Consider the following 102,987-nt stretch of genomic DNA (forward strand, 5'->3'; position numbering starts at 1 on the left):
GGTGATGGCCAGCGGCTCGATACGCCCGGCCAGATGTTCCAGCAGGCGGTCATCGCGCGGCAGGCAAATGCCGAACAGGAAGGCGCCAAAGATCGCATGCAGCCCGATCCACTCCGCCAGCGCGGCGCACGCCAGCAGACCGATCAAGACCCATACCAGCGCGCTCGGTGCATACCGGCCGTCATGCGCGCGTGCGCGCAGCACGCGCGCATAGGCAGGCTTGAGCACACCGAACACGGCGGCGATCAAGACCAACGCACCGATCGCCGTGAACGCCACGCCGCCATGCGCGTTGTTGCCGGTCAAGGTCAGCACGATCGCCAGGAAGATCCATACCGTGGCGTCGTCGATCACGGCCGCGCCCAGCGCCAGGCGGCCGGCGGGCGTCCGCGTCATGTTGCGGTCCTTGAGGATGCGCGCCAGCACCGGAAATGCCGTTACCGACATCGCCGCGGCAATGAACAGCGCGAATGGCCAGAAGCTGACGCCTTGCGGTGCGAAGCGCGGGAACAGCCATGGCGCGGCAGCCAGTCCGAGCAGCAGCGGCAACACGATGCCGGATACGCCCACCAGGATCGAGGCGCGCACTTGCGCTTTGGTGCCTTCCGGCGCACGCAATTCGACACCGACCACGAACATGAAAAGCACCACGCCCATCGTGGCCAGGCCGGACAGCGGCGGCAGGCTTCTGGCGGCGAACAACGCCATGTGCAGGTCGGGCAGCCAGGCACCGAATGCGATCGGACCGAGCAACAACCCGGCCGCCATTTCGCCGATGACCGGCGGCTGCCCAATGCGTTGCAGCAACGCACCGCACAGGCGCGCAGCGCCCAGGATCACTGCCAACTGCACCAGCAACAACGTGGTCGGATTCATCGCGTGAGCATTCCAGTGGTTGAGTCAGCTCAGCCGCGCGTCCTGCAGGGCATCGGCAAGTTTCCCCCAACCGACGGCACGGCGATGCGCGGCACGCCGGCGCTTAGTGTATGCATGGCGACGCGCTGCGATCAGGTTGGCGATCAACGCGCGCAGGCAATGCGTCCTGACGTGAGGGGTAGATGGTCCGATGCAGGTCACGGCATCTTGTCGCGTTCGCTCGCATTGCTGCACGGCACACACGTTTGGCGCGCTTGATCCAGCGTCTTCCGGCGGATGCGCGTGATGGATGGCGCGACGCGTGCTCGCATGGCCGCAATGCCAGACGATGACGTCGGGCTATGGCGAACGACTCAACGCTCCGAATCGCCGCTCTCGTCATAGCCACGCGGCGTGAACAGATCCGGCTGAATCAGCTCGATAAACGCGCGTGCTTGCGGCGACAGATACTTGCCCTTGCGCACCACCACGCCGTAGCTACGGGTCGGGAAAAAATCTTTCAGCGAGCGCGTGGCCAGCTTGTCGCGGTCGGCGTCGGTGAGGCAGATCGCAGTGACGATGGAAATACCCATGCCCATCGCCACGTATTGCTTGATCACCTCCCATCCGCCCACCTCCAGTGCCACGGTGTAGGGCACGCGCGCCTGCTGAAAGACCAGATCGACCAGGCGGTAGGTCACCTGCCGGCGCGGCGGCAGGATCAATGGATATGGCGACAGATCCTGCAGCGAGACCTCGGCCTTGCCGGCCAATGGATGATCGGGCGGGGTGATCAGCAATTGCTCGAAACGGTAGACCGGCGCGTAGTTGAGGTCGGCCGGCACATCCAGCATCGAGCCAACCGCCAGGTCCACCGCATCTTCACGCAGCAGGTCGGTGCCATCGGCGCTGATGGCGTTGTGCAGGGTCAGCCGCACGTCCGGATGGCGCGCCCGGAAGTTGGCCACGATGCGCGGCAGCAGGTACAGGATGGTGGAACTGTTGGCGGCGATATTGAGCTCGCCGGCATCCAGCCCGCGCACCTTTTCGCGAAAGCTCGCTTCCAGCCCATCCAGGCTTTCCACCAGCGGTTGCGCCATGTCGTACAGCAACTGACCTTCGCGGCTGGGTGCCATGCGTCGCCCGGAGCGTTCGAACAACGGCACGCCCAGATCACGCTCCAGTGCCTGCAGCTGCAGGGTCACGGCCGGCTGGCTGACATAGAGCGCCTCAGCGGCCCGTGAGACAGAGCCCAGCCGCACCGTCTGGCAGAATGCGCGTAACGGTTTGAGGCGATCAGATTTGTAGGAAAATCGCGGGGTTGGCGCCATGAGCGTGCGTTGCGCTGGTCTAATATAAGTCGAGCTTATTTACAGCATTGATAAAACTGCTTTGTCAAATAGTTGTATCGGGCGCACGGTGCAGGTCCGGATGCACAAGGACTCCCACATGGCTGCCACCGCGTTTGCTCCCCGTCCCACCGACCACGCCACGCCCGGCATTGCGCTGACCACCCAGATCGCCGGCCAGGCGGAGCTGCTGCCGGCCGCTGCGCTGGCCCTGCTGGTTTCGCTGCACCGGGCGATCGAGCCCGGCCGCCAGCAGCGTCTGGCCCAGCGGCGCCAGCGCCAGGCCGCTTTCGATGCCGGTCAGCTGCCGGACTTCCGTACCGATACCCAGGCCATCCGCGCCGGCGATTGGCGCGTGGCTCCCCTGCCGGCGGCACTGCAGGACCGCCGTGTCGAAATCACCGGCCCGACCGACCCGAAGATGGTCATCAACGCGCTGAACTCCGGCGCCAAGGTGTTCATGGCCGACTTCGAAGATTCCACCGCGCCGACCTGGCGCAACCTGCTGGCCGGCCAGCGCACCCTGGCTGCGGCGGTGCGCGGTGACCTCAGCTTCGATGCGCCCAACGGCAAGCACTACGCCCTGCGCCCGGAGGCCGAACGTGCAGTGCTGATCGTGCGCCCGCGCGGCTGGCACCTGGACGAAAAGCACGTGTTGATCGACGGCCAGCCGCTGGCCGGCGGCCTGTTCGATGCGGCGCTGTTTGCCTTCCACAATGGCCGTGCGTTGCTGGCCAAGGACCGCGGCCCGTACCTGTACCTGCCCAAGCTGCAGAGCATGGAAGAAGCCGCCCTGTGGGACACCGCGCTGGCGCATATCGAAGCGATGCTGGGCCTGCCGCATGGGCAGATCAAGGTCACCGTGCTGATCGAAACGCTGCCGGCGGTGTTCGAGATGGACGAAATTCTCCACGCGCTGCGCGAGCGCATCGTGGGCCTGAACTGCGGGCGTTGGGACTATATCTTTTCCTACCTGAAAACCTTTCGTGCGCACCGCGACCGCGTGCTGCCCGAACGCGGCCAGGTCACCATGACCCAGCCATTTTTGAAGGCCTATTCGGAGCTGTTGATCAAGACCTGCCATCGCCGCGGTGCGCATGCGATGGGCGGCATGGCCGCGCAGATTCCGATCAATCACGATGAAGCCGCCAACGAACAGGCCATGGCCCGCGTGCGTGCCGACAAGTTGCGCGAAGTGACCGCCGGCCACGATGGCACCTGGGTGGCGCATCCGGCGCTGATTCCGGTGGCGATGAAACTGTTCGACGAACACATGCCCACCGCGCATCAGCAGCATGTAGTGCGCAATGACGTGCAGGTGACGCGCGACATGTTGATCGCGCCCTCGCCGGGCAATGTCACCCGCGCCGGGTTCGAAGGCAATGTCGAAGTGTGCGTGCGCTATCTGGCGGCCTGGCTGGACGGCAATGGCTGCGTGCCGATCCACCACCTGATGGAAGACGCCGCCACGGCCGAAATCAGCCGCGCGCAGCTGTGGCAATGGTTGCATCACGGCCAGCACCTGGATGATGGCACCGCCATCGATCAACACTTGCTGCAGGCCACCTTGCGCGCACTGCCTGCACGGCTGGGAACCGCCACCGCGCTGCCCGGCGCTGCACGGATCGATGAAGCGATCGCCTTACTCGAAGAGTTGAGCCGCGCCGACGAACTGGCGGACTTCCTTACCGTACCGGCGTACCGCCTTATCGATTGATTTCACCCTGCGGAGACGCCTGCCACCGGCGTCGCGCAGGCTCCACTTCAACGCATTCCAACGCCCGTTGCGCACGCACGCGCAACGACGGCCTTGCCATGCCGCATGCCCACCATTCCTTCCTCGTTCCATCCGTCGTACCTCTCAGGAGAACGCAAGATGAGCACCACACTGCAAAGCGCCGAACAACTGCAGCAGGACTGGTCCAACAACCCGCGCTGGAGCGGCATCACCCGCAATTACAGCGCTGCCGATGTGGTGCGCCTGCGTGGCACCGTGCATGTCGAGCACTCGCTGGCGCGGTTGGGCGCGGAAAAATTGTGGACCTCATTGCATGCCACGCCGTTCGTCAATGCGCTGGGCGCATTGACCGGCAACCAGGCCATGCAGCAGGTCAAGGCCGGCTTGAAGGCGATTTACCTGAGCGGCTGGCAGGTTGCCGCCGACGCCAATCTGGCCGGGCAGATGTATCCGGACCAATCGCTGTACCCGGCCGATTCGGTGCCGGCGGTGGTCAAGCGCATCAACAACACCTTGCTGCGCGCCGACCAGTTGCACCATGCCGAAGGCAACGATGCCATCGACTTCCTGCAGCCGATCGTGGCCGACGCCGAAGCCGGTTTCGGTGGCGTGCTCAACGCCTTCGAACTGATGAAGGCGATGATCGAAGCCGGCGCGGCTGGCGTGCACTTCGAAGACCAACTGGCCTCGGTCAAGAAGTGCGGCCACATGGGCGGCAAGGTGCTGGTGCCCACGCGTGAGGCGATCGAAAAATTGAATGCCGCGCGCCTGGCTGCCGACGTGCTGGGCGTGCCGACGGTGCTGATCGCACGCACCGACGCCGAAGCCGCCGACCTGATCACCAGCGACGTGGATGCCAACGACCAACCGTTCACCACCGGGCAGCGCACGGTCGAAGGCTTCTTTAAGACCCGCAATGGCCTGGACCAGGCGATCAGCCGCGGCTTGGCCTATGCCCCGTACGCCGACCTGATCTGGTGCGAAACCGGCAAGCCGGACCTGGAATTTGCGCGTGCGTTTGCGCAGGCCATCCATGCCAGGTTCCCCGGCAAATTGCTGGCCTACAACTGCTCGCCGAGTTTCAATTGGAAGAAGAATCTGGACGATGCCACCATCGCCAAATTCCAGACCGAACTGGCGAGCTATGGCTACAAGTTCCAGTTCATCACCCTGGCTGGCTTCCACGCCTTGAACTACGGCATGTTCCATCTGGCGCACGGCTATGCGCGCCGGCAGATGAGTGCGTTCGTCGAATTGCAGCAGGCCGAGTTCGAAGCGGCGGAGAGGGGATTTACCGCAGTCAAGCACCAGCGCGAAGTAGGCACCGGCTATTTCGATGCAGTGACGCAGGCGATCCAGCAGGGGCAATCGTCCACCACCGCCTTGCGTGGCTCCACCGAAGAAGCGCAATTCCATAGCGACAAGGCGGCCTGATGGCTGGCGGCACCGCAACGGCAGCGGCTGTACATGAGGCAATGCAGTGCAGCGACACCTGGCGCTGAGTTGATGCAGCTGTTGCTACAGCAATAGCCGACCAAGGCAGATTCAACCGGCGCCACATTGCGCCACCCTGGGAGGGGGAAGGGCTCGGAGAACCGAGCCCTTTTTTTACGTCCGATACCCGTCAATTCGTCTCTTTCTTGGTGAGAAATAGTGTGATCTGGTGCTGAACAAGGGGGTCCTGTAGGATTTGTCCATGGGCTAATGGTGCAGGCTGGCCTAAGGGAAAACCGATGACGTGCCACAACACCGCAGGCGCACTCGAGCCGACAGGGAACGTTGCCAAAACGGTCCCCGATGGGCTGCATGCGCTGATGACTGCCGAGGAACTGGCGTTTTTCGCCCGTTTCGGCCGTTCGCGTGAGGTGTCCGCGGGCCAGTCGCTGTTCGAGCGCGGTGCGGTGGGCACGCAGATGTACATCGTTGTCAGCGGCCAGATCGACCTGGATTTCGGCGAGGACCTGATGCTCAAGCATCTGGGCCCGGGAGAATTCTTCGGCGAGCTCGGCCTGCTGATCGGCGATCACGCGCGCAGCGCCGGCGCCAGCGCCTCCACCGACAGCCGTCTGATCGAGCTGGCACACGAGGATTTCCAGCGTCTGGTCGACCAGGACCCCTCGGTGGTGGCGCACTTCCTGCGCCGCTCCATCGTGCGGGTGGTCAACAACGAACAATTGCTGATCCGCCAGCTGCGCCGCCGCAACCACGATCTGGAAGCGGCGCTGGACAACCTCTACGTCACCTCGCACCAGCTCAACCACACCGAAGAACTGAGCCGGACCGACGAGCTCACCGGCCTGCACAACCGGCGCGGGCTGGCGTTGCACCTGCAGGAATGCCGGCGGGCCGGCCACGTGCCGGGTGTGGGCCTGATCCTGATCGACTGCGACCGTTTCAAGCGCATCAACGACGAGTTCGGTCACCTGGCAGGCGACCGCGTGCTGCAGAACGTGGCGCATGCCCTGCGTTCAGTGATCGCCGAAGGCGACCTGGCCTGCCGTCTCGGCGGCGACGAATTCTGCGTGCTCGTCGCACAAGGCACCAGCGAGCTGGTGCACCACATCGGCGAATGCATCGTGCGCGCGGTGGAAGCGCGGCTGTGCAACGGCCAGGGCGAACAAGGCTGCTCGGTCAGCGTAGGCTCGTGCATGATCGACGCGGACGCGGCCTGGAACGACTGGTACACGCTCGCCGACAGCGCCTTGTACCAGGCCAAGCGGCAGGGCGGCAATGTGCTGTGCATGCAGGAGACGCTGGCCCTGGATCAACCGCCTGCCACCGGTCACCGCTGAGCGATGAGCAGCCGCACCCACGCACGCAAGTACGCGTCGTCGGAAGCGATCCAGGCGCCGCGGCTGCGCACCTTGCTGTTGACCGATCTCTGCGATTCGACCGCGCTGGTCGAACGTATCGGCGACAACGCCGCGGCCGCCTTGTTCCGCGAGCACGACCGCCTGGTGGTCAAGCTGCAGCAGCACTGGCGCGGCCGCCTGATCGATCGTTCCGACGGGCTGCTGCTGCTGTTCGACCGCCCCATCGATGGCCTGGGTTTCGCGCTGGATTACGCGCGCGGGCTCAAGACGATGGGCGATGCGCATGCGCTCACGCTCTGCGCACGCCAGGGCCTGCATGTGGGCGAAGTGCTGACCTGGCGCAATAGCGACGAAGCGATCAGCATCGGCGCCAAGCCGCTGGAAGTCGAAGGGCTGGCCAAGCCCACCGCCGCACGCCTGATGTCGATGGCACGGCCGGGGCAGATCTTGCTCTCGGCGGTGGCCGAGTCGTTGACCCATCGCGCCGCACGCGAACTCGGAAACCGGGCCGACCGGTTATTGTGGAAATCGCACGGGCGCTGGCGCTTCAAAGGCATGCCCACCGCGATGGAGATCTACGAAGTCGGCGAAGTCGGCCTGACTCCCCTGCGCATGCCGAAGAATTCGGCAAAAGCCTGGCGCGATGTGCCGCTGTGGCGCAGGCCGGCCGCGTTGGTGGCTGAGGTGGGGGTGGTGCTGGGGATTGGTTTCGCAATCTGGCTCTTTGCACGGCCGCAACCAGCGCTCGCGTTTGCAGAACGCGACTGGGTGGTTGTCGGGACGGTCCGCAACCTCACCAATGACGTGATGCTGGACGGAGCACTCGATCAGGCATTTCGGATCAGCCTGGAGCAGTCGCGATACGTCAACGTTCTCAGTGAAGACAGAACACTGAAACTGTTAGCACTGATGCGCAAAGATCCCACCAAAGATCCGCTGGACCGCAAGAACGCGTCGGATGTCGCATTACGCACCGGTGCGAGAGCGGTGTTACTTCCTTCCGTGGGTTACGTTGGGGGGCGCACACGTTTCGTCGTGGAAGTGGTCGACCCGAAAACTCAGCAGACTGTTGCTGTAAGTACCGCATTCGGCTCAAATCCGTCGATTCTTTCTGCTGTTGATACAGTGACGGGCGAACTGAGGACGCAGCTCGGCGAAAACCGTGACAGTATTCGACAAAACAGTCCTGCCTTGCCGGATGTCACCACATCTAGTCTCGATGCGTTGCGCGCTTATGCATTGGGACAACAACGATACTCGGAAGGGAAATACGGTGCTGCTTTGGATTTCTTCCAGAAAGCAGTCGATATCGATCCGCACTTTGCGCTGGCCTGGCTTGGTCAAGTGCGCGCCCATTTTGCCAATGTCGATTACAAGAAGGCGACCGAAACGCTTAGGGTTGCTGAGCAATTCAAGTCCAGGCTCCCCCCGCGCGAGGCGCTTTACGTAAAAAGCTGGGGCGTGCAGATTCTCGATCCAGCGCAGGCGGCCGATTTCTGGATACAGATGGCGGAGTTGTATCCCGACTATGCACCTGCCCAAGCGAACGCAGCGATGGACTTGTTCGTCGCTAATCGGTTCGCTGACGCTCTGCCGTACGCGCGTGCTTCGGCGCAGGGGAAGTACGATCTTTCCAGCGTATCGCTCGATATGTATGGGCGTATCTTGCTGGCTCTTGGTCAATACGACCAAGCCGATCAGGCAGTGAGAAAGGCGGTCGGATCAGGATGGAATGGCGCGCTGCTGCGTCAGGCTGCTGTCGCGGCTGCGAAGCGTGACTACTCGGGCGCACGCGATGCGCTTGCTCGAGTCGACAAGACGAATTTCCATGCCGATATCACGCGAACCACTATCGCTCTTGATGAAGGGGATCTGCACGCGGCGGTCGCGCATGCCCAAGTCGGACTGAGCGCAGGATTGAACAGGAGAGGAACTGATCGGATCAACTATTACGTCCCGCTAGCAACTGCGTTGCTTGCCTCCGGGCAGCGACCAAAAGCCGCGGAGGTCGCCGAAGAGGGGGCAAGGTTGGCATTGCGGGATTTAGGCGCAGATGTCCCAATCGATAGGATCGACAACCTGTCCACCGCATTGGCTGCCGCGCTCATCATGGCCCGCACCGGCGATACCCAAGGTGCCGCTAGGGTCCGGCAGCAGGTCAAGGTGGCGCCACTGGCCTACGCCAACCGCTTGGTGGTGGAACTGGGTGCGGTTGTCGATGCGGAAATTCTATTAGCCGAGCAGCGGCCAGACGATGCATTCCGCATGCTCAGTCCCTATCTGGATTCGATGTCGCGATTTCAGACAAGGGCAACCGCAATGCGCGCTGCCCAACTTGGACAGCGTAACGCAGATGCGCGGATTCAACACGACTGGATCCGCCAGCATCGAGGTTTGGCTTACGCGGAGATCGAATGCGGATACTGTCTGCAGCCGCTCAATCTGGTGGATCTTAGAACAGCAGAAGATTCGTGGATAGCAGAGACGCAGGGGTGAACCTGCAGCGTGCCAAAAAGCTGTCCTTTATTTGAGCGTCCTATCGCCGTTGTAACCGGCATCCAGCTGAGGGACGATGTGTGAGGTCCCAGACGTCAGCATGGTGTTGATCTGCTCACGCGCACCTGCGATTACATCCTTATCTGCCAACTGGATATTGCATGCGCAATCGCGAACGAATGCCTCGATGTCGTCGCCAGGTGCGGCGATGTGCCCAACCTGTCGTAGTGCCTCTAATGTGTCTGAGACGAATAATGCACGAAAGGCATCATCGGTAGACAGTAGATCGATCAGGTTGCTTGCAACAGCAGGTTCAAGCTTCAGCATTGGCATCGCTGGCACTTCAGTGGGATGAAGTAACACATAGCGGCTCTAACGGGGCTGGCTTGAGCGGCATCACGCATTGGCTCAAGTTAGGCAACGGCGGGGCGTTATCCCTGGAGCAGAAATATCTGCACACGGTGTACCTCAGATCGCTGGAGAAGATGATGCTGGTCAAGCGTTGCGCAATTGTCGTGCTGGAGCCACGTGAGACCGTGTCTTACACATTGGACAGTCTTCTACGAGGCGGCAATGGGCTGGACCATTCGATGCAGTGGTTTGCGCTCGCGCCGCATCTCGATGCCCCGGTGGCCGTGTCAGAAGCTCAGCGGGCGTTGCTGGGTGAGCTTAGTCCCTCGCACTGGACGACCCGCTTGCCATACGAGAGTGAAGCGCTTGACGGCTTGATCGCGCAGGGCCTGGTGCTGGAGGAACAAACGCAAGGCAGCAGGTTTGCTAAAGCCGATTCGCGTCTGAGGGCCTCGCACTGGCATCCGCTTGCCGCGGTGCTGCACGCATTTACGCGATGGGATGGGGTAGATGCGGTCAAGAACACCCGGGATTCTGGCACCGATACAGCGGTGGCAATGCGGCGTGTCTTGGGGCCTGCGCCTCCGGAAGTGTTGCCGGCAAATGACCGTCGAACACTCATCGGCCTGCCGCCCATGGTCGCAAACGATTTCGATGACCTGCTGGGACGGCGTGTCACTTGTCGTAATTTCGATCAGAGCAGACCCGTTCCTCTACCGACGTTCGCCCACATGTTGCAGCGGGTGTTCGCTGCTCATGCCAAGGTAAAGGTGGGCGATGACCTGGTTTTTCTTAAAAAGAATGTGCCTTCCGGTGGTGGCTTGCATCCTATCGAGGCATACATTTTGGTGAGGAACGTCCAAGATCTGGAATCTGGCGTCTACCACTATCGTGCAGATAGTCACGCCTTAGAGCGTATGTCAGGTCTTGAGTGCTCCGATGACTTCGTCATGCAGGCTGTAGGACAGCAACACTGGTTCGCAGACGCGCATGTACTGGTTGCCTTGGTGCCGGGCTTTGATCGAACCTTCTGGAAATACAGGCAGCATGCCAAAGGGTATCGCGTGGTTGCGTTGGAAGCCGGGCACTTGTCGCAGACGCTGTATCTGGCGGCAACCGACCTCGGTTTGGGGGCGTTTATCACCGGTGCGGTGAACGAAAAACATCTTGAGCGCGCGCTTGGTTTGGACCCGACTTCGCAAGGCGTTCTCGCCGTATGCGGCTTTGGCTGGCGCGCCACGACCATGGTGACGGCAGAGCTGGATCCTATGGGTGCGATTTGGTCCGCAGCGACTTGAGACGTATCGGACAATCGCGTGAGGTCAGTTTGCTCGCTTTCTCGCTATGTCCGAGCGTGTGCCGTTGACGTATTGGTAGCTGCCCTTGATACACCCGGTTTACCCGCCGGTATCTGGCGCCGCTTACTGACAATCCGAGCCGCGCTCCGGTGTTTCGTAGCACCTGCGAAGGCCGACGGCAGAGTGCCGTCGGCTTTCGTTTCCCGGCTAAAGCAAGTCACGCGCAGGCTTACTTCCGAATCGCCTGCGTATGCGTCTTCAAGGCCTCGCTCAGGCCGTTGATCTTGTCGGCGCCTTCCGGGACGGTGATGCTGGAGCCTTCCAGGTCCGCACCGATCGGTTGCACGCGGCCGCCCAGGCACTGGCTCAGGAAGCTTTCGGTCACGGCGTTGAAGGCCTTGCTGTTTTCCGGGCGGCGGAAGCCGTGGCCTTCGTCGGGGAACAGCACGTAGGTGACCGGAATGTTCTTGGCCTTCATTGCGTTGACGATCTGGTCGCTTTCGGCCTGCTTGACGCGCGGGTCGTTGGCGCCCTGGCCGATCAACAGCGGCTTGCTGATCTTGTCGACATGGGTCAGCGGAGAACGGTCGGTCAGCCACTGCTTGCCGGCTTCGGTGGCGGGGTCGCCCATGCGCCGGGTCAGCTGCTTGTAGAAGCTGGCCCAGTAGGGCGGCACGGTGCCGAGCAAGGTGTTGAGATTGGCCGGGCCCACGATATCCACGCCGCATTTGAAGGCGTCCGGGGTAAACGTCATGCCGACCAGCGTGGCATAGCCGCCGTAGCTGCCGCCCATGATGGCGACCTCGTCCGGTTTGGTGACGCCTTGCTTGACCGCCCATTGCACCGCGTCGAGCAGGTCCTCGTGCATCTTGCCGGCCCACTCGCCATTGCCGGCGTTGGTGAATGCCTTGCCGAACCCGGTGGAGCCACGGAAGTTCACCGACAACACCGCATAGCCGCGGTTGGCCAACCATTGTTCGTACGGCCCGTAGCCGTAGCTGTCGCGCGCCCACGGGCCGCCGTGCACGAACAGCACCAACGGCACCGGCTTGTCGGCCTTGCCGTCGTGGTTGGCATCGGCTTCGGCCGGCAGGGTGAGGTAGCTGATCAGCTTGAGGCCGTCGCGTGCGGTCAGCTCCTGTGGCCACATCGGCACCAGCGGCTTGCCCTCCAGTGCGGGCCGTGCGGAGAACAGCTTGGTCAGCTTGCCGCCATCGGCGCGATCGTAGCGGTAGTACGTGAGCGGGGTTTCTGCCGCGGAATAGCCCACGATCCAGATGCGGTCGTCGAGCGTGCGCGCGGCCACGCTGGCATCGCCGCCGCCAAGGGATTTGAGTTTCTGCAGATCCGCGGCAATGCCGTTGTCCAGCGGCTTCCATTCTTCGCGCAGGTAGTCGGTGGACACCGCCTGCACCGCCCCGGTCTTGGGGTCATTCAAGGTGGCGCCGACGTCGGCGCGCGGGTTTTCGAACAGCAGCGTGCGTGTATTGCTGGCCGTGTCGATGGCATACAGCGCTGCAGTGTCGCGGTTGCGCGAATCCTGCATGTACAGCGTCTTGCCATCCTCGGTCAGGCCCTCCGGCGCGGTATTGGTGACGTCCTCGAACGGAATGCGGTCCACGCTCTTCCAGCGGTTGCCATCGGGCACCAGCAACTCCCTGCCGGCATCGTCTGTCGCGCGCGTGGCGTAGCGCAGCTGGTAGTCGCCATCGAGCAGGTACGCATCCAGGCTGTCGGTGTTCTTCTGCACCAGCGTGCGCTTGCCGGAGGCCAGGTCCACGCGGTACAGGTCGTGCCACTTGGCATCGCGGTCGTTCATGCCGACCATGATCGATTCGGGATGTTGTGCGCTGACCCGATACACCTCGGCATTGGTCTTCTTGAACGGAGTGAGATCCTTGCTGCTGCCGTCAGCCAAATTGACCGAAAACAGGTGGAAATCTTCATCGCCGCCGTTGTCGCGCAGATACAGCAAGGTATTGGGTTGGTAGGTCCAGAAGTAATTGCGAATGCCGCGTGCGGTGTCCTTGGTGATCGCACGCGCCTGGTCGGGCGCATCCACCGGCGCAACCCAGACATTGAGCACGCCCGCCAACGGCGCCACCCAGCTGAGGTACTTGCCGTCCGGACTGATGCTGACATTGGCCCGCTCGGGATTGCCGAACAGCGCATCGCGGGTGATCAGCGCAGGCGGCGCTGCGGGCGCTGCTGCCGCCGGTGCAGGTGCTGCCGCTTTCTCGGGAGCGGGCGCAGGTTTGTCGCTGCACGCAGACAGCGCGAGCAGCATGCTGGAAACAAGAAGCAGGCGTTGCATGGGAACTCCGGTGGCAAGGCGGCCGAACCGGCCGATTTGCCACGCTAGCGGCAGCGTGCGCGCAGGCGAACGTGCCGTTGGTCACCCTGCCATGCGCCGCTACGCAGACGCGGACACAAATTCCACCAGCGCCGCACCGTCGTTCACCAGGTCGCCTTCGGCCACCAGGTACGCCTGCACGGTGCCATCGCTGGGCGCGTGCAGGGTGTGCTCCATTTTCATCGCTTCCAGCACCACCAGTGCCTGCCCACGGGCGACCGGCTGGCCTACTGCTGCGGGCAGGGCCACGATGCGGCCGGGCATCGGTGCGGTCAGTCCGCCGGTGTCCTGGGTGGGCTGGTCGGCTTCTGCCAGTGCATCGTGGTGACGGAAGACGGCCCGCTGCGTGGCCCCGATCAGGGTCAGCGTGGCGCCGTCGCGCAACACCTGTGCACGCCATTGCCGGCCGTCCATCTCCACCCGCACGCCCGTCTCGTGCGGGTGGTAGCGCACGGCATGCGTCTGGCCTGCGTCGGTGACTTGCCAGCCATCGGCATCCGGGCGCACAGCGAGTTGGCGGCGCTCGCCGTTTGCTTCCAGGACGATGCGCTGCGCTGCATGCGCACCGATGCGCCAGCCGTCCGCGTGCTGCCACGGCGAATGCGGATCGGCCGGATCAACGGCCGCTGGCGGCAATGCATCGGCAATCAACACCGCTGCCAAGCACCACCAGGCGTTGTCGGGGCTGCGCGCCTCTGGAAACAGCACGGCGTGTTCGCGCTCGATCAAGGCGGTGTCCAGATTCGCCGATGCGAACGAATCGGTCGCGATCAGGCGCGACAGAAATGCACTGTTGGTGGTGACCCCTACTGCGTGGAATTGCGCCAATGCCGCGCGCATGCGGGCCAATGCAGCCGTGCGATCGGTATCCCAGACGATCAGCTTGGCGATCATCGGGTCGTAGTACGGGCTAATGGTGTCGCCTTGCTCCACGCCTGCATCGACGCGCACATGCGCGCTGGCAGCAGGCATCTGCAACTGACGCAGCGTGCCGGTGGACGGCAGGAAACCGCGCTCGGCATCTTCGGCGTACAGGCGCGCTTCCAGTGCATGCCCGTGGATGCGCAGCTCGTGCTGCCTGCGCGGCAAGCGTGCGCCAGCGGCAACCCGCAATTGCCACTCGACCAGGTCGGTGCCGGTGATCAATTCGGTCACCGGGTGCTCCACCTGCAGACGGGTATTCATTTCCATGAAATAGAAATCGCCGTCCGGGCCGGCGATGAATTCCACCGTGCCGGCACCGACGTAGCCCACCGCCTGTGCCGCATCTACCGCCGCCTTGCCCATCGCCGCGCGCCTGGCTTCACTCATGCCCGGTGCGGGCGCTTCTTCCAGCACCTTCTGGTGGCGGCGCTGCACCGAGCAGTCGCGTTCGAACAGGTACACCACCTCGCCATGCGTATCGCCGAACACCTGGATTTCGATATGCCGCGGCCGCTGGACATATTTCTCCACCAGCACGTGCGCGTTGCCGAATGCCGACTGCGCTTCACGCTGGCAGCTCGCCAGCGCGTCTTCGAACGCTGCGCTGGTATCCACCCGACGCATGCCCTTGCCGCCACCGCCGGCACTGGCCTTGATCAACACCGGGTAGCCGATGGCGTCGGCTTGCGCACGCAGGAATGCCGGTGCCTGCTCGTCGCCGTGGTAGCCCGGTGTCAGCGGCACGCCGGCCCGTTGCATCAGTGCCTTGGCCGCACTCTTGTCGCCCATCGCCCGGATCGCCGCCGCCGGTGGGCCGATGAAGACGATGCCAGCGTGTGCGCAAGCCTCGGCAAATGCCGCGTTTTCCGACAGGAACCCATAACCGGGATGGATCGCCTGCGCACCGGTGGCGCGTGCCGCTTGCAGGATTGCTTCGCCCCGCAGATAGCTCTGCTGCGCGGGCGCGGCGCCGATGTGCACCGCCTCGTCCGCCATGCGCACATGCCGTGCATTGCGGTCTGCATCCGAATACACCGCCACCGTCGCAATGCCCAGGGTGCGGCAGGTGGCGATGACCCGGCAGGCAATCTCGCCGCGATTGGCGATCAGGATCTTGTCGAAGGGCGCTTGCGTTGCTGCGGCGATAGGGTCGCGCTGGGTCATCGGATCAGTCTCTGCACGTCGCCGTAGCGGCGGGTCGTCTTACGAAGATAAACGGCTTGCCTGTTGCACACCGACATCGAGCGCAAGCAGGTTTGTTGTCACACGGCGCTGTGTTGCTGCAAGCCACCTGCGCAAACGTCGACGATTGCCGGCACGCATATACACAACCTCACTCCCAGCCTGCACACCAGCATCGGGTGCCGCAGCACGCAGAACCGCGGCTGCAATGCTCCCCCTCACTCACATGCGAAACACGCCAAAGCGCGTGGGTTCGATCGGCGCGTTCAAGGCCGCCGACAATCCCAGGCCCAGCACGCGGCGCGTATCGGCCGGATCGATGATGCCATCGTCCCAGAGCCGAGCACTAGCGTAATACGGATGGCCTTGCTGCTCGAACTGCGCGCGGATCGGCGCCTTGAACGCATCCTCGTCTTCGCCCGACCATGCACCGCCCTTGGCCTCGATGCCGTCGCGACGCACCGTGGCCAGCACGCTGGCCGCCTGCTCGCCACCCATCACGCCGATGCGCGCGTTCGGCCACATCCACAAGAAGTTCGGCGAATACGCGCGTCCGCACATGCCGTAGTTGCCCGCACCGAACGAGCCGCCGATCACCACGGTGAACTTGGGCACCTTGGCGCAGGCCACCGCCATCACCAACTTGGCGCCGTCCTTGGCGATGCCGCCATGTTCGTATTTGCGCCCGACCATGAAGCCGGTGATGTTCTGCAGGAAGACCAGCGGAATGCCGCGCTGCGTGCACAGCTCGATGAAGTGCGCGCCCTTGAGCGCGGACTCGGAAAACAGAATGCCGTTGTTGGCAATGATGCCGACCGGGTAGCCATGCAGGTGCGCAAACCCCGTCACCAGCGTGCTGCCATAGCGCGGTTTGAATTCATCCAGGCGCGAATCGTCGACGATGCGCGCGATCACTTCGCGCACATCGAACGGCTTGCGCGTATCTGCAGGAATCACGCCATATAGTTCGTCGGCGGCATAGCGTGGCGGCAACGGTGCCTGCAGCGCCAGCGATGCGGCAGGTTTGCGCCAGTTGAGCTGCGCGATGATGGCGCGCACGCGCGCCAGCGCCTGCAGATCGTTGTCGGCAAAGTGATCGGCCACGCCGGAAATGCGCGTATGCACATCGGCGCCGCCCAGGTCTTCGGCACTGACTTCTTCGCCGGTGGCGGCCTTCACCAGCGGCGGGCCACCCAGGAAGATGGTGCCTTGCTCGCGCACGATCACCGTTTCATCGCTCATTGCCGGCACATAGGCGCCGCCAGCGGTGCACGAGCCCATTACGCAGGCAATCTGCGGGATGCCGTTGGCCGACAGGTTGGCCTGGTTGTAGAAGATGCGCCCGAAGTGGTCGCGGTCCGGAAACACTTCGTCCTGCAACGGCAGGAATGCGCCGCCGGAATCGACCAGATAGATGCACGGCAACCGGTTTTGCTGCGCGATCTCCTGCGCACGCAAGTGCTTTTTCACCGTCATCGGGTAATAGGTGCCGCCCTTGACGGTGGCGTCGTTGGCCACGATCACGCATTCCACGCCGGACACGCGGCCAATGCCGGCCACCACGCCCGCGCACGGGACCTGGTCGTCGTACATGCCATGGGCGGCCAGGGGGGCGATCTCCAGCAATGGGCTGCCCGGATCCAGCAAGGCATCGATGCGCTCGCGCGCCAGCAGCTTGCCGCGTGCGGTGTGCTTGACGCGTGCGGCGTCGCTGCCGCCACGCGCGGTCCGGGCGAGGGTGTGGCGTAGGTCGTCGATCACCGCGCGCATCGCGGCGGCGTTGTGTTGGAAACTCTCGCCGCTGACCTGCAGCTGGCTATCGATCACGCTCATGGTGGCTCCGTCAGGCGGTGCGTTCGAACAACTCGCGGCCGATCAGCATGCGCCGGATTTCCGAGGTGCCCGCGCCAATCTCGTACAACTTGGCATCGCGCCACAGGCGTCCGGTGGGGTACTCGTTGATGTAGCCATTGCCACCCAGCACCTGGATGGCCTGGCCGGTCAGCCAGGTTGCCTTCTCGGCGGCATACAGGATGGCGCCGGCTGCGTCCTGGCGGGTGGTACGCCCGGCATCGCAGGCGCGCGCCACTGCATACACATACGCGCGGCAGGCATTGAGTCCCACATACATGTCGGCCAGCTTGGCCTGCATCAACTGGAAGGTGCCGATCGGCTCGCCGAACTGCTTGCGCTCGTGCACGTACGGCAACACCACGTCCATTGCTGCGGCCATCAGCCCGAGCGGCCCGCCGGCCAGCACCACGCGTTCGAAATCCAGCCCCGACATCAGCACACGCACGCCGCCGTTGAGCGTGCCCAGCACGTTTTCCGCCGGTACTTCGCAATCGGTGAACACCAGCTCGCAGGTGTTGGAGCCGCGCATGCCCAGCTTGTCGAGCTTCTGCGCCGTGGAAAAGCCCGGCATGCCCTTCTCGACGATAAAGGCGGTGATGCCGCGCGCGCCGGCGTCCGGGTCGGTCTTGGCGTACACCACCAGCACGTCGGCATCCGGGCCGTTGGTGATCCACATCTTGCTGCCGTTGAGCACAAAGCGGTCGCCGCGCGCATCGGCGCGCAGCTTCATCGACACCACGTCCGAACCGGAGCCGGCTTCGCTCATCGCCAGCGCGCCCACATGCTCGCCACTGCACAGCTTGGGCAGGTAGCGTTGCTTCTGCTCGTGGCTGGCGTTCTTGCGCAGCTGGTTCAGGCACAGATTGGAATGCGCGCCATACGACAGCCCGATCGCACCGCCAGCGCGGGAGATCTCTTCCATCGCCACCACGTGCGCCAGATAGCCCATGCCGCTGCCGCCGTACGCGTCTTCTACGGTCAGACCGAGCAGCCCTTGTTCGCCGAGCAGGCGCCATAGCTGGGCGGGGAACACGTTATAGTGGTCGGCTGCCGCGGCCAGCGGAGCGATATGGTGGCTGGCGAAGGCGGCCACGCTTTCGCGCAGCAGGTCGATCTCTTCGCCAAGCTCGAAGTTCAAGGACGGCACATGCATGCAACAACTCCACAGGGATCGGGATGTGCCGGGTGGGAGCGGGCGGACCGCGCGGCGGATGCGGCCAGACTAGCGGTCCGCAACAAAAAAGTGAACTAAAATTCAACTATTGAACCAAGAATCACACCATGGCTTATCGACGCTCCGCCCTGATGGAAGAACGCCTGGCCGGCAATCGCGAACGGATCCTGCACGCCGCCCGTGTCCTGATCGCCGAAGGCGGTTACCGCAATGCACCGGTCACCGCGGTGGCCGCGGCGGCGGGCGTATCAACCGGGCAGATTTATCGACATTTCCCGTCGAAAGCTGAACTTTTCGTAGAAGTTCTAAACGAAGCGGTACAGCGCGAGATGGTCATCCTGCGTGCCATTGCGGCCACCCAGGCCAGCGCAGCCGAGCGCCTGCGTAGCGCGATCGCCACCTTCGTACGGCGGGCGCTGGCCGGCCCGGCATTGGCGTACGCCTTCATCGCCGAGCCGGTGGAGAGCGAGGTCGACGCCGAGCGCATCCGCGGCCGCCGCCTGTTCGGTGAGGTGTTTCGCCAGCTGCTTGCCGAAGGCGTGGCGGCCGGGGAGTTTCCGCAGCAGTCGCTGGATGCCGCGGCTGCCTGCATCGTTGGCGCGTTTACCGAGGCCCTGGTGGGACCGATCGCCCCCAGCCGTGGTGACCCGCAACAGGGCGAGCAACTGGTCGAAGCGATCTGCGGCTTCTGTCTGCGCGCGGTGGGGGCAGCGCAAGCGCGCAGCTGACAGTGCACTGACCGAGCGCATGGATGTGCCTCCCAGATGCAGCTGACTGTGCATATACTGTGCACCTACCTTGCCGGAGCCGTGCGATGGTCGCCGTTCTCAATCCCCTGGCCTTGACCGAACGCCTGCGCGTGCCGGACCGAACCATCCTGTCGCCGTCGGCCATGGCCGGTCTGCTGGATCTTTCGCAACAGGAACTGGCCGACCTGGCCGGCGTGCATCGCAACAGCCTGCGCGTGCACCCTGAAAGCCCGCGCGTGCAGGACCTGCTGCGCAATCTGTCGCGGCTGCTGGTGGCGATGGCGCAGGTGCAACCGGACGAGCGCCAGGTGGTGTTCCACCTCAAGAACACGCCGATCCCCGCGTTCGAGTTCGCCACCTTGCTGGAAGTGGTCAAGCAGGGGCGCACCGACGATGCGCTGACCTATCTGCGCACGGTCGCCGCAGGGGCCGCCGGTTGAAGCTGAGCGCCCCGGCGCACTGCACGCTCTATCGCGCGTTTACCCCGCGCTGGGCCGCCGAACCGCTGAGCGGTGCCGGTGCGGCGCGCTCGGGTGGGCGCTTCAATCGCTTCGGCCAGCCGGCGCTCTATCTGTCGCTGCAACTGGAAACCGCCGCGGCCGAATATGCCCAGGCTGCCCCGTTCCTGCCACCGTTGACGCTGGTCAGCTACGCCGCCGATCTTCCGGCGCTGGCCGATCTGCGTTTGCTCGATGCCAGCTGGGATGCGGTGTGGGCCGACTGGGCCGACGACTGGCGCAAGGCGCTGGTCAACAAGATCGAACCGGTGAGCTGGGTGCTCGGCGACCTGTTGCGCGAAGCAGAGATTCCCGGCGCGATCTTCCCCAGCATGGCGCGGCCGGAAGGCGTCAACATGGTGCTGTTTCTGGACATGCTGCAGCCCGAGCGCGTGCTGCAGGTGCTTGACGATGGCCGCCTGCCGCGCGATGGCCGCAGTTGGGGCGACCCGCCGACAGTTTAGCTCGGCGATTCCGTCGGCCGGTCACGCGTGTGCTTCATGCTGCTCGTTGCCGCCGGGTCGGCATGCAAACGCACGCAGTAGACCTCTGATCAGCCGCGAACCACCTTCAACCAATCAGCACCTGCATCACACCCGCCAGCACCGGTGCAGCCACTGCGGCCGGCACGATCGCGCCGCGCCGATACGGCAGCAGCCACAGCGACAACACCGCCGCACTGGCGGTCAACGTGCCCAGCCACAGCACTGCGCCGATGCCCCAGCCCTGCGCATGCACCGCCAACGCGAAGGTGACACACAGCAGCAACCAAGCCAGCACACGCAGTTGGCGCGACCGTGCAGTGCCCAGCAGGCGGCCGTGAAGTTCCAGTTGATGCTTGTCCATCGCCAGGCATAGCGCAGCAAAGCCGGAAAAATTCAGCGCCAGCAACAGCAACACGCTCATGCGCTTTCCTGGATCGGCGCGGTGTGCGGCACGGGCGTTGCGGCAGCCGCAGCGCGCGCGCGTCGTGCCGAAGCCGGCTGCGGCGCTTTCCAACGCTGCAGGCGAAAGGCGGCAATGCCTAGGCTAAGGCCCAGGAACAGGCACACCAGATCCACACCGGCCAGTGCCCATTGCCCGGCCGGCAGCGTCACGCCCAGATGCGCATCGGTGGTGATCGCGTTGAGCACCGGCACCAGCGCGAACAACGCCGCGCCCAGATAGAGCTGCCAGCTCCACATCGCACGCCGCGGCCACACGAATGCGGCCAGCAATGCCGTGGCCCACGCAGCAAAAAACACATTGGCCTCCATCGCTGCACGCGCATCCAGGCCGACCGGCAACACGCGGTTGGCCCAGAAGAAGCTGGCAAATGCGATCGGCAAACCGGCCACGGTGCCGATATTGAGTGCATCCACCAGGCGCAGTCCGAAACCGATTCGCCCGGCTTTCAGATGCTTGGGGCGTTCTTTCACTGCCCACATCACCACGCCACTGGCCACCATCAGGCAGCCCAGCAGGCCGGAGCCGAAAAACAGCGCGCGCAGCCATGGCCCGGCGAAATGGGCCAGATGCAGGCCCACCATCACCCCGCGCGTCTGGCTGGCACCGCCCGGCGGCCCGCTGCGTTGCAGGCGCTCGCCGCTCACTGCATCGAACAGGATGGAGGGCACGTCGGTGGAAAGGTTGTCGGCCAACTGGCTCACCCCGACGGCAGCGTGCGCATCGTTGGGCAGTGACACCGCCACATTGCTCACCTGGCCACCACGCCAGTCGCTGCGCGCACGTGCCACGAACTGCTCCAGCGGCAGCATGTGCGCCGGTACACCGGCGGCCTTGCGCGTATCGGCCACCCGGTTGGCCGCCTCGTCGTAGAAGCGCATCTCATCGCCGGCATAGCGCGCCTTGATGCCCCACGGCAGGTACATGAACATCAAGGTCACGATGCCGGTGTAGGTAATCATCGCGTGGTACGGCAGCGCGGTCACCGCGCTGACGTTGTGGAAATCCAGCCACGACCGTAGCCCCTTGCCGGGGCGGAAGGTGAAGAAATCCTTGAAGATTTTCTTGTGCGTGATCACCCCGCTGATGATCGCCACCAACATGAACATCGCGCAGAACCCCACGATGTAGCGCGCCCACATCACCGGCACGTAATGCAGGTCGAAATGCAGCCGGTAGAAGAACTCGCCGCCCAGCGTGTCGCGTGCGGCGATGTCCTTGCCGGTGGCGGGGTCGATGATGGCGGTGCCGTACATCTGCCGGCGCTCTGCCGGTTTACCGTCGGCGGGCGCGGGATTCTGCCAGTACATGCTCACCACCGGAGTGCGCGGATCCGGCAAGGTGATGTTCCAGCTCACTGCATCGGCTGCGTGTGTCTGCAGATACTGCTCGGCACTGCGCAGCGCGGTGGCGGTGCTCACGGTGGTGGTGGGCAGTTCCGGGCGCATCCAGCGGCTGATTTCGTCGCGGTAATAACTGGCCGTGCCGCCCATGAAGATCAGCAGCAAGACCCAGCCGACCAGCAGCCCGGTCCAGGTGTGCAGCCACGCCATCGATTGGCGAAAGCCCTGCTTCATGCCGCGCTCCGTTGCAGCCACGTGGCCAACGCAAACATCAACGCCGCCGGCACCGCGATGCCGGCCCAGGCACGCCACACGCTGGCGGTGGCGAAGGCCCACAACGGCGCACACGCGCACACCACGATTCCGATCAGCATGCTGGTCAATACCGCTTCACTGCGCGGCATCGGCAGCACCAGCGCCAGCAACAGATTGGTGGCGCTGGCCAGCGCGTAGCCACCGAAGATGGCTGCCAGCGTGCGCGCAAGCACGCCCAGCCAGGGGCGCCTGAACCAGGCAAGCGGCAGGGGCGAGGCGCTGGACATCACGCCACCGCGCGCGATGGACGTGGGGCAACCGCCATACCGCAACGCAACGTTGCCCAGCCGGGTGGGCCGGCAACCGCAAGTGGTTCCCGCGTGTGGCATGGGACGCGCAAGCCCGGCGTCGCCACCGCGCAGCGGCAGCGCCCGTTCCATGAGTGCGCGGGAGATGTGCCGACCACGCTTACTCGGCCAGGAACGTCAGCGTGCTGATGTGATGCACCATCGACACCTGCTTGCCGGCGATCTCGCGCTTCACCGGTTCCTTGTGGGTGGCCACCAGGATGTGACGGCCGGCGCGCAGCGTGGGCAGCGTCACCTGGCCCTTGGCATCGGAGGTCAGCGTCTTCTGCCACTTTTGCGGGTCGATCACCGTCACTTCCACCTTGGGCAGCGGCTTGTTGCGATAAAGCACGGTCAGCGTATTGCGATTGGCAGCGGTGGGAACCAGCTCGAAATCGAGCTTTGCAGCCGGTGTGGCACGGCCGGCGCGTGCGTAATAGCTCACCGTCTCGAAGCCGCCGGCTTCCCCCTTCCACGGCTCGAACACGCTGTCGTCGCTCAACCACGCATCGCCGCTGCCGGCCAGCGGCGCGGTCAGGAACTCGGTCCCGCGCTGCAGCGGGCCGGCCTTGCCGGCAGTGCCGAACACGTTCGGCTTGACCACGCGCTTGATCTCGTCTTCGCCGTGGTCCAGCGCGTCCTGCGCCGGTTCGCCGAAGAAGATGCGCACCGGGCCGCTGCCGTCGCGCTCGATCCAGATTTCGTGGGCCTGGGCAGACAGGCTGATGCTGGCCAAGGCCAGGCAGGACAGCAGGAAGGATTTCATCGCGGCGACTCCTCAAGGACGGGACCGGCGAGGCGAGAACCGCGCCACCGTGGTTGTTGGGAATGATACGCAATTCCCACAACGGAGACCAATGCGCGGCATGCGGCGCTGCGGCAATTGGTCAGCCGGGGCGAGCGTGCCCGTGGACAGAAGCATCCGCCCACCGGGCGCGCAGCGCCCATCGCTGCGAAAACTGTCATACAGGCTGGTCAGACTGGCGCAAAGTGTGCTCTATACTCCGGCGCTAGCAGAGGTCTTCGACCAACAGCCAGGGGTGAGCGCGTGCGGAATTACGACCTCGAGTTCCTGAAAAAATTCTCGATGGTGATCGGTTTACTCGTGGTGATCACCCTGGGCCTGATCGCCCTGGCAGCGTATTTGCAACGCGCTATCCCCGACGAAGTCTCGCCCACCGCCGCAAAACGTGTGCAGCAACGCATTGCGCCTGCCGGTGCGGTGTATGCCGGCGCCACGGGCGCGTCCGCGCAGGCCGCAGCCCAGGCCGCGGCGCTGGCCAAGGCCGCCTCGCAGTCTGCTTACGGCGGTACGACCGACGGCAAGACCATCTTCAACAACCTGTGCACCGCCTGCCACACCACCGGTGTCGGCAAGGCGCCCACGCTGGACCATTCGCATTGGGATGCACGCATCGCACAGGGCAAGGACACCTTGTACAAGCACGCGATCGAGGGCTACACCGGTCCGGATGGCGGCATCATGCCTCCCAAGGGCGGCAACCCGGCGCTGACCGAAGAGCAGGTGCGCGCCACTGTCGATTGGATGCTGGGCAACCTCAAGTAAGGGCTCGGCAAGTCGGCGGAGGCGGATGGGTCTGCGATTCCCGCCTGGTACCGCGCATTGGCTGTGTTGCGCGCCTGATCAAACGCCTCGCGTGCAGAGGTGACCTAGGCGCTGCAGCACTGCATCAGTGCACGCGTTAGCCGCATCACGGTTGCGCAGCGTATGTGCCTGGCGGTCATTGACCATCGTTTGCTAGCCTGTTTCCGCGCTTTTTCGTTATCACGCGCCGCCTTTCCGGGCGGCGTTTGCGTTTGATCCACTCACTGGAGTCGTTCGATGTCGCCTCGCCCGCTGGTTGTGCTCGGTTTGGTTGGTCTGTTGGCCCCGTTGCTGTGCAGCGCCGCCGATGGTGCCGCGCAGCGGCTCTCGATTGCCGACGTGCAGGGCGAAGACAGCCGCAGCCCGTACGACGGTCGCGTGGTGGAGGTGGAAGCAATCGTCACCGCCGATACGCGCGCGGGGCTGGCCGGCCTGTTCGTGCAGCAGCCCGGGTTCGAACCGCGGCGCTCGCATGGCCTGTTCGTCACCGGGGCCGGCAATGCCGAGCTGGCGGTGGGCGACCGCGTGCGCATCGTCGGCACCGTGCGCGAGGTTTCGGCAGGTGGCGAGGCGAGCCTGACCACCGTGGACGCCAGCAGCATCGAGCGGCTTGCCAGTGGCCAGCCGGTGCCGGTGCGCATGCTCAGCGGCCCGCCGGCCAACTGGGAAGCGCTGGAAGGCGAGCACGTGCGCATCGCCTCGCTCACGCTCAATGGCAGCGACCGCCTGGATACGTACGGCGAGCTGTTCGCCGCGTTCGGCGGACGCCTGTGGCAGCCGAGCGAGGTCGCCGCTGCCGGCACGCCGGCGTTCGCGCAGGTGCAGGCCGATAACGCACGTCGTCGCGTGTTGCTGGACGATGCGCGCAACGGCCGCAGCCCCAAGACGGTGTCGTATCTGCCGGCCGATCCGGTGTTGCGCAGCGGCAGCCTGCTCAAATCGGTCGATGGCATCGTCGATCAACGCTACGACGGCAACTATCGCATCCAGGTGCTGAGCCCACTGACCTTGCCGGCGATGCCCACAGCCGTTGCGCCGCAGGTGGGCGGCGATCTGCGTATTGCCTCGTTCAACCTGGAGAATTTCTTCAACGGCAATGGCCGTGGCGGTGGCTTCCCGACCAAGCGTGGCGCACGCACGCACGAACAGTTCCAGGCGCAGCTGGCCAAGCTGGTCGCCACCATCGTGCCATTGGACGCCGACGTGGCTGCGTTGATGGAAGTGGAAAACGACGGCAACGGCGCCGATGCGGCGGTATCGCAACTGGTGGCCGCGCTCAACGCTGCCGGCAAGGACAAGGATTGGCAGTTCGTCGATACCGGCAGCGGCCCGGGCGACGATGCGATCCGGGTCGGCATCCTCTATCGCAGCTCGCAGGTCACCCCGGTCGGCAAGCCGGCCACGCTGACCGGCGGGCCGTTCGAGAACCACAGTCGCGTGCCGCTGGCGCAGGCGTTTCGCAGTGCCCGCGGAGCCACCTTCGTGGTGGTCGCCAATCACTTCAAGTCCAAAGGCTGCGGCAACGCCAGTGGTGCCGACGCCGATCAGCAGGACGGCCAGGCCTGCTGGAATGCCACCCGGACCGAATCGGCCAAGCGGTTGCACCAGTGGCTGCAGACCGACCCCACTGGCGCGCAGACCAAGCTCGCCGTGCTGCTGGGCGACTTCAATGCCTATGCGATGGAAATGCCGATGCGCAGCCTGCGCGCCAGCGGCTGGCAGGACGCGTTTGCAGTGGCCGGTGTGAAGCAGCCCTACAGCTACGTTTACGACGGCCTGAGCGGGCGCCTGGACCATGCGTTGCTCAGCCCGGCGATGGCCAAGCAGCTGCGTGGCGCGGCCGAATGGCATATCAATGCCGATGTCATGGACGACGCCGGCTACGCCAAGCGCAACCTGCCCGGGCCGTGGCGCAGCTCCGATCACGACCCGGTGTTGCTGGGTTTTTCGTTGTAGCGCGATCTGGTGGGTCATGTTTACTAGTTTTCATCATCATCTGATCGGAGGAATAATGAAGTTTCTGTGTGTAGCGGCGCTGCTTTCTGTCAGCGTCACTGCTCTTGCAAAGGAGCCAACTCTGATCGGAGAAGGCAAGTACATGCTCGTCGAGCAGAACATCACGATCTTTGGAAGTTCAGACAAGATCGTTGCAAAGCTTATGCAGCAGGCTGGTAAGTTCTGTCAGGCCAAAAACGGGAAAGAGGCCTTTTTGCTTCAAAGAGATGGCTCGGAAGCTATTCCAGGCACGATTAACAACAGCGGCCATCTAAGGCAGGCCGCTCGCGGAGCAACGGGAACCATCTACTTTCAGTGTGGTGCACCTGAGCCCGTAGCGTCAGCTTCAGACAGCGCGGCCAAGTATGAGAATCTCGCAAAACTCAAAGCACTACTTGATGCTGGTGCAATTACGCATGGCGAGTACGACGCCGAGAAGAAGAAGCTCTTGGGCAATTGAGGATTAGCCAAGAATTCACTCGAGCCGAATCTGATTCTTGAGTCTTCCTGATGCAGACGTTGTGCACCTAGTTAGATTTGACCGCTAGGTCTAGCAGTGTGTGCGGCGACGCAGCCGCAGATTGAGCAGATGCGTGCTGGCCAGCAGCAGGCTGCCGGCGACCGTGACCGGTGTTTCCAGCGCATCGCCGACCAGACCGCTCGCTCCAATCACCAGCCCGGCCAGTCCGCACAGCGCCAGCACCCAGACCGGCGCCGGCAGGGCGTGCCGGCGATGCGTGCTCCATAGCGCGTAGCCGCTCAGCGGCACCGCCGCCGTGGCGAACATCACATGTATCCACTCGGCCCGGCTCCAGGCGCCCAGTAGCGGGAGCGTGGCGGCCAGCAGCGGCAGGGCGAGGCAATGCAACAGGCATAACCCGGACAAGGCGATGGCCGAGCTGTCCAGCAGGGAGGCGGTGGCGCGCATCAGAAGCATCCGGTCCAGTAAGTGTTATATAGTAACACTTCTTTCCCGCCAGGTTCTCAGGATGTCTCTGTCCCCCCAGCGCGATGCGCGCCTTCCCGTCACCGTGTTATCCGGCTTTCTGGGTGCGGGCAAGACCACCTTGCTCAACCGCATCCTGCACAACCGCGACGGCTTGCGGGTGGCGGTCATCGTCAACGACATGAGCGAGGTCAACATCGACGCGCAGCTGGTTCGCGAGGGCGGCGCGGCGTTGCGGCGCACCGAAGAGACGCTGGTGGAATTCAGTAACGGCTGCATCTGCTGCACGCTGCGCGACGATCTGCTGCAGGAAGTGCGGCGGCTGGCCGAGCAGGGTCGCTACGACTATCTGCTGATCGAATCGACCGGTATTGCCGAGCCGATGCCGGTGGCAGCCACCTTCGCAGTGCGCGATGCCGATGGTTTCAGCCTCTCGGACATCGCCCGGCTGGACACCATGGTGACGGTGGTGGACGGCAGCCGTTTCCTGGAAGACTTCGGCTCGGCTGCCACGCTGGCCGACCTGGGCCAGCAAGCCGGCCCGGACGACACGCGCGGGCTGGTGCAGTTGCTGGGCGAACAGGTGGAGTTCGCCGATGTGCTGGTGATCAGCAAGTGCGACCGCATCGACGCGCAGCAGCTGCAACGCCTTCGCGCCGTGTTGCGCGCGCTCAACCGCGACGCGGCAATTGTGGATGCCGCGCACGGCGAAGTGCCGCTGCAGCAGCTGCTGGACACCGGGCGTTTCGATTTCACCCGTGCGCAGCTGGCGCCGGGCTGGATGCAGGAGCTGCGCGGCCAGCACACGCCCGAGACCGAGGAATACGGCATCAGCAGCTTCGTGTACCGCGCACGCCGGCCATTCCATCCGCAGCGCTTCGCGCGCATGGTGCACAGCGGCTTGCCGCAGGTGATCCGCAGCAAGGGCTTCTTCTGGCTGGCCAGTCGCATGGATTGGGTGGGTGAACTGTCCAGCGTGGGCGGTGCCACCCAGACCAGCGCGGCCGGGTTCTGGTTCGCTGCGCGCCACCGTGTGGATGCGCAGTCGGTCGGCCAGCCGCTGCAGACCAGCGTCACGCCACTGCCATACACCGATATCGGCTGGCAGCGGCAACAGACGCGGTGCTGGACCGCGCCACTGCCGCAACCGCACGAGGTGGGCGATGCCAACGAATACGCCGCGATGCAGCGGCTGTGGCATCCGCTCTGGGGCGACCGCCGCCAGGAACTGGCGGTGATCGGCGTGGACATGGATGCACCGCGTACACGCGCCGCGCTGGACGCGTGCCTGCTCAGCGACCAGGAACTACGGCAGGGGCCGGCGCAATGGCAACTGCTGGACGACCCATTCCCGCACTGGGCGCGTTGAAGGCAGCACTGCTGCCGCCCGACGGGCGAGCCGCGGCCATCGCCAGCCTCATCGCACTGGCGAGATCGCAGTTCTGGTCAACGGCACGCTGTGTCGTGGCTGACGCCAGGGCCTCCGTGGGCGCTGGCGGTCCGCGGACGCTTTGCGCGCAACGACGACGCGCTCAATAGCCGTTGTTGATCGCCTCCTGATGGTCGTCGCGTTCGTTCTGCTCGGACAGCGCACGCTCCTGCGGCGTGGTGGGGATGCTGTCCATCAAGCGTGGCGCACCCATCCGATGCAACTGGTCGTCGGTGCGCTTGACCATGTCTTCCAGCGCCAGCACGTTGGTATAGCCCTGCATCATGCGTTCCAGGCGTCGGATCTTGTCGGGCGGAGCATCGCTCTCCTTCAAGGATTGCAGGCGCCGCTGCGCGCGCGCGTAATACCGTGCCATCTTGGTCATGTCGATATTTTCGCGCACCGCAAGCAACGCACGGCGATTGGACTGCATCACGTCATATTGGACCATGGCCAGCCGGCTGCTGGTGGTCCTCGGCGCAGCGATCTTTTCCAATGGCGCCAGCGCCGCCAACATTCCATCGAGCTGCCGATCGCGCACGGCGTCGCGCTCGGCGATCAGGGCCGCACGCATCTCGAACACCGACCTTTCCTGCGGGCTAGGCGCCCGGCGCTCTTTGTAGAGGCGCCGGCCGATGTAATGGCACTGCTCGTTGAGCGCGGCCAATTCCAGATTCATGTTGCGCACCGGGCGTAGCCGCCTGGACGGCGAGGGCGGAGCCGGTGTCGCCGCTTTCGGGGAAGCAGCCGGTGCCGGCCGCACGGGGAACGTCGGCTGCTGCGGCGGCCGTAGCGGTTCGCGCCTGGCCACGTTTGGAACCTGCTGCTGCCGCTGTTGCTCGGGAGCGCGTTGACGTTGCTGAAAGCGTTCTGACGCGCGTGGCGGCGACGGCGGTTGCTGCGGTGGCGCTGCTGTGTATATCGGCGCACGATTGCGCGGCTGAGGCATCGCCTCGGGCGCCTTCCATCGCGCATCGACGCCAGCCTGCAGTGCCGGTGGACGCGGGTGCGTGCCTTGCCTGGCAGCGTTCGGTGCCGATGTGGCCAGCGCAGGCTGGCTCTGCGCCGTTTTCGTGGCTGGCGCTCCCATGCACATCGACGGCAGCTGTTTGCGTAGCATGGCCAGCGACTTGCGTGCCGAAGCCAGCATGCCTTGCCGCGATTTGGCCGCGCCCTGCGCGGTGCCGGCCTTGGGCGCGTGAGACAGCAGGTGCGGCGACGGCGTCGCACCTGCTGTCGCTGCCGTATCGGTGGCTGCCGGATTGAACGGCTCCGGGGCAACCGGATGAGTGCTGCGAAAGAACGAAGTCAGGCGCATCACAAACTCCCGCGGGAATGCACGCTCATGCTAGCGACCGCCAACCGGCGCGGAAGGCGGATGGCGAACCGACGTCGCGCAGGCCGAAAGCGGGCGTCAACCCAGGCGTATTCCCCAGGCAATCGCCGCGATGGCCGGTGCGGCCAGTGCCAGCCCCAACCAGCCGCGCAGGCCCAGGCGTTCGGCAAATCCCAATGTGCCCACCAGTGCCCCCAACACGACCACACCCAGATTCATGCTGGCAAACACGGTCGCCGGGCTGTGCGGCAGCAGCTGGTGGGCACGTACGTAACACAGGATGTTGCCGAAATTGAGCGCACCCAACAGCACGCCGGCAAGCATGCTGCGGGTGCTCAGGCGTGCGCCACGTGCCCAACGCACGCCCTGCACGCCAAGCATCAGCAAGAAGGCCAGCGCAAAGCACAAGGTCAACGAGGTCAGCGATGGTGTCCCGGCCTGCGCAATGTGCTTGAGCAGCAGGTCGATGAGCGCAAAGCCCATCCAGACGCCAATCAGCCAGGGCAGGCCGGTTGTGCTCGGCAGCGGATCGGTCGCTAGGTGCTGACGGGGGCGTCGCACGATGCACACGATGGCCACCATGCCCAGCGCAAGCCCTGCCAGTTTCCAGCCATTGACCGGTTCGCCGAAAACGGTGAAGGCGGCGGCCAACGAGAGCACCAACGACAAGCGTTGCGCGACATCGGTGCGCACGACGCCGGCCACCGCGACCGACCGCGCCAACACCAGGAAGATGGAGGGCAGCGCCACGGCCAACAGCAGCAACGCCAACCAGGGAGTAGTCGTGGCGCGTAGCGTGTCCAGCGCCGGATGCAGGATCAGCCAGGCCAGGAGTGCAGCGGTGGCGTAGTTCCAGGTAATGGCCTGAAACACGTCGATCCGGTGGCGTGGCGCAAGCTTCAACAGCACCGACACCAGGACACTGCAGACAACGGCAAACAGCAGAAAATGCATGGGCAACGCAACGAAGTGTGCAGGCAGGGCGATGAACGCGGCCGGCGGGGCGGCTATTATGCAGGCATGTCCAATCCCTCATTCCCCACCGAATCGGCTGCGTTGACCTTGGACGGGCCGGTCGGCCCGCTGGATGTCGCGGTCGATCTGCCCGAGCCGGATGTTGCCGCACACGCGGTCACCGCCATCTTCTGCCATCCGCTCTCCACCGAGGGCGGCAGCATGCACAACAAGGTCGTCACCATGGCCGCGCGCGCGCTGCGCGAGCTGGGTATCACCGTGGTGCGCTTCAATTTCCGCAGCGTCGGCAATTCGGCCGGCGCGTTCGACCATGGCGATGGCGAGCAGGACGACCTGCGTGCGGTTGCCGAGTGGGTGCGTGCGCAACGGCCAGGCCACACGTTGTGGTTGGGCGGTTTCAGCTTCGGCGCGTATGTCTCGTTGCGCGCCGCCGGCTCGCTCGAACCGCAGGTGCTGATCTCGATCGCGCCGCCGGCCGGGCGCTGGGATTTCAGCAACATCCAGCCGCCGGCGCAATGGTTGGTGATCCAGGGCGATGCCGACGAGATCGTCGACCCGCAGGCGGTCTACGACTGGTTGGAAACGCTGGAGCAGCAACCCGAGCTGGTGCGCATGCCCGACACCAGCCATTTCTTCCACCGCAAATTGATCGACCTGCGCGGTGCGATCCAGCATGGTGTCCGGCGCTGGTTGCCGGCCGCAGCCTGACCGCGGCACGGCCCACGCGTATCGCCAGGCGATGCGCTGTTGAGCGGTCCGCGCAACAGCCGGCGGCCCGCGGAGAATGCAATGAGTGAGATGACCCCGTCGCAGCGCTACGCCGCCGGCGTACAACGCGGCGACTGGCGCGCCGACCCTGCGCAGCAGGCGGCCTTGGCCGAGCTGGACCGCATCCACGAGGCGCTGGTGGACAGCGCGCAAGATGGTTGGCTGGACCGGCTGTCGGCGTTCTGGAAAAAGCCAGAGCCGGTACGCGGCTTGTACTTCTGGGGCGGTGTCGGGCGCGGCAAGACTTTTCTGGTCGATCTGTTCTACGACGGCCTGCCGATCAAGCAGAAATACCGCACCCACTTCCACCGCTTCATGCGCGGCGTGCACGAGCAGTTGCGCGAGCACGCCGGTCAAAGCGATCCGTTGGCACGCATCGCCCAGCAGTGGCGCGAAAACCTGCGCGTGCTGGTGCTGGACGAATTCTTCGTTACCGATATCGGCGATGCGATGCTGCTGGCACGTTTGCTCGAACGCCTGTTCGCCGAAGGCGTGACGCTGGTGACCACGTCCAACACCGCGCCGGAAAACCTCTATGCCAACGGCTTGCAGCGCGACAGTTTCATGCCGGCGATCGGGTTGCTGCAGAAGTTCTGCGTGGAGCTCTACGCCGAAGGCACCGAGGATTACCGCATGCGCGCGCTGACGCGTTCGCCGGTGTATCGCGCGCCGTTGGATGCGCAGGCCGACGATTGGCTTGCGCAGCGTTGGGCCGAGTTGAGCGGCAACGCCGAAGCGCGTGCCGGCAATATCGAAATCGAGGCGCGCAAGATTCCGGTGCGCGCACGCGGCAAGAGCATCGCCTGGTTCGATTTTGCTGCGCTGTGCGAAGGCCCGCGCGGACCCAGCGACTACATCGAGATTGCGCGCGAGTTCACCACCGTGTTGCTGGGCGGTATTCCGCACTTCGACCGCATGAACGAAGACGCCGCGCGCCGCTTCGTCAACCTGATCGACGAGCTGTACGACCGCCATGTCAATCTGGTCTGCACCGCGCAAGACGCACCGCCGGCCCTATACAGCGGCCAGCGCCTGGCCGGTGCATTCGAGCGCACCGCTTCGCGCCTGATCGAAATGCAGAGCGCGGAGTATCTGGCAACGGCGCATCGCGCGTGAGTCGGTCATCGGATAGGCGATGACCTGTGCGATTGCCACTGCCGTGCATGTGCGGTGGTGGCACTGCACTGCCGGCAGCGTGACCGCTCAACTGCGGTTGACGACGATAGTCGGGTTGTTGCTGGTACGTCCTTCAATTCCTTCGTGGAGCCGATGAGGCGCCCCAGGTGATGCCGTGCGCATCCGGCGATCGTGATACGTGCCGCCGCCATGTCACGCGCGGCTGTGGCATCCCTGCCACAGCGCCTGATCCTGCAGCGCTACTGCGAAGGCCCCAGCTCCCAGCCAGCGTCCGAAGTTCTGGTCGCAATGGCCGATGGTCCTCTACGGAGCCAAGCCGCAGAGAACATCCCAAAAAATCGCTTGCAATTAGATCGTACACTATGTAAATTGCGCCCCATGGACACCGCCACGGCCACCACTGCCCGCACCGATGCGCTGCTGCAGCTCGACAACCAGCTGTGCTTTGCGTTGTATTCGGCCAACCTGGCGATGCACAAGCTCTACCGCGGCTTGCTGAAGGCGCTGGACCTGACCTACCCGCAGTACCTGGTCATGCTGGTGCTGTGGGAGACCGATGAACGCAGCGTGTCGGAGATCGGCGAGCGCCTGTACCTGGATTCGGCCACGCTCACGCCGTTGCTCAAGCGTCTGCAGGCGGCCGGGTTGGTGACCCGCACGCGTGCGGCCAACGACGAGCGCCAGGTCATCATCGCGTTGACCGAGACCGGCCGTGCGTTGCGCAGCAAGGCGGGCGCGGTACCGGAACAGGTGTTTTGTGCGTCGGCCTGTTCGTTGGACGAACTGCGTCAACTCAAGCAGGAACTGGAGAAGCTACGCTCCAGCCTTGGCGCCGGGTGAGCTTCCGGCATGTCCACTGTTTTGCAACGCGTCGTACACGATTCAATCGTCAACTATTGAACCCTCATGCGCCCCTCGCGCTCACCCTGGAGAACCACCATGGCCTCACCTGAAAAAGTCCTCTACACCGCCCACGCCACTGCCACCGGCGGCCGCGAAGGCCGTGCCGTGTCCTCGGACAAGGCGCTGGACGCCAAGCTGTCCACCCCGCGCGAGCTAGGCGGCGCCGGCGGCGACGGTACCAATCCGGAGCAGCTGTTCGCAGCCGGTTACGCTGCCTGTTTCATCGGTGCGATGAAGGCCGTGGCCGCACAGGACAAGCTCAAGCTGCCGGGCGAAGTGAGCATCGACAGCAGCGTGGGCATCGGCCAGATTCCGGGCGGCTTCGGCATCGTCGTGGAACTGCGTATCGCCGTGCCGGGCATGGACAAGGCCGACCTGCAGGCGCTGGTCGACAAGGCGCACCAGGTTTGCCCGTACTCCAACGCAACCCGCGGCAATATCGACGTCACCCTGACCCTGGCGTAATGCAGGCCTGGCCGTGATGCGCAGTGCGTGTCACGGTTTCAACGACGGCCCGGCGCATGCGTCGGGCCGTTGTGCGTTGTGGCTTGAGAAGATTGCGGGTTCGCGCACGCGTTGCCCGGCGATGACGCGCCAGCGGGCACTTCGGCGTCGCCTGTCATGGCATGCGACGCGCGGCGTACGCACCGTGACGCACGGCAAGCGCATCGAGCAGACGCGCGCAAGGCGACACGCTGCTTAGCGCCTCGCCGTCGCCGCCACGCCAGTGGAGGCCACGACATCCGCCGGCTGCGGGTGCGCGTTGAGCTCCAGCATCTGCAGGCGCTCGCCGTTGAAGCGGTACTCCAGCGCTTGCTGCACGGCGTAGAGCGCTTGCGCCTGCACGCACAGGGTGCGGGCCTGCGCTTGGAGCGCGTCGCTGCGGCCCTGCATCTGCTGCTGCATCTGTGCATCCAGTTGCTCGCCGCGGCGCTCCAACTGCGCAGCGCGTCCGCTCATCACCGTCCACATCATGCTGCGGGTGAGGCTGCCGGCCAGCGCTTCGGCCGCATGTTCGACCTTGGCCTCGAAGCGCTCGTCGAATACGGCTTGCTCCCACCGCCCACGTCCGAGGGTGTCCGCCACCTGCGCCTGTGCTGCCGTGCGCAATTGCTCGACCTTGCGCTGCTGGCGCGCGCTGCCGGACAGCACGTGCACCACGCCATTGAGCGCATCGAACGTGATGTCGACCACCGACTGGGCAAGCGACGCCACCGCCGGCATCAACGCGCGCGTGCCTTGCTCCAGCTCGCGCAGGCGTTGCGCGTCGGCGGCGCTGACCGGCTGTGGCTGGCGGTCCACGTTGAGCTCGCCACCGTGGAAAAAGATCTCGCGCGGCAGGCCCTGTTTGCGGCGCAGCCAGATACCGCCGGTATCTGCGAGCACGTCGTAGGAGGTGCTGACCGTGCATTGCTGCGAGGACAGCCGCGGCGCTGCGGTCTGGGCCTGTGCGGCGCAGGCCACCAGCAGCCACAACGGTGCGAAAAACACGGTGCTGCGCATGTGGTGGCCTTGGGAATCGGGCCTTCAGCATTGCGCACGGTGCAGGGCGCCGCCATGGGAAGGAAGTCAGGGTGCCGCCGGTGCGCGTCGATAAGCGGCTGCAGCGAAGCGTGAACCCGGTCGAGCATCGGCGCACTGACGGCATTCAAACGACGCGCTCACTTGATTCTCACGGCTGATGGTGTGGATTATGTTGCACAGCAGCATCGGAGCCACGCAATGCTCGACCCACGCATCGAAAAGGTAGACCTGGCGCTTACCGAGATTGCCCAGGACCCGTCGGAAAAGGTGGCGCTGTGGCAATGGGCATGCCGCGAGATGCTGCACGAGACGCTGATCGGCATGCACCAGCTTTCGCATCTGGCCGGCATCGCCCGGCAGGTGGCCAACGACTGGCGCGAGCCGGTGGATGTCATCGCTCCCGCAAAGCCCTACCTGGCAGCGTCGGCGCTTGCCGACCGCCGTTTGCCGCAGGTGCTCGACGGCCTGGGCAGCACGCACGACGACAACGACCGCGCCACCCTGTGGCGATTGCGTTACGCGAGCCTGATCGCCTCGACCCTGCAAGGCATGCAGGCGCTTGCCGAAAAGCACCGCATCGACCGCCAGGCGGTGGCGATCGGGCCGTTGAACTAGCGGCGATCGGGCCGCACCTCGCGGTTATGTGTCGTGCACGTGGCTAACAGCTGACGCTTGCGCGTCCGTTCAAAGGCGCATCTCACCCGGCAGCATTACCGGATCATCTTCAACCCGAGGTTTCTGCACGGGCCGTGCATCACGACACGGTCTTGCGCACAGGCTGCCGGTGCCGCGCAGCTGAATTCCACCGTCTACCAACAACGTATTGCGCAGCAAAGGTGTTCGGCGGGCCGCCATCAGCCCATCAGGCCGATGACGGGGTACCGCTGAACGATCAGGCAGCTGTTCGCCTGATCGAAGGGGCGTTCATCTCGCCACCGTGACAGGCGGGCGCCACCCGCGTCGATACCAGAAAGCCTGCCTTGCATTGGTTCGGGCATTGGTGACAAAACGCTTCAGCCGTGCGTGAGAAGTTGGCGCCCAACTCAAGGGAGGGCGACCCAAGGCATCCAGGCGCGCTGCGTCTTTCAGGATCGCTGACGTCGTGCGCGGCGAGATGGGCTGTGCGTCATCCAGTCCGTAGGCTTGCCGCGCCGCATCGGCGGCCAGCGCCTTACGCGTCCGCGGCGATAACTCTTGCAGCCTCTGGCGCGTACTTTGGACCAGGTCGGGGGCGATGACCGGAGTTGAGGCATAGATCTTGCGAGGTACGGGCGGGGTGCGAACGACGCTCTCCACGCCGCGCAGATGTGCATGGAACTCGGTTTGCGGATCCTCGATTTCGGCTTGCAATGCGCGGGTCCTGGCCAGCGCATCGATTGCACCCGGCTTGTCGAAGCGCTCAATCGGATAGGTGGATGTGCGGTGGTATGTTCCGGCCCAGCGCGAATCCCTGAGTAGAACCGCCGGACCATCGGACCACGAGTCGAGAACGACGGCCGAGTCTTGGGCCTCTGCCGAGCCTGGAGGCTGGTACAGCGCGTACATGTGGGCGCACGCTTGGTCACAGACGTTGGTTATCTGCCCGCCACCCTCCATGCGGGCCGCATGCCGGCGTGTGTTGATCGCTGCGTTTTGGTCACAATTGCCTGCGCTGACAGCCAGCGCGCAACCTGCCATCAAATTGATGTCATGTTTCCCGGGCCAGTAAGACAGGAAACTGTAAGACAGGTAACTACAGGTGGAGCTGCGCCCATTGCTGAGCCGAAAATCGCTCTCGATATTGCCTCGTCCATGATGCAAGGCCAGCCGTGTCTCGTGCACCGTTGCCGTAGCGTCGGCCAGGCGTTGACGGTCGCGAACGTCTTCAATGGGCCTGCCGCTGAGGCGCATTCCGAGTTGGTAGGCGGCCTGCTGGACTTCGTGCGGCTGCAGGGTCGGTTTCCCGGAGCGCCTCCGCCTCGCACGGGCAGCGCCGAGTCTCGCCAAGCCCTGCAGGCTAGGCGGCACCGATGGCTCGGGTAAAGGCGTGGGGGCGGTGACCTGCTCTGAGGCAGGGCTTTCGGGATGCTCAGGTGACGCTGCCACGCTCGACCCAGACATCGCCGGCTTTGAAATGCATAGTCCCATGTCGCTCTCCGATCATGAACCCCGCACCCAGTGTGGCAAGGTGCTCGGCGAACGTTGCTGGTTCGCCGAAGTCGTGTGTGGGATCACGAATGATTGGCGCTGGCGCCGCCGCGCATTGGGTCGCTTGGGAATGGAAAATCGCAAGCGCGAAGGGTGTAGAGAGGCACGACGAATACCGTTAGTCCAGAGCGACGACGGCCTTGCCGAAGTTCTTGCCGCGCAACACGTCGATCAGGCCCTGCGGGGCGCTGTCCAGGCCGTGCAGCACGTGCTCGCGGTACTGAATTTTGTCCTCGCGCAGCCACTGGCCCATTTCGCGCAGGAAGGCAGGCATCAGGCGGATGAAATCGTGCTGGATGAAGCCGCGCACCGTCAGGCGTTTGCGCAGCACCTGGCCCATGAAGTCGGGCAGGCGATCCGGGCCGGGGTGGGCTTGCCCACGGCTGTTGTAGGTCGCGATCACGCCGCAGACCGGGATGCGTGCAAAGTCGTTGAGCTGCGGCAGCACCGCATCGAACACCTTGCCGCCAACGTTTTCGAAATAGATGTCGATGCCGTCCGGCGTTGCGGCGCGCAACTGCTCTGCAAAGTCGTCGGCGCGGTGGTCCAGCGCCACCTCCACCTGCAGCGTGTCACGCAGGTAACGTACTTTTTCTTCGCCACCGGCAATGGCGACCACGCGCAGGCCCTGCAGGCGTGCCAGCTGCGCCACCGTGGCGCCGACCGGGCCGCTGGCGGCAGCGACCACCAGCGTTTCGCCGGGCTGTGGCTTGCCGATTTCATGCAGGCCCGCATACGCGGTAAAGCCGGGCATGCCATAGACGCCGAGCGCGGTGCTCAGTGGCAGGCTGTCGTCCTTGGGCAGCTTGCGCAGGGGTGTCGTGGGGGTCAACAGGCTATGCGTCTGCCAGCCGCCGGGCAGCACCAGCAGATCGCCAGGCTGATAGTCGGCGTGATTGGACGCAATGACTTCGCCGACGGTGCCGCCTTCCATCACGGCATCGATGGCCACTGGCGCGGCGTAAGAGGGACCTTCGTCCATGCGGCCACGCATATACGGGTCCAGCGACAGGAAGCGATTGCGGACCAGAATCTGGTCGTGGCCGGTCGGTTCGACGGCGACCTCTTCGATGCGGAAATTGTCGGCGCTGGGTTCTCCGTGCGGGCGCGATGCCAGCACGATGCGGCGGTTGATGATGGACGTCATGGGGAATGGCTCGTAGGCAGTCCGCGCGTGGGCGGTCGGGTGAGCACAGCCGCTGTGCGGCTGCGCGGGAGAGTGCTGTCACAGGCGCAGCAGGGTGCATGGTCGGCACACAACGCGACATGCCCCCTGATGCACTAGCGCGGTGCCGATGACTCCGGCGCGCTGGCGCTGTCCAGTTGCGCGATCTGATCGGCACTGAGCGCCACACGTGCGGCTGCCAGCACATCGTGCAACTGGGTCACGCTGGTGGCGCTGACGATCGGCGCGGTCAGGCCGGGGCGTGCGATCAGCCAGGCCAGCGCAATCTGCGCAGGCGTGGCGTTGTGCGTCACGGCCAGATCGTCCAGCGCCTGCAGGATGCGCAGTCCACGCGGGTTGACGTACTGCTTGACCACCGATGCACCGCGTGCGCTGCTCTTGCCAGCGTCGTCGGCGCTGCGATATTTGCCGGTGAGAAAGCCGCTGGCCAGCGAGTAATAGCTGATCACGCCCAGCTCGCGTTCGCGCACGAGGGGCTCCAGTTCGGCTTCGTAACCGGCGCGGTCGTACAGGTTGTATTCCGGCTGCAGGCTTTCGTAGCGCGGCAGCTTGTACTGCTCGGAAATATCCAGCGCATCGCGCAGGCGCGCAGCGCTGTAGTTGGACGCGCCGATCGCACGCACCTTGCCTTGCTCGATCAGTCGGCCGAATGCCGCCAGCGTGGCTTCCAGCGGAATCGATTCGTCGTCTTCGTGCGCCTGGTACAGATCGATCACATCGGTCTGCAGACGCGTCAGCGAATCTTCCACTGCTGCTGCGATGTTGTCCGGCGACAGGCCGGGATGCTCGCTCCACTTGGCGACCTTGGTGGCGATCAGCACCTTGTCGCGCTTGCCGCTGCGCGCAAGCCAGCGCCCGATGATGGTTTCCGATTCGCCGCCGCGATTGCCCGGTACCCAGCCGGAGTAAGCATCGGCCGTATCGATGAGATTGAAGCCGGCATCCACGAATGCATCGAGCAAGGCGAACGAGGTCGCCTCGTCGGCGCTCCAGCCGAACACATTGCCGCCGAAGACGATCGGTTGAACCTGCAGGCCGGAGCGGCCGAGTGCGCGGGGTTGGGTCATCGTGGATGCTCCTGATTCGAACTGGCAACAGGATAGTCACGCACACCGATGTTGCGTGTGACATCTGCGTGGATTCAGCGTTCCGCCGATCGTCCTCAGCAGCTCACAGGATCTGAACATGTCGGCGACGGGGGACGCGGCAACAGGCCTTGTGCGGATGCACGACGGGCACATGGCAGGCCCGGGAGCGCATGTTAGGCTCGCGCTACTTTTTCCCGGATGAGGGTGCTGCGATGATCGGCAACAAGCTGGCCTGTGCATGTGTGATGGGTGTGGTGGTGGCGATGAGCGCGCCGCTGGCGATGGCGGTCAAGCCTGCCGATAGCGCGAGCTTGCCCGCGCCCGACGCCGCATTGCAGGCAGCCATCAACGGCAACTGGCGCGACCGCGTGTACGTGCAGCGCGATCAGTATCGCCATCCCGGTCAGACGTTGGCGTTCTTCGGCATCAAGCCGACCCAGACCGTCATCGAAATTACTCCCGGCGGCGGCTGGTATTCGGAAATCCTGGCGCCGTACCTGCGCGAAAAGGGCAAGTACGTGGCTGCGGTGGTCGACCCGGCGTCGGCACCGGAAGGCCGCAGCCGCGATTACGCGCAGCGTGCGCGCGACGAGCTGGAGAAGAAGTTCCATGCCAAGCCGGAGGTGTATGGCAAGCCCTCGCTCGTGTCGTATGTGCCTAAGTCGCCGTCCTTTGGCGTGGACAACTCCGCCGACCTGGTACTGACCTTCCGCAACGTGCACAACTGGCGCATGGCCGGCACTGCCGAGGCGATGTTCGCCGGCTTCTACAAGGTGCTCAAGCCCGGCGGCGTGCTTGGCGTGGTCGAACATCGCGCCAAGGCCGATGTGCCGGCCGACGACAAGAGCGGCTACGTTGGCCAGGCACAGGTGATTGCAATGGCCGAAGCCGCCGGTTTCACCCTGGTTGGCAAGAGCGAGGTCAACGCCAACCCGCGCGACACCAAGGATTACCCGGGCGGTGTGTGGACGCTGCCGCCCAGCAACAGCCATGACAAGGCCGACGATGCCAAGTACCAGGCCATCGGCGAGAGCGACCGCATGACCTTGAAGTTCGTCAAGCGCTGACGCCCGGCTGCATGCCGGCGCGCTGCGCGTGTCGGCATGCAGATGTTTGACGTCATCGGGTATGTGCAGCGCGTCGCGCAACAGGATTGGCAATGTTGGTGTTGTTGAACAAACCCTACGGTGTGCTCTCGCAATTCAGCGACCGCTCGCAGCCGCCCAAGCGCACGCTGGCCGAATTCGGCTTGCCGCCCGATGTGTATGCCGCAGGCCGTCTGGACCATGACAGCGAAGGCTTGCTGTTGCTGACCGATGACGGTGCATTGGCGCATCGGCTGACCGACCCGCGCCACAAACAGCCCAAGACGTACTGGGTCCAGGTGGAGGGCGCGCCACAGCCCGAACAACTGCAGGCGTTGCGCGACGGGGTGGTGCTCAACGATGGACCCACCCGGTCGGCACAGGTGCGCATGCTCGACCCGGCACCGCAGCTGTGGCCGCGCGATCCTCCGGTGCGCGTGCGCAAGACCGTGCCCGATGCCTGGCTGGAGCTGCAGATCACCGAAGGCCGCAACCGTCAGGTGCGGCGCATGACCGCGGCGGTGGGCTTGCCGACCTTGCGCCTGGTGCGCGTGGCCATCGGCGATTGGCGGCTGGACGCGCTTGCACCTGGGCAGTGGCGCGCTGAAGACACCGCCAGCGCGCGCCCGCGCCGGAGCCCGCGCTGAGGTGTGGCATCTGTGGCGGGCGCGGTACGCGTGGCATTGCGTTAACGCGTGTAGCCGCTGACAGGACGTTCGCATCGCCAGCGGGCGCAACGACCGGAGCGTGTGAGCGGGCAGATCCTGTTCTTGTCTCCCGCTTCGCCTGAGCCACGCATGGCCGACCGTTATTCGATGGGTTCGATGGTCGTCCCATCATATGACGCAGACGGCACGCAGCGTGGGCCCCTCAATCGCTGACATCGGTGCATTGCGCTGCACGCAGACATGCATGCCACAAACGAAAAACGCCACGGCATCAGGCCGTGGCGTTTATGCATGACTTCGCGCGATGGCTTATTCGATGCCGTCGCTCGGGGTCACTGCACCGCGGCGCTGGTAGGCCGCACGGCGTGCGTTGGCATTGCTGGCATGTTCGCGATCCAGACGATGCACATTGCCGCCGAGCACCTGCTGGTCACGCTGACGCTTGCGGTACACCGCATAGCCGATCAGGCCCAGGCCTGCGACCGCGGCGGCAACCGTCACGGCCGGGTTGCGCTTGACCAGTTTGCTGGCGGCCTTGCCACCGGTGCGCACTGCGCCGAGCGCGGCGCCGGTCTTGAGCCATTCGCTTGCGCTCGGTCCGAAATGACGCAGGCTGCTGCCGGCGTGGCGTGCCTGGTCGCCCGCGTTGGACGCGGCATGACGCAGCTGGTCGCCCGCAGTGCCGGCCAGTTCCAGGGCACGCTCCAGGGCGCGTTCGGTGATCACAGTCAGCTTGCTCATCGGAGGCGTTTCCTTTCTGAGTACGTGATCTGCAGTCTGTGCGCTGATGCGTATAGGCGGCGTTAGCGGGACCGGGTGCCGTTTGGCTTACGGTTAGGTAGTGCGCCGCGGTGGATTCCGAGTGCCCGCCTGTTTCACCGCCGCCGCGGGTCCGTGCGTTTCAGGTGCCGCGTGGTTTTGCTCTGTGGGTTGCTGCAGCTGTCCGCGCCGCAGGAGATTTCGAGCGCCCTTCTGTTTCACCGCCGCCGCGGGTCCGTGCGTTTCAGGTGCCGCGTGGCTTTGCTCTGTGGGTTGCTGCAGCTGTCCGCGCCGCAGGAGATTGCGAGCGCCCGTCTGTTTCACCGCCGCCGCGGGTCTGTGCGTTTCAGGTGCCGCGTGGTTTTGCTCTGTGGGTTGCTGCAGCTGTCCGCGCCGCAGGAGATTGCGAGCGCCTGTCTGTTTCACCGCCGCCGCGGGTCCGTGCGTTTCAGGTGCCGCGTGGTTTTGCTCTGTGGGTTGCGGCAGCTGTCCAGGGATCGTCCGGCCACGGATGCCTCGGATACCTCCCCTTCATCTCTTTTTTAACGTCCGGATACGTATTCGCCCAGAAACTCTTCAAGTCCTGGGTCACCTGCAACGGCCGCCCGCCGGGCGACAGCAGGTGCAAGGTCAACCGGATACGGCCGTCGGCGATGCGTGGGGTTTCGGCCAGGCCGAACAGTTCCTGCAGTTTGACCGCCAGCACCGGCGGTAGCGGTTGGCCGGCGTGGTCGAGGGCATAGCTGATGGGGCGCTCCATGCCGGAGGGCACGCTGATGCGGGTGGGCGCATGGCGGTCGATCCACTGGCGGCGCTCCCAGGGCAGCGCGCTCTTCAGTGCTTCGCCCAGGCTGGCCTCATCCAGCGCGTCCAGGCGGGTCTTGCCGGCGAAGGCCGGGCGTAGCCAGGTGTCCAGCGTCTCCAGCAGTGTGGCATCGGAGAGATCGGGCAGCGCCAGCTCGGGCATCCATCTCTGCAGCGACTGCACGCGGGCGCGCCACTGCTGCAGGTTTTCTGTCCAAGGCAGGGCGTCCAGGCCGAGTTGACGCACTGCGTCGGTGAGCGCGGCTGCGGCGTGTGCCGGGTCGACGCGGCCGGCCGGGCGGCTGTCGAGCACGATGCGGTCGAAGCTGGATTGGCGGCGGGCGACCAGGGCCCGTTTGTCCGCGTCCCACTGCACCACGTCCTGCTGCACGAAGCGCTCAGGCAGGCTGCGACGCAGGTAGGCTTCATCCACCGGCGCGGCGCGCAGCAACAGCGCATCCTTGGCTTCATAGCGCAGTTCGCTGGCCACCAGCCACGGTTCGCCGCGCAGATCGCTATGGTCGAACAGGCGCGCGCTGCGGCCGTTGGCGAGCAGGTAGCGCAGCGGGTCGGCCGGGTGGCGTGCGGCGATGCGATCGGGAAATGCGTGCGACAGCAGGTCGCCGAGCGCGTGCGCCTCCACGCTGGATGGCGGGGCGCTGTCGCAGCGCAGCCGGCGCCGCCATTGTTTGGCGGCGCTGTCGATGGCAGCCAGGCCGCCACGATCGGCGTCGGCCGCGCTGCGGCCCTGACGAAATGCCGCCAGCGCCCGCCAACGCGCGGCCAGCCCATCGCCACCCTGGCGCAGCGGATCGCGCGCTTCCAGCAACGCGGCCAGGTCGCAGGCCAGCGCCACACGCGGCGCATCGCCGGCCTGCGCCAGCATCGCCGCCAGGCGTGGATGCGTGCCCAGCGCGAGCATGCGCCGGCCGAGCGTGGTGATGCCGCCGCTTGCGGTGAGCGCGCCCAGCCGCCGCAGCAGCTCGCGCGCGGCGGCCAGTGCGCCACTGGGCGGCGCATCGACAAAGCGCAGCGCGCTGCTGCCCCAGGCGGCCAGTTCCAGCGCCAGGCCGGCCAGTTCCACCTGGGTGATCTCGGCACGGCGCTGCGGTTCCAGCCGTTGCGACTGCGGCCACAGCCGGTAGGCCCAGCCGCTGGCGACACGCCCGGCGCGGCCGGCGCGCTGTTCGGCCGAAGCCTGCGCAATGGCGGCCACGTCCAGCCGCGAAAACCCGCTGTTGGGGTCGTAATGCGGCTCGCGCGCCAGCCCGCTGTCGATCACTACGCGCACGCCGGGCAAGGTGACCGAAGATTCGGCCACGTTGGTGGCCAGCACCACGCGGCGGCGGCCTTGCGGGTCGGGCTGCAGTACCTGGCTTTGCGCCTCCACCGACAGCTCGCCGTGCAGCGGCAGCACCTGCACCGCCGGATCCAGCGCATCCTGCAGTGCGCGATGCACCCGCGCGATCTCGCGCTGGCCGGGCAAAAACACCAGCACGTCGCCGGGATGCGTGGACAACGCGTGCTCCACCGCGCGCCGCGTCTGCGGCTCCAGCGCTTCGTCGCGGCGCGCCGGAAAGTGCGCAATCTCCACCGGGAAACTGCGCCCGGCACTGCTCAGCCGCGGCGCTTCCAGAAAGCCGGCCAGGCGTTCGCCATCGAGCGTGGCCGACATCGCCACGATGCGTAGGTCATCGCGCACCTGCGCCTGCACATCCAGCGCCAGCGCCAGACCCAGGTCGCCGGCCAGATGGCGTTCGTGGAATTCGTCGAACAGCAGCGCGCCGACGCTTTCCAGCATGGGGTCGTCCTGGATCAGCCGGGTCAGGATGCCTTCGGTGACGACTTCGATGCGGGTGCGCGCGGAGGTCTTGTTCTCGAAGCGGATGCGGTACCCCACCGTTTCGCCGACCGGCTCGCCGAGCTGGCGCGCCATGAACTGCGCCGCGCTGCGGGCCGCCACGCGGCGCGGTTCGAGCATCACGATTCTGCGGCCGGCCAGCCACGGCGCGTCCAGCAACGCCAGCGGCACCTGGGTGGTCTTGCCGGCGCCGGGCGGGGCTTCCAGCACCAGCCGCGGATGCGCAGCGAGACTGTCGCGAATTTGCGGCAACAACGGGGAGATCGGAAAAGCAGGGTCGGTCATGCGCGGGAAGGATACGTTTCTGCTGCATAGAGTGCGACAGAGACCTGTGCGCAACTGCCGGCAGCCCGCTGCGTTCCGGCTCACCACGATACAGCGCACGAAACGCTCCACGCTGCAGCGAAACATCGGGTGCGAGAGACGTAATCGCAGCGCTAAATCGGAAATCCCCGTATCCCACTTGGTCAAGGTCTTTCCACAATCGGCAGGCCACTCCGCCAATCCAGAGACGCTATGAACGACTACGGTTCTTATCGCTACCTGCCTGCCGATGGTTGGTACGCTACCTATCCCCAAGTGACCGATACCGACCAGGTGCGCGTCTTCCAACGTGTGGCGCTATGGCGGGTTGCCCCGCACGGTACCATCGTGGGTCTGATCTCCTCGCCCGACGGCGACCAGGAGGACATCGAGTCGCAGCTTCTCAGTGCCCCGCGCGGACAAGGCGTCCACTACATCCACATGGATGATATGACCGAACAAGAACGCGAGCAGATCCGCAACAGACGTTTCAGCTGATCGCACCTGCTGCGTTTTGGGCGCCGTCACGCGTGATCTGACGACGACGGTACGGATGGCGCATGGCCATTCGTACCGTGGTGGCGATTTAGAGCGTGCGTGCGGTTCTCATGCTCTTGCGCCGAAAAAGGGCATCCGCTGGACAAGCGCCAGCGGCCAAGCGCGTGCGCTGAAGATCATCCCGCTTCGCGCATCCGGGCGGTCAGGCCCTTGAGGAAGGCGCGCAGCAGCTGGTCGCCGCAGGGGCGGAAATTCTTGTGGCCGGGTTGGCGAAACAGTGCGGAGAGTTCCGGCTTGGACAGCGGGAAACCGGCGCTGGCGAAGATGGCGTGCATGTCGACGTCCTTCAATTCGAAGGCCACGCGCAGCTTCTTCAACACCAGGTTGTTGCCGACGCGGGTTTCCAGCGGGCGTGGCGGCTGGCTCTCGTCGCGGCCGCGGAAGCGCAGCACCAGGCCGTCGAGAAAACGCGCCAGCATCGCATCGGTGCAGGGCTCAAAGCCCGGCTCGTCTTCCTTCTTCAGCCAGGCCTGTACCTGCGGCTTGTCGAGCGCGAACTCGGGGTCGGCCAGGTGGGTGATGTCCACCACCTTGTCGTCGCTGAGGTCGAGCATATAGCGTATGCTGCGCAGTACATCGTTGTGGATCATGACCGTTCCGGTGCCCCGGCCTGTCGCCGGAAAGCGGCCATTCTACGGGGCTTGAGTGAAACCGGTCTGACACCGTGCGCAGGGGGTCATGCGCACCGGCAGCGATGGAAGCGCAGGCCGTCGTGCAGACGGGCCCGAATTGCCTGCACTGCGGCACGACGCAGCGCTCAGCTGCCGCGATAGGTGGAGTACCCGTACGGGGACAGCAGCAGCGGGACATGGTAGTGGCCGTCGTCGGCGATGCCGAAGGCGATCGGGATGCAGTCCAGGAACGGTGGATCGGCCAGCGCCATGCCGGTTGCCTGCCAATAGCGGGCGAGGTCGAATTCCAGCCGGTAGCGGCCGGGTTGCAGCGCGAGCGCGGCCAGGTCCGGGCAGCGGCCGTCGGGATTGGTGACACCCTCGAAGTGCAGCGTCTCGCCGGCGAACAGCCGCAGCGGCACGCCCGCGGCGGGGCGGCCGCTGGCGGTGTCCAGCACGTGCGTGGACAGCGTGCTCATGCCACTGCCTGGGTGGGTTGCGGCCATTGGCCGACGAATTCGGGTTGGTCGTAGGCCAGGTAGCTGTCGACGATGGCCTGGCGGTCGTCCAGGAACAACTGGTCGGCCACTGCGCGGGCCAGCCGCGGCAGCGCCACCTTCAGCCCGGACAGCGCGGCGGCCGATGGGCCGTGATTGATCAGCGCCGAATAGTTGAAGGCGAACAACCCGTGCAGCAGCGCGGCATCGTCAGGCGTGCGTGGCAGCAGTTCGAAGCCAGGTCCCAGATAGGGGTGTGCGTCCAGCACCGGATTGGCCTGGCCCGGCGGTGGCCGATAGCGGTCGCCCCAGCAGGCGATGCGCCCGGACAGCGCAGCCAGTTCCGGACGCAGCTGCGGATCGGTGACCAGGCCGGTGGCGATGGCAAGGAAATCGAAGCGGTGTTCGCGCTGCGGCGTGCGCACGACGATCTCGCCATCGCGTTCGGCCACGTCCAGCCACGGCGCGCCAAGATGCAGCGCGAAGCCGGCATGCGCACAGGCGCGCTGGAAGGTGTCGTTGGTGGGCGGTTGGTTGTGCGCGAAGAAGCTGGCCATCATCCGATACTTGTCTGCATCCGGCAGCGCCAGAAAACGCGGAATGATGCCGGCCTGTTCCATGTGCCGGAACGGATTGATGCGCGGCAATTCGCTACGCCGCACGAACACCTCGGCACTGGCGAGGCCTTGTTCGAGCGCAAAGCAGGCATTGTCGAAGGCCGAGGCGCCGCCGCCCAGAATGCCCACACGCTTGCCGGCCAGTGCGGCGAAATCGATCTGGCCGGACGTGTGCGCGTAGCGGTGCGCGGGCAGGGCGCGGCTGATCCACTCGGGCACCACCCACTGGCCCCCGCCCTGGATGCCGGTGGCCAGAATCAGTTTGCGCGTGAGCAGGGGGGCGCCCATCGCCAGATGCAGGCGATGGATACCCGGTGCGAAGTCCGGCTCCACGCGGACCAGGCGGGTGGCGTTGCGCACCGGCAAGCGCAGCGTTGTGCGATACCAGCGCAGATAATCCATCCAGCGCGCGCGCGGAATCTTGTCCAGCGCATCCCATGCGGCGCTGCCGTACTGCGCCTCCCACCACGCGCGGAAGGTGAGCGATGGCACGCCCAGATCGATCGAGGTGATGTGCTTGGGCGTGCGCAAGGTCTGCATGCGCGCGTAGGTCACCCACGGACCTTCCTGGCCCGCCGGGTTTTCGTCGATCACCAGCAGGTTGTGCACACGCTCGCGTTGCAGCGCGAACGCCGCCCCCAGGCCGCTCTGCCCGGCGCCGACGATGATGACGTCGTAGACGTGCCCGCTCGGATGCACGCGCGGTTGCACCCAGGCATCGCCGCCGTGGGCCAGGCATTGCAGGTCGTGGGCGAGGGTACGTTCGAGGTGGGCCAGGCTCATGGCAGTGCCTCCAGGCGCAGGTGAACGATCTTGCCGATTTCGGCGATGGCGGTGGCGATCTCTGCATTGCGCGCGGCCTCCAGCCGCTGCGCCAGCGCGGCCAGAATGCCGGCCTTGTCGTGCAGCCGCACGCAGATCACGAACGGAAATCCGAAACGGTGGCGATAGGCCTGATTGAGCGCGTGGAAGCGCTTGAATTCGTCCTCGCTGAGCCGGTCCAGCCCGGCCGAAGCCTGCTCCGCGGCCGATGCTTCGGTGAGCGTGCGGTCGATCGCGGCCTTGCCGGCCAGCTCTGGGTGGGCGCGGATCAGTGCGACCTGATCTTGCGGCGATGCGTCGTAGACGACCTGCATCAGGCCGTGATGCACATCGGCCAACGGCCGCCGCCGCAGCGCACGTTCAACCACCCACGGCGAGTGCTCGAACAGGTCGCGGTAGCGCGCCAGGAAGGCGGCATCGTCCAGCGCGGGGTCGTCGACCACGCTCATGCGTGCGTGCCTTGCAACGAGACATGCGCAGCCACCACTTTCCAGCCGTCGGCAAAGCGCACCCAGCTCTGGCTTTGCCGCCCGCGTGCGCTGCTGCCCTCGCGAATGAACTCTGCGTGCGTAGTGGCAAAGTCATGCCCGAAGCCGTGTACCTGCACATGTGCGAGCTGGCGTTGCGGCGAACCACCGCGGCCGCTGCGAAATGCGCGGATCGCATCGATGCCGTACAACACTTCGCCCACGCCATAGCGCACCGTGCTGGGCGCTGCATGAAACAGCGCATCCATCGCCGCGATGTCGTCGCGCATCAGCGCGGTTTCGTAGGCATGGAAGGCGGCCGTCACTTGCGCGATCACCTCGGGCAGATCGATCCGGGAGGCGGCAATGCTCATGCCGGGTGCACCTGCAGCCAATGGCGCGCAATATCGATGCGGCGCGCAATCCAGGCATCGCCGCTGGCCAGTACATGATCGACAAAGCGCGCCAGCGCCGCCGCGCGTGCCGGCTTGCCCACGATGCGCCCGTGCAGGCCGATCGAAAGCATGCGCCCGCCTTCGCTGCGCAATTGTTCGAAGCTGTCGCGCAGATAGCGGAAGAACGGCTCGCCATCGGCAAAGCCGTTATAGGCGACGAATTTCATATCGTTGGCATCCAGCGTGTACGGCACGATCAACTGCGCACGGCCGTGGCGGTGGTCGTAGTACGGCACATCGTCGGCGTAGCTGTCGGCGTCGTAGACGAAGCCGCCTTCCTCGGCAATCAGGCGGGCGGTGTTGGGGCTGGTGCGCCCCTGATACCAACCCAGCGGGCGGCTGCCGGTGACGCGCGTATGCACGGCGATGGCCTGCGCGATATGCGCGCGTTCGGTGGCCTCGTCCACGTGTTGATAATCGATCCAGCGCAGACCGTGACTGGCGATTTCCCACTGGGCCGCCTGCATCGCGGCCACCGCATCCGGATTGGATGCCAAGGCCTGCGCCACCCCGAACACCGTCATGGGCACGTTGCGTGCAGTGAACAAGCGATGCAGCCGCCAGAAGCCGGCGCGGCTGCCGTATTCGTACAGGCTTTCCATAGCCATGGCGCGTGCGCCGGGGTGCGCGTGTGCACCGACCATTTCGGACAGGAACGCTTCGGACCCGGCATCGCCATTGAGCACGCAGTTTTCTGCGCCTTCTTCGTAATTGATCACGAACTGCACTGCGATGCGCGCGCCGCCCGGCCATTGCGCCGCGGGCGGCGTGGCGCCATAGCCGAGCAGGTCGCGCGCAGCGTTCATGCCTGCGCTTCCGCGTGCCAGGCGGCCAGTGCCGCTTCCACCGCCAGGCCGTGCGTGCAGGCATCACCTTCGGCGCGCAGTACCGCTTCCAGTGCGGCCAGGGTGATCAGCACCTTGTGCTTCATGGCGTTGTAGCCCATCGCGCCGATGCGCCAGATCTTGCCCTGCAGCGGCCCGAACGCGGTGCCGATCTCGATCTCGAAATTCTCGCGCATGCGGCGGCGCACCGCCTCGCCGTCGATGCCAGGCGGAATCACCACGCCGGTGACGTTGCGCATGCGATGCGCATCGTCGCCGAACACTTCCAGCCCCAACGCGCGGATACCTGCACTGACCGCGCGCCCGGCCGCCGCGTGGCGCGCGAAGCGTGCATCCAGGCCTTCCTGCAGGGCCACGCGTGCGCATTCGCGGGCGCCGTACAGCATGGTGGTGGCTTCGGTGTGGTGATTGAGGCGCTTGTCCGACCAGTAATCCATGATCATCGCCAGGTCGAAATAGTTCGAGGCGATGCGCGGGCCGCTGCCGTTGGCGATGTCGGCGCGCACGATGCCGCGTTCGACATGGCGACGCGCGAAGATGGCCTCGGCCGCGCGCTCGGACACGGTGATCGGCGCCGAGCCGGACGGCCCGCCCAGGCATTTCTGCAAACCGCCGGTGACCACGTCCACCTCCCAGCGGTCGCTGGCGACGGGCATGCCGCCGATGGTGGCGGTGGCGTCCACATAACTCAGCGCGCCAGCTGCGCGGCACAGCGCGCCGAGGCCATCGAGCGGCTGGGCCATGGTGGTGGAGGTGTCGCCGTGCACGGTGGCCACCAGCTTGGGCGCCACGCGCTCGATCGCCTCGGCAATCGCGCTCAGCGGCAGCACCTGGCCCCATGACGCATCCACCGTGTGGACCTCGGCGCCGAGGCGGCCCAGGATTTCGGTGAGCAACAGGCCGAAGCGGCCGAAGTTGAGCACCAGCACGCGCTCGCCCGGGCTGACCAGCGACACCAGCGCCGCTTCGATACCGGCGCGCGCGGTGCCATCGACCAGGAACGTCCAGCGGTTCTCGGTGCCGAACAACGGCCGATAGAGCGCCATCACCTCGTTCATGTAGGCGGTCATTTCCGGATCGAACTGCCCCAGCAGATCGGCGGCCATCGCACGCAGCACGCGCGGATGCGCATTGACCGGGCCCGGGCCCATCAACAGGCGCTGCGGGGGATCGAGTTCGCCAAAGGTGTGCAGCTGACGCAGATCAGGTGACAAGGGGTTCTCCCAGGTGTTCGATGAAATGGCGCATGACCGCCAGTGCAATCTCGGCATCGGCCGGATCGACATGCTCGTCCGGATGATGGCTGATCCCGCCGGCGCAGCGCACGAACAGCATCGCAGTCGGGCACAGCGCCGCCATCACCATGGCATCGTGGCCCGCACCGGAGACCAGCTGGCGCGGTGCGATGCCTTGCGCGGCAACCGCATGTTCCAGCCGCGTGATCAGTGCCGGCGCGCAGGGGCTGGCAGCCAGTGTCTGCAGCGGCTCGATGGCGATGGCGATGCCGCGGTGGATGGCGATCTGCGCCAGTGCCTGTTCGATCTGATGCACGGCGGCATCGCGGCTCGCGTCGCTGCCGGCGCGCACGTCCAGCGTGCAGTCCACACGCCCCGGCACCACATTGGTGGCGCCGTGTGCCACCTGCAGCGTGCCGACGGTGGCAACCAGATCGCTGCTGCCTACGCGCGCGATGCGCTCGATGGCCAGCAGCGCTTCGGCGGCGGCGCTCAACGCGTCGCGGCGCAGTGACATGCTGGTGGTGCCGGCATGCCCGGCGCGGCCCTCGAAGCGCAGCGCGAAGCGCCGCTGCGCGGCGATGGCGCTGACGATGCCGAGCGGCAATCCTTCGGCTTCCAGTACCGGGCCTTGTTCGATATGCGTTTCCAGATACGCCAGCACGCTGCCCGGCGCGCGGGCGGCGCGCTGCACGTGGGCGATGTCCAGGTTCCACGCGGCCAGGGCGCTGGCCACCGTGATGCCGGCGGCGTCGGTGACCGCCAGCCTGGCGGGATCGAGCGTGCCGGCCACCGCGCCGCTACAGAACATGGACGCGGGAAAGCGCGAGCCTTCCTCGTCGCCGAAGGCGATGACCTCGATGGCGAACGGTAGTCTGCGCCCCTGTGCATGCAGCGCAGCGACGCATTCGATCCCGAGCAGGATGCCGAGCGGGCCGTCGTAGCGCCCGGCATCGCGCACGCTGTCCAGGTGGCTGCCGATCAGCAGCGCCGGCGTGTCTGGCCGCGTGCCGGCGTACCGGCCCACCAATGTGCCGAGGGGATCGATGCGCACCTGCATGCCGGCCGCCTTCATCCAGGTGCTCACCTGTTCCACCGTGGCGCGGTGGGCAGGACCAAGCCAGCCGCGGAATAGCCCGGTATCGCTATCGCTGTAGGACGCAACGCCCAGCGCGTCGCAGCGTGCCACCGCACGCGCACCGCCAGGAGCGGTGAGGTCGGCGGTTGCTTGGCGGGACGGCAGGGCAGCGGGCATCGACAGGACCAACGGGGCTCGTGGAGCCTTCAACAGCGGTCCAGGAGCAGGCGGGAGAGGTGACGCTTGGACTATAGGGAGGCAGTCCTGTCGCCATCAAAGAGTTTTTTCGCGGGCTTGTGCTGCAAAAAATGCAACGCGGTACAGGCGCCCCGCTGGCCTGGTGCTGCCGCGGCAGGCATGCCCTTGCGACGACCTCATCCAGCGAATGCGTGCGCGTGCCAGCGGCACCTCGGCCACGGTCTTGCCCGCACCGGTTGGCGGCAACGCCGCGAATGCACCGCAACGCCGTGGGCGCTGCGTCACGCGCAGCCCATGCGCCACACGCCGCGCGAAGGAAAACCTCGGAACGTGCCCATGGGGCGGGGGCGGCTGTTAATACGGTTCGGGAGGATCGCACCGCAACTGCGTCAGCTGATCGACTGCATGGCGTTGTTGCGGTCAGGCGCGCCTTCGCGCGCGTGCGGCAGCCAACGGCATGGCGGGGCTGCCTGGCGCCGCTCAACCGCCGTCCGCACATCCAAGGTCGTGCCGTAACGCAGCCACGCACTCGTCCACGAAGGTGCGCACCTTCGACGAGCCGCGGCGGCCTTCGACATGGACCACGTGCACCGGTTCGGGCGCGATTTCGAAGGCATCCAGCACGCTGACCAGCGTTCCGTTTTGCAGGTGTTGGCGGACCTGGTAGGACGGCACTTGCGTGAGGCCCCACCCATCCACTGCGGCAACGATGGCGGCGTTGAATGCGCTGACGCTCAGGCGCGAGGCAACGTCCACCTCATGCGCACGGCCATCCAGACGAAACGCCCACTTGGGCGCGCGTTCGGCCGCGGAGGTGGAAATCGTTGCATGCTGCGGCAGCCTGTCCGGGTGCTGCGGTATGCCGTGTTCTGCAAGATAGCCGGGCGAGGCACAGACCATGCGACGGACGCTGCCGACCGGGATGGCAGTCAGCGACGAATCGGGCAACGTGCCGATCCGGATCGCCACATCGATGCCTTCCTCCAGCAGCGGCACGACGCGGTCCACCAGCAGTGTCCGTGCGCGCATCGCCGGGTAACGGCTGAGGAAGTGCGCTACGACAGGTGTGACATGCAGTGCACCGAACATCTGCGGGGCAGTCACGGTGAGCAAGCCGCTGGGGAGCGTATGCAGCCCAGCGGCGCGGCTTTCGACATCCTCCAGCTCGGCCAACAGGCGCCGGCAGTCGCTTGCATACTGCTGGCCTGCCGCGGTGAACCGCATGGTGCGTGTGCTGCGCACCACCAGCAGCACGCCCAGCCGCGCTTCCAGCTGCGCGATGGTGCGCGTGACTGTGGCGGTGGAAATGCCGAGACGGCGTGCGACACCCGCAAAGCTTGTGTGCTCGGCCAGCGCGGCAAACAGCGTCATTTCCTGGATGCGGTCCACCTGCGCCTCGACTTCGACAATCACCTTCGACCGGGCACGCAGCCTAGCAGCCCGATGTGAGCAACCCCTGGATGCCGCATGCGCCATGCAGCGCATGCAAACGCAACAGTGGCCGCGGCATTGCGTGCGATGCAATGCTCAATTGAACCCCAGGGTGGTTCTCGTGCTGGACCGGCGCACCTAGCATGGCCGCCATTCCACACGCTTTGCCGCACCAGCATGCGCGCAGCCCCACGCATCAATTCCCACCGGCAACATGCGCCGGCGTGACACGGGCGCCGCTCCATCCTGCGCCTGGGGGGATGGGCACCGCACTGGCCCTGGGGGCCGGCAGATTGCGTGCAGCCGACACTTCCGGCGCATACACCCCACCACTTGACGGAGGCAGCATGTCCCACGACTCCACCCAGCGCATCAGGTATCGCACCCAGCAGGTTGGCGATGTCCAGGTGTTCTATCGCGAGGCAGGGCGCAAGGACGCACCGGTCCTGTTGCTGTTGCATGGGTTTCCCAGTGCCAGCCACATGTTCCGCGACCTGATGCCGCTGCTGGCAAGCCAATACCGTCTGATCGCCCCGGATCTCCCCGGCTTCGGCATGACCAAGGCACCGCCGCGTGGGCAGTTCGATTACACTTTCGAGGCGCTCTACAAGGTGATCGAAGGCTTTACCGACGCCTTGGGGCTGACGCGTTATGGCCTGTACCTGTTCGACTACGGTGCACCGGTCGGCTTCCGCCTTGCGGCCGCGCATCCGGAACGGGTGAGCGCCATCATCAGCCAGAACGGCAATGCCTACCTGGAGGGCTTCAGCGACCAATGGGACGCCTGGCAAGCCTACTGGCGTGAGCCAAGCGCCGCCAATCGCGAGGCCTGCCGTGCATCGTTGTCGCCGCAGACCATTCGTGAGTGGCAGTACGGTACCGGTGTCGCGCCCGGGGCACTGTCGCCGGACGGCTACATGCTGGATATCGCCTACATGGCGCGCCCGGGCGCCGAAGAGATCCAGCTCGACCTGATCCTGGATTACCGCAGCAACGTGGCAGCGTACCCGGCATTCCAAGCGTATTTTCGTACCCATCAGCCGCCATTGCTGGCCGTGTGGGGCAAGCACGACCCAGCCTTTATCCCGGCCGGCGCACAGGCCTACCGCAAGGATCTGCCAAAGGCCGAAGTGCACCTGCTGGACACGGGGCACTTTGCACTGGAGACGCATGCGGTGGAGATTGCGCACTCCATCAGTGAGTTCTTGTCGCGTACGCTCGCGCCGTCTGTATGACGCGTGGCCGTGTTGATGCCACTGCATCGCCAACGTGCGCTGAGGTCCAACGGCGCTGCCTGACACAGGATCGCCAAATGCTGCCGTTCTGGAGCGGCCTTGCACTGCTTCGAGATGTGGTTGGTAGTCCAGTGTGAGATGGCGCGCACTCACACTGGAGCAGACGGTACGGGGCTTGAAGCACCTAACAAAAACGACTGCGCCGCCGCCAGGCGGGCGCGGCCGGTGCCCGGAATCGGCATGTACCACACGTACACTGCGGTTCTGAGCGCGCCGTCCGCGCCCACCTGACGGCGGCGCGCGACGTGTTGTTGGCCGCGCTCAGTCTGCCGACAGCGACCCAAGGGTGAAGCCGGAAACCGCATTGACCTTGCCACGCCACAACACGCCACGGTTGCTTGGCAGCGGCTGGCCGCCCGGTGAGAAGCAACGCGCATCGATCAGGTGGATGAACTGCGGCGGCGTGCTGCTCTGCTGCGCATCGTCTTCGGAATCGTAGATGCTGGCGTGGCTGGCAAACGCGCGACGGATATCTTCTTTTTCATCGGCCGCGCCGGGGTAGGCCGCAGAGAACTCCTGCGCAAATGCCTCGAAATACCGCTTGCCGCTGACCAACTGGCCGGAAATGACGATGCCTTCGACAAACAGCGTGACGCCGAACTGCACGTCCGAGGTGTTGGCAATGCCGACCAGCTTCTGCAGATACCAATCCACGCTCTGGCCATCGAACGCCAGCTTGACGTCTTCCAGCGACGGTTGATGTTGATCTTGGTCTGTCATGTTGCTCTCCTTGAGTGGATTGGACGACGCGTTAGCCGTAACGCAGATGTGGATGGCGCGCCGTTGGCGTGCCTAAGCATGGCACACGGATCGCCAAGGTTGCCGTGGTTGGGTTCGCTACGAAGGCTCCGGCACGATGGTCTTGCGACACATGGACACTTTCACCCGGTGCATGCCCATGGCGCGCATGGGGCGAGCGACCGCAGCGGAACGACCGCCCTAGTCACCACCCCGCCACCACCCCATCGGAGCGCGGATCACTGGCGCCGCTGATCACGCCATCGACCTCACGCACCAAGGCACCGGCATGCCCCATCACCGCGCTGTACGCCGGCAGCAGTTCCACCGCATGCCCGGCGTTGCGCAGGGCCTGCACCACGGCCGGGTCGAAGCGGTCTTCCAGCTTCAACGCCGTGCTGTCTTCGCCCCAGGTGCGGCCGAGCAGCCAGCGCGGTGCGCTGACCGCCTGCTGCAGCGGCATGCCGAAGCGGGCGTAGCGGGAGAACACGGCGGCCTGGGTTTGCGGTTGGCCTTCGCCGCCCATGGTGCCGTAGGCCATCACGCGGCCATCGTCGAAGGTGGCCAGTGCCGGGTTGAGGGTGTGGAAGGGTTTGCGGCCTGGGGCAAGGGCGTTCCAGCCATCGGGGGCGAGGCGAAAGCTGCAGCCTCGGTTCTGCCAGGTGATGCCGGTGCGCGGCAGCACCAGGCCGGAGCCGAATTCGAAGTAGGTGGACTGGATGCAACTGACCGCGCGGCCGTGCGCGTCGATGGCGCCGAACCAGACGGTGTCGCCTGCTTGCGAGGGCTGTGGCCACGGCAGTGCGGCGCTCATGTCGATGCGTGCGGCGAGCGCATCGAGTGCGGTGCTGTCGTCGAGCAGGGCTTGCGCGTCGAGCGTCATCCAGGCGGGGTCGCCCAGGTGTGCGTCGCGGATCAGGAACGCCTGCTTGCTGGCTTCGATCAGCCCGTGCAGGTGTGCGTAGCTGTCTGCGTCTTCCACCTTCAGGCGATCGAAGAGCGCCAGGATCAACAGCGAGGCAAGCCCCTGCGTGGGTGGCGCGTGGTTGTAGAGGCGCGCGCCCTGGATGACAACCGATAACGGCACGCTGACGTCGGCGCGATGGATCGCCAGGTCGTGTGCGCTGAGCGGGCTGTCCAATGCCTGCAGGTCTGCGGCGATATCGTGTGCGATCGCGCCACGATAGAAACTCTCCAGCCCTTCATCGGCGAGCCGCTGCAGGGTGCGCGCGAGCTGCGCCTGGTGCAGCAGCGCGCCTTCGCCCAGCGGGACGCCGTGCGGCTCGAAGATCTCGGCATAGGCGCCGGGTTGCAGACGCAGTTCTGCGCCCTTGCTGGCGGCGATCTGCGCCCCGCCCAGCGTGACCGGCACGCCGGCGCTGGCGTGATGGATCGCATCGCTCAACAGGCGTTGCAGCGACACGCTGCCGTTTGCCTGCTGCAGGGCCAGCGCCCAGCCGGAGACGGTGCCGGCCACGGTATTGGCCGCGCCTGGCCCGCGCCACGGAACGTGGGCGTGGCCGCGATAGAAATCCAGTGTTGCCGCCTGCGCCGCGCGGCCGCAGGCATCGATGGCATGCACGCGGCCATCGGGTTCGTGGATGAGCCAGAAGCCATCGCCGCCGATGCCGGTCATGTGCGGGTAGACCACCGCCAGGCAGGCGGCGGTGGCCACGACCGCTTCGACGGCATTGCCGCCGTCGCGCAAGACATCGCGCCCGGCCTGTGCGGCCAAGTGGTGCGGTGCGACCACCATGCCGCGGCGCGCGCGCAGGGTATGCACCATCAGCGTGACTCCGGCGGCGGGCTGAAGGCGAGCAGGCCGTCGCGTTCGAGTTGCGCGGCCAGCGCAAACAGGCGGTCTTCACGGCCGGGCGCGGCGATCAGTTGCACGCCCAGTGGCAGGCGCCCGGGACGCGGCAACGGTGCGGCCAGCACCGGGCAGGCGGCCAGGCCGAGTGGCTGGGTAAAAATGCCCAGGTTCGCGCGTGCGGAGACGGGCAAACCGTCGATCTGGATGGTGTCCTGGTCGATGCGTGGCGCCACGCACGGGGTGGCCGGCGCGATGAGCACCTCCACCTGGTCCCACAGCGCGTGCATGGCATCGGCAAACCATTGTGCGAAGCGGTGCGCATCGGCCACCGCGCTGGCGGGCAGCTGCAAGCCGGCGAGCAGGCGGTCGCGGGTGGCCGGGTCGAACTGCGCGCCGTGCGCGGTGAGTGCGCTGCGGTGACGATGCCCGCCTTCGGCAGCGGTCAGGACGAAGGCAGCGGCGCGTGCGCGTTCGGCCTCCGGCAGGTCGATCGACGAAAGGCTGTTGCAGGCGGTGAGCAGGGCCTGCAGCCCGGCCTCCAGATCCGGATCCAGATTGCGTTCAAACCAGCCGCCCAACCGCGCGACACGCAGGTTGCCGGCATGGCACGAAGGCAGCGGCTGCCCGCGCAGTACCTCATGGATGCGGCGCAGGTCGGCCACCGAGGTGGCGAATGGGCCGGCCACGTCCAGTGCGTCGACAAACGGGAACACGCCATCCAGGGGCACGGCGCCGTGCGTGGGGCGCAGGCCGTAGATGCCGCACAGCGCGGCCGGCACGCGGATGGAACCATTGGTGTCCGAGCCAAGCGCGAACGGCACCAGCCCGGCCGCCACCGCAGCCGCCGAGCCGCCCGACGAGCCGCCCGCCAGGTGCTGGAGATCGTGCGGATTGGCGGTGGTGCCGTAATGCGCGTTGACGGTGGCAAAACCGTACGCGAATTCGTCCATGTTGGCGGTACCCACCAGCACGGCCCCGGCGTCGCTGAGCCGTTGCACCACCGCCGCATCGCGGCTGGCCGGCGGGCAGTGCGCACGCACCGCGGCGCCGGCGGTGGTGACCTGCCCGGCGACGTCGAACAGGTCCTTGACCACGAATGGCACGCCGGCCAACGCGCCCCCGTCGCTGCCCCCGGCAAGCGCGGCCTGCACGCGCGCGGCATCGGCCGCGGCACGCGCCGGCAGCAGGCGGGTGATGGCGCACAGGCGGTCGTTGGCCTGGTTGATGCGCGTCAGCGTCTGGGTGGCCAGTCGCGCGGCCAGCGTGGGCTGGCTGCGCGTGGTGCTGACGATGGAGGCAATCTGGCCGCGCGCACCGCCGCCCTCGTGTGCCGTTGCAGGCGGCGCATGGAAGCTGGCCAGCAGCTGCGCGTGCCCACGCAGCACTTCGGTATTGCGATCGACGCCTGCCTGCCATTGCGCGGGGAGTTGCATGGATCACCTGTTGGAAAGCGGGGATTGGGGAGTTGAGATTCGCTTGTGTGCTTGGCGTGCGGGTCGTGCAAACGTGCTGGCTGATGCGTTGAGAGCCGACACGACGCTGTCGGGATGCGCGTCACCGTTACAGTGGTCGTTGTGACCGCAAAGACCGCAGACGTGCAGCTTCCGGCGTTGGATCTAATCATGCAGCAGCGTCATCGCGCGTCGTGCTGTCTCACGTCCTGATCGAACGGCTCTCCCGCGGAGCGAGAAGGCAAGGTTTGCGCGCCACCGGTGCGCATGCATGGGAGCGTTCGCATCGCAAACGCGGGCTGGGGCGCTGGCGGCGTTGGGCGAGGCTGTCACGGCAGTCGGAGATGTGCCAGGCATTTGTTTCCACATTCCTCACCAGCGACTCTACCGATGCAGCACTGTCATCTGCATATCGAACCTTCATTCGCCCTGCGGGCGCCTTGTTCCATCAAGGGGACCGAGGTCCGATGGGAAAAAGGGGAAGTGGTAACCCCACTGCCGGTGGTTGCGGCGCGGTGAGGCGGTCGACCAGCAGCTGTTCGAATGCCGGCACGTCCACCGCATGCACCACCGTCTGCGCCTGCTCGCCCAGCCCGGGCTGATACCCCGGTGCCCACGACAAGATGTCGCCGTACCCGGCATCGAAGGCGGTGTTGGTGTCGACGTACAGCGTTTCGGTGCGGGTGGCCAAGTCGGGGCGCAGCCACACGGCCGTGGCCAGTTCGTCCCACATCGGAAAGCCCGGCTCGCGGCGGCGCAGTGCGTGGCCAATCGTGGTGTCGGCCGCACTCATGCGCGCCAGCAACTCGGTGGTGAGTTCGGTGGCGGTGGAGGGGTCGACCGGCACCATGGTGATCTGCCGCCACGGCGCGCGCATGACGATGCTGGCCGCTTCCGGGTCCCAGCGGATATTGAATTCGCGTCGCGGCGAATTGACGAACTCGCGTGCGAATTGCTGCGCACTCACGCTGTTGCGTTGCTGCCGTGGATTGAGGCTGCCGCCCATGTAGACCAGCTCGCGCGCCAACGTGGCAAAGGACGGGTCCAGCGATTGCGCCAGTGCCAGATTGGTCAACGGGCCGGTTGCGATGATGCTCACCTCGCCCGGGTATTGACGCACCATGCGCAGCATGAACAACGCGGCCGGCTCGTCTGCGGGGCGCACCACGCTGGGATTGCCCAACGCCAGCTCGGGCACCACATCGTGGGCGTGATAGCGCGGCGCGCTTTGCACGGTGTCGCCGTCCACCCAGTGCCTGGTCCATGCGCCTTTCCAGACGAGTTTGCCGTACAGCGCTTCCCAGCGCTCGGTGGCCGACTCGCTATTGAGCAGCGGATGCACCGGGCCGGGAAGCACTGGAATCTGCGGATGGCCAGCCAGTTCCAGCAGGCGGCAGGTATGCGCCAGCGCCTCATCGCGCCAGATATTGCCGCTGACGGCACTGATGCCCAGCACCTGCACGTCGGGCGATTGCAACAGCAGCAGCTGTGCGGGCGTGAAGCCGTCGATGTCGTCTTCGAGAATGACGCGGCGTCTGGATGAGGGGCGGTGCGGATCGTTCATTGCGTTCTTGTCGTGGAAGGTTGAAGGCGTTGCAACGGCGATGGAGAGAGGCATTTGTGGGAGCGTGTCTGCGCGCGACGGTGCGTTACCGGTTAAGCCCGTTCGTGCTCGGGCGCGCTCCTACGCTGCGTGTGTCATGTCGTTGTCGGTGCTATCTGTGTTGCAGCAATAGCGTGCGCTCGTACTGGGCCAGGTCGGTTTCCAGCTGCCATTGCAGCCGCGCCTTCTCGCTGCCCTGGCGGAATGCGCGACAGGCAGCGTCATCGGTTTCGCGCTGCAACGCAGTGGCGCAGGCCTGCGCAACTTTACCGTCGGCATCCCACAGGCTGGTGCCCGGCAGGAAGCTGTAGGTGAGGCCATTGCGGGCCAGCTGTTTGAGCGTGGGGTAGTCGAGGCCTTGTTCCTGCATCGCGCGTTGGTACTCGTGGGTCATGTCCGCACGCGAGACGCCGGCATCGTCGGTGGACAACACCACCGGCACGCCGGCACGCAGATACAGCGCCAGCGGATGCGCCATGCCCTTGACGCCCAGGATCACATCGTTGCTGGTGAGGTTGATCTCCACCGCAACCTGATCGCGTCGCATGCGTTGCAGCAGTGTCTCCGCATCGTCTTCGTAGGGCAGGTCCACGCCATGACCGATGCGGCGTGCACCGGCATCCACCGCCTGCCGAATATGCGAGCGCAGCTGCGCCGGCGGCACCAGCCCCAGCGCCAGCTCGCCGGCATGCAGCGACAGCGGCACACCGGGATAACGCGTTGCGAAGAAGCGGAACATCGCCATGTGCCGTGCGTAATCGGCCAGCGCCACTGGATTGTCTTCCGGCGCAACGATGTTCAGCGCCACCGCGCGGCTGCCGCCGGCCGCGATCAGCGCATGCGCCAGCGCCATCTGCCCGAACACCATCGGCTGCGGCAGCACGCGCAGCACATACGGAACATAGCGGTACTCGACCGTGCGGCCGGGGCGTGCATCGGCCTGGTCGCAACGCAGTACGCGCCGGACCTGCGCGTCGACGTCGGCAAGATCGCGTTGCGCGGCCTGCACCAGCGGCGCCAGGTCGGGCTGCAACGCACGCAGGTTGGCTGCGTCGTCCTCGCCCTTCCACGGCAGTAACTGCATGCGCTTGGCAGCCTGATCCATCTGCGGCGGGTTGGCGATGATTTCCACATACGGCACGCGGTCGCGTGCGGCCTGCTCCAGCACTGCGGCGACGGTGTCGGCGACACGGGTGCGGACCACCGCATCGAACTTGCCGAAGGTGCTGAAGAACTGATCGTGGCCGCTGGGGTGCGTTGGGCCTGGCAGGAAGTTGCGCATCGACAGCGAATTCACCATCCGCCCGTACAGCGCGGCATTGCGGGTCGCCAGGCCGCCCGCCGGCTCCTGGCCGGCCCCGCAGGGCGGCGCGCGCAGGCTCAGGTCGTCCAGTTGCACGCAGGCGCCATCGTCGCTGGCCCACTGCAGATAGTCTTCCGCATACACCGAACCGGAGAGGTGGTTATGCAGGTCGCCACCTTTCGGCATGGCCTGCAGCCAGGTGCGTAGCTGTGCCGGCTGCGCGGCCGCCTCACGGAACAACTGCGACACCTGCAGTTGGCGTTGTTGCGCAGGCGCCGGTGCTGGTGTTGGCCGTGCGTGCACGGCAACGGGCAAGCACGCCCACACGCTCAGGATCAGACAGCGGCGAACAAATGGCATGCAGGAGACTCGTTTGGAGAGACGGTGGCGTGCGACGGCCGGCGGCCCCATAGCTTGCCCACCAGCGCGATCCGAAGCCACCCACGTACGCGCCGGCAAGCACGCCTGGAACACGTGGAGGCACGCATCATTCCAGCGCATAGCGCAGCACGAACAAGCCCGCGATGGCCCAGGTGGCCGGGTGCACACCACGCCAGCGGCCGCTGCCGAGCCTGAGCGCGGCATAGGTGACGAAGCCGAACGCAAGCCCCGTCGCAATGGAATAGGTCAGCGGCATGGCGAGCATGCAGATGGCGGCCGGCAAGGCGTCGCCCACATCGTCCCACTGGATCTGCGTGCATTCGCGCAGCATCACCGAGGCCAGGTAGATCAGCGCGGGTGCGGTGGCGTAGGCCGGCACCATCGCGGCCAGCGGCGAGAACAGCAGGGCAAGCAAGAACAAGGCGGCAACCACCAGCGCGGTGAGGCCGGTGCGCCCGCCCACCTGCACGCCGGCGGCGCTTTCCACATAGGCAGTGGTGCTGGAGGTGCCGAGCAGCGAGCCGGCCAGGATGGCGGTACTGTCGGCAAGCAGCGCGCGGTCGAACTGGCGGCGCTGCGCGGGCGTGTGCAGCAGGCCGGCGCGTTGCGCCACACCCATCAGCGTGCCGGTGGCGTCGAACATTTCCACCAGCACGAACACCAGCACCACATGCAGCACCGCAGCGAGCGCACCGCCGCCGCCATGGCCGTGCAAGGCGCCGACGATATCCAGCTGTAGCAAGGTGGGCGCCAGGCTTGGCGGCAGCGCCAGGACGCCTTGGTAGCGCACCAGCCCCAACGCCAGCGCCGCGCCGGTCACCGCAAGAATGCCCAGCAACATGGCACCCCGCACGCGGCGCACTTCCAGCACGCCGATCAGCAGCAGCCCGGCCAGCGCAAGCAGCGGCTCGGGCCGGTGCAGATCGCCCAAGGTCAGCAAGGTCTGCGGATGCGCCACCACCAGTCCGGCCTTCTGCAGCCCGATCAGGGCCAGGAACAAGCCAATGCCCGCCGCAATGGCGCTGCGCAAGGTGGGCGGAATGCCATCCACCAACCAGCGCCGCGCGCCGGTGACGGTGAGCAGCAGAAAGAGGCAGCCGGAAACGAACACCAGCCCCAGGGTCTGCTGCCAGCTGTAGCCCAATGTGCCGACCACGCTGAAGGCGAAGAACGCGTTCAAGCCCATGCCCGGCGCCATGCCGATGGGATAGTTGGCCAGCATGCCCATCAACAGCGAGCCGAGTGCGGCGGCCAGGCAGGTGGCGACGAACACCGCGCCGTGATCCATGCCGGTGGTGGCCAGGATGTCGGGATTGACGAAGACGATGTACGCCATCGTCAGGAAGGTGGTGGCACCGGCCAGCAGTTCGGTGCGCACGCTGCTGCCGTTGGCGGCAAGCGCAAAACCGGGCCAGCGCATCAGCATGCGCTCGGGGCGTACAGCCGGTTGACGGCAGGACAAACGAACATCGGCAGAGATCTCATCGATACGGGGCGGGGTGCGTGGCAGGGCACGCACGCGGGCGGCCCATCTTGCCCTGTTGCGCTGCGCTTGCCACGGGCATCGGGCACGGATTGCGCTGCAGGAGCGTTTGCACACAGGTGCGCGGAAGCGTCACGCGGCATCGCGCATCGTTGCGGCGCATGCCGCGCCGCCGCTGCACGCATGGCAGCGCACGTGCCGTGGGCGATGGCGCGCTGTGTCGCCTGCCATCGTGAAGGGCAAGCGAGGCGTCAGGCTGCGCGAGGTGAATGACAACCGCAATGGCGCCGCGACGACCGAGCTTAAAGATCCAGCACCAACCGTGGCGAGCGGCTGCGCGAACAGCACACGGTGATCTGCCGGTTGGCGGCGCGTTCGGCGTCGCTGAGCACGCTGTCGCGGTGATCTGGCGTGCCAGCCAGCACGCCGGTCAGACAGGCGCCGCACATGCCTTGTTCGCACGACAGCGGCACCTCGATACCGGCATCGCGCAGGGCGCTGGCGATGCTGCAATCGGCCGGCACCTGCACCACGCGGCCGCTGGCAGCCAGTTCCACCTCGAACGCGCTGTCGGCATCGTGGGCGAGGCTGGGCGCGGCGGCGGCGAAGTGTTCGCGATGCAGTTGCGCCGCCGTCCAGCCATGCGCCTTTGCCAGCACGGTGAAGTGGTCCATGAACGCCGCCGGCCCGCACAGATACAGCTGGTCGCGCGCACGTGCCTGGCGCAGTTCCTCGGGCACATGCACGCGTGGACTCTGCCCGCCATCGCTCAGGTGCAGGTACACCTGCCCATGCGTAAAGCCTTGTTGCAGCCGCTGCGAAAACGCCACATCCGCATGCCGGCGCGCGTAATAGTGCAGCACGAAGGCCTCGCCGCGCGCTTCCAGCGCCTCGGCCATCGACAGCAGCGGGGTGATGCCGATGCCGGCCGCCAGCAGCACATGGCGCTCGCCGGGGTGCAGCGGAAACAGATTGCGCGGTGTGGAGATGCGCAGGCGGTCGCCGGTTGCGAGCTGTTCGCACAGATGCCGTGAGCCGCCACGAGAGGCGTCTGCCAGCTTGACGCACAGCAGATAGTGGTCGCGCACATGCGGCGCGCTGGCGATCGAATACTGGCGAACCAAGCCATCCGGCAGATGCAGGTCGACATGCGCGCCGGCCTCGAAGGCCGGCAATTGCGCGCCCACCGGTTCCAGCCGGATCGCGCGCTGGCGGTGACCCTGATCGACGACCTCGGCAACGCGCACTTCATGCAGGCTCATGCGGGTGTCCTCGGCCGTCAGCGCAGGAAGAAGTCGCTATAGCCCTGGCTGCGCAGCCCGCGGCGATAGGCGATGGAACTGCGATCGGCGGGAATGTGCACTTCCAGCAGCGGGTCCAGCGGCAAATACTCCGGCCGCTGCGCTTCCACCATGGCGCGGTCTTCTTCGAACACGCGCAGGTTGAAGGCGTGCACGTCTTCCACCGGCAGATGGGTGTCGAAATTGCGCGCGATCGGCACCAGCAGCCGGGTGGCGTGCTTGGACACCGGGCTGGCGGCATTCATGATCACCAACCGCTTGCCCGGTACCGGGAAGTGGATGGTGAGCGTGGCGGTGAAGGGCAGATGCACTTCGAAGTGGCGTAGCCACTGGAAGTCCGGCGCCACGTCGGGCAGCGGCATGTCCACCGAATAGTTGGCCACGGTGCTCAGGTAATCGGCGTTGAAGCCGGTCGGCGTTTCGGTGGTGGTGTAGGCCGGCACTTCGCGCTTGTCCGGCTGTGCGAACGTGGCGGTGTGCACGAAGGCGAAATGCGCCACGTCGATGAATCCTTCCAGCTGCCGCGCGGCGCTGCCGCCGATGTCGAAGGCCGGGCAGACGATCTGCTGGAAGCCGTCTTCGTCCCAGCCCGGCATCGGTGGAATCTGGATGTCCGCATCGCTCACCCCGGCCGGCTTGGCCAGGCACACCCAGATCAGCCCGTAGCGTTCGGCCACCGCATAGGTGTGCAGACGCATCCTGGCCGGGATGTTCTGGCTGGGACTGGCCGGGATATGGTTGCAACGCCCGCCCGCGCCGAAGCGCAGCCCGTGGTAGGCGCACACCACGCCGCCGCCATCGGCCGTGCCCATGCTCAGCGGCACGCCGCGGTGCGGGCACACATCACGCGCGGCCACCAACTCGCTGCCCAGCCGGTACAGCACCAGCGGCTCGTCCAGCAGGGTGGCCTTGAATGGCGCTTCGCTCACCTCGCTGCTCAGCGCCACCGCATGCCAGTGCCGGGCCAGGCGCTGCCAATCGGCGGCCTCGAAGGTGCAGTGCAGCGGCAGGGCGGGGACGGCGACATCCATGGGCGGTCTCTGGCGTGGGGCGGGAGCGGTGCCGGATTGACTCTAGGAAGCCGGGGGTGTGTGATCAAACATCGATTTTCAGCCCAGCCATTGCAAAAAATGCAACGCCAACCGAGCCCCGCCGCATGCTGACCTTTTCGCGCTTTACCCGGTATTTCATCGAAGTGGCCCGCTGCGGCAGCATCCGCAAGGCCTCCGAGGTGTTGCACGTGTCGGCGTCGGCGATCGACCGGCAGATCCTCAAGGCCGAAGAAGAACTGGGCGCCCAGCTGTTCGAACGCCTGCCCGGCCGGCTGCGGCTGACCGCTGCCGGCGAGCTGTTGCTGGTGGACGTGCGCGGCTGGGAGAAGGCCTACGCACGCACCCTGGAGCGCTTCGACGAGCTCAAGGGCCTGCGCCGGGGGCATGTGGAGATCGCCATGATCGACGCGCTCAGCGAAGGCGTGGTGCCCGCGGCGGTGGCCGCGCTGGTGCAGGAGTACCCGGGCATCACCTTCAACCTGTCCACCGCGCGCAACCAGCGGGTGATGGAAATGGTGACCTCGGCCGATGTGGATATCGGCCTGCTGCTGGACCCGGTCAGCAGCGTGGACCTGGAGGTGCGCGCGTTTGCGGACATTCCGCTCGGCATTGCGATGCCGGTGGGGCACCCGTTGAGCACCCGTACCGAGCTGCAGCTGAGCGAGACGCTGGAGCACCGTCTGTTGCTGCCGGCCGCCCCGTTGATCGTCGGCGAGCACGCCAAGGTGCTGTACCAGCGCCAGCACATCGATGTGAAGCGGCTCACCCACTGCAACGACGTGCGCACCCTGCGCGGCCTGGTGCGTGCCGGCGCCGGCGTGGGGCTGATGTCGTGGCTGGACGCCGCCCCGGACGTGGCCGACGGGCGCCTGGCCTTCGTGCCGTTTCGTCAGCACCTGACCAAACCGATGACGCTGGCGCTGTGCGTGGCCCCGCAGCGGCAGCTCTCGCGTTCGGCGCAGCTGGCGATCCAGGCGCTGGCGGCAAAGATCGATGCGATGGCGGTGCCGGCGGTGGGGTGAGTGTGTCGCGCAGGTGGCACTCATCCCTGCCCTTGTCACACAGGGGGAAGGATCGCGCGTTCGTGCAGGCTCGTGGCTGAGGCACCGCTGACCGCATGCAGATCCCGTTACGGATGTTCTTTCCCCCGCCTGCCGGAGCAGGCGCCCGCAGGGCGGATGAGCAACCTCACCCAGTACAATCACCCCTGTTCTTTCAGGCGACACCGCAGCATGCAATTGATCGATATCGGCGCCAACCTCACCCATGACGCGTTCGATCACGATCGCGATGCGGTGCTGCAACGCGCACGCGATGCCGGGGTGGCGCAGCTGGTGATTACCGGCGCCAGCCGCGAGCATTCGCCGCTGGCCCTGCAACTGGCGCAGCAACACCCCGGATTTCTCTACGCCACCGCCGGCGTGCATCCGCATCACGCAATGGAATTCACTGCCGAATGCGAAGCGGAAATGCGCACCCTGCAGGCGCATCCGCAGGTGGTGGCAGTGGGCGAGTGTGGGCTGGATTACTTCCGCGATTTTGCGCCGCGCCCTGCGCAGCACAAGGCCTTCGAACGCCAGCTGCAGTTGGCCGCCGACAACGGCAAGCCGCTGTTCCTGCACCAGCGCGATGCGCATGAGGATTTCATCGCCATCATGCGCAGCTTCGAAGGCCGCCTGGGTGCGGCGGTGGTGCACTGCTTCACCGGCACGCGCGACGAACTGTTCGCGTATCTGGACCGCGACTACTACATCGGCATCACCGGATGGCTGTGCGATGAGCGCCGCGGTGCGCACCTGCGCGAGCTAGTGCGCAACATTCCGGCCAACCGGTTGATGATCGAAACCGATGCGCCGTACCTGCTGCCGCGCACGCTCAAGCCGATGCCCAAGGACCGCCGCAACGAGCCGATGTTCCTGTCGCATATCGTCCAAGAGCTGGCGCGCGATCGTGGCGAAGATGTCGCGGTGACCGCCGCCAACAGCACGGCCGCGGCGCGTGCGTTCTTCCGCTTGCCGGAGCCTGCCAGCGCCACGAGCGGCTGACAGCATCTCGCAATCGTGCCGCAATGGCGCGCTGTTACCGCAGTGCACCGTGCCGCATGCCGCACCGAGCCGGCCGTACCTGCCGGCGGTGAGCGCAGTGCTGCTGCGCGCGGAAGTTTACGCGGCCAGCAATTCCCACCCCTGCGCATCGCGCAGGTGCAGGCCGGGTTCTGGCGCGTCCACGCTGATGCGCAGGCCGTCAGCCCAGGGCAGTTGCCGTTGTTGCGGAAACCACCGCCGGCGCTGGTCGACCACGATCAACAGGCCGTGGTCATCGCCCAAGGCCGCAAAGCCCTCCAGCGGCGGGGCGAACGGTTGCAGGCCGAAGTGATGCGCCAGGCTGCGTGTCACCACCTCGACATTGTTGCTAGGCAGGCCGATTTCGCTCAGGCACAGCAGTTCTTCGCCGCCGAACTGGCCGTCACCGACCGGTGCATCCTGCAAGGCATTGCGCGCGATCAACTCCAGCACTGCGCCATCGGGCCCGGCGAAGTACACCGAGTGCGACTGCCACACGCCGTCCAGGGCGAAATGCTCGCGACCGTGTGCATCGCTCAGCAAGGTGGCGCGTGCGCCAATCCACTGCGCAGCGGCTTGGAAGCGCGACGGGGCCACGTTGAAGGCCAGATGCACGCTGCCCACCGGCCGCTGCGCCTGCACGCACTCCAGTGTGCTCCAGCCGATGCGCACCGCGTTGCCATGGATGGGCAACTGCAGTACATCGCGGTAGAAGCGCAGGGTCAGGTCGGGGTCCAGGCAGGGCAGTACCAGATGACGCAGATGCATGGCGGCAATGTCGTTGGAAAACCGGCATTGAACGACCTCAAGCGCAGTCGAGGTCAAGCGTTTCCACTCTGCGCGTCGTAACCGGTGGTGAGTAAGTGCCGGCCGGCGGGCTGACCTGGCTGAGTTTTGCCTGCAATTGCTGGCATCGATCGATTTCAATGGTCACAGCCACTCGTTAGTTGCCCGACAGTTCGCTGCTTCGCAGGCCGGGCCTTCGCATACGCAAGCGGGATTTCCATCGGCGTGGACGCGGCGTGCGCATCATTGCCTATGCTTTAGAAAAGCATGGGAGATGTACAAATGGGAAACTGCCTGCGCATACCATCTGCAAACATGGCGCCCGCGTTGCCGGAGCATGGCACCGCCGAAGCGTCCACCAGCAACCCCATGCCGCATGCAGGAAACATGACGGCTGGGCCGCAGGAGCACACTGCCGTCGAGGGTTGCGCCGGACGCCAGATTGCCGATATGTGGCTGTCATCCCTGGAGCGACCGGCCCGCAGACCCTCCGGGAGTAGGAGCCAACCCACCGCCCAGTCGCGCCCCCAATCGAAGTTGGAGAAGTTGACCGAGCAACGCCAATCGATGCTACAGCGCGCGATCATTCTGGAAGACCAGTGGCGGAGTCTTCAGGAACGCTGCGCGAGAACAAGTGTCGGCGGCCGGCAAGCATTCAATCTCGATATTCTCAAGGGAATCATTGACCGGGACAAACAGGCGTTGGAGCGCATGGGCGGTGAAGGTAGCTATATCGCTGAGCGCCACCTTCACCGAATCGAACGCACACTGCAGGATTTTGAGAAAAAAATCAGCAATCAAAAAAAACTGCAATCGCATCTTGCAAAAGCGAACGATTTCCTGGCCCGGCTGAAGCTGCTGAAAGACGAGCTCTCAAGCCGAGGCGAAAACAAGGACATCTTGAATGATATCGATTTAAATATAAAAGATTTGGAAGGCATCTTGAATGAACTGACGAGGATTGAAGCCAATGGTGCCGGCATCCAATACGACGGCTGCCGTGGAGGTGCCATCGCGTACTTCGATAGTGTCACTATATCGCTTGAAGCGATGCTTCGAAGTCAGGATTCGGGCTATTTTGACTATATGCGACCCGCGCTAGCCAATGTCCTACAGGATGGTTACTCACCAAGCAGGCGGAAGGCGGTAAGCGATGCTGGGATGCGCGGTGGCGCCAGCGATGGCATTTCTTGAAGAGCGAGCCCGCAGAGTCTCAATGGTCTCCATAGGACGGCGATTGGTCTTCCAAAGCGCAGCCACGCAACGTCTGCCTCGGTGTTCCCTGCGCGAGTAACAACCTGGCACTGCCCAGACGTCGATGATCTGGGAAACGATGGGTTGCTACTCGAACGATGTCTGCAGTGAGCGCCGGCCCCTCGCGGTCGGTGCATGCGGTCGGCAATGATCAGGGCCCAGGGTCAACATCGTTCCAACGGCATCAAGCAGGAACGTCGCTGTATCGTAGGTCGTGTGGCCAGCGCTAGATCAACTTGGCCAGCGCCCACAAATGCCGCACCAACGGTGTGGTTTCCAGTCCACCCGGCGCGGCGGCCAGGGCCAGTCGCGCCAGCGGCATATGGCCTTCGATATCCAGATAGCGCACGCCGGGCCGCTGCAGCTGCGCGGTGGAGGCGGGCACCACCGAAACGCCCAGCTCGGCGGCCACCAGATTGATGATGGACGACATCTGTGGCGCTTCCTGGGTGATGCGCAAGGTCACGCCGGAGTCGCGGCAGGCGGCGAGGATTTCGTCGTACAGGCTCGAGCCGAAACTGCGCGGGAACAGGATGAAGGGTTCCCCGGCCAGGGCCGCCAACGGCGCGCTGTTGCGCGTGGCCAGGGGGTGCGCGGCGGGGACGGCGATCTTCATCGGCTCGTCGGCAAAGCGCAGCAATTCCAGATCCGGTGGCGTGTTCAGCCCATAGCGCACGAACGCCGCATCCAGACGGCCATCGGCCAGCCCGACCAGCAGGCTGGCGGTATTGGTTTCTTCCAGCAGCAACTCCACCTGCGGCCACTTGCGGCGGAAGTCGCGAATCAGGCGCGGCACCACCGGGCTGAAGGCGGCAGAGGCGGTGAAGCCCAGGCGCAACCGTCCGGATTCGCCACGCGCCACCCGGCGTGCGGTTTCGGCGGCGCGTTCCACATCGGCAAGCACGCGCCGCACCTCGCCCACAAACGCCTCGCCAGCCGGAGTGAGCTCGGCGCCGCTGTGGGTGCGCCGAAACAACGGTGTGCCCAGCTCGCGTTCCAGGGTCTGGATCTGCTGGCTGAGCGGCGGTTGGCCAATGCCCACGCGCGCGGCGGCGCGGGTGAAATTGCCTTCTTCGGCAACCGCGAGGAAATAGCGCAGGTGACGCAGCTCCATCCATCTGTTCCAGATATGCCAACTGCCAGCATCATATATTGGACAGGGGGGCGGCAGGCGAATACTCCCCTTCCCACGTCACACGTGCACTGCCGTGTCTTCCTCCGATCATCGCCCGGGTTTGCTGCCTGACCCACCCACCCGTTCCAACCCAGACACCGACGCACCTGCAGCGGTACGCATTCGCCTGGCGCTGTTTCTGGCCGGCTTTGCGACCTTTTCGCTGCTGTACAGCGTGCAGCCGCTGTTGCCGGAATTTGCGCGTGCCTTCAAGGTGGACCCAGCGACCGCCTCGCTGCCGTTGTCGCTGGCGACCGGTGCGCTGGCGCTGGCGATTTTTGGTGCTGGCGCAGTGTCGGAAAACCTGGGCCGGCGCGGATTGATGTTCGTGTCGATCGCATTGGCGGCAGGACTCAATCTGATTGCTGCGTTCCTGCCGCACTGGGGCGCGCTGGTGGTGGTGCGTACCTTGTCCGGCATCGCGCTGGGCGGGGTGCCGGCGGTGGCGATGGTGTACCTGGGCGAAGAATTGCCGGCCAACAAGATGGGGGCGGCCACCGGCCTGTACGTGGCCGGCAATGCCTTTGGCGGCATGAGCGGGCGCATCGTGATGAGCGTGCTGACCGACCACACCGATTGGCGCACCGCACTGGCGGTGTTGAGCGTGTTCGACCTGCTGTGCGCGCTGGCGTTCTTCTGGTTGCTGCCGCCGTCGCGCAATTTCGTGCGCCGGCACGGCATCAACCTGCGCTTCCATCTGCGCGCCTGGGCCGGGCACCTGCGCGATCGCAATCTGCCGTTTCTGTTCGCGCTGCCGTTCCTGTTGATGGGTGTGTTTGTGTGCCTGTACAACTACGCCGGCTTTCGCCTGGGCGGGCCGGAATTCGGCCTGAGCCAGAGCCAGATCGGGATGATCTTCAGCGCCTATGTGTTCGGCATCGTCAGTTCCTCGGTGGCCGGTGCGGCATCGGACCGGTTCGGGCGCGGGCCAGTGGTCACGATCGGCATCGTGCTGTGCGGGCTCGGCGTGGCGCTGACCCTGGCGCACGTGCTGGCGTTGGTGGTGGCCGGCATCGTGGTGGTGACGATCGGGTTCTTCATCGCGCATTCGGCCGCCAGCGCATGGGTGAGCCGGCTCGGTGGTGCGCATCGCAGCCATGCCGCGTCGCTGTATCTGCTGGCGTATTACGCCGGCTCCAGCGTGATCGGCGCGCTCGGCGGCTGGTTCTGGCAACACGGCGGCTGGGCCGCGTTGGTCGGCATGTGCCTGACATTGTTGATGCTGGCGCTTGCGTCGGCATACGTGCTGCGCCAACGTGCCGACGATGCACGCCCCTATGGCCGGTTTGCCCCGCATCCTGCGCGGGGCGAGTGATGCAGCGCGCCCGACGCTTCTAGCGCGCCCGCTTGCGCCGTGTGGCTTGCGCGGCTGAAGACGTGGCGGCCGTTGCATCCCCGGCTGCCTGCGCCAAGGTTGCCAACAGATGCGCACGCCGCCGCTCCAGATCGGCCAGCTGGCGCTCGATCAGCTGCAGGCGCGCGCGATGCGCCTGCGCGGTTTCCGGGCACATCTGCGCGCCTTCCACCAGGCGCATGCACTCAGGAAAGCCGACAATCTCATCCAGGTTGAAACCTGTTGCAATCAGGCGCTGTATCTGGCGCACCTGTGCAATGCATGCGTGAGGAAAGACCCGGTAGCCGTTGGCGCTGCGCGAGGATGTCAGCAACCCGTGCGCATCGTAATGACGGATCGAACGCACGCTGGCGCCGGTCTGTTGCGCCAGCGCACCAATGCGCAGCAAGGGTTCGGAGCAAGCGGCCATGCGCCAAGCATACGCTGCGCGCACGGCTTGACCCTCACATTGGTGTGAGGCTGCACGATCACGGCTCTCATTCGTCTGGAGCTCACCCGATGTCCGTTCGCCTGTTGCCCGGCAGCCGCATGCTGCCGCTGCGCTACCTGTTGGCGTGTGCGTTGTTGATATGCTCGATGTGGGCGACAGCCAGCCCGGGCGCCATTGCGGCCGCACGCAGCTATACCGTCACCGCACCCGATGGCGTGCGCCTGGCGGTGCAGGAGCACGGCGCCACCGATGGCCCGGCCATCGTCTTCGTGCATGGCCTGCTCGGGAGTCGCATCAATTGGGATGCACAACTGGCCGATGTGCGCCTGCAGCGGTATCGGCTGATTACGTACGATTTGCGCGGGCATGGCGCTTCCGGCAGGCCGGCTGCCGCATCGGCGTATCAAGAGGGCATGCGTTGGGCCGACGACCTGGCTGCCGTGTTGAAGGCCGCAAACGCGCGCCAGGCGGTCCTGGTGGGCTGGTCCCTGGGCGGCGCGGTGATCAGCAACTACCTGAGCCGATATGGCGATACCGGGCTTGCCGGCGTGGTGTACGTCGACGGTGTGATCGAACTGCGCGCAGAGCAGTTGGGCGCGCATCCGGCGGTCTATCGCGATCTGGTTTCGCCCGATCTGCGTACGCATCTGCAGGCGGTGCAGGATTTCCTGCGGCTGTGCTTTGCCACCCAACCGGCGGTGCCGGTGTTCGAGACCTTGCTGGCCAACGCATCGCTGGCCTCGTGGGACATGCAGCGTGCCGTGCAAGGCATGTCGATCGATGTCGGCGGCCTGCAGCGCACGCGCCTGCCGGTGCTGCTGATGTACGGCGCGCGCGATGCCCTGGTCGCCACCGAGCCGACCGTGGCGCGTGCGCGCCAGCTGCAGCCGCGCGCGCAGACCGTGCTGTATCCGGATGCCGGGCATGCGCCGTTCCTGGAGGACAGTGCGCGTTTCAATCAGGATCTGCTGCGCTTTGTCGATCACTGAACGCGCCGCGCATTGAGCGCCGGCAGCCACGACATGCCCCACTGCGGACGGCTCGAAACCACCTGCGCGGCCATGGCGTGATGCTGTACCGTCTGCGTGCCTGCATCCAGGGCGGCGCGTTGCGCGTATTCGGTGTACATCTTCACTCGTCGACGACGGTGTGATGTGCACAGCTATGCGCGAACAAGCGCGCCGGTCTGGCGGCCGACACGGCGCCGCGGCGGGCCGGGCACGTGGCGCTGGCGCAACGTGCTCCCATGGCTTTCCGGAACTACCACATGACCGTTGTCCCCGCCCACGACGACCACCCGCTGCAGGACTTCATCGCGCGCCATCGGCGCCTGTTCGTGCTCACCGGTGCCGGCTGCAGCACCGATTCGGGCATTCCCGATTACCGGGACCTGCAAGGCGGCTGGAAGCGTCCACAGCCGGTGACGTTCCAGGCGTTCATGGGCGAGCTGTCCACGCGGCAGCGCTATTGGGCGCGTAGCCTGGTCGGCTGGCCGCGCTTCGGCCTGGCACAACCCAATGCCACCCATCACGCGCTCGCTGCGCTGGAAGCGCGCGGCCAGTTGGAAGTGCTGCTCACCCAGAACGTGGACCGCCTGCATCAGGCCGCTGGCAGCCAGGCGGTGATCGATCTGCATGGCCGGCTCGATGTGGTGCGCTGCATGGGCTGCGAGCGCCGCATGCCACGCAGCGAATTTCAACTGTTGCTTGAGCAGGCCAATCCGGGCTGGGCAGCGCTTGAGGCCGCGCAGGCGCCCGATGGCGACGCCGATCTGGACGATGTGGCCTTCGAGCATTTCGTGGTGCCGCCGTGCCCGGTGTGCGGTGGCGTGCTCAAGCCGGATGTGGTGTTCTTCGGCGAGAACGTGCCGCGCGAGCGGGTGGAGCGCGCCTTTGCGCATCTGCACGCTGCCGATGCAGTGCTGGTGGTGGGTTCGTCGTTGATGGTGTACTCGGGCTTTCGCTTCGTGCAGACCGCCGCGCGCAACGGCTTGCCGATCGCCGCGCTCAACTTCGGGCGCACGCGTGCGGACGCGCTGCTGACGTTGAAGGTGGAGCAGTCGTGTGCGCAGGCGCTGGCGTTCCTGCACGGGCCGACGGACCTGCCGCGTGTACGTAGCGTCAATGACGCCGGTGCGCGCTCTGCATGACGCAGTGATCCATCGCAGCGGTTGTGCCGGCGCGCGCGGCGCAGTGCAATAAGCACCCCATGTCAGCTGTGGATGCCGCCTTGAGCCAGTTGTTCTCCCCCATCACCTTCGGTCCGCTCGCGCTCGCCAACCGGATTGTCATTGCGCCGATGTGCCAGTACTCGGCACAGGACGGCCGCGCCAGCGATTGGCACCGCATCCACCTGGGCACCTTGTCGCAATCGGGCGCCGGCTTGCTGATTCTCGAAGCGGCGGCGGTGGTGCCGGAAGGGCGCATCAGTTACGCCGATCTTGGTTTGTACGACGATGCGACCGAGCAGGCCCTGGCCGAGGTGTTGCAATCGGTACGACGCTGGTCGCCGATGCCGATCGGCATCCAGCTGGCGCACGCCGGCCGCAAGGCGTCGACCGATCTGCCGTGGAAAGGCGGCGAGGCCATCGCACCCGATCATGCGCATGGCTGGCAGACCGTGTCTGCATCGGCGCTGCCGTTCCGGCAGGGACAGCCGGTGCCGCAGGCATTGGACGAGGCGGGGATCGATGCCGTGGTGGACGCCTTTGTCGCATCGGCAAAACGTGCCGAACGGCTGGGCCTGGAGTTGATCGAACTGCACGCCGCACATGGTTATCTGATGCATCAGTTCCTGTCGCCGCTGAGCAACCAGCGCAGCGATGCGTATGGCGGGTCGCTGGAAAACCGCATGCGGCTGACGCTACGCATCTTCGATGCGGTGCGTGCGGCAGTGTCCGAAAAAATCGCCGTTGGCGTGCGCATCTCGGCCACCGATTGGGTCCAAGGCGGTTGGGATGTGCAGCAGAGCATTGCCTTGTCGCAGGCGCTGGATGCACGCGGCGCGCATTACATCCACGTCTCCAGCGGCGGGCTTGATCCACGCCAGCAGATTCCGTTGCAGGCGGGCTATCAGATTCCGTTCGCGCAGGAGATTCGCGCGCAGGTGAACACGCCGGTGATTGGCGTAGGCTTGATCACCGAGCCGGCGCAGGCCGAGGCGATTTTGCAGGAAGGCCAGGCCGACGCGATCGCGCTGGCGCGTGGCATCCTGTACGACCCACGCTGGCCGTGGCATGCCGCCGCGGCACTGGGCGCATCGGTCACGCCGGCACCGCAATACCTGCGTTGCGAACCGCGCGATGCGCGGGGCGTGTTCGCCAACTGACTTCACCTGACGTCATACCGAACAAGGACACCGCATGCCGATAGGATTTCTGGGCTTGGGCACGATGGGCCTGCCGATGGCGCACAACCTGCTGCGTGGCGGGTTCGCGTTGAGCGTGTGGAACCGTTCGCCCGAACGCGCCCAGCCGCTGCACGACGCTGGCGCCACGGTGGTGGAGCAACCGCACGATACCGCGCACGGCCCGCTGCTGTTTTCGATGCTGGCCGACGACGATGCAGTGCGCCAGACCCTGCTGGAGCGTGGCGTACTGGACGCGCTGCCGGCGGGCAGCGTGCACGTCAACATGGCCACCATTTCGGTGGCGCTGGCACACGAGTTGACCGCGCTGCATGCCGAACGCGGTGTGGCCTACGTGGCCGCGCCGGTGCTTGGGCGTGTGGATGTAGCCGAAGTCGGCAAGCTCAATATCCTGGCCGCCGGCGATGAAGCGGCCGTGGCTCGGGTGCAGCCGATGTTCGATGCGCTGGGGCAGAAGACCTGGTACATCGGTCGCGCACCGGAGCAGGCCAATGCAGTGAAGCTGGCCGCCAACTTCTGCCTGGCCAGCGCCATCGGCGCCATGGCCGAAGCCAGTGCGCTGGCACGCGGTCACGGTGTGGATGCCACGCAATTTCTGGGCATGCTCACCAGCACCTTGTTCGCCGCGCCCGCCTACCAGGGCTATGGCCGGCTGATCATGCAGCGCCAATACCTGCCGGCGGGCTTCACCGCCACGCTGGGCCGCAAGGATGTGGACCTGGCCATCCAGGCCGGCGCCGACAAGCAGGTGCCGATGCCGTTGGGCGAACTGCTGCGCGCAGGGCTGGACGAGGCCATTGCGCATGGCGACGGCAACGCAGACTGGGCGGTCCTGGCGGACGTCTCGGCGCGGCGGGCAGGGCAGGTGGCCTGATCACCTTGCGCAACGCGGATTGAGCCCTGTGCAAGGCACTTGGCTTCATGCCACGACGGCCCACCGCTTGCTCACCCAAACATGCAGCGGACCTTCTAAAATGCCGGCTCGTTACAGCCGCCGCTCCAGGGAGGATGCGATGCGACACCTGCAGATCACGCTCGGCTTGGCCGCGCGCGCGCCGCGCGCACGGGCTTGCGCCGGTGGCACGCGATGACCGACGCACCGGTCATCCACCAGGGCCCGGTGGGCCCCGACCATCCCGAGCACCCGGACCACTACCTGTTCGCACAGATCCGCGAAGCGGTCAGCGTGCTGGACGCCGAGTTAGGCAAGCCCGTGGACCAGGCAAGCGAGCGCATGGCCGCGCGCCTGCTGCCGCTGGCCAAGCAGCATGGCTTCGACCAGGTGGACTACGTGGTGCTCAGCCGCCATCTGGGCGAAGTCGGCGAGAACGTGTTCCTGGTGCGTGGCGAGCTGTCCGACCCCGCGCATCTGCGTGCACACATCACCACGCAGGAAGCCATGGAAACATCGGTGGACGCATCGCTTGCGCAGCTGGAGGAGATCAACCGGCGGCTGATGCTGCGTTTGCCGCCGCGCTGAGTGCCGATGCCGGACGTGCGTGGCGGTGCCGCGCATCCGGCATCGGTGCATGCATGGCCCTGCCGGGCGACACGTGATGTTGGCTGCACGTCATCTTGCAGTACGAGCGCAACGCCGCCACGGTCAGAGCGTCAAACATCGGCTGGACGGCACGCCGGTTTTTGCACCCGTTCGCACTGCAAAAGTTACCGACGCAAGCACTGCGTCGGTGATGTCGCGCATTGGCTATCATTGCGCCGATGCGCTCCGACTACATCCTCACCCTGTCCTGTCCCGACCGCACCGGTATCGTCTATCGCGTGACCGGGCTGCTGTTCGACCTGGCCTGCAACATCCTCGACGCACAGCAATTCGGCGACGACGAAAGCGGGCGATTCTTTCTGCGCGTGCATTTCCACAAACCGGCAAAGACCGACATTGCCGCGCTGGAGCAGCGCTTTGCCGTGCTGGCTGATCAATTCCAGATGACATGGCAACTGCATGACGCACGCCGCCGCGCGCGTCTGCTGGTGCTGGTGAGCAAGCAGGGCCATTGCCTCAACGACCTGTTGTTCCGCATGCACAGCCGGCAATTGCCGGTGGACATCGCTGCGGTGGTCTCCAACCACACCGACTTCGCGCCGTTGGCAGCCTCCTACGGCATCGCCTTCCACCATCTGCCCGTGAGCGCCGACACGCGCGCCGCGCAGGAAGCGCAGCTGCTCGCCCTGGTCGATGATCTGCAGATCGATCTGGTGGTGCTGGCGCGCTACATGCAGATCCTGTCGCCGCAGCTGTGCCGGGCACTGGCCGGGCGCGCGATCAATATCCATCACAGTTTCCTGCCCAGTTTCAAGGGCGCGCAGCCGTATCACCAGGCGCACGCGCGCGGGGTCAAGATCATCGGCGCCACCGCGCACTACGTCACCGAAGATCTGGACGAAGGCCCGATCATCGAGCAGGACGTCGCCCGCGTGGACCACGCCATGACCCCGCGCGACCTGATCCGCCTGGGCAGCGACACCGAATCGCTGGTGCTGGCGCGCGCAGTACGCCGCCACGTCGAACACCGCATCGTGCTCAATGGACATCGCACGGTGGTGTTTCGTTGAGGCGGGGAGTCGGGATTCGGGATTGGGGATTCGCGAAAGCGGCTTGACCGATTGCGTTTCAGCCATGGCGCTATCGCTCTTGCCAATCCCGAATCCCGAATCCCCAATCCCGAATCACGGCTCGAAGCGATACCCCGCGCCATAGACGGAGCGGACCCAGTCCTCGCCGCCGGCGTCGGCGAGCTTGCGGCGTAGATTCTTGACGTGGCTGTCGACAGTGCGGTCGGTGACGATGCGGTGGTCGGCGTAGAGCCGGCCCATCAGTTGCTCGCGCGAGTACACCCGCCCCGGGGCGGCGGCGAGGGTGCGCAGCAGGCGGAACTCGACCTGGGTCAGGTCCAGGGCGCGGCCGTCCACGCTGGCGCGACAGGCATCCTCGTCGATATGCAGGCCCGGTGCCGGTGCGCCGTGGGGGTCGTGGCGATGACGGCGCAACACTGCCTGGACACGCGCCACCACTTCGCGCGGGCTGAACGGCTTGCAGATGTAGTCGTCCGCGCCGATCTCCAGGCCCAGCAGGCGGTCGATTTCCTCCACGCGTGCGGTGACCATGATGACCGGCACCGCGCTTTCCTTGCGCAGGTCGCGGCAGATGTCCAGGCCGCCACGGTTGGGCAGCATCAGGTCCAGCAACACCAGGTCCGGCTGCTGCGCGCGGAATGCGCCCAACGCTTGCGCGCCATCGGCGATCCAGTCGTGCGAATAGCCGGCCGCGTGCAGGTACTCGCCCAACACCGCGGCCAGGCGCGGTTCGTCCTCGACGATCAGCACATGCCCGATCGGGGACGCGCTGCTCATGCGGCCAGCGCCGGCAAGCGCAGCACCATGCGCAGCCCGCCCAGTGCGGAAGCCTCGGCGTGGATCGAGCCGCCGTGTGCCTCGGCGATGTTGCGGCAGATCGCCAGGCCCAGGCCGCCGCCGCCGCTGGCACGATTGCGTGAGGCCTCGGTGCGGTAGAAGCGTTCGAACAACCGCGCGCGCTTGTCTGCATCCACGCCTGGCGCGCTGTCTTCGACCACCAGCTCCAGCACCGCGCCGCGGCGCACGCAGCGCACCTGCACCGTGCCACCGGCGTCGGTGTAGCGCAGCGTGTTTTCCAGCAGGTTGCCCAGCAGTTGCTGCAGACGGCGCTCGTCGCCGTCCAGCTGCAGCGGGCCGGCATCGATCTGCGCCTGCACCTGCAGCTGCGCGGCGGCAAAGCGCGCGTGCAAGCCGTCCAGCACGGTTGCCAGGATGACCGCCAGATCGACGGGAGCGCGCCGATACGCCAGCGCACCGACATCGGTCAGCGACACGTCGTACAGGTCCTCGATCAGCTTGCCCAACTGGCCGACCTGCTGGTGCAGCGACCCCAGCGAGATGGGTGTCATCGGCCGGATGCCGTCCTGCAGTGCTTCCAGTTCGGCGCGCAGGACCGCCAGCGGCGTGCGCAGCTCGTGCGAGATGTCGGCCATGAAGTCGCGCCGCGCGCGTTCGTTGTGCTCCAACGCTTGCGCCAGCAGGTTGAAATCGCGCGCCAGCTGGCCCAGTTCGTCGCGCGCCGCGGCGTCGATGCGGGTGGCGTAGTCGCCCGCAGCGAGCAGGTGGGTGGCCTGGGTCAGGCCACGCAGGCGCCGCAGCAAGGTGCGCGACAACAGCCAGCCGAGCAGCGCGGCGACCAGCAGGCAGGCGCCGCCGATCGCCCACCACGCGCGTTGCTGGGCGGCGTAGAAGCGCGCGTCCGCCGCTGCCAGCGCCTTCTGGAACGGCAGCATCGCCATCCAGCCGACGGTGCGGCCGCCAACCACCACCGGGCGCAGGATGTCGTGGCGGCCGACATCCGGATTGCCAATCACCGGCGTGTAGTCCTGGTCGAGCAGCGCGAAGCGAAACACCGCGCCGGTCTGGTCGGAAATCGGCGGTGCCTCGCGCGGCGGGCCGGGGCCACGCTCCGGGCGCATCAGGACGAACCAGGCATCGGGATTGTCGCGCACGAACTCCCAGCTGCCGTGCCGCGCGTATTCGGCCCTGACCCGCGGCAAGGTCTCTTGCATGCGCTCCACGCCCTGTTCGTTGAGGTAGTCCAGGAACTGGCGTTTGACGAAGGCCTGCACCGCGATGCCGTTGATCAGCAGCACTGCCACGCACGCGGCGAGGATGGCGAGAAACAGCTTGGCGGTGATACCCAGTTTCATCGAAGAGGTGATGCGAAGCGCGGTAACCGCAGCTGCTGCGTATTAGCCGGGTCGGGCCAGGGGAAATCAAGCGAATCGACGCCGCGGCCGGCAATCTCCAAATTTGCTGCACATTCGCGCCGTAGCGTGGCCACATTCGGATAAACCGTGAGTTCGTCGCATGTTGCCCGTCGCTACCCATCGTTTTCGCACTGCGTCCGTGCGCTTGCTGCTGCTCGCCGCCGCGACCACGCTCATGGCCGCGTGTTCTTCCAGGCAGCCGCCGCAGATGCCGCAGACGCAGGTCGGCGTGCAGACCTTGAAGGTGCAGCGGCTGGCCGTGGACCAGACCTTGTCCGGTCGCACCGTGGCCTACGTCACCTCGGACGTGCGCCCGCAGGTCGGCGGCATTTTGCGCAAGCGGCTGTTCACCGAAGGCCAGGACGTCCAGGCCGGGCAGGTGCTGTATGAAATCGATCCGGCCAGTTACCAGGCCGCGTACGACACGGCCAAGGGCGATCTGGCGCAAGCCGAGGCGGCGGTGTTGTCGGCCAGGCCCAAGGCGCAGCGCTACCAGACCCTGGTCGGGCTGGATGCGGTCAGCAAGCAGGACGGCGACGATGCGTTGGCCACGCTGCGCTCGAACCAGGCGGCGGTGGTCGCGGCCAAGGCGTCGTTGCAGACCGCGCGCATCAATCTCGACTACACCCGCATCACCGCGCCGGTGTCCGGCCGCATCGGCACCTCCAGCTACACGCCGGGCGCGCTGGTCAGTGCCGGCCAGAGCGAGGTGCTGGCCACCATCAACCAACTGGACCCGATCTATGTGGACGTCACCCAGTCCAGCGTCCAGCTGCTGCAGTTGCGCCGCCAGCTCGACGCCGGCCAGCTCAAGGCAGTGGATGGCAAGGCCGAGGTGACGCTGCAACTGGAGGACGGCAGCACCTACGCACAGAGCGGCACGTTGGAGGTGGTGGATGCCGCGGTCGATACCGCCACCGGCACGGTGAAGCTGCGCGCGGTGGTGCCCAATCCCGAGCGCGTGTTGCTGCCGGGCATGTATGTCACCGCGAAGCTCTCGATGGCCGTGGACGAGCAGGCCATCCTGGTGCCGCAGCAGGCGATCAGCCGCAACAGCAAGGGCCAGGCGGTGGCGATGGTGGTCGGCAGCGACAACAAGGTCGCGCAGCGGGTGCTGACCACCGGCGATGCGATCGGCGACAAGTGGGTGGTGCGCCAGGGATTGAAGGCTGGCGACAAGGTCATCGTGCAGGGCCTGCAGAAGGCGTCGGTCGGCGCCGAGGTCAGGGCAGTGGAAGTGAGCCAGACCGCTGCGGCCGACTCGGCCGCCAACGCGTCGCCATCCACGCAGGGCACCGCCGCGGCGGCGCCCAAGGCCGACTGAGGAACCGCCATGGCCCGCTTCTTCATCGACCGTCCCATCTTCGCCTGGGTCATCGCCATCGTGATCACCCTGGCCGGCGCGCTCTCGATCCTGTCATTGCCGCTGGAGCAGTATCCCAACATCGCCCCGCCGACGATCAACGTCAGCGCCACCTACACCGGTGCCTCGGCGCAGACCGTGCAGAACTCGGTCACGCAGATCCTCGAGCAGCAGATGACCGGGTTGGACCATCTGCTGTACATGTCTTCCAGCAGCAGCTCCGCCGGTACCGCCTCGATCACCCTGACCTTCGACTCCGGCACCGACCCGGACACCGCCCAGGTGCAGGTGCAGAACAAGGTGTCGCAAGGCGAGTCGATGCTGCCGGAGGCGGTGCAGAGCAATGGCGTGACCGTCACCAAGTCCACCGGCAGCAGCATGTTCATGGTGCTGGCCTTCACCTCCGAAGACGGCAGCATGGACAGCACCGACATCGGCGACTACATGGTGTCCACGCTGCAGGACCCGATCAGCCGGCTCAACGGTGTCGGCGGGGTCAACGTGTTCGGCTCCGAATACTCGATGCGGGTGTGGCTGGATCCGGACAAGCTGCGCACCTATGCGCTGATGCCCGCGGACGTGAGCAACGCGATTTCGGCGCAGAACGCCGACGTCTCCTCCGGCGCGCTGGGCGCGTTGCCGGCGGTGCAGGGTCAGCAGCTCAACGCCACGGTCACCTCGCGCAGCAAGCTCAAGACCCCGGCGCAATTCGAGGCGATCGTGCTGAAGTCGCAGCCCGGCGGCGCCACCGTGTATCTGCGCGACGTGGCGCGGGTGGAGCTGGGTTCCAAGTCGTATGCATCCAGTTCCAAGTACAACGGCAAGTCAGCCTCGGGCATGGGACTGGAGCTGGCGACCGGCGCCAATGCGCTGGATGCGGCCAAGGCGGTGGAAGACAAGCTCGAACAGCTCAAGCCGTACTTCCCCACCGGGCTGAAGTACGAGATCGCCTACGACACCACGCCGTTCGTGCGCATTTCCATCGAGGAAGTGGTCAAGACCCTGCTCGAGGCGATCGCGCTGGTGGTGCTGGTGATCTACCTGTTCCTGCAGAACTGGCGCGCCACGCTGGTGCCGGTGATCGCGGTGCCGGTGGTGCTGTTGGGCACCTTCGGCGTGCTCGCCTTGCTCGGCTATTCGATCAATACGCTGACCATGTTCGCGATGGTGCTGGCGATCGGCCTGCTGGTCGATGACGCCATCGTGGTGGTGGAGAATGTCGAGCGCCTGATGAGCGAGCAAGGCATGTCGCCGCGGCAGGCCACCCACACCTCGATGGGGCAGATCTCCGGCGCGCTGGTGGGCATCGCCCTGGTGCTGACCGCGGTGTTCCTGCCGATGGCGTTCTTCGGCGGCGCCACTGGCGAGATCTACCGCCAGTTCTCGGTGACCATCGCCGCGGCAATGCTGCTGTCGCTGCTGGTGGCGCTGACCCTGAGCCCGGCGTTGTGCGCCAGCCTGCTCAAGCCGATCGCGCGCGGCGGACACGTCTCGCGCCAGGGCATGCTCGGGCGCTTCTTCGGCCGGTTCAACGCCCGCTTCGACCGCAGCGCCGAGGGTTACGGCCGCGGCGTGGGCACGTTGATCGGCCATCGCAAACTCGGCGGGCTGGTCTACCTGGCGCTGCTGGTGGTGATGGCGCTGTTGTTCTGGCGCCTGCCCAGTTCGTTCCTGCCCGACGAAGACCAGGGCATGCTGATGGTGATGTTCACCACACCGGCCGGCGCCACGCAGCAGCGCACGCAGCAGTCGATCGATCAGGCCACCGACTTCATCCTCAAGCAACCGGAAGTGGCGGGGATGATGACCATCTCCGGCTTCAGCTTTGCCGGCAGCAGCCAGAACTCGGGCATGGGTTTCATCAAGCTCAAGGATTGGGCGCAGCGCGATGCGCCTGCGCAGGAGATCGCCAACCGCATCACCGGCGCGATGATGGGCGCGCTGCCCGATGCGCAGGTGTTCGCACTGTCGCCGCCGGCGATCAACGGCCTGGGTACCAGTTCCGGTTTCACCCTGCAGTTGCAGGACGTGGCCGGCAAGGGCCACGACGCGCTGGTCACCGCCAGGCAGCAACTGCTGCAACTGGCCAACGCCGACAAGGCTGGCGCGCTCGGCCTGGATGCGGCGGACATCAACACCACGCTGGCCACGGTGATGGGCGGCAGCTACGTCAACGATTTCCTCAACAACAACCGGGTCAAGCGCGTGTACGTGCAGGGCGAGCCGAGCGCGCGCATGCTGCCTGCCGACATCGGCCGCTGGTACGTGCGCAACAGCAGTTCGGAGATGGTGCCGTTCTCGGCGTTTTCCAGCAGCGCGTGGGCGTATGCGCCGCAGGTGCTGAGCCGCTTCAACGGCGTGGAGTCGATGGAGATCACCGGCAGCGCTGCCAGTGGCATCAGTTCCGGCGAAGCGATGAACGGCATCGCCGGGCTGGTGGGCAAGATCGGCAAGGACGTGGGTTACGCCTGGTCGGGCATGTCCTACCAGGAGCAGGCTGCCGGCGCGCAGACCTGGATGCTGTACGCGGTGTCGCTGGTATTCGTGTTCCTGTGCCTGGCCGCCCTCTACGAAAGCTGGTCGATCCCGATCTCGGTGATGCTGGCGGTGCCGGTGGGCATCGTCGGCGCACTGCTGGCAACGTGGCTGCGCGGGCTCTCCAACGACATCTATTTCCAGGTCGGCCTGCTGGCGACGATGGGCCTGGCGGCCAAGAACGGCATCCTGATCGTGGAGTTCGCCAAGGAACTGGAAGAAAAGGGCCAGCCGCTGATCGAAGCGACCTTGCATGCCGCGCGCATGCGCTTGCGCCCGATCGTGATGACCTCGCTGGCGTTCCTGCTCGGCGTGCTGCCGATGGTGGTCAGCAGCGGCGCCGGCTCCGGTGGACGCCATTCGCTGGGCACCGGCGTGCTCGGTGGCACGCTGGTCTCTACGCTGCTGGGCATCTTCTTCGTGCCGTTGTTCTACGTGATGGTGCGCAGCGTGTTTCCGGACAAGGCGTCTGATCACGCGACAGCCGCTGAGACGTCCGAGGTGGCTCCATGATGCGCTTCAGCTTTGCAAGTGTGGCAGCGGCCTGCGCCATCGCCTTGAGTGGTTGCGTCAGCATGGCACCGCATTACGCGCGCCCGGATGCGCCGGTGCCCGGGGTGATCGGCGACACCGGCAGCACCGGCAACGCAGGCACCGGCATGCCGAATGCAGCCGCTGTGGATTGGCGGCAGGTGGTGACCGATGCGCGTCTGCAGCAGGTGGTCGCGCTGGCGTTGGACAACAACCGCGACCTGCGCGTGGCAGTGCTCAATATCGAGCAGGCACGCGCGCCGTACCGCATCCAACGTGCGCGCCTGTTTCCCGCCGTCGATGCCACCGTCTCGCATACCGCGCAGCGCGCTGCGGCAGCGACCAGTTTCACCGGCGCCCCGCAGATCATCCGCAGCGCCAGCGGCGAGGTGGGCATCAGCAGCTGGGAGCTTGACCTGTTCGGCCGCATCCGCAGCCTCAAGAACCAGGCCCTGGAAACCTATCTTGCCAGCGAGCAAACCCAGCGCAGCACGCGTCTGAGTCTGGTCGCTGAAGTGGCCAACGACTGGTTGACCGTTGCCGCCGATCAGCAGCGCCTGGCGCTCGCGCAGCAGACCCTGGACAGCCAACGCAAGACCTTGCGTCTGACCGAGCTGCAGCACGACAACGGCATCGCCTCCGGTCTGTATCTGGCGCAGATCCAGACCAGTGTGGAAAGCGCGCGCGCTGATGTGGCCAACTACACCACCCAGCTGGCGCAGTCGCGCAACGCCTTGAATCTGGTCGTGGGCACGCCGGTGCCGGCTGCGTTGTTGCCTGCCAGCGATGCGATCGAGACGGGCGTGGCGCTTGCGCCGTTGCCTGCCCAGCTGGAATCGCGGGTGTTGTTGCAGCGCCCGGACGTGCTGTCGGCCGAGCACACGCTCAAGGCCGCCAATGCAGATATCGGCGCGGCACGTGCGGCCTTCTTCCCCACCATTTCGTTGACCGCCAATGCCGGGCGCGGCAGCGATGCGTTATCCAGCCTGTTCGATGGCGACCATACATGGTCGTTCTCGCCCAGCGTGAGCTTGCCGATCTTCCGTGCCGGCGCGTTGAAGGCCGAACTGGATGTGGCCACGCTGGAAAAGGACATCACCATTGCGCAGTACGAATTGGCGATCCAGACCGCCTTCAGTGAAGTGGCCGATGCACTGGCCGAACGCACGCAGCTCGAAGAACGCATGCATGCGCAGCAGGCGATGGTGGACGCCGCACAACGCAGCTTCAGTCTGTCGGATGCGCGCTATCGCCATGGCGTGGACAGTTATCTGGTGACGCTGGATGCGCAGCGCACGCTCTACAGCGCGCAACAGACATTGATCAGCTTGCGGCTGACCGAGGCGAGCAATCGGGTGACCTTGTACAAGGTACTCGGCGGTGGCGCCGATGCGCAGAGCGGCGCGTCTGTGGCGGGTGCGGCGCGTTAGCGTATTGCCCGCACGTTCGTAGGAGCGGCGCAGCCGCGACAGACATTGCCGGTCATGCCTGTCGCGGCTGAAGCCGCTCCTACAACAAACATATTCCGATCAAACTGCACCAGCGTCAGCTTAGGCACTTGGTCAAATCGGCGCTGCACTGGGACGTGCCCGGGACAGCGCCTTGCCCAATCCCTGATCCCGATTCCCTGGCTTTTCAGCAGCCGAATGGCTGATCATCCCGGCCCTCAACGCGCCGCATTCGCATTCATCACCGCGTTGCGATTGGCATCCAGATACTGCGCCGGATCGCGCATGCCGGTGGTGTGGCATTGGCCGGTGGTGTGGCCGCGATTCACGCCACCCGGCAGCTGCGCATTGACCTGCTCCACCGTGCCGTCTTCCGGGTCGTTCAATACCAGGTCCGAGGCAGCGTTGCAGTAGTCGTTGGTGTACCAGTTGGTCTTGGCGAACGAGGTGGTGTAGTAGTTGACCTTGGCGCGTGCATCGGCCGGGATGCCGGCCAGCCAGGCCTTGGCGCCGTCGTAGGTCATGTCGCTATTGGTGCCGCAGCCCACGCCGAACCACGAACCCACCGCGGCCAGCACCCCAGACAGATTGGTGCCTTGATACGGCGTGCCCACCGATTGCATCACTCGCCCACCGGTGGCGTTATCCAGCCCGCTCCAGTAATAGGTATACAGGTGCAGCGCGGCCATGCCGCCCTGGCTGTGCGCGACCGTGGAGAACGACGACCATTGGCTGGCGAACTGCGCGATTCGCTGCGCGAACTGGTCGTTGCTGCGGTTCTGCTTGGCATCCAGGAAGGTCGAGGCGTTGGTGAATTGCGCCTGTGGCCATACGCCGTTGGAGCAATAGCCGTGCACTAGCACCAACTGCGAACCGGCGGCTTGTGGCTGCTGCGCCATCGCCATCGCAGACGCCAACGCAGTCGGGCGCGGGCCCATGCGCATGCTTTCATCGATTGCCGTGCTGGCGCGCGAGATGCTGGCGCGTCGCAGCGCGGGCACCTGCAACGGTAGAGTGGCGGCCTGCACCAGCGGGATGTAATGGTCCGGGTCTTCGATGCGCAGGCTGCGCAGCGTAAACGGCGCACGCGCACCGGCGCGCGCAATCCAGCGTTCGTCCAGGCTTAGCGGCAGCTGGCCTTGTTGCGGCGTCAGCATGCCGCCGATCCAGGCCACCGGGATGTCCTTGCCCTTGGCATCGGTGCCCCAGACCTGGCCAAACACACGGTAATGCGACGGCGCGTTGCCTCGCGCAGCCACTGGCAGCGCGATCGTTAGCCGCGTGCCAGCTGCAGCGCGTGCGCCCAGGGCATTGCCGAGCAGACGCAACGACGTATCCACCACCGGCACCACATGCTCGCTGGTCCGCACGAACGGCTGGCCGGCCTGGTCATGCCCATGCACGACGACCTGGGCAATCCAGGTACCCTCGCTGGTCGGTTGGAACGTGCCGCCGTACACGCCATCGCCAGCGGCGCCATCGTCGTGCTTGCCGTCGTCGGCCATCGGCATGCTGCGCACACCGCCTTGCGGATCGATCACACGCAGGCTTGCTTCGTCGATCGTTCCGGCTTGTGCCGTCAGCAGCGTGGCGCCGCGTACATCGTTGCCGCTCAGCAACGCGTTGAGCGTGAGCGACTGGCCAACCTGTTGCTGACGCGTGCGCAGGTACGAAGCAAGCTGCGTGCGCGCATCGCCTTCCATCAGCACGTAGCCACGCTGCGCCACCGGCGAGGACGACTGCAGCGTCAATGCCCAGGCGCCGTTGCGCGCCGAATCCACGGCGTAGCGCATGCCGCTGGTGCCGTGCTCGGCGCTGCCCAGCAGCGTGCGCTGCGCTTGCAGCGGCGTCGCCACGGCGGCGGTGCGCGCGCCGGCAAGCTGAGGTGCAGCCACTGCCGCCTCCCAGGCCTGATCGCCGGACAGCACCATGAAGCGCAGGTGCCCGTTTTCCACCGGCAAGCTGCCTTGCCAGCGCGCGGATTGACCGGCCGGTGCCAGTTCCACCGGCAGCAATGCACTCTTGGACAGAATCGCCGACTCGGCCGGATCTGGCGCACGCATCTGCGCGAACTCTTCCGGTGGGCCAGCCAATTGTTTGGGCTGCAACTCGGCTGCCGCAAGCGGCGCGCAGAGCAATGAGAGGGAGCACAACAGCGACAACGGCGACGGCTTCGGCATGGCAGATCTCTCCGTGAGCATTGCAGAAGCGATGCCATCGCGCACGGCAACGACATCGGATGCAGCGCCCCCTCGCCGCGATTCGTCGACGGTTATACCGCGCTCTTGTGACAGGTCTGCTGTGCGCTGCAACACTCGCGGTGCCGCGCGCAAGTCGTTAGAAATCAAGCAATGCTGATGGTGATCGGGGTCGCGGACGCGGTGTTGTTTAGAGAAGCGCGTGCAGCGCAGGAACACGCAATTCTCTCTTCAACCTCTTGCGATTTAGCTGGAGCGGCCAGATGGCCTTGACCCATGACGCATACAGCGCATTCAGCTGTTCTCATCCTCGTCGGCCTTGCCACGGCCGGATAGCCAGATCAGCAGCAGTGTGACCGTCTCAAGCCCGCGCCGATTGGCACACGGACAGGTTGCTGTCAGGCCTGATCGGCGCGCACGGAACGCATGCGATCTTGCTGCGAAGCACGCGAGCGATAGTGCGCAACCCACTCCACAGACTGGGCGATGCCGCCGAACGGAAACAGGTGCAGGCGGACATCTCCATGGGCTTCTGTCAGGCGGCTGGCGAGGCGATCGACAAAGCGATCCGGCCCCGCGTTGCCGAATAACTTGCCAATGGAGATGCCATAGTTTGAGAGCACCGACGCGCAGGCGCCGACACCGCAGCTTGCCGCATAGCGTGCGAGAACGGCGACACTGGCAGGACCAGGCACGCCCACCCGCACCGGATGCGTCATGCCACGCGCGCGCAACGCTTCCAGCCATGTCACCACGATGTCGGCGTCGAACCCGAACTGCGTCACGATCAGGGGCGCCATGCCACGCTCCTGGATGCTGCGACACTTGCGTTCCAGCACTTCCCATTGTTCTGTCGTGCGCAGGATCGGATGCCCCTCCGGGTGACCCGCCACGGCGATGGTGCGGATGCCTGAGCGTTCAAACACACCCGTCTCGATCAGCGACACGCTGTCGGGAAACGGTCCCTTCGGGGTGGAGGGATCGCCCGCAATCACCAGGCAGCGTGTGACGCCGGCCTCATCGACCAGGCGCGCGATACATGCCTGCAGTTCCCCGAGCGAGCCGATGCGACGCGCGGAAAGATGGGGCACAGGTTCGAAACCAAGGCTACGCACCATCTGTGCTGCGGCCAGCCGCACCGCCTGGTTTTGGCCTGGCAGGTAGGGAATGAACATGGCGCAGCCAGGCAGGATGCGTGGGGCCGCATTGGTCAGCGCGCCGATGTCCTTGGCGCTGACCTCCAGCGAATAGGCCTCGGTCACGGTGCTCGCGAAGTTCGGCGTGTCGGTAGAAATCACGGGTCTTGCCGTCTTGTCATGATGATCGGGTGGCATCGCCACGACGCACTGATCCAGCGGAAAGGAGCCAAAATCCACATGGGGTCTCCGCTAAACTGGCGAAAGGCTCAGTCTTCCGGCGCGTCATCGCCGTAGAACTTCACACCGAGTTGAATGCGCTTGCGGCCGCTGTCCACACGATGCCGATTGGTGTCGCGCAGGGAATAGACGCAGCCGCAGTATTCCTGTTGATAGAAGTTCTCGCGCTTGCTGATCTGAATCATGCGCGAGGCGCCACCGCCCTTGCGCCAGTTGTACTCCCAATACATCAAGCCGGGATACCTGGACGCGGCGCGAATGCCGCAGTCGTTGATCTGCTGCATGTTTTTCCAGCGCGAGATGCCCAGCGAACTGGTGATCACCGGAAAGCCGTGCTCGTGGGCATACAGCGCGGTGCGTTCGAAGCGCATGTCAAAGCACATGGTGCAACGCACGCCGCGCTCAGGTTCGTTTTCCATCCCGCGCGCCCGCTCGAACCAGTTGTCCCGATCGTAGTCGGCATCGATGAAGGGCACGCCGAACTGTTCGGCAAAACGCACGTTCTCATCCTTGCGCAACTCGTATTCCTTGCGCGGATGAATGTTGGGGTTGTAGAAAAAGATGGTGTAGTCGATGCCGGAGGCCAACATCGCCTCCATGACCTCGCCAGAGCACGGCGCGCAGCACGAATGCAGCAAGACCTTGGTATGGCCATCAGGCAGCGGAAGTGGCATGCGTTGGGCAGTGGAATCCATCAGTGGGGTCCTTGCGTGTAGGCAGTGGCATTGGCGGGCGCGCGCGCCAATTCGATGAAGGCGCGCAGGTAATCGATCGCGATGTCCGCCTCGCGCGCGCCCAGATAGATCTGCTTGGGGATGCCGCGCGCACCCAGCCGCACCGGCACCACGTCCATCCTGGCCGCATATTCCTCCACCAGCCAGCGCGGCATGGCGGCCACGCCGCGGCCGCTGGCCACCATCTGCATCATGATGTCGGTGGTTTCGATGGCCTTGTGGCGCCGCGGCGTGACGCCGGCCGGCAACAGGAACTGGCTGTAGATATCCAGGCGCTCGAGATCCACCGGGTAGCTGATCAGCACTTCGCGTGTGAGCTGCTGTGGCCTGACGTAGGCCGCCGACGCCAGCGCATGGCGCTTGGCCACGACCAGCACCTGCTCGTAGTCGAACACCGGCTCGAACCTGAGTCCTGGCTTGAACAGCGGGTCGGGCGTGACCAGCAGATCGATCTCGTAGCCGAACAACGCGCCGATGCCGCCGAACTGGAACTTCTGCTTCACATCCACATCCACATCCGGCCACGTGGCCAGATACGGCGCCACCAGCTTGAGCAGCCACTGGTAGCACGGATGGCACTCCATGCCGATGCGTAGCGCACCGCGCTCGCCCTGGGCAAACTGCCCCAGCCGCTCTTCGGCCAGATCCAGTTGCGGCAGCACCCGGTTCGCCACCGCCAGCAGGTACTGGCCGGCCTGGGTCAGGCGCAGGCTGCGCCCCTCGCGTAACCAGATGTCGGTGCCCAGCTGCTGTTCCAGCTTCTTCATGCTGTGGCTCAGCGCCGACTGGGTCAGATTCAGCACGCCTGCGGCGGCAGTCAGCGAGCCTTGCTGCTCGACCTGCTGGACGATCGTGAGATGGATGCGCTCAAGCATTCAATGATCCGAATTCATGGATTGTTGAAATAACACCATTTTACTTCATCGAATGCGAGCCCTAGCATCGGGACTCGTCGTTCAGCCGCTGCCGTGTGAACGGGTTCGGACCAAGGCGCGGTCGATGGGTCGGGCCGCAAGCGTCCTGGCGCACTGCACGACGTTCCCACTGCGTAAGGTTGCCCAGCATGACTGTCAAACACCCACTCCGCGTCGTTGCGGTCTCCGGCGGGATGCAACGCCCCTCCAAGGCTGTCGCACTGGCAGAGCACCTGCTGGAGTTGATTGCCGATCAGGTGCCGTGCGAGCGCCATTTGGTCGAACTTGGAGCGTTGGCGCCGCACTTCGCGGGCGCGCTCTGGCGTACCCAAGTGCCCGACACGGTGGAGCAGGCGCTCTGCCTGGTGGAGCAGGCCGACGTGCTGGTGGTGGCAACACCGGTCTACCGCGGCTCCTTCACCGGACTGTTCAAGCATTTCTTCGATTTCATCGATCAGGATGCCTTGATCGACACGCCCGTGCTGCTCGCCGCAACCGGGGGCAGCGAGCGCCATGCGTTGGTGATCGACCATCAGCTACGCCCGCTTTTCAGTTTCTTCCAGGCACGCACCCTGCCGCTGGGCGTCTACGCAACCGACCGTGACTTTCTGGACTACCGCGTGCACAACGACGCGCTGGCCGAACGGGCCAGGCTGGCGGTGCAGCGGGCATTGCCGTTGATCGAGCTGACGCGGCATGCACGGTCCATTGCCGCGCCGGGCGTGGCTGCGGCCTGAGGGCCCAGCTCGCGGTAGCCAGGGAACCGGATCGGTCGGCAAGCGCGCGCTGATCCACTTCCCGGCCTGCATGCCGCCGGCATGACCCGTTACGCAGCGCATGCGCGCGTTCCCATCTTAGAAACAAGGCATCGGTTCGCAATGACTCACGCATTGAATTTCACCATCAAGAGCCTGCGCTTCGATGAGGACTACCGTCCCTCGGCCACGACGCGCAACACGACCAATTTCGCCAACCTGGCCAGGGGGCAGCGACGTCAGGAAAACCTGCGTAACACGCTGGCGATGATCGACAACCGCTGCAACGAGCTGGCGCACTGGGATAACCCCGACCGCGACCGTTACGCGGTGGAGCTGGACATCATCTCCGTCGAAATGCACATCGGCGAACGCGCGCTGGACGATGCGTTTCCGTTGATCGAGATATTGAAGCCCACCATCGTCGATCGCCACACCGGCGCGCGTATCGACGGCATTGCCGGCAATAATTTCTCCTCCTATGTACGCGACTACGATTTCAGCGTGCTGCTGCCCGCGCACAACCAGGATGCGTCCGGCTTCAACGTCCCGGACGATTTTGGCGAGCTGCACGGCAAACTGTTCAAGCACTTCGTGCATTCGCCCGCGTACTGCGCGCACTTCCGGAAGCCGCCGGTCATCTGCATCAGCGTCTCCACCAGCAGAACCTATCACCGCACCGGAAACCGGCACCCCATCCTGGGCATCGAATACCGCCAGGACGCGTTTTCGTTGACCGACCAGTATTTCGAAAAGATGGGCCTGCAGGTGCGCTATTTCATGCCGCCCAACAGCGTTGCGCCCTTGGCGTTCTACTTCTTCGGCGACCTGCTCGGCGACTACACCAACCTGGAGCTGATCGGCACCATCGCCACGATGGAGACATTCCAGAAGATCTACCGGCCAGAGATCTACAACGCCAACGCTGCAGCAGGGCCGACCTATCGGCCGAGCCTGAAGCATCAGGACTATTCGTCCACCCAGATCGTCTACGACCGCCAAGAGCGCAGCCAGCTCGCCGTGACGCAGGGCAAGTTCACCGAAGAGCACTTCATCCGGCCCTACGGCAACCTTCTTGCCCAGTGGGCGTCCAGCCACGCTTCCTAATCAACCAGAACCCATCCCATTGCTCATCATGACAAAGCTGCTTCCCACCTCAACCGCCGGTAGCCTGCCCAAGCCGTCCTGGCTTGCCCAGCCCGAAACGCTCTGGTCGCCCTGGAAATTGCAGGACGCCGACTTGATCGAAGGCAAGCAGGACGCGCTGCGTTTGTCGCTGCAGGAACAGCAGCACGCCGGCATCGATATCGTCAGCGACGGCGAACAGACCCGTCAGCATTTCGTCACCACGTTTATCGAACATCTCAGCGGTGTCGATTTCGAAAAGCGGCAGACGGTCAGGATTCGCGATCGCTACGACGCCAGCGTGCCGACCGTCGTCGGCGCGGTCAGCCGCCCAAAGTCGGTGTTCGTGGACGACGCCAGGTTCCTGCGCCAGCAGACCCGCCAGCCGATCAAGTGGGCGCTGCCCGGCCCGATGACGATGATCGACACCCTCTTCGATGCGCACTACAAAAGCCGCGAAAAACTGGCATGGGAGTTTGCCAAGATCCTCAATCAGGAAGCCAGGGAACTCGAAGCGGCCGGCGTGGACATCATCCAGTTCGACGAACCGGCCTTCAATGTCTTCTTCGACGAGGTCAACGACTGGGGCGTTGCCACCCTGGAGCGCGCGGTGGAAGGGCTGAAGTGCGAGACCGCCGTCCACATCTGCTATGGCTACGGCATCAAGGCCAATACCGACTGGAAGCAGACGCTGGGCTCGGAGTGGCGCCAGTACGAAGAGTCGTTTCCCAAGCTGCAAACATCCTCGCTCGACATCATTTCGCTGGAATGCCACAACTCGCACGTGCCGATCGATCTGATCGAACTCGTTCGCGGCAAGAAGGTGATGGTCGGTGCCATCGACGTGGCAAGCACCACCATCGAAACACCGCAGGAAGTGGCCGAGACACTGCGAAAGGCGCTGCGCTTCGTCGATGCCGACAAGCTCTATCCCTCCACCAACTGCGGCATGGCGCCGCTCGCCCGGCACGTGGCGCGCGGCAAGCTCGGTGCGCTCAGTGCAGGCGCGCAGATCGTGCGTGACGAGCTGTCGGCTTAGGGCAACTAACAACACTCCTACGCAGCCGTCAGGCGGGCGCGGCCGGTGCTCGGAATTCTCATGTACCGCTTGTACATTGCGGTTCTGAGCACGCCGTCCGCGCCCACCTCACGGCCGCTCGCTACGTTTTGTCAGCCGCTCCTAGTCCCATTGCCACAGCAGTGTGCCCCGTGCCGTCGGGCGGGCCCGGGGTGCGCGCAAACGCGGCAGATGCCGATTCGTGGACATCGTCCATATCATCGCCAGCGGCTGCGCACGGGCGTCGCCGGCGCTTGATCGCGCCGGCGCCATGCATGGCGCAACGCGCATGGCCCACGCCTCCCATCGCAGGCCGCATGACACCCGCCCGGCTCTCAGCCGCTGCGTGCAACCCCACGGCGTGCATACAAGGCCGTCAGCAACGGCACCAGCAACGAGGTGACGATGACCGCGCTGGCCACCAGCGCCGTCGCGGCCGGCGCGGCGGGTGCGAACTGCGGTGCCATGCCGGCGATCAGCGCCGGAGTGGCCACGGCGGCACCGGCGGTGCTGGAGGCCGCCACCCCGGCCGTGCCGTTGCCGCCGCCGATCCAACGGTCGGCCAGCAGCAGGGGTAGCCCGGTGATCACGATGACTGCCACGCCCAGCAGCACCCCGCTTGCGCCGGTGTGGGCGATGGTGGACAGATCCAGCGTGTTGCCGAGCGCGAAGCCAAAGAAGGGCACCAGCGTCGTGGTCGCCTGCGCGAAGAACTGCCGCAATTGCGCATCGAGGTTGCCGAGCGCAAAGCCCAGCAACAGCGGCAGCACCGCACCGACGAACAGCAGTGGGTCGAAGCTGGCCAGGCCGCTGGCACCCAGGATCAGCATGGAGATCAGCGGGCCCGATTCCAGCGACATCAGCACCACCGCCCCTGCGTCTTCGCTGCTGCCGTATTGCTGCATCAACGCGGCGTACAGCCCGCCGTTGGTCATGTCCATCGCAGCCACCAGCGCCAGGACCGACAGCCCGGCCAGCGGCCCGCTCGGCACGCCGCCGATGGGAAGCAGCGGTGCGCACAGGACTGCCACCAGCCAGGCCATTGCGATCTTGGTCAGCACCAAGCTGCCCGAACGGCGCAGCACCCGTCCGGAGGCGCGCAGCTGGATGGTTGCCCCCATGCAGAAAAACCACACCGCCAGGATCGGAACGGTGCCGCTGATCAGCCCGTTGCTGAAAGATCCCAAGGTGCTGCCGGCCTGCGGCCAGAGCGTGTGGCAAACCGCCCCAAGCAACAGGGGGACCAGCATCATCCCGCCGGGAAGTCGCTCCACCGTGGCCTTGATGTGCATCTGCGTTCCAGTGAGCGCGTCACCACGCGCGGGGCTGGCAGCATCGCGCAGGCACCTGCGTGCACGCAGATCCCGGCGCGAACGCGCGCAGCCGCACACGAATGCGCCGGCCATGACCGCCACAGCGGCCATGACCGGCGCTGCCGACCTTGCTAGTAATTGACCTGCAACTGCAGGCGCAGCAAATCGCCTTCCACTACCGGATACGGCGCGGTGCTGACGTCGGTGCGCTTCATCTTCGAATAGGCGAACACCAGTTCCAGCACATCCATCGGCTGCCATTCGACACCGGCTTCCACTTCGTCCAGACGCATGCGCGGGGCATTGGTGTCGAACTTGGAGCCGCCTCGGTAGGTCTGCCATTTCAGGTAGGGCAGCAACGTGCCGTAGTTGAAGTCGTGCTTGAACATGGCCTGCACGTAGCCGCCGCTCAACGAGCGGGTGCGGATGCGGCGCTGGGCCACATCCAGTTCCGGGCCACGGCCTACCGTCCACTCCGCCTGCAGGCCGAACGGCTGCGGGTAGTAGATGATGTGCGCGGCCACGCGCTGGTCGGTATAGCCATTGGGCTCGGTGATGGCCGGGGTAAAGCTGCGGCCGCCGATATTCACTGCCGCCGCAGTCGGCACGAAGCGGCCGGCGTAGGCGTCGGCGCCCACTTCCAGGTACTGGCCGTTGGCGAACTTGAACGGGTAGGTGGCGTGCACCACCGCGTGCATGCTGTCGTTGCGCTCGGCGCGGTTGGCGCCCTGGCCGTTGTACACACCGGCACCGATCACGCCGTAATCGCCGGACCCCTTCAATCCCGACTTGACCAGGTCCTGGAAGCGGCCCTTGGCCACGGTGGGGCTGTAATAGAACACCGCACCGATATCGCGTTCGTCGCGCAGGCCGGAGTTGAGTGCATCGGCGCGATCCAGCGAGAGCCGGTTCTGGCTGGACTGCAGATTTTCCCAGCCGTACGGCATTTTCGACTGACCCACACGCACACGGTATTCGCGCTTCTTGTCGAAGAAGATATCGGCGTAGGCATCGCGCAGCTGCGCAAAGTTGGAGGTGGTGGAGCCGGTGGGCGTGCTGGCGAAATCCGGCTGGAAATACAGCGACACGTGCTCGTTGAGATCGCCGCTCAGCACCAGGCGCGCGCGGCGGATGCCCAGGCTCTGGTCGTTGCCGATAAAGCGGTCGCCCGGCGCGCGCAGGTCCTGCGCATCGCCGCCGATGCCCTGGTTGTAGCGGATCTGGGTGTAGCCGCGCAGGCTGAGTTTGTCGTACCACTTTTTGCCGGCGTCGCCGGACTTGGCCGGCGCTGGCGTTGCAGCGGGCGCCGGCGCAGGCCCGGCCTGGGCAACGGCAGTGTCGGCGGGCGTTGCGGCGCCCGGCGCGGGCGCGAGCGGTTGCGCAGGCGTTGCCGGCATCGCCGACGCCGGCAGCTTGCCGTTTTCGTCCACCTGCACGAAGGTGCCCAGCTTGTCGCGCCCTGGCGCCGGCTCGGCGAAGATCTGCTTGGTCTTGCGGTCGACGTACAGCTCCAGCTCGGCGGCCAGCGTGCTGCCGCTGGCGGTCGCGCTGAGGGCGCACAGAACAGTGGCGAAATTGCGTTTTTTCATTGGTCCGGCTCGTGCAAGGGAAACGGGTCGGCGGCTGCGTCGATCCGGTGCTGCCAAGAAGGCGGCTGCACGGCGTGGAAGCGCCTGCCAGGCGCCGGTCGTCCTGACGTAGCGGCAATGGCAGCAGTTATATTTAGATTTGATGTCAGTTTGGTGACACTGGCAGACCTCGCTGTCGTGGCCCTTGTGTCACGGTCGTGTCGGGGCGATGGCAGTTCTGCGACCAACGTGAGGCGGGCCCAGCTGCGCGCGATGGGGTGCAGACGCTCGTACAGAACTGGATTCGGAAGGTGCGGTCGTAGGGCATGGCGGAGATTGCGCACGGGCCGTCCAAGCTTTCGACGTGGCCCATCGCCGATGGCTGCGCGGCATGAGACCTGCTGGATTCGCCAGCGTGCGCAGCGTTTGCGCCACCATTGGGTAGCCGCAGGCACGTGTCATCGGCAGCGACATCGGCCCGGTCACGCGGCCGTCTGCTGCGCGGGGGGATATGTCGCGCAGCGCCAGGCTGTGCAGGTCTCCAGCGCTGGCAGCGACCCAGTGCCGCATCGGCGCGCTCACCGCGCCACGCGTTGACCAACCGAGACGCGCACGGCTGCTGATCGGCCGTTCAGAGCAGCGCCACACCCGATCGCCTGAACCAGTGCCACTGGTCCAACGCACTGGAGATCATCCCGACACACGCAGCCACGCCGACCAGCCGGCCATCGCCGCTGGTTGCATGCGGTGAAGCGCCACGAAGTTCGCCGGGTTCCAAGGGGTCACGTCGCACTTGCTCAACGCTGCGCGAACCACTGCGTGCCGAACGGCTGGGCAGCGCAGTGGTCGCGCCGTGACTCAGCGCGCCGCGAGTGCCGCCGCCACCGCGTCGCGCAACGGCGTGGTGGGGCGGCCGATCAACCGGCCCAGCGTCTGGCTCTCATCGAACAGGGCGCCGTCGCGCGAGGCGGCCGAGCACTGCGCCAGCACCTGCGCAAAGCCGGCCGGCAGGCCGATCTGCACCAGCGCTGCCGCGTAATCGGCTTCCGGCAGGTCGTGATAGGCCACCGGCTTGCCCGACTGCTGCGCCACCTCGGCGGCGTACTCGGCCATCGTGAAAGCGGCATCGCCTGCCAGCTCGTACACCTGGCCGGCCTGTGGGGCGTCCGAAGCCAGTACTGCAGCCGCCGCCGCAGCATAGTCGGCGCGCGTGGCGGCGCTGATTTTGCCGTCGCCCGCACTGCCGATCACCGCGCCGTGGGCGACTTCTGCGGCGATCGAGCCGGTGTAGTTCTCGGTGTACCAGCCATTGCGCAACAACGCGTGCGGCACGCCGCTCTCGCGCAGCAGCGCCTCGGTGGCCACATGCTCGGCGGCCAGCGACAGCGTGCTGGTATCGGCATGCAGGATGCTCGTATACGCCAGCAGTTCCACCCCGGCGCGCCTTGCAGCCTCGATCACGTTGCGGTGTTGCGGCACGCGCTGGCCGACCGCATTGGACGAGACCAGCAACACGCGGCCCACGCCGGCGAAGGCGGTGTCCAGGCTTTGCGGGTTCGCATAGTCGGCCTGACGTACCGCGATGTCGCGTTTTGCGAACTCGGCAAGTGACGCGGTATCCCGCGCCGTTGCTACGATGCGGTTGGCAGGCAGATGGCCAAGCAGCGCTTCGACAACCAGCGCACCCAACTGCCCGCTGGCGCCGGTGACAAGAATCAGGGGGGATGTAGATGTCATGACGGGCTCCGTTAGGTTTGCATAAGAGATTTGGTCTACTATCTAGACCTCATTGGTCGCCCGCATAGTGTCAGCCCCGCCCCGGCCTCCGCAAGGAGGCAGTTTCGCTCCCCCTGGTTACCGTGAGATACCGCACGTGAATGCGATTGCCCTGTTCCCGCTGCCGCCGTCCCTGGAAGGACCCTTCGACGCCACCAAGTGCCCGGTGCGCGATGTACTCGACCAGATCGGCGACAAGTGGACCCTGCTGATCCTGCTGACGCTGATCCCCGGCCCATCCCGCTTCAGTGCCATCCAGCGCGCCGTGCCGGACATCTCCAAGCGCATGCTGACCCAGACGCTGCGCAATCTTGAGCGCAACGGCATGATCACCCGCAAGGTCTACGCCACCAAGCCGCCGAGCGTGGAATACGCGCTCTCCAAGCTGGGAATTTCACTCCTCGGCCCGGTCTCGCAACTGCTCACGTGGGCGGGCGAAAACCACGGCAGCATCCGCGCCGCGCGCGAGCGATTCGATCGCGCGCAGCAGGCGGCAGTGGCGTTGGATCCCGACGAAGCGATGGCATAGGCGCAGTGCTGCGTCGCCCCGATTCAAGCCAATGCGCTGAGGTGGTGCAGCGGCGCTCCCGCGTGCGTATCGGCTGGGCTGTCGGCCGTGACTGCAGAAGGCACTCGTGGTGTCCCTGCTTGCATCTCTCTCATGTGCGGTCTGACGCGTGAGTCAGGCCGCGCTGTGAAGTACTGTCGGATGGAATGAAGTGTCAGGGCGCCAGCCGGCGACGACACAGCGTCAGTGCAGCCCAGCCAACCCCGCCGCCAGCGATGCCACCCCAAATGATGCCATCGGTGAAGCGATAGCCAGTAAGGTGTGCCACACCGGCACCGATAACGAAGCCGGAAAGCGAGAACCAGGCAACCATCCGACGGCCCGCCACGGCCCGATCTTTCGCGGCACGCCTGCGACGAATCTTTTCTCGTGCTTCCAGATCCGGCTGAAGTATGGCCTGCGCGATTGCGTCTGCTTGTGACTTATCCATGCACCGATTCCTGAAGAGCACCAGCGCTTGAATTACGCTGCCGCCTGCCCGCGAGACGGGCTTGGCTTGAAAGAGTTGTTAGGCCGCATTTTGCGCCGTCACACGCGACCGGTACAGTAGAAACTCCAGGCGGTGATTGCAGTTGGCGCAGTATAGGTCCAGCCCGATGCCGGGGCGCTCAACCTTGCGAACAAGATGCAGCGGGTAATCTGGCCGTGGCTCCTCCGGCAGGCGCCCAGTAGTCCGGAAAGTACGATCCAAAATCTGCATAGCAGAAGTCGCAGAGGACACTCTCTTGGCCCCAAATTTCAAAGCCGTGGTACTCGTGTTTCTCTGCCAATGCACTGGTCTAGCTCGCCAGTTGCATGCCCCCAGTCGAAGCACGGGGCGACATCAATCTCTTGCAGTTGAAGTGAGCATGGGGCAACTGGTCATACGGCCTGATGCTTGAGGTAAGCCGAACCGCAAAGCGGGTGCGGTATGAATGATGGTTACGACGCATCGCCGAACTCGCGCAGATGCGGCACATACGCTGAGAGCACAGACACACAGAGGCACTCGGAGACTATGAGCCACTCCTGCATCGAGTCTAACGATGCGGTGACGTGCAGGAAGTGACCTGCGGTGCGATCCCGCCAGCCGCCGGAAATGACCTTGTAGAGGAGGTGGCCTGTAGTGAGCGGGCTTTCCCAGTACTCAAGCATGTCCCCTTCGTCCATCACCTGGAATGCCCGAACGAAAGGAAAGTGGATCTCAAGGTGGCGGTCGACTCCCGCCGGCGCCGCCACAACAATGCGCAGGCCAGAGCTGGTGCTGATGATCTCGCTAACGTCTGCGCCTTCATGCCATTGGACCTCGGAGCCGACAGGTTCTAGAAACGTCTGCATGCGGCCCAATACCTCAATGAATTGTTAGCCGGCAACACTAACTGCAAGCAGCACGAGTTGCCAGATGAGCAGGAGCACAGTGGGATAGAAGGTCAGTGCGAACCCCAGCGCTCTGGCGCCAGCACCGCCACTGTAGGTCGCAAAAAACGTCAGCCTTCCAAGCAAGAACGCACAAGCGCATGCCGGAACTGCGGCTTGGATGCCGCGGTGCGGGTTCATGAGGGCGGCGACGTAGACCGGCAGCGCAAACGCTAGCTGCTCTGTCGTATTTTGAAGCAAAGATTGCAACGTTTTAGCACGAACGGTCCCATCACCCATCGCGCTGCCGTCAATGTCTGCAGGCGTAACGAATCGGTGTTTGGCCATGCGTGCGATAGCGACAAACATCGCCGCGGCCGGCAACAGCAAGCTGATAACTGTCCGCTCTGGTGTGTCCCAGCGCAAGAACGCTCGTGATAGTAGGAACACAACGAGTAGAGAAGCAAAAAGGCCAGATGCCATGCCGAGGACCACGCCTCGTTGCTTTCTGTCTAAATGCACCGTGGCTCCCTCTGCCGGCGAACGTTCGAGGACACCTTGGCGTAGGTTTCAGGCATTGATGCGCCTCAAGCGGTAGGTCATTTCTTCCGCGATTTCCGGGTCACTGCATTTCGCAAACTCTTCAATGACCGCAATGGACTCGGGTGTATCGATATCAGCGAGCGCATGGCTAAACCATTTCGCGATGACGCCTGGCTCAGAGCACGTGTACTCGAACATCTGAAACCCGTTCGCAAGCACCTGTCGAATGTACGTAACGCTGGATGGGCGACGAAGCAACTGGATTTCCCGCGTGATCTCTTGATGGAGCTCATGGCCGG

At 65.6% G+C, this 102,987-nt stretch carries 91 protein-coding genes, 2 other RNA genes and 1 pseudogene (1 of these 94 running past the window's edge); 40 read left to right on the forward strand and 54 right to left on the reverse strand.

Annotated features, from left to right (window positions below; genetic code table 11):
• Window positions 1-876, reverse strand: the 5' portion of a protein-coding gene (locus LN450_RS21860) for a cation:proton antiporter (RefSeq protein ID WP_011345972.1). Its footprint begins 387 nt before the window's first position; the window shows 876 of its 1,263 coding nt (coding positions 1-876); the start codon lies at window positions 874-876; its stop codon lies beyond the left edge, outside the window.
• A gap of 353 nt (window positions 877-1,229) precedes the next feature.
• Window positions 1,230-2,186, reverse strand: a complete 957-nt coding sequence (locus LN450_RS21865; RefSeq protein ID WP_011345974.1) for a LysR family transcriptional regulator — start codon at window positions 2,184-2,186, stop codon at window positions 1,230-1,232.
• A 118-nt stretch (window positions 2,187-2,304) separates the two neighbouring features.
• Between LN450_RS21865 and aceB the strand changes: the two genes are divergently transcribed.
• The 4 genes from aceB to LN450_RS21885 all read left to right on the forward strand — a co-directional run bounded on the left by aceB (window position 2,305) and on the right by LN450_RS21885 (window position 9,251).
• Window positions 2,305-3,921, forward strand: a complete 1,617-nt coding sequence (gene aceB, locus LN450_RS21870) for a malate synthase A (RefSeq protein WP_008572247.1) — start codon at window positions 2,305-2,307, stop codon at window positions 3,919-3,921.
• A gap of 159 nt (window positions 3,922-4,080) precedes the next feature.
• Window positions 4,081-5,376 carry an isocitrate lyase gene (gene aceA / locus LN450_RS21875; protein WP_011345976.1) on the forward strand — a complete coding sequence of 432 codons (1,296 nt, stop codon included), beginning with the start codon at window positions 4,081-4,083 and terminating at the stop codon, window positions 5,374-5,376.
• 299 nt (window positions 5,377-5,675) lie between these two features.
• The gene (locus tag LN450_RS21880) at window positions 5,676-6,734 is read left to right on the forward strand and encodes a GGDEF domain-containing protein (protein ID WP_011345977.1); all 1,059 of its coding nucleotides are present in this window, start codon (window positions 5,676-5,678) and stop codon (window positions 6,732-6,734) included.
• 3 nt (window positions 6,735-6,737) lie between these two features.
• Window positions 6,738-9,251: a putative peptide modification system cyclase gene (locus LN450_RS21885; RefSeq protein ID WP_011345978.1), complete on the forward strand. Its 2,514-nt coding sequence runs from the start codon at window positions 6,738-6,740 to the stop codon at window positions 9,249-9,251.
• A 27-nt stretch (window positions 9,252-9,278) separates the two neighbouring features.
• On the opposite strand, the gene LN450_RS21890 is transcribed toward LN450_RS21885, so the two are convergent.
• Complete coding sequence (locus tag LN450_RS21890) at window positions 9,279-9,578, reverse strand: NHLP-related RiPP peptide (RefSeq protein ID WP_008572251.1); 300 nt, start codon at window positions 9,576-9,578, stop codon at window positions 9,279-9,281.
• 161 nt (window positions 9,579-9,739) lie between these two features.
• Here LN450_RS21890 and LN450_RS21895 point away from each other — a divergent pair, with 161 nt between their 5' ends.
• Window positions 9,740-10,900, forward strand: coding sequence for a putative peptide maturation dehydrogenase (locus tag LN450_RS21895; protein ID WP_057680229.1), 1,161 nt, complete (start codon window positions 9,740-9,742; stop codon window positions 10,898-10,900).
• Between the two features lie 229 nt (window positions 10,901-11,129).
• On the opposite strand, the gene LN450_RS21900 is transcribed toward LN450_RS21895, so the two are convergent.
• The 4 genes from LN450_RS21900 to LN450_RS21915 all read right to left on the reverse strand — a co-directional run bounded on the left by LN450_RS21900 (window position 11,130) and on the right by LN450_RS21915 (window position 18,366).
• Window positions 11,130-13,214 (reverse strand): S9 family peptidase, encoded by a 2,085-nt coding sequence (locus tag LN450_RS21900; protein ID WP_011345981.1) that lies wholly within the window; start codon window positions 13,212-13,214, stop codon window positions 11,130-11,132.
• Window positions 13,215-13,313: 99 nt separating this feature from the next.
• On the reverse strand, window positions 13,314-15,341 hold the full coding sequence (locus tag LN450_RS21905; RefSeq protein WP_011345982.1) for an acetyl/propionyl/methylcrotonyl-CoA carboxylase subunit alpha: 2,028 nt from the start codon (window positions 15,339-15,341) through the stop codon (window positions 13,314-13,316).
• Between the two features lie 240 nt (window positions 15,342-15,581).
• Window positions 15,582-17,192: a carboxyl transferase domain-containing protein gene (locus LN450_RS21910; protein WP_011345983.1), complete on the reverse strand. Its 1,611-nt coding sequence runs from the start codon at window positions 17,190-17,192 to the stop codon at window positions 15,582-15,584.
• A gap of 10 nt (window positions 17,193-17,202) precedes the next feature.
• Window positions 17,203-18,366: an isovaleryl-CoA dehydrogenase gene (locus LN450_RS21915; protein WP_011345984.1), complete on the reverse strand. Its 1,164-nt coding sequence runs from the start codon at window positions 18,364-18,366 to the stop codon at window positions 17,203-17,205.
• Window positions 18,367-18,494: 128 nt separating this feature from the next.
• On the opposite strand from LN450_RS21915, the gene LN450_RS21920 reads away from it, so the two are divergent.
• From LN450_RS21920 to LN450_RS21930, 3 genes are all read left to right on the forward strand, one after another.
• Complete coding sequence (locus LN450_RS21920; RefSeq protein WP_011345985.1) at window positions 18,495-19,115, forward strand: TetR/AcrR family transcriptional regulator; 621 nt, start codon at window positions 18,495-18,497, stop codon at window positions 19,113-19,115.
• 86 nt (window positions 19,116-19,201) lie between these two features.
• Complete coding sequence (locus LN450_RS21925; RefSeq protein WP_008572267.1) at window positions 19,202-19,576, forward strand: hypothetical protein; 375 nt, start codon at window positions 19,202-19,204, stop codon at window positions 19,574-19,576.
• A complete protein-coding gene (locus tag LN450_RS21930) occupies window positions 19,573-20,097 on the forward strand; it encodes an RES family NAD+ phosphorylase (protein ID WP_011345986.1) in 525 nt (174 codons plus the stop codon). The genes LN450_RS21925 and LN450_RS21930 overlap by 4 nt, the downstream gene beginning before the upstream one ends.
• Before the next feature lie 106 nt (window positions 20,098-20,203).
• Here the strand turns inward: LN450_RS21930 and LN450_RS21935 are convergent, their stop codons facing one another.
• The 4 genes from LN450_RS21935 to LN450_RS21950 form a co-directional block, all read right to left on the reverse strand.
• Entirely contained in the window at window positions 20,204-20,539 is a 336-nt protein-coding gene (locus LN450_RS21935) for a DUF3325 domain-containing protein (protein ID WP_011345987.1), read from the reverse strand.
• Window positions 20,536-22,155 carry a PepSY-associated TM helix domain-containing protein gene (locus LN450_RS21940; protein WP_008572272.1) on the reverse strand — a complete coding sequence of 540 codons (1,620 nt, stop codon included), beginning with the start codon at window positions 22,153-22,155 and terminating at the stop codon, window positions 20,536-20,538. The genes LN450_RS21935 and LN450_RS21940 overlap by 4 nt, the downstream gene beginning before the upstream one ends.
• Window positions 22,152-22,463 (reverse strand): DUF3649 domain-containing protein, encoded by a 312-nt coding sequence (locus LN450_RS21945; RefSeq protein WP_008572273.1) that lies wholly within the window; start codon window positions 22,461-22,463, stop codon window positions 22,152-22,154. Before LN450_RS21945 ends, LN450_RS21940 begins: the two co-directional genes overlap by 4 nt.
• Window positions 22,464-22,644: 181 nt before the next feature.
• Entirely contained in the window at window positions 22,645-23,289 is a 645-nt protein-coding gene (locus tag LN450_RS21950) for a DUF4198 domain-containing protein (RefSeq protein WP_008572279.1), read from the reverse strand.
• 282 nt (window positions 23,290-23,571) lie between these two features.
• Between LN450_RS21950 and LN450_RS21955 the strand changes: the two genes are divergently transcribed.
• The 3 genes from LN450_RS21955 (at window position 23,572) to LN450_RS21965 (ending at window position 26,584) form a co-directional block, all read left to right on the forward strand.
• On the forward strand, window positions 23,572-24,090 hold the full coding sequence (locus LN450_RS21955; RefSeq protein WP_008572280.1) for a c-type cytochrome: 519 nt from the start codon (window positions 23,572-23,574) through the stop codon (window positions 24,088-24,090).
• Between the two features lie 276 nt (window positions 24,091-24,366).
• On the forward strand, window positions 24,367-26,085 hold the full coding sequence (locus LN450_RS21960) for an ExeM/NucH family extracellular endonuclease (RefSeq protein WP_011345988.1): 1,719 nt from the start codon (window positions 24,367-24,369) through the stop codon (window positions 26,083-26,085).
• Window positions 26,086-26,338: 253 nt separating this feature from the next.
• Window positions 26,339-26,584, forward strand: coding sequence for an SHOCT domain-containing protein (locus LN450_RS21965; RefSeq protein WP_074038650.1), 246 nt, complete (start codon window positions 26,339-26,341; stop codon window positions 26,582-26,584).
• 90 nt (window positions 26,585-26,674) lie between these two features.
• Here the strand turns inward: LN450_RS21965 and LN450_RS21970 are convergent, their stop codons facing one another.
• A complete protein-coding gene (locus LN450_RS21970) occupies window positions 26,675-27,061 on the reverse strand; it encodes a MerC family mercury resistance protein (RefSeq protein WP_008572283.1) in 387 nt (128 codons plus the stop codon).
• Between the two features lie 52 nt (window positions 27,062-27,113).
• Between LN450_RS21970 and LN450_RS21975 the strand changes: the two genes are divergently transcribed.
• Window positions 27,114-28,439 carry a GTP-binding protein gene (locus LN450_RS21975; RefSeq protein WP_011345990.1) on the forward strand — a complete coding sequence of 442 codons (1,326 nt, stop codon included), beginning with the start codon at window positions 27,114-27,116 and terminating at the stop codon, window positions 28,437-28,439.
• Window positions 28,440-28,602: 163 nt separating this feature from the next.
• On the opposite strand, the gene xopR is transcribed toward LN450_RS21975, so the two are convergent.
• Window positions 28,603-29,817, reverse strand: coding sequence for a type III secretion system effector protein XopR (gene xopR / locus LN450_RS23305; RefSeq protein ID WP_011345991.1), 1,215 nt, complete (start codon window positions 29,815-29,817; stop codon window positions 28,603-28,605).
• A 96-nt stretch (window positions 29,818-29,913) separates the two neighbouring features.
• Window positions 29,914-30,789, reverse strand: a complete 876-nt coding sequence (locus LN450_RS21985; protein WP_011345992.1) for an EamA family transporter — start codon at window positions 30,787-30,789, stop codon at window positions 29,914-29,916.
• Between the two features lie 66 nt (window positions 30,790-30,855).
• Between LN450_RS21985 and LN450_RS21990 the strand changes: the two genes are divergently transcribed.
• The 4 genes from LN450_RS21990 (at window position 30,856) to LN450_RS22005 (ending at window position 34,083) form a co-directional block, all read left to right on the forward strand.
• Complete coding sequence (locus LN450_RS21990; RefSeq protein WP_011345993.1) at window positions 30,856-31,518, forward strand: alpha/beta hydrolase; 663 nt, start codon at window positions 30,856-30,858, stop codon at window positions 31,516-31,518.
• Between the two features lie 81 nt (window positions 31,519-31,599).
• On the forward strand, window positions 31,600-32,694 hold the full coding sequence (gene zapE, locus LN450_RS21995; protein WP_011345994.1) for a cell division protein ZapE: 1,095 nt from the start codon (window positions 31,600-31,602) through the stop codon (window positions 32,692-32,694).
• A 399-nt stretch (window positions 32,695-33,093) separates the two neighbouring features.
• Complete coding sequence (locus LN450_RS22000; RefSeq protein ID WP_005912321.1) at window positions 33,094-33,555, forward strand: MarR family winged helix-turn-helix transcriptional regulator; 462 nt, start codon at window positions 33,094-33,096, stop codon at window positions 33,553-33,555.
• Between the two features lie 99 nt (window positions 33,556-33,654).
• Complete coding sequence (locus tag LN450_RS22005; protein WP_008572311.1) at window positions 33,655-34,083, forward strand: organic hydroperoxide resistance protein; 429 nt, start codon at window positions 33,655-33,657, stop codon at window positions 34,081-34,083.
• A 234-nt stretch (window positions 34,084-34,317) separates the two neighbouring features.
• Here the strand turns inward: LN450_RS22005 and LN450_RS22010 are convergent, their stop codons facing one another.
• Window positions 34,318-35,121: a DUF2884 family protein gene (locus tag LN450_RS22010; RefSeq protein ID WP_011345996.1), complete on the reverse strand. Its 804-nt coding sequence runs from the start codon at window positions 35,119-35,121 to the stop codon at window positions 34,318-34,320.
• A 219-nt stretch (window positions 35,122-35,340) separates the two neighbouring features.
• Here LN450_RS22010 and LN450_RS22015 point away from each other — a divergent pair, with 219 nt between their 5' ends.
• Window positions 35,341-35,757, forward strand: a complete 417-nt coding sequence (locus LN450_RS22015; RefSeq protein ID WP_011345997.1) for a hypothetical protein — start codon at window positions 35,341-35,343, stop codon at window positions 35,755-35,757.
• 309 nt (window positions 35,758-36,066) lie between these two features.
• Here the strand turns inward: LN450_RS22015 and xopE are convergent, their stop codons facing one another.
• From xopE to LN450_RS22030, 3 genes are all read right to left on the reverse strand, one after another.
• On the reverse strand, window positions 36,067-37,269 hold the full coding sequence (gene xopE / locus LN450_RS22020) for a XopE/AvrPphe family type III secretion system effector (protein WP_011345998.1): 1,203 nt from the start codon (window positions 37,267-37,269) through the stop codon (window positions 36,067-36,069).
• Between the two features lie 178 nt (window positions 37,270-37,447).
• The gene (locus tag LN450_RS22025; RefSeq protein WP_011345999.1) at window positions 37,448-38,476 is read right to left on the reverse strand and encodes an NADP-dependent oxidoreductase; all 1,029 of its coding nucleotides are present in this window, start codon (window positions 38,474-38,476) and stop codon (window positions 37,448-37,450) included.
• 134 nt (window positions 38,477-38,610) lie between these two features.
• Complete coding sequence (locus LN450_RS22030) at window positions 38,611-39,582, reverse strand: aldo/keto reductase (RefSeq protein ID WP_011346000.1); 972 nt, start codon at window positions 39,580-39,582, stop codon at window positions 38,611-38,613.
• A 233-nt stretch (window positions 39,583-39,815) separates the two neighbouring features.
• Here LN450_RS22030 and LN450_RS22035 point away from each other — a divergent pair, with 233 nt between their 5' ends.
• The gene (locus LN450_RS22035; RefSeq protein WP_011346001.1) at window positions 39,816-40,670 is read left to right on the forward strand and encodes a class I SAM-dependent methyltransferase; all 855 of its coding nucleotides are present in this window, start codon (window positions 39,816-39,818) and stop codon (window positions 40,668-40,670) included.
• 92 nt (window positions 40,671-40,762) lie between these two features.
• Window positions 40,763-41,335, forward strand: a complete 573-nt coding sequence (locus LN450_RS22040) for a pseudouridine synthase (RefSeq protein ID WP_011346002.1) — start codon at window positions 40,763-40,765, stop codon at window positions 41,333-41,335.
• Between the two features lie 330 nt (window positions 41,336-41,665).
• On the opposite strand, the gene LN450_RS22045 is transcribed toward LN450_RS22040, so the two are convergent.
• Together LN450_RS22045 and hrpB are read right to left on the reverse strand one after the other, a co-directional pair.
• The gene (locus LN450_RS22045; RefSeq protein ID WP_008572324.1) at window positions 41,666-42,097 is read right to left on the reverse strand and encodes a hypothetical protein; all 432 of its coding nucleotides are present in this window, start codon (window positions 42,095-42,097) and stop codon (window positions 41,666-41,668) included.
• Between the two features lie 466 nt (window positions 42,098-42,563).
• Window positions 42,564-45,065 (reverse strand): ATP-dependent helicase HrpB, encoded by a 2,502-nt coding sequence (gene hrpB / locus LN450_RS22050; RefSeq protein ID WP_039417196.1) that lies wholly within the window; start codon window positions 45,063-45,065, stop codon window positions 42,564-42,566.
• A 231-nt stretch (window positions 45,066-45,296) separates the two neighbouring features.
• Between hrpB and LN450_RS22055 the strand changes: the two genes are divergently transcribed.
• Entirely contained in the window at window positions 45,297-45,581 is a 285-nt protein-coding gene (locus LN450_RS22055) for a hypothetical protein (protein WP_008572328.1), read from the forward strand.
• A gap of 176 nt (window positions 45,582-45,757) precedes the next feature.
• Here LN450_RS22055 and LN450_RS22060 read toward each other — a convergent pair whose 3' ends face one another.
• The 9 genes from LN450_RS22060 to LN450_RS22100 all read right to left on the reverse strand — a co-directional run bounded on the left by LN450_RS22060 (window position 45,758) and on the right by LN450_RS22100 (window position 53,879).
• Window positions 45,758-46,231 carry a YehS family protein gene (locus LN450_RS22060; protein WP_003489391.1) on the reverse strand — a complete coding sequence of 158 codons (474 nt, stop codon included), beginning with the start codon at window positions 46,229-46,231 and terminating at the stop codon, window positions 45,758-45,760.
• 167 nt (window positions 46,232-46,398) lie between these two features.
• Window positions 46,399-46,758: a hydroxyisourate hydrolase gene (gene uraH, locus LN450_RS22065; protein ID WP_011346004.1), complete on the reverse strand. Its 360-nt coding sequence runs from the start codon at window positions 46,756-46,758 to the stop codon at window positions 46,399-46,401.
• A complete protein-coding gene (gene hpyO / locus LN450_RS22070) occupies window positions 46,728-48,149 on the reverse strand; it encodes an FAD-dependent urate hydroxylase HpyO (protein ID WP_011346005.1) in 1,422 nt (473 codons plus the stop codon). Before hpyO ends, uraH begins: the two co-directional genes overlap by 31 nt.
• The gene (uraD, locus tag LN450_RS22075; protein ID WP_011346006.1) at window positions 48,146-48,637 is read right to left on the reverse strand and encodes a 2-oxo-4-hydroxy-4-carboxy-5-ureidoimidazoline decarboxylase; all 492 of its coding nucleotides are present in this window, start codon (window positions 48,635-48,637) and stop codon (window positions 48,146-48,148) included. Before uraD ends, hpyO begins: the two co-directional genes overlap by 4 nt.
• On the reverse strand, window positions 48,634-49,029 hold the full coding sequence (hpxZ, locus tag LN450_RS22080) for an oxalurate catabolism protein HpxZ (RefSeq protein WP_014089057.1): 396 nt from the start codon (window positions 49,027-49,029) through the stop codon (window positions 48,634-48,636). Before hpxZ ends, uraD begins: the two co-directional genes overlap by 4 nt.
• Window positions 49,026-49,916, reverse strand: coding sequence for an allantoinase PuuE (gene puuE / locus LN450_RS22085; RefSeq protein WP_011346008.1), 891 nt, complete (start codon window positions 49,914-49,916; stop codon window positions 49,026-49,028). Before puuE ends, hpxZ begins: the two co-directional genes overlap by 4 nt.
• Complete coding sequence (locus LN450_RS22090; protein WP_039417667.1) at window positions 49,913-51,169, reverse strand: pyridoxal-phosphate-dependent aminotransferase family protein; 1,257 nt, start codon at window positions 51,167-51,169, stop codon at window positions 49,913-49,915. The genes puuE and LN450_RS22090 overlap by 4 nt, the downstream gene beginning before the upstream one ends.
• A complete protein-coding gene (locus LN450_RS22095) occupies window positions 51,159-52,379 on the reverse strand; it encodes an allantoate amidohydrolase (RefSeq protein ID WP_228885053.1) in 1,221 nt (406 codons plus the stop codon). The genes LN450_RS22090 and LN450_RS22095 overlap by 11 nt, the downstream gene beginning before the upstream one ends.
• 567 nt (window positions 52,380-52,946) lie before the next feature.
• On the reverse strand, window positions 52,947-53,879 hold the full coding sequence (locus LN450_RS22100) for a LysR family transcriptional regulator (protein ID WP_039417666.1): 933 nt from the start codon (window positions 53,877-53,879) through the stop codon (window positions 52,947-52,949).
• A 365-nt stretch (window positions 53,880-54,244) separates the two neighbouring features.
• Here LN450_RS22100 and LN450_RS22105 point away from each other — a divergent pair, with 365 nt between their 5' ends.
• Together LN450_RS22105 and LN450_RS22110 are read left to right on the forward strand one after the other, a co-directional pair.
• Window positions 54,245-55,132 (forward strand): alpha/beta fold hydrolase, encoded by an 888-nt coding sequence (locus LN450_RS22105; RefSeq protein ID WP_011346013.1) that lies wholly within the window; start codon window positions 54,245-54,247, stop codon window positions 55,130-55,132.
• Window positions 55,133-55,372: 240 nt separating this feature from the next.
• Window positions 55,373-55,449, forward strand: a non-coding RNA gene (locus LN450_RS22110) — sX9 sRNA.
• 4 nt (window positions 55,450-55,453) lie between these two features.
• Here LN450_RS22110 and gvpU read toward each other — a convergent pair.
• The 8 genes from gvpU to LN450_RS22150 form a co-directional block, all read right to left on the reverse strand.
• Window positions 55,454-55,912: a gas vesicle accessory protein GvpU gene (gene gvpU / locus LN450_RS22115; protein WP_008572349.1), complete on the reverse strand. Its 459-nt coding sequence runs from the start codon at window positions 55,910-55,912 to the stop codon at window positions 55,454-55,456.
• Between the two features lie 223 nt (window positions 55,913-56,135).
• Window positions 56,136-57,716 (reverse strand): gamma-glutamyltransferase family protein, encoded by a 1,581-nt coding sequence (locus LN450_RS22120; protein WP_008572350.1) that lies wholly within the window; start codon window positions 57,714-57,716, stop codon window positions 56,136-56,138.
• The gene (locus LN450_RS22125; protein ID WP_011346014.1) at window positions 57,716-59,176 is read right to left on the reverse strand and encodes an AtzE family amidohydrolase; all 1,461 of its coding nucleotides are present in this window, start codon (window positions 59,174-59,176) and stop codon (window positions 57,716-57,718) included. The genes LN450_RS22120 and LN450_RS22125 overlap by 1 nt, the downstream gene beginning before the upstream one ends.
• A 466-nt stretch (window positions 59,177-59,642) precedes the next feature.
• A complete protein-coding gene (locus LN450_RS22130) occupies window positions 59,643-60,758 on the reverse strand; it encodes a nucleoside hydrolase (RefSeq protein WP_039417664.1) in 1,116 nt (371 codons plus the stop codon).
• Between the two features lie 151 nt (window positions 60,759-60,909).
• The gene (locus LN450_RS22135; protein ID WP_039417663.1) at window positions 60,910-62,460 is read right to left on the reverse strand and encodes an adenosine deaminase family protein; all 1,551 of its coding nucleotides are present in this window, start codon (window positions 62,458-62,460) and stop codon (window positions 60,910-60,912) included.
• A gap of 127 nt (window positions 62,461-62,587) precedes the next feature.
• Complete coding sequence (locus LN450_RS22140; protein ID WP_039417668.1) at window positions 62,588-63,901, reverse strand: NCS2 family permease; 1,314 nt, start codon at window positions 63,899-63,901, stop codon at window positions 62,588-62,590.
• Window positions 63,902-64,266: 365 nt separating this feature from the next.
• Window positions 64,267-65,226: a PDR/VanB family oxidoreductase gene (locus LN450_RS22145; RefSeq protein WP_011346018.1), complete on the reverse strand. Its 960-nt coding sequence runs from the start codon at window positions 65,224-65,226 to the stop codon at window positions 64,267-64,269.
• A 17-nt stretch (window positions 65,227-65,243) separates the two neighbouring features.
• Window positions 65,244-66,296: an aromatic ring-hydroxylating oxygenase subunit alpha gene (locus LN450_RS22150; RefSeq protein ID WP_011346019.1), complete on the reverse strand. Its 1,053-nt coding sequence runs from the start codon at window positions 66,294-66,296 to the stop codon at window positions 65,244-65,246.
• Between the two features lie 125 nt (window positions 66,297-66,421).
• Between LN450_RS22150 and LN450_RS22155 the strand changes: the two genes are divergently transcribed.
• Window positions 66,422-67,339, forward strand: coding sequence for a LysR family transcriptional regulator (locus LN450_RS22155; RefSeq protein ID WP_008575625.1), 918 nt, complete (start codon window positions 66,422-66,424; stop codon window positions 67,337-67,339).
• Window positions 67,340-67,549: 210 nt separating this feature from the next.
• A complete protein-coding gene (locus LN450_RS22160) occupies window positions 67,550-68,362 on the forward strand; it encodes a TatD family hydrolase (RefSeq protein WP_039418871.1) in 813 nt (270 codons plus the stop codon).
• Window positions 68,363-68,479: 117 nt separating this feature from the next.
• Here LN450_RS22160 and LN450_RS22165 read toward each other — a convergent pair whose 3' ends face one another.
• Window positions 68,480-69,148 (reverse strand): VOC family protein, encoded by a 669-nt coding sequence (locus LN450_RS22165; RefSeq protein ID WP_031420745.1) that lies wholly within the window; start codon window positions 69,146-69,148, stop codon window positions 68,480-68,482.
• A 333-nt stretch (window positions 69,149-69,481) separates the two neighbouring features.
• Here LN450_RS22165 and LN450_RS22170 point away from each other — a divergent pair, with 333 nt between their 5' ends.
• A complete protein-coding gene (locus LN450_RS22170; protein WP_039418869.1) occupies window positions 69,482-70,360 on the forward strand; it encodes a hypothetical protein in 879 nt (292 codons plus the stop codon).
• A 286-nt stretch (window positions 70,361-70,646) separates the two neighbouring features.
• Here the strand turns inward: LN450_RS22170 and LN450_RS22175 are convergent, their stop codons facing one another.
• The gene (locus LN450_RS22175) at window positions 70,647-71,534 is read right to left on the reverse strand and encodes a LysR family transcriptional regulator (protein WP_011346023.1); all 888 of its coding nucleotides are present in this window, start codon (window positions 71,532-71,534) and stop codon (window positions 70,647-70,649) included.
• Between the two features lie 94 nt (window positions 71,535-71,628).
• Between LN450_RS22175 and LN450_RS22180 the strand changes: the two genes are divergently transcribed.
• Window positions 71,629-72,909, forward strand: coding sequence for an MFS transporter (locus LN450_RS22180; protein ID WP_011346024.1), 1,281 nt, complete (start codon window positions 71,629-71,631; stop codon window positions 72,907-72,909).
• Between the two features lie 19 nt (window positions 72,910-72,928).
• Here the strand turns inward: LN450_RS22180 and LN450_RS22185 are convergent, their stop codons facing one another.
• Window positions 72,929-73,357, reverse strand: coding sequence for a MerR family transcriptional regulator (locus tag LN450_RS22185; protein WP_039418867.1), 429 nt, complete (start codon window positions 73,355-73,357; stop codon window positions 72,929-72,931).
• A gap of 89 nt (window positions 73,358-73,446) precedes the next feature.
• Here LN450_RS22185 and LN450_RS22190 point away from each other — a divergent pair, with 89 nt between their 5' ends.
• Window positions 73,447-74,367, forward strand: a complete 921-nt coding sequence (locus tag LN450_RS22190; protein WP_011346026.1) for an alpha/beta fold hydrolase — start codon at window positions 73,447-73,449, stop codon at window positions 74,365-74,367.
• Here LN450_RS22190 and LN450_RS22195 read toward each other — a convergent pair.
• Window positions 74,361-74,507 (reverse strand): hypothetical protein, encoded by a 147-nt coding sequence (locus LN450_RS22195; RefSeq protein WP_155004375.1) that lies wholly within the window; start codon window positions 74,505-74,507, stop codon window positions 74,361-74,363. The two genes, LN450_RS22190 and LN450_RS22195, sit on opposite strands and share 7 nt — an antisense overlap.
• 138 nt (window positions 74,508-74,645) lie before the next feature.
• Here LN450_RS22195 and LN450_RS22200 point away from each other — a divergent pair, with 138 nt between their 5' ends.
• The 5 genes from LN450_RS22200 to purU all read left to right on the forward strand — a co-directional run bounded on the left by LN450_RS22200 (window position 74,646) and on the right by purU (window position 79,315).
• Window positions 74,646-75,527 carry an NAD-dependent protein deacetylase gene (locus LN450_RS22200; protein ID WP_011346027.1) on the forward strand — a complete coding sequence of 294 codons (882 nt, stop codon included), beginning with the start codon at window positions 74,646-74,648 and terminating at the stop codon, window positions 75,525-75,527.
• A 59-nt stretch (window positions 75,528-75,586) separates the two neighbouring features.
• Window positions 75,587-76,705, forward strand: coding sequence for an NADH:flavin oxidoreductase/NADH oxidase (locus LN450_RS22205; protein ID WP_011346028.1), 1,119 nt, complete (start codon window positions 75,587-75,589; stop codon window positions 76,703-76,705).
• Window positions 76,706-76,739: 34 nt separating this feature from the next.
• Complete coding sequence (locus LN450_RS22210; RefSeq protein ID WP_011346029.1) at window positions 76,740-77,618, forward strand: NAD(P)-dependent oxidoreductase; 879 nt, start codon at window positions 76,740-76,742, stop codon at window positions 77,616-77,618.
• 213 nt (window positions 77,619-77,831) lie between these two features.
• A complete protein-coding gene (locus tag LN450_RS22215) occupies window positions 77,832-78,224 on the forward strand; it encodes an XVIPCD domain-containing protein (protein ID WP_008574877.1) in 393 nt (130 codons plus the stop codon).
• A 239-nt stretch (window positions 78,225-78,463) separates the two neighbouring features.
• Window positions 78,464-79,315 carry a formyltetrahydrofolate deformylase gene (purU, locus tag LN450_RS22220; protein ID WP_008574879.1) on the forward strand — a complete coding sequence of 284 codons (852 nt, stop codon included), beginning with the start codon at window positions 78,464-78,466 and terminating at the stop codon, window positions 79,313-79,315.
• Between the two features lie 114 nt (window positions 79,316-79,429).
• Here the strand turns inward: purU and LN450_RS22225 are convergent, their stop codons facing one another.
• Window positions 79,430-80,113 carry a response regulator gene (locus LN450_RS22225; RefSeq protein WP_008574880.1) on the reverse strand — a complete coding sequence of 228 codons (684 nt, stop codon included), beginning with the start codon at window positions 80,111-80,113 and terminating at the stop codon, window positions 79,430-79,432.
• The gene (gene baeS, locus LN450_RS22230; RefSeq protein WP_011346030.1) at window positions 80,110-81,489 is read right to left on the reverse strand and encodes a sensor histidine kinase efflux regulator BaeS; all 1,380 of its coding nucleotides are present in this window, start codon (window positions 81,487-81,489) and stop codon (window positions 80,110-80,112) included. Before baeS ends, LN450_RS22225 begins: the two co-directional genes overlap by 4 nt.
• 160 nt (window positions 81,490-81,649) lie before the next feature.
• On the opposite strand from baeS, the gene LN450_RS22235 reads away from it, so the two are divergent.
• From LN450_RS22235 to LN450_RS22245, 3 genes are read left to right on the forward strand one after another with little or no spacing between them, the layout of a single operon-like run.
• Window positions 81,650-82,873 carry an efflux RND transporter periplasmic adaptor subunit gene (locus tag LN450_RS22235; RefSeq protein WP_011346031.1) on the forward strand — a complete coding sequence of 408 codons (1,224 nt, stop codon included), beginning with the start codon at window positions 81,650-81,652 and terminating at the stop codon, window positions 82,871-82,873.
• Between the two features lie 9 nt (window positions 82,874-82,882).
• Window positions 82,883-85,960, forward strand: coding sequence for an efflux RND transporter permease subunit (locus LN450_RS22240; protein WP_011346032.1), 3,078 nt, complete (start codon window positions 82,883-82,885; stop codon window positions 85,958-85,960).
• Window positions 85,960-87,408 carry an efflux transporter outer membrane subunit gene (locus LN450_RS22245; RefSeq protein ID WP_041855014.1) on the forward strand — a complete coding sequence of 483 codons (1,449 nt, stop codon included), beginning with the start codon at window positions 85,960-85,962 and terminating at the stop codon, window positions 87,406-87,408. Before LN450_RS22240 ends, LN450_RS22245 begins: the two co-directional genes overlap by 1 nt.
• 236 nt (window positions 87,409-87,644) lie before the next feature.
• Here the strand turns inward: LN450_RS22245 and LN450_RS22250 are convergent, their stop codons facing one another.
• The 4 genes from LN450_RS22250 to LN450_RS22265 all read right to left on the reverse strand — a co-directional run bounded on the left by LN450_RS22250 (window position 87,645) and on the right by LN450_RS22265 (window position 92,609).
• Window positions 87,645-89,606 (reverse strand): choice-of-anchor X domain-containing protein, encoded by a 1,962-nt coding sequence (locus LN450_RS22250; RefSeq protein WP_011346034.1) that lies wholly within the window; start codon window positions 89,604-89,606, stop codon window positions 87,645-87,647.
• 416 nt (window positions 89,607-90,022) lie between these two features.
• Window positions 90,023-90,922 (reverse strand): methylenetetrahydrofolate reductase, encoded by a 900-nt coding sequence (locus LN450_RS22255; RefSeq protein ID WP_039417713.1) that lies wholly within the window; start codon window positions 90,920-90,922, stop codon window positions 90,023-90,025.
• 107 nt (window positions 90,923-91,029) lie between these two features.
• Window positions 91,030-91,695, reverse strand: a complete 666-nt coding sequence (locus tag LN450_RS22260) for an epoxyqueuosine reductase QueH (protein WP_011346036.1) — start codon at window positions 91,693-91,695, stop codon at window positions 91,030-91,032.
• Window positions 91,695-92,609 (reverse strand): LysR family transcriptional regulator, encoded by a 915-nt coding sequence (locus tag LN450_RS22265; RefSeq protein WP_011346037.1) that lies wholly within the window; start codon window positions 92,607-92,609, stop codon window positions 91,695-91,697. Before LN450_RS22265 ends, LN450_RS22260 begins: the two co-directional genes overlap by 1 nt.
• 188 nt (window positions 92,610-92,797) lie before the next feature.
• Here LN450_RS22265 and msuE point away from each other — a divergent pair, with 188 nt between their 5' ends.
• From msuE to LN450_RS22285, 4 genes are all read left to right on the forward strand, one after another.
• Window positions 92,798-93,385, forward strand: a complete 588-nt coding sequence (gene msuE / locus LN450_RS22270; protein WP_011346038.1) for an FMN reductase — start codon at window positions 92,798-92,800, stop codon at window positions 93,383-93,385.
• 141 nt (window positions 93,386-93,526) lie between these two features.
• The gene (locus LN450_RS22275; RefSeq protein WP_008574901.1) at window positions 93,527-94,510 is read left to right on the forward strand and encodes a DUF1852 domain-containing protein; all 984 of its coding nucleotides are present in this window, start codon (window positions 93,527-93,529) and stop codon (window positions 94,508-94,510) included.
• 28 nt (window positions 94,511-94,538) lie between these two features.
• Complete coding sequence (locus LN450_RS22280; protein WP_011346040.1) at window positions 94,539-95,567, forward strand: methionine synthase; 1,029 nt, start codon at window positions 94,539-94,541, stop codon at window positions 95,565-95,567.
• A gap of 60 nt (window positions 95,568-95,627) precedes the next feature.
• A non-coding RNA gene (locus tag LN450_RS22285) (sX9 sRNA) lies at window positions 95,628-95,704 on the forward strand.
• Window positions 95,705-95,920: 216 nt separating this feature from the next.
• Here the strand turns inward: LN450_RS22285 and kdgT are convergent.
• The 3 genes from kdgT to LN450_RS22300 all read right to left on the reverse strand — a co-directional run bounded on the left by kdgT (window position 95,921) and on the right by LN450_RS22300 (window position 100,203).
• Window positions 95,921-96,877 (reverse strand): 2-keto-3-deoxygluconate transporter, encoded by a 957-nt coding sequence (gene kdgT, locus LN450_RS22290; protein ID WP_011346041.1) that lies wholly within the window; start codon window positions 96,875-96,877, stop codon window positions 95,921-95,923.
• A gap of 152 nt (window positions 96,878-97,029) precedes the next feature.
• On the reverse strand, window positions 97,030-98,487 hold the full coding sequence (locus LN450_RS22295) for an OprO/OprP family phosphate-selective porin (RefSeq protein WP_011346042.1): 1,458 nt from the start codon (window positions 98,485-98,487) through the stop codon (window positions 97,030-97,032).
• An 837-nt stretch (window positions 98,488-99,324) separates the two neighbouring features.
• A complete protein-coding gene (locus LN450_RS22300; RefSeq protein WP_011346044.1) occupies window positions 99,325-100,203 on the reverse strand; it encodes an SDR family oxidoreductase in 879 nt (292 codons plus the stop codon).
• Between the two features lie 136 nt (window positions 100,204-100,339).
• Here LN450_RS22300 and LN450_RS22305 point away from each other — a divergent pair, with 136 nt between their 5' ends.
• Complete coding sequence (locus tag LN450_RS22305; RefSeq protein WP_008576183.1) at window positions 100,340-100,771, forward strand: winged helix-turn-helix transcriptional regulator; 432 nt, start codon at window positions 100,340-100,342, stop codon at window positions 100,769-100,771.
• Window positions 100,772-100,964: 193 nt separating this feature from the next.
• On the opposite strand, the gene LN450_RS22310 is transcribed toward LN450_RS22305, so the two are convergent.
• The 4 genes and pseudogenes from LN450_RS22310 to LN450_RS22325 all read right to left on the reverse strand — a co-directional run.
• Complete coding sequence (locus LN450_RS22310; protein ID WP_039417718.1) at window positions 100,965-101,240, reverse strand: hypothetical protein; 276 nt, start codon at window positions 101,238-101,240, stop codon at window positions 100,965-100,967.
• Between the two features lie 491 nt (window positions 101,241-101,731).
• Entirely contained in the window at window positions 101,732-102,127 is a 396-nt protein-coding gene (locus LN450_RS22315) for a hypothetical protein (protein ID WP_039417719.1), read from the reverse strand.
• A 24-nt stretch (window positions 102,128-102,151) separates the two neighbouring features.
• A complete protein-coding gene (locus LN450_RS22320) occupies window positions 102,152-102,628 on the reverse strand; it encodes an MAPEG family protein (protein ID WP_074038642.1) in 477 nt (158 codons plus the stop codon).
• Between the two features lie 87 nt (window positions 102,629-102,715).
• A pseudogene (locus tag LN450_RS22325) lies at window positions 102,716-102,987 on the reverse strand (hypothetical protein); the annotation flags it as partial.

This window comes from Xanthomonas euvesicatoria pv. euvesicatoria, assembly GCF_020880415.1.
In the GTDB taxonomy this organism is placed as follows: domain Bacteria; phylum Pseudomonadota; class Gammaproteobacteria; order Xanthomonadales; family Xanthomonadaceae; genus Xanthomonas; species Xanthomonas euvesicatoria.

What these genes read in the sequence shown, in the direction of transcription:
- LN450_RS21865 (WP_011345974.1), bottom strand. Translation starts at nt 2,186, where the DNA reads ATGGCGCCAACCCCGCGATTTTCCTACAAATCTGATCGCCTCAAACCG.
- aceB (WP_008572247.1), top strand. Translation starts at nt 2,305, where the DNA reads ATGGCTGCCACCGCGTTTGCTCCCCGTCCCACCGACCACGCCACGCCC.
- aceA (WP_011345976.1), top strand. Translation starts at nt 4,081, where the DNA reads ATGAGCACCACACTGCAAAGCGCCGAACAACTGCAGCAGGACTGGTCC.
- LN450_RS21880 (WP_011345977.1), top strand. Translation starts at nt 5,676, where the DNA reads ATGACGTGCCACAACACCGCAGGCGCACTCGAGCCGACAGGGAACGTT.
- LN450_RS21885 (WP_011345978.1), top strand. Translation starts at nt 6,738, where the DNA reads ATGAGCAGCCGCACCCACGCACGCAAGTACGCGTCGTCGGAAGCGATC.
- LN450_RS21890 (WP_008572251.1), bottom strand. Translation starts at nt 9,578, where the DNA reads ATGCTGAAGCTTGAACCTGCTGTTGCAAGCAACCTGATCGATCTACTG.
- LN450_RS21895 (WP_057680229.1), top strand. Translation starts at nt 9,740, where the DNA reads ATGCTGGTCAAGCGTTGCGCAATTGTCGTGCTGGAGCCACGTGAGACC.
- LN450_RS21900 (WP_011345981.1), bottom strand. Translation starts at nt 13,214, where the DNA reads ATGCAACGCCTGCTTCTTGTTTCCAGCATGCTGCTCGCGCTGTCTGCG.
- LN450_RS21905 (WP_011345982.1), bottom strand. Translation starts at nt 15,341, where the DNA reads ATGACCCAGCGCGACCCTATCGCCGCAGCAACGCAAGCGCCCTTCGAC.
- LN450_RS21910 (WP_011345983.1), bottom strand. Translation starts at nt 17,192, where the DNA reads ATGAGCGTGATCGATAGCCAGCTGCAGGTCAGCGGCGAGAGTTTCCAA.
- LN450_RS21915 (WP_011345984.1), bottom strand. Translation starts at nt 18,366, where the DNA reads ATGCATGTGCCGTCCTTGAACTTCGAGCTTGGCGAAGAGATCGACCTG.
- LN450_RS21920 (WP_011345985.1), top strand. Translation starts at nt 18,495, where the DNA reads ATGGCTTATCGACGCTCCGCCCTGATGGAAGAACGCCTGGCCGGCAAT.
- LN450_RS21925 (WP_008572267.1), top strand. Translation starts at nt 19,202, where the DNA reads ATGGTCGCCGTTCTCAATCCCCTGGCCTTGACCGAACGCCTGCGCGTG.
- LN450_RS21935 (WP_011345987.1), bottom strand. Translation starts at nt 20,539, where the DNA reads ATGAGCGTGTTGCTGTTGCTGGCGCTGAATTTTTCCGGCTTTGCTGCG.
- LN450_RS21940 (WP_008572272.1), bottom strand. Translation starts at nt 22,155, where the DNA reads ATGAAGCAGGGCTTTCGCCAATCGATGGCGTGGCTGCACACCTGGACC.
- LN450_RS21945 (WP_008572273.1), bottom strand. Translation starts at nt 22,463, where the DNA reads ATGTCCAGCGCCTCGCCCCTGCCGCTTGCCTGGTTCAGGCGCCCCTGG.
- LN450_RS21950 (WP_008572279.1), bottom strand. Translation starts at nt 23,289, where the DNA reads ATGAAATCCTTCCTGCTGTCCTGCCTGGCCTTGGCCAGCATCAGCCTG.
- LN450_RS21960 (WP_011345988.1), top strand. Translation starts at nt 24,367, where the DNA reads ATGTCGCCTCGCCCGCTGGTTGTGCTCGGTTTGGTTGGTCTGTTGGCC.
- LN450_RS21970 (WP_008572283.1), bottom strand. Translation starts at nt 27,061, where the DNA reads ATGCTTCTGATGCGCGCCACCGCCTCCCTGCTGGACAGCTCGGCCATC.
- LN450_RS21975 (WP_011345990.1), top strand. Translation starts at nt 27,114, where the DNA reads ATGTCTCTGTCCCCCCAGCGCGATGCGCGCCTTCCCGTCACCGTGTTA.
- xopR (WP_011345991.1), bottom strand. Translation starts at nt 29,817, where the DNA reads ATGCGCCTGACTTCGTTCTTTCGCAGCACTCATCCGGTTGCCCCGGAG.
- LN450_RS21985 (WP_011345992.1), bottom strand. Translation starts at nt 30,789, where the DNA reads ATGCATTTTCTGCTGTTTGCCGTTGTCTGCAGTGTCCTGGTGTCGGTG.
- LN450_RS21990 (WP_011345993.1), top strand. Translation starts at nt 30,856, where the DNA reads ATGTCCAATCCCTCATTCCCCACCGAATCGGCTGCGTTGACCTTGGAC.
- zapE (WP_011345994.1), top strand. Translation starts at nt 31,600, where the DNA reads ATGAGTGAGATGACCCCGTCGCAGCGCTACGCCGCCGGCGTACAACGC.
- LN450_RS22000 (WP_005912321.1), top strand. Translation starts at nt 33,094, where the DNA reads ATGGACACCGCCACGGCCACCACTGCCCGCACCGATGCGCTGCTGCAG.
- LN450_RS22005 (WP_008572311.1), top strand. Translation starts at nt 33,655, where the DNA reads ATGGCCTCACCTGAAAAAGTCCTCTACACCGCCCACGCCACTGCCACC.
- LN450_RS22010 (WP_011345996.1), bottom strand. Translation starts at nt 35,121, where the DNA reads ATGCGCAGCACCGTGTTTTTCGCACCGTTGTGGCTGCTGGTGGCCTGC.
- LN450_RS22015 (WP_011345997.1), top strand. Translation starts at nt 35,341, where the DNA reads ATGCTCGACCCACGCATCGAAAAGGTAGACCTGGCGCTTACCGAGATT.
- xopE (WP_011345998.1), bottom strand. Translation starts at nt 37,269, where the DNA reads ATGGGACTATGCATTTCAAAGCCGGCGATGTCTGGGTCGAGCGTGGCA.
- LN450_RS22025 (WP_011345999.1), bottom strand. Translation starts at nt 38,476, where the DNA reads ATGACGTCCATCATCAACCGCCGCATCGTGCTGGCATCGCGCCCGCAC.
- LN450_RS22030 (WP_011346000.1), bottom strand. Translation starts at nt 39,582, where the DNA reads ATGACCCAACCCCGCGCACTCGGCCGCTCCGGCCTGCAGGTTCAACCG.
- LN450_RS22035 (WP_011346001.1), top strand. Translation starts at nt 39,816, where the DNA reads ATGATCGGCAACAAGCTGGCCTGTGCATGTGTGATGGGTGTGGTGGTG.
- LN450_RS22040 (WP_011346002.1), top strand. Translation starts at nt 40,763, where the DNA reads ATGTTGGTGTTGTTGAACAAACCCTACGGTGTGCTCTCGCAATTCAGC.
- LN450_RS22045 (WP_008572324.1), bottom strand. Translation starts at nt 42,097, where the DNA reads ATGAGCAAGCTGACTGTGATCACCGAACGCGCCCTGGAGCGTGCCCTG.
- hrpB (WP_039417196.1), bottom strand. Translation starts at nt 45,065, where the DNA reads ATGACCGACCCTGCTTTTCCGATCTCCCCGTTGTTGCCGCAAATTCGC.
- LN450_RS22055 (WP_008572328.1), top strand. Translation starts at nt 45,297, where the DNA reads ATGAACGACTACGGTTCTTATCGCTACCTGCCTGCCGATGGTTGGTAC.
- LN450_RS22060 (WP_003489391.1), bottom strand. Translation starts at nt 46,231, where the DNA reads ATGATCCACAACGATGTACTGCGCAGCATACGCTATATGCTCGACCTC.
- uraH (WP_011346004.1), bottom strand. Translation starts at nt 46,758, where the DNA reads ATGGCCGCAACCCACCCAGGCAGTGGCATGAGCACGCTGTCCACGCAC.
- hpyO (WP_011346005.1), bottom strand. Translation starts at nt 48,149, where the DNA reads ATGAGCCTGGCCCACCTCGAACGTACCCTCGCCCACGACCTGCAATGC.
- uraD (WP_011346006.1), bottom strand. Translation starts at nt 48,637, where the DNA reads ATGAGCGTGGTCGACGACCCCGCGCTGGACGATGCCGCCTTCCTGGCG.
- hpxZ (WP_014089057.1), bottom strand. Translation starts at nt 49,029, where the DNA reads ATGAGCATTGCCGCCTCCCGGATCGATCTGCCCGAGGTGATCGCGCAA.
- puuE (WP_011346008.1), bottom strand. Translation starts at nt 49,916, where the DNA reads ATGAACGCTGCGCGCGACCTGCTCGGCTATGGCGCCACGCCGCCCGCG.
- LN450_RS22105 (WP_011346013.1), top strand. Translation starts at nt 54,245, where the DNA reads ATGTCCCACGACTCCACCCAGCGCATCAGGTATCGCACCCAGCAGGTT.
- gvpU (WP_008572349.1), bottom strand. Translation starts at nt 55,912, where the DNA reads ATGACAGACCAAGATCAACATCAACCGTCGCTGGAAGACGTCAAGCTG.
- LN450_RS22120 (WP_008572350.1), bottom strand. Translation starts at nt 57,716, where the DNA reads ATGGTGCATACCCTGCGCGCGCGCCGCGGCATGGTGGTCGCACCGCAC.
- LN450_RS22125 (WP_011346014.1), bottom strand. Translation starts at nt 59,176, where the DNA reads ATGCAACTCCCCGCGCAATGGCAGGCAGGCGTCGATCGCAATACCGAA.
- LN450_RS22130 (WP_039417664.1), bottom strand. Translation starts at nt 60,758, where the DNA reads ATGAACGATCCGCACCGCCCCTCATCCAGACGCCGCGTCATTCTCGAA.
- LN450_RS22135 (WP_039417663.1), bottom strand. Translation starts at nt 62,460, where the DNA reads ATGCCATTTGTTCGCCGCTGTCTGATCCTGAGCGTGTGGGCGTGCTTG.
- LN450_RS22140 (WP_039417668.1), bottom strand. Translation starts at nt 63,901, where the DNA reads ATGCGCTGGCCCGGTTTTGCGCTTGCCGCCAACGGCAGCAGCGTGCGC.
- LN450_RS22145 (WP_011346018.1), bottom strand. Translation starts at nt 65,226, where the DNA reads ATGAGCCTGCATGAAGTGCGCGTTGCCGAGGTCGTCGATCAGGGTCAC.
- LN450_RS22150 (WP_011346019.1), bottom strand. Translation starts at nt 66,296, where the DNA reads ATGGATGTCGCCGTCCCCGCCCTGCCGCTGCACTGCACCTTCGAGGCC.
- LN450_RS22155 (WP_008575625.1), top strand. Translation starts at nt 66,422, where the DNA reads ATGCTGACCTTTTCGCGCTTTACCCGGTATTTCATCGAAGTGGCCCGC.
- LN450_RS22160 (WP_039418871.1), top strand. Translation starts at nt 67,550, where the DNA reads ATGCAATTGATCGATATCGGCGCCAACCTCACCCATGACGCGTTCGAT.
- LN450_RS22165 (WP_031420745.1), bottom strand. Translation starts at nt 69,148, where the DNA reads ATGCATCTGCGTCATCTGGTACTGCCCTGCCTGGACCCCGACCTGACC.
- LN450_RS22170 (WP_039418869.1), top strand. Translation starts at nt 69,482, where the DNA reads ATGGCGCCCGCGTTGCCGGAGCATGGCACCGCCGAAGCGTCCACCAGC.
- LN450_RS22175 (WP_011346023.1), bottom strand. Translation starts at nt 71,534, where the DNA reads ATGGAGCTGCGTCACCTGCGCTATTTCCTCGCGGTTGCCGAAGAAGGC.
- LN450_RS22185 (WP_039418867.1), bottom strand. Translation starts at nt 73,357, where the DNA reads ATGGCCGCTTGCTCCGAACCCTTGCTGCGCATTGGTGCGCTGGCGCAA.
- LN450_RS22190 (WP_011346026.1), top strand. Translation starts at nt 73,447, where the DNA reads ATGTCCGTTCGCCTGTTGCCCGGCAGCCGCATGCTGCCGCTGCGCTAC.
- LN450_RS22195 (WP_155004375.1), bottom strand. Translation starts at nt 74,507, where the DNA reads ATGTACACCGAATACGCGCAACGCGCCGCCCTGGATGCAGGCACGCAG.
- LN450_RS22200 (WP_011346027.1), top strand. Translation starts at nt 74,646, where the DNA reads ATGACCGTTGTCCCCGCCCACGACGACCACCCGCTGCAGGACTTCATC.
- LN450_RS22205 (WP_011346028.1), top strand. Translation starts at nt 75,587, where the DNA reads ATGTCAGCTGTGGATGCCGCCTTGAGCCAGTTGTTCTCCCCCATCACC.
- LN450_RS22210 (WP_011346029.1), top strand. Translation starts at nt 76,740, where the DNA reads ATGCCGATAGGATTTCTGGGCTTGGGCACGATGGGCCTGCCGATGGCG.
- LN450_RS22215 (WP_008574877.1), top strand. Translation starts at nt 77,832, where the DNA reads ATGACCGACGCACCGGTCATCCACCAGGGCCCGGTGGGCCCCGACCAT.
- purU (WP_008574879.1), top strand. Translation starts at nt 78,464, where the DNA reads ATGCGCTCCGACTACATCCTCACCCTGTCCTGTCCCGACCGCACCGGT.
- LN450_RS22225 (WP_008574880.1), bottom strand. Translation starts at nt 80,113, where the DNA reads ATGAGCAGCGCGTCCCCGATCGGGCATGTGCTGATCGTCGAGGACGAA.
- baeS (WP_011346030.1), bottom strand. Translation starts at nt 81,489, where the DNA reads ATGAAACTGGGTATCACCGCCAAGCTGTTTCTCGCCATCCTCGCCGCG.
- LN450_RS22235 (WP_011346031.1), top strand. Translation starts at nt 81,650, where the DNA reads ATGTTGCCCGTCGCTACCCATCGTTTTCGCACTGCGTCCGTGCGCTTG.
- LN450_RS22240 (WP_011346032.1), top strand. Translation starts at nt 82,883, where the DNA reads ATGGCCCGCTTCTTCATCGACCGTCCCATCTTCGCCTGGGTCATCGCC.
- LN450_RS22245 (WP_041855014.1), top strand. Translation starts at nt 85,960, where the DNA reads ATGCGCTTCAGCTTTGCAAGTGTGGCAGCGGCCTGCGCCATCGCCTTG.
- LN450_RS22250 (WP_011346034.1), bottom strand. Translation starts at nt 89,606, where the DNA reads ATGCCGAAGCCGTCGCCGTTGTCGCTGTTGTGCTCCCTCTCATTGCTC.
- LN450_RS22260 (WP_011346036.1), bottom strand. Translation starts at nt 91,695, where the DNA reads ATGGATTCCACTGCCCAACGCATGCCACTTCCGCTGCCTGATGGCCAT.
- LN450_RS22265 (WP_011346037.1), bottom strand. Translation starts at nt 92,609, where the DNA reads ATGCTTGAGCGCATCCATCTCACGATCGTCCAGCAGGTCGAGCAGCAA.
- msuE (WP_011346038.1), top strand. Translation starts at nt 92,798, where the DNA reads ATGACTGTCAAACACCCACTCCGCGTCGTTGCGGTCTCCGGCGGGATG.
- LN450_RS22275 (WP_008574901.1), top strand. Translation starts at nt 93,527, where the DNA reads ATGACTCACGCATTGAATTTCACCATCAAGAGCCTGCGCTTCGATGAG.
- LN450_RS22280 (WP_011346040.1), top strand. Translation starts at nt 94,539, where the DNA reads ATGACAAAGCTGCTTCCCACCTCAACCGCCGGTAGCCTGCCCAAGCCG.
- kdgT (WP_011346041.1), bottom strand. Translation starts at nt 96,877, where the DNA reads ATGCACATCAAGGCCACGGTGGAGCGACTTCCCGGCGGGATGATGCTG.
- LN450_RS22295 (WP_011346042.1), bottom strand. Translation starts at nt 98,487, where the DNA reads ATGAAAAAACGCAATTTCGCCACTGTTCTGTGCGCCCTCAGCGCGACC.
- LN450_RS22300 (WP_011346044.1), bottom strand. Translation starts at nt 100,203, where the DNA reads ATGACATCTACATCCCCCCTGATTCTTGTCACCGGCGCCAGCGGGCAG.
- LN450_RS22310 (WP_039417718.1), bottom strand. Translation starts at nt 101,240, where the DNA reads ATGGATAAGTCACAAGCAGACGCAATCGCGCAGGCCATACTTCAGCCG.
- LN450_RS22315 (WP_039417719.1), bottom strand. Translation starts at nt 102,127, where the DNA reads ATGCAGACGTTTCTAGAACCTGTCGGCTCCGAGGTCCAATGGCATGAA.
- LN450_RS22320 (WP_074038642.1), bottom strand. Translation starts at nt 102,628, where the DNA reads ATGGCATCTGGCCTTTTTGCTTCTCTACTCGTTGTGTTCCTACTATCA.